Origin of the sequence: Paenibacillus sp. NFR01 (genome assembly GCF_900111565.1) — a bacterium.
Lineage (GTDB): Bacteria > Bacillota > Bacilli > Paenibacillales > Paenibacillaceae > Paenibacillus_AQ.
This window is the reverse complement of record NZ_FOIK01000001.1, coordinates 115,344-230,686: the sequence shown is the minus strand read 5'-3', so window position 1 is coordinate 230,686 and position 115,343 is coordinate 115,344. Positions and strand designations below refer to the sequence as shown.

Here is a 115,343-nt window from a genome sequence, read left to right as displayed (position 1 = left end):
AATCGCTTGGCCTCACCGGCAAAGGCGTCCGGATCGCCATTCTGGACACCGGCGTCTACCCGCATCATGATTTGACGAGGCCGGCGAACCGGATCGCCGGCTTTAAGGATCTCGTGAACGGCCGGCAAAGGCCGTATGACGACAATGGCCATGGCACGCATGTGGCCGGCGATGCGGCCGGCAACGGCCACGACAGCCGCGGTAAATATACCGGACCGGCGCCGGAGGCGGAGATCGTCGGGGTCAAAGTGCTGGACCGCGACGGCTTCGGTTACGACTCGACGATCATCAAAGGCATCGAATGGTGTATCGCAAACCGCAAGCGGTTAAGGCTGCGTATCCTTTCTCTTTCGCTCGGCGGTGCGGCGCTGCAGCCGCCGCAGGACGACCTGCTGTGCCAGGCGATCGAGCGGGCGGTCCGCTGCGGACTCACCGTCGTTGTGTCCGCCGGAAACAGCGGCCCCGGCCGCGGGACGGTGGAATCGCCGGGCATCAGCCCGTCGGCGATCACCGTCGGCGCGGTGGACGACCGCCGGACGGTCCGGCAGCGCGACGACCGGATCACTTCGTATTCCAGTCGCGGTCCGGCGCGGGGCGGCGGGACCAAGCCCGACCTCGTCGCACCGGGCGAGAGCATCATCTCGCTGCGCGCGCCGGGCTCGGAGCTGGCCCGGCAATATCCGTACATGACGATCGACAAATCCTATTTCGTCATGTCCGGGACCAGCATGTCGGCGCCGCTGGTCGCGGGCGCCGCCGCCCTTTTGCTGCAGCGCTCGCCGGCGCTGACCCCTCGCCAGGTCAAGGCGGCGCTGATGAAAAACGCCTTCAGCCTGGGGCTGAAGGCGAACACCGCCGGACGCGGCGAGGCGGATCTGCGCTACCTGCTGCAGCAGGGGCCAAACCCGCCGCCGAGGTTCTGCGACGGGCGGGCAAAGCGGCGGCGCCGGGATTAGGCGCCGCCGGGGCTGAAGGGCCGCGCGCGGCGTAGCTGCGCGGCGGGAGGCCAGCCCGGCGGCGGGGGGCGCGCCGGGCAGTGCATTGGCGTGGCGCGTGCCCGCCGCGCCGATACGCCGCTTGGTTGCTTCGCTTAACCGCTCCCACCCACTGCTCGGTTGCTCCGCCTAACCGCTTTCACCCACTGCTCGGTTGCGTAGCCTCGCCCCCCAACACGCCTGAAACATGCTACTAACGGGACATGAGCACCGCTATTTGCAGGAAATAAGCCTATTTCCCATGCCAACGGACACCAAAGCCGTTATTGCTACCATAATCGCTGAAAAACAGCAGTTTGGGTAGCAAAAACGGCTCTCAGGTCCGTTACTATGAAAATGGAGCAGAAATCAGAGAAATAACGGCGCTTAGGTCCGTTAAGAAAACCACTCATTACACTTAGAGCATCGCTGTCCATTAACAAGAGGCAACTCACTGGTTTTTGAATAAGTGTTGCTATTATTGGCCATTACAGTTAAATCAAACGAACTTTAGCAAATGGTTTTAGCAAACGTTGTACCTTCATGAACCTTTCGTGCTCTGGCAACCTTTTGCGTCTGGCGAATAACGAATTGTGAATATTGCGTAACTACGCTCTCGTTCTTCTAATCTTACCGAAGCCCCATAGAGGTTCTACTGGCATGATTTGTTTTCCAGCAGCTCCAGCACTTTCGCGGTGAAAGCCAACATCTGCTCATCTTGCCCGAAACGACCGATGCACTGAAAGCCGATCGGCAATCCCTGTATCGCCGAGACCGGCAGCGTAATTGTCGGATTTCCAGCGAAAGTCCACACAGCCGTCATTCCCGGCCAGCCGGTCCGCCCTTCTTCCAGTAGCGGTGCAGTTCCTCCCTGGGCTGGGGACACCCACAAATCAATGCCTTCTTGAACCATCAACCAGTCCAGATCCTTACGCAGGCGCAGCTGTTCTGCGGCGTAATCGGCCAACTCTGCATCCGGGACAAGCCTGCCGCGTGAGATGGCTTCTTTTACCGGAATGCCGTAACTGTCTGCGTAAATGTCCGACCAGCGCTCATGGATTCGGGCCATTTCTCCTTCCACCAGACGGAGCATTGCATCGCCGGCGATAAAATCATCCTTCCACGGCATATCCAACCGCTTTACAGTCAGCCCGCTGCGTTCCAGCTTGCTAACCTGAGCTTCGTAATCCGACTTCACCTCCGGGGACATGAATTCCATGTATATTCCCCGTGGGATGCCCAGTACAGGCGGACGAGCCATCTCGCCTGCCGTCCAATCCGGGACCAGTTCGGCAGCGAATACGTTCATCGAGTCCAGTTCCGGGGTGAAAAAGCCGACCGTATCCATGGTCGGCGACAACAGCAAAACGCCGTCGAGCGGTACCCGCCCATAGCTCGGTTTATACCCGGCCACCCCGCAAAACGAGGCGGGGGCCGTTACCGAGCGCAGCGTCTGCGTGCCGACGGCGAGCGGACACATTCCTGCCGCCACGGCAGCGGCAGAGCCTGCGCTGGACCCGCCCGGCGTATGGGCGGGATGATGGGGATTGCGTGTCGCGAAGGGGCCGCGGTACGCAAACTCTTCTGTCGCCGTTTTCCCGGCGACAATTCCGCCCTGGTTGCGGATATGCGCAACCAGCGATCCTTCCGCCGCCGTCAGGGCTTCCGGCGGCAGCGCTGATCCTGCATGCGTGGGCATTCCGTTCACATGCAGCAAATCCTTGATTCCGACGGGAACGCCATACAGCGGGGAGCGCGATTCCGGAGGGATCCCCTTTGTTTCCAATCGCTGCATCTCAAGGGCGATCCGTTCCGGCAGCTCTTTTTCATAAACAAACGCCTGAACATGCGGTTCGAGCGCCGCATATTTTTCCAGGAAAACATCCACTGCGGTCCACCCCAACCTCTCCTGCATCCGCTCCTTGGCGATTTCGATTGCTCCTGATGCTGCCTCTGAACCTGGTTTGTGGTCTGCTTCGGGCATACTCAACTCTCCCCATATCCTTAGTCGCTCTAAGTTACGGCTGATCCGCGTACAAGTTCCAGAAACTTGAAATCGCATGAATTGGGGCGTGATCGCAACATTAACGTCGTCGCATCTTTGCAGAGCCGCAATCGGCGGCTATAATGAGAGTAATGAACGTGAAAAATCACAATCGGTCGTGAAGAACACGCCGCTTTGGCAAGCAGGTCATCCGGAGGGATGAATGCAGCGCCGGGGCGGCTTTTCTTTTGCAAAAAAATGAAATGATTTAAGAGGGAGAGGATTCAATGCCGCAATTCGAGCAGCTTTATTCCGAGTGGCTGGAAACGCAGATTTCCGAAGAGATCGGCCCCCGACGGCTGGAGCTTTTGCAAAAGGGGTTAGGTCATGGCACGGTAGAGTTTTTGAGAAATGTCTGGTGGCCGGCAGTCGGCAACTTCAACGATTTGTATCCCGAATGGGAGGTGCGCGATTTAGGCAACGGGTATCGTTATTTGGATCTTGCCTATATGCCTGGCGGAGCCAAAGGCGGGATCGAAATTCAGGGCTTCGGCCCGCATGCGAGAGATTTGGATGTCCGGCGATTCAAGGATTTGTGCAGACGCCATGCTTTGCTGGCCTTGGACGGGTGGACGTTTCTTCCGATCGCTTACTTGTCGATAGTCGAGGAGCCCGAGCAGTGCCGGCAAATGATCCTGGCCTTCATCGGCAGATTTGTGGCCACCGTTGTCCCCGGGCAGCTCGAATGTCTGGAAGCCGAAACGCTTCGGTTTGCCCGGCGGACGCTGCGCCCTTTTACTCCGCTGGAGCTTGCAGCGCATCTGCGGGTAACCGACCGGCATGCCCGGCGAATCCTGCATCGTTTGACGGACCTCGGTCTTTTGGAGGTATCCGGCGGCAACCTGCGTTTTCGGAGTTACGGTCTGAAAGTTTGATTGCTGGTGGGCTGTTTTTTGCGGGAAATGAGGCCATTTCCTAAGCCACGCTCGTTCGCCTTTCCTTATTCCGCCGTATGCGGCAGAGGTCGTGTTGGCCAATTCTCTTCAGTCGGCAGCCCTCTTTTGACCATTGAAAAACAGCGCAGCGCGCTGCACTCTGCCTCATCATCCTAACGGACATGAGCGCCGTTATTTGTGGGAAATGAGGCGATTTCCCAACGCAACGGACATCAAAGCCGTTATTGCCTCCAATAACGCTGAAAACCTGCGCTTTGGAGGGCAATAACGGCTCTCAGGTCCGTTAGCACGTCAATATTCGTGTTTTTGGCAAAATAACGGCTCTCAGGTCCGTAAGATACGCTGATATGCTTGGCTAGCGGCACTCGCTGCTTCGCGGCATGCACTTGTCCGCAATATATGCTTGGCTACGGCATGCACTTTGCTACGGAATGTGATTTGCCGCGGAAAGTGATAGGCTGCAGGCATGTAATTGCTCCAGCCTATGCTTGACTGGCGGCACGCCTTGACCGCATCATGCACTTACCCGCATCATACGCTTCTCCCGCACCACGTTCCCGCACCACACATACCCCGCGAACATGGCTTGCCCTTGGTATGCTTTCCCGCCACCACACATACCTCGCGGACATGGCTTGCCCTTGGTACGCTTCTCCCGCACCACACATTCCCCACGGGCATGCACTTGCCCTCGTTACCTTCATCCTTGCCATGCACTTGCCCTCGACACGCCTTGCCCCCACCACGCTTCCTCCATGGCGTTTCCCCCGCGGCACACTTGCCCGCGGTCCTCAAAGCTCCCCTACCCGAGCGCCTGTACCAGCACGGCGTATTTCCCGCCTTTGCGGGCTTCGCTGACGGTATCCATCGTCTCTTCGATCAGTTGGCGGATATCCTTGATTCCGCCTTTGGGCGCATGGAGGATGCCGATCCGGCAGCCCATCTGCTCGGGGCAGCCGATGGACGGGAAATCGTACTGCTCCATCCGCGAGGCAATGCTATTCGCGATCCGCGCCATTTCCGCTTCGTCCGCTTTGGCGAAGACCACAAACTCGTCGCCGTGCGCCCGGCCGAAGCAGCAGCCCGGCTGGGCCGGCGCAAAGCCGTCCTTAATGATTTCATAACACGCCAGGATGACCTTGTCCCCGACGTCGAAACCGTATAAATCGTTGACTTGCTTGAAATGGCGGATATCGAACCGCAATACGGCAACCGTATCCTCATCGGCGCAGAGCGAGAGGATCTCCTCCGCCGACTCGAGAAAAACCTCCATATTCGGCATGTTTTTTTTGAGATCGCGCACATCGGCTTTTTCCAGCTTTGACAATTCGGCTAAACGTTCCATTCTGAACTCGTCCTCCTCCAGCATTCGGATCAATCGGTCGATCTGAACCTTCCGCTGCAGCTGCACATTAAGATTGCCCGAAATGACAATGCGCTTGCGCCGCAGCGTATGAATCAGCTCTTCGCTTGAGATGGGGCGGTCCAGCAAATCCTTGACTTCCGCGAGCGAAAACTCCAGGCTTTTCAAAAGCATTATCCAATTCAGCAGCCCCGACTGCTGTTCCTCATAGCTCCGATAACCCGTAAACGGGTCCACTGCCGAGGGCTTCAGCAAGCCGAGTTCGTCGTAATGCCGCAGCATTTTGACGGTCACCTGATTTTTTGCCGCAAATTCGCTGATTCTCACAATCTTACCTCCATCCAAGTATCCGGCCGGATGAGCTCTGGATTCATCATAAACCCTACCGTAAGGGCCGAGTCAACCGAAATTCGATTTACGCTTTCGCTCCATCCATCACGCCGAAAATAAAAGCAACGACCGGCACCGCAATCTCGATAAAAAGCACGACCGTTCCGCAGATCACCGGCCATTTTTTCCGGCTTCTCCGGCCATATACAATCATGACGATGCCCGCAATCAGCCACAGCGTGTAAATCCCCAAATGCTCCATGATTACGCTCCTTTGAAAGAAAATCATCCAAACGCGGATGGTTAAGATTGGCTAAAGGTACGGCCGCTATACTCTGCTTTAAATGCTCATTCTTGACCATCGTGCCTTACAGGGCATACTCCAGCCGCACCAGCTCCGCCAAAGCTTCGGCCTGACCGCTGGACGGCCGGTCAAAAAGAAACGTCTCGAAGCTACAGGTTACATGATTCTCTCCTTCGAGGCACCAATGCAACCGGTATTTGCAATATTCGCGGGTCGCCTTCTGGAAGCTGCAGTAATGGCAGCCGTCCTGCTCAAAATAACGCTTCAGCTCCGCCGGCAATGCGGCGATCGTCTCCATGTAGCGATCCATCGATTTCAGCTTCAGCACGACTTGTACCTCCAACCGGTGAAAATCGATCATGATCCGGGCCACCCGCTTCTTATGTAAAACGTATTCAAGACCGTCGTCTTTATAGATGTAAGCCAGGCCCAGGCTTTCGGTCAAGTGGCGGTGCAGCCCTGCCAGCAGCAGTCCGGCGTCGCCGCCCGTCATTGCCGCCAGATCGCGGACGACGCAATCCCGGGGTAGAAGGCTCCGGTCAGCCAGCCTTTTATAGTCGAAGTAGTAAAACTCATGGGGATCATCCGGATGGTACGGCTCAGCGAGCGCATATGCCTCCAGGACCGCCAGAAGATCGGGATGGGCCGGATAACCGATATGAATCCATTCCGTCCCTTTGCCGATACCGGTATGGTCCAAGCCCCGCAGCACGAATCCGAAATCCGTCAGCCGCATTAGAATTAGCGCCGCTTTCGGAATCTTTTTCAGCGCCGCTTTTAGCTCGGCGGCCGGGATGTCCAGACTGTTCGGGCTTGCAACGCCCAGCCGGCCGATCTCCCGGATGACATCGCCGATCCGCTTGATGGCCCGCCAGGAATGTTTTGCTTTCTCGCCCGACGGACGGTCCTCGTCCACCGGGACAACAGGAAGTCCGTACGCTTCCGGACGGATCTCGATATCCCGGTAAATCTCACCCATCACGCCGGAAAACTTGCGGAATGCGGCGATCCAACGGTCTTCGGCCATCCAATCCTTCAAATCCGGATGGATCGCAAAAAACTCCGGCACGGCTGGTATATGCCGGTAATACGCGGCAGCCTCTTGCTGTACATAACTTATACGCCCCAAGATGCACCCTCCCGTTTTTTCTGGAATTCATTAGTTTGAATGTATCGAAAGGCCGGCGGCGCGCGCAATGACGATTTACATAAATAGAAATAAAATGTTAAATTATTGATTTTCATCACTGTGTTTATTCGACATAAACAACTATGATTTACTCAGTTCGTTATACCGGTTCCCCACTTTTCCGAAGGCGAGGCTGCCCATGTTATTCAATTCCTATGCTTTTATTTTTGCCTTTCTGCCTGTAACGTTTGCCGTGTATTTCGTTTGCCTGAACATCCGCTGGTTTACGGCCGGCAAACTATGGCTCGCCATAGCCTCGCTGTGCTTCTACGGTTACTGGAATCCTAAATATATCCCTCTGCTGCTCGGCTCCATTCTTTTCAACTATGCGGTCGGACGCCGGTTGCTAGTGCGGGAGAACCGCCGGAAGGCGCTACTGACGTTCGGGCTGGCCGCCAATGTCCTCCTGCTTGGTTACTACAAATACGCCGATTTCCTGATCGATAACTGGAATGGCCTGACCGGAAGCAACACCCCGCTGCTGCATATCATTTTACCGCTCGGCATCAGCTTTTTTACCTTCACGCAAATCGCCTACCTAGTCGATGCTTACCGCAAAAAAGTCCAGGAATACCGCTTCGTCAATTATGTACTGTTCGTGACTTTTTTCCCCCATCTGATCGCCGGCCCGATCCTGCACCACAAAGACATGATGCCCCAGTTCGACAGGCTGCGGAATAAAGTGTGGAATTGGCGCAACCTTATGTCCGGCCTGCTTCTGTTCTGCATCGGCCTGTCCAAAAAAATGCTCGTCGCCGACACGCTTGCCGGATACGCCAACAACGGTTTTGCCCATGCAGTGCACTTCGTGGATGCCTGGATCGCCTGCCTCAGCTATACCTTCCAGATATATTACGATTTCAGCGGTTATACGGACATGGCGATCGGCATTGCGCTGCTGTTCAATATCCGTCTTCCGCAGAACTTCAACTCGCCGTACCGCGCAACGAGCATCCAGGACTTCTGGCGGCGCTGGCACATTACGCTCAGCCAGTTCCTGCGGGACTATATCTATATTCCACTCGGCGGCAACCGCCGGGGCTTCTGGACCGCCAACCGCAACGTGCTGATTACGTTTTTGATCGGCGGCCTGTGGCATGGCGCAAGCTGGATGTTCATTCTGTGGGGGCTGCTCCACGGCGCTGGACAAGCGGTACAGAACATCTGGAAGCGGTACGGGAAACCGTTGCCCGCCTGGCTGTGCTGGGGCATCACCTTCCTGTTCATCAATATCACCTGGGTGTTCTTCCGGGCGGAAAGCCTTGCCCAAGCGTTCCGGATCTTACGCGGCATGGCCGGCCTTTCGGGACTGGGCTTCAGTGGAATCACCGATTACATTCTGATCGTTCCGGCTATCCTTCTTCTGCTGCTGGTCACGCGGGTATCCCCGAATCTGACCGCTTCCGCAAGCAAACGACGTCCCGGCTGGGCAACGGCTGCGCTGATGGCTCTGATGTTTATGATTTCGCTGCTATTCTTTAACCGGATCACCGAGTTTCTGTACTTTAATTTCTAAACGGGTTATTTACGGCAGAGGGGGACATGGTTTGATTCCGCAACAGGCACAACATAAGCCCGGCCCGAGACCGGGCAACAGACGCGCCAAAAACCGTCGTATCCAGGCGCGGGAGACGGTGCTGCGTTTTCTTTTTCTGACCGGTATGCTCGCCGTGGTTATGGCACTGCTCGTATTGTTTATCGATCCGCTGCAGTTCTATCACCGTCCGGGCTGGTATACGCCGGTCTTCTCCAAGCAGGAGCGCTACCAGAACCCCGGGCTGGCCAAAAATTTCGACTACGATACGATCATTATCGGCACGTCCATGACGGAGAACTTTCTTCCTTCCGAGGTGACCCGGGCGCTCGGCGGCACGAAAACGATGAAGCTGTCCATCGAAGGCTCGACTGCGGAAGAGCATTACAAAATGGCCAAGCTGGCGCTGGAGACGGGCAAACCGAAGAAGGTGCTGTGGGGGCTGGACTATTTTTCACTGAAGAGCAGTACGGAGGAGGAGCAGGAGACATTCCCGGATTATCTGTATGACGGCAAGCTGTGGAACGACTACCGGTATTTGTTCAACGCCTCGGTGTACACGCAGTTCTTTGTAGGGCTGGGCAATACGCTCTCGGGCGGCGGCAGCGACCTGGAACATCTGAACAACTGGAACGGCGATTCCGTCTTCTCCAAGGCACGGACGGCTAAATCGTATCATGACCAAAGCGCCGGCGAAGCCTATTTCGGCATCAATGAAGAGGATACGCCGCTGCTGCAGGAGAGGTTTACTACGTACATCGAACGTCTGCTGACCGATTATCCCGACGTGGAATTCTACTTCTACTATCCGCCGTACAGCATCATGCGCCAGGTCGCCTGGTACAACGTCAATCCAAAGCGTTACACCAACCAGCTGGAGATGCGAAAATGGATGTTCGAACGAATCAGCCGCCATCCCAATGCCAAGCTGTATGATTTCCAGACGGAAGCGTCATGGACGTTCAACCTCGATCTGTACAAAGATATCAGCCATCACAATCAGGACGTCAACCGCATGATCGCCGAGCGGATCGGGGCGGATGATCCCAAATATCGCGTGACAGCCGATAATGTGGACAAGCTGAACGAAACGCTGATCAAGCAGACTACCTCTGCGCTGATGAGCCCGGACGGTAACGTATACGCCTACGAAGTGCTGGTGAACGGAGAACCTTATTCATTTACGAAAAAGCTAGTACAAAGCGACGGCGAATTGTTCCTTCCCGCCGCCGAGGTGGCAAAGGCGCTGGGCGCAACAATCAATTGGGATGCCGCGGCAAAGACGGCGGCGCTCCAATACGGGCAAACCAGGCTGCAAATGACCGCCGGGCTGGAGACGGCAGCGGTGGGCGATACGAACGTAAACATGGCCCATCCTCTCGTTATCGTTGGCGGCCGGGCCATGATTCCGCTGGCGTTCGCCGCCGGGCAGCTCGGCCTTCCGGTGAGCACCGCTGATCAAGGCTGGTACATGCAGCTTTCGATCGAAAAATAAGCCAGTAGGCCATGGAATGGTTTCTCTAGAAAAAACAGCCGCAACGCGCTTGGTTATCCAAGGCTGGCGGCTGTTTCGCATTATGCGCGTCCTGCGTACGCATCCGCTGCGGCGGCCATGTAGTAGGCCAGTCCGGTTTGCTGCCCCTCCAGCATGCTACGGTGAAAATCGTCGTTCAGGAAAAATCGCGACTGCGCGGCAAAGTCCTCCGCAATAGTCGCATGCCCCTGCCGGCCGAGAAAATCCAGATGCTCTCCGATCCGGCTGCGGACACTTTCATCGTCATGCCGCACGCCATTGCGCAGCGCTTCCGCAATCCCGCCCATAAAGCCGGCGGCTTCCGCCGCCATTTCATTCATCCCCGCCACATCGATTGCTTGTTCCGCAAGCAGATCCGTATCGTAGTTAGCCTTCAGGTAGTCGTTCTGCTCCTGCAGCGCTTCTCTCCAGTCCTCTTCCTTCGCAAATCCATAAAAAAGCTCCTTGTCGTTCATGGGTTCTCCCTTCCCTTCACGGGTTATCGTCTTCCGCAGCGTCGCCAGAATGGCCTCTAGCCGGTCCTTGCGGGCGCACAGCAGCTTCTCCTGGTCGGCCAGAATCGCCGGACGTTCGCCTTCGGTTGCCATCAGGCGGGCGATTTGATCCAGGCTAAGATCCAGCTCCTTGTACACCATAATCTGCTGCAGCCGCTCCAGTTCCCGGCTCCCGTACAGCCGGTAGCCGGCTTCGCTGACTTCGCTTGGCAAAAGAAGGCCGATTTTGTGGTAATGATGCAGCGCCTTAACGGTTACGCCCGCCATCGCCGCAACTTCCTTTACCGTATATAACATGACATTTCACTCCCTTCGGATTAGAGTTTAAGGGCTCCTCTTGGAGGAGGGTCAAGGGAATGTCATTAGCTATTCAAATCTTAACTGGAGCGAATCACAAATTGGTCTATAGCCTATCTTTTGATAGATGCTATTCGATATGGGATTTGCTAGGTCCGTATATAAGACACACTTCGTGAATCCTTTATCCAATGCAAGTTGGCTAATTTGCGCCACAATGGAAGTAGCGTACCCCTTGCCCCGCTCATATGGAGGGGTATATACAAATGCCACGCCGATCGCTGTTTGCATTGTCCTTGTAAATCCCGCCATAGAAACGGGTATCCCGTTGTCCTCTAGAATATAGATCTTCTTAGATGCGATCCGGTAGAGATAAGGGGCTGCTTCTTGCGGGATGGACATTTCTGTTTTTCCATAACTCCCCGCTGCAAAAAATGCTTCCGCCCAGTATGGGAAAAAGTGAACATCCTTTTCATCCAGCAATCGAACGATACCAACCTTTTGAATGTCCGGGTTTACCGCCGTAAGTTCATAGATACGCTGGCTCATGGTTGTTTTAAAAGTGATTCCCCTGCGCAAAGTATATTCTTTGGCAAAATACAACGCCAAGTTTTTTTCGGTCGTCACCCCTGGAATTTCACGGTCTTTTAACCCATCGATCAGACAGCTTATAGCTTCCGGGTTGATTACGTTGTCTGTAGCATAAAGCGTAATATTGTGCGGCGGTGTCATTATGGCGGTTAGTTGTGTGCCCTTCGCATCCGAAATCGTAGCCATAAGCCAATGTACAGGGTCACGCCAGTCTGTTTTGTCTTTTCCTTCATGCCCCATAATAATATTGCCAAGAGGGATCAAATTCTGTGCTTCATGCCGCATCAGCACATCATAGGTATCCTTGTAAAACTCATGCACATCTGTATACAACTTGTATTGCATCACAGTATCTTCCTTTCCATAATTCATTTATGAAGACGCAAAAAAACTCCATCCCATTCGGGACGGAGTTGCTCCGCGTTACCACCCTGATTGACGTTTAGCATAAACGCCCACTTCGTCATCGTCCAACAACGATGCTTCTTTGTAACGGTAGAATCCCGGGCCCATCTACTTTGATTTCGGGGACCAGCTCCGAGGTGATTATTGGATTCGGATATCCGCTGCCTCGCACCAACCGGCAGTTCTCTGAACGGCGTTTCCGTATCTACTTGTCCTCTTCATCGTATTTGGTACTTATTCGTTAAGTTCAACATAAGTTATTTTCAATATTCTGTCAATAACTCAAACGACTATATCATGCTTCAAAAAAACCTCCCGGACCAACACGGTCCGGGAGATCAAATGCTATTGCGGCAGTTTTACGATGACTTCATACGTAGTGCCCGGCTGCACATCCGTGAGTACGCTGCCCGGCAGAAGCTCGCCGTTCACGTAGACCTCCGGAGCGGAGATGCCGGCTTCGCGCGTCATCTCGATCGCAAGCGTCGCACCGCGGAAGCTGCGTTTCACGCGGGCATCCCTCCAGTGGGAAGGAAGCTGCGGCTCGATGGCAATGCCCTCGGCGTTTCCTTTGAGACCGAACAGGCCGTCGATCAGGCAGCGATACACCCAAGGCACGGTTCCCGTATTAAACAGGTGGCTGGAACGGCCGGCGGTATTCGGGAATTGCCGGTAAGCTCCCCGGTAATAGTTCGGAATAAAGACGGGAAGCTGGCCGCGGCGGACGATATCCTCGCGGTCCGGTCCCGGCAGCATTTTACGCAGCAGCCGGTAGGCATTATCGGCCGCGCCCGCGGCGTACAAGCCGTAAATATAGAAGGCGGCGGCGTGGTTATAAACGGCACCGTTCTCCGCCGTGCCGGGATGTTTTTGCGTTACCCGGCCGACATCTTCACGCATCGCGGTAAAGGATGGGGCCAGCTTTTCCACGCCATACGGCGTTTCGAGCTGCTCGGCAACGGCCTTCATCAGCTTCTCCCGCTGTTCTTCGTTCGCCGCGCCGCTGAGCAGCGCCCAGCCCTGCGGATTGATGAAGATGCGGCCTTCTTTATCGTCCTTCACGCCAAACTTCACATTGTCGTCGGTGATGCCCCGCGCGTACCACTCGCCGTCCCACATATGGCGGTTGTATGCATCGTTGGTTTGGTCCGCTTCGGCGCGGAATGCAGCTGCGGCTTCCAGCCGCCCGCTGGTTTCGGCGATATCCGCCCAAACCTTAAACGCATAAGCCGTGGCGACGGTCAGCCAGCCGGACACGCCTTTGCCTTTATAGCCGACCATATTCATCGGATCGCACCAGTCGCCCTGGTTGATAAAGTTCAACCCGCGTTCGTCGCGGTCCTGGATCAGCCAGCGCATCGCCCGTTCAATATGCTCGTAGACGGTGGCCGTCTCATCGCTGTCAGCAAACGGTGCCCGTTCATCGAGAATCGCGTAATCGTTCGTCTCGTCCAGATAGGTGCTGAGGCAGATCGGCAGCCAGACGGAGTGATCCGTATGCGGCACCTGGTTGATGTATTTCAGCTCCGCTTCTTCATGCAAAATAATGCCGTCCGGCATTGCGCCCTTGCTCTCCTGCTGGGACAGCGCGGTCAGGAACGCGCCGCGGGCAATTTCCGGCCGGATATAACTCATGCCCATGTTGTCCTGCAAATAGTTCCGCGTCTGCGGATCGGTCGTCAGGCGGTTAGTTTTGCCGTGGTAATACATTTGCCGGGCCAGCCAGTGGTTCACGAAATTGTCCAGGTCGCCGTCCGGTGTCGCAATTTCAATGACGCCCTGACCTTCGGCCACATACCGGGCATACTCCCGCGCCGCCAGCGCAAAGCCGTCCAGGCCTTCTTCATTTTTATCGGTAAAATACTTTTGGCGGATCGCCGCAATATCTGCATTTGTCCGCGCCGGGCCAAAGACGAACCGGTACGACGCTTCCTGCTCCGCTGCAAGCTCCAGCCGGTACTGCATGACGGCCACGGGCGACTCATACCGCGACTCGCCGCAGCCCAGCGCTTCCCCGGTCAACGCCGATGGCGCGCCGATGCCGCCTTCGCCTTCAAACGCCTCCTGATTGACCTCCCAGGCATAAGGCGTTTGCTCCGCCAGCAGGAAGGTTTTATCGTTCAAGCGTTTGATTTTATCGTAGTCCTGCAGCTTCTGGTATGGAGTGATGGACGAGCAGACGATGGCCTGCAGATCCTCCGCATATTCGCCGGACTGGTTCATCCAGGACATATAGCCGACGGTAAAATAAGGATAAATGCTGATCTTCCGTTTCCGGCCGGATGTGTTCGTCACCTTAATGCTCCATAGCTCGTAAGGATCGTTCACCGGCAGACCCAGCGTCATCTCGATCCGCAGGCCTTGGTGTTCGGCGGTAAAGACAATGTCATGTTTACCCGCAGCAAAAAGATACTTCTCCGGCAGCACGCGCACCGGTTCGTAAGGGGCGGAGAATACGCTTTCGGTTTCTTCGTCCTTTATGTACACGAATCGTCCGGGATGATGCGCGTAATACGGCTGCTCCGGCTGCATAAACGTCTTCATCTCCAGGTTCGGGGCATGCGAATATTTCGCAGGCTCCGGCTGCATGAACTGGGCTACGGCGTATCCGCGGCAATTCATATGGATCATCATCGTTTCATTCCACAGAAATCCCGATGCTTTCGGCAGCAGGGTGGGGCTTGTCAATTCGTAATATTGCTGGTCTTCCGATGGTCTGATCACGTTAGCACCTCTTTCAACAATAAATGGAATAGAAATAAATACCTGTCTAAATCATACCGCACCTGCCGATAGTTTGCACACGGATTGCACAGATTTGGCGAAAAAGACAAAAACGAAAAAAGCCGGTTCCGGGAAACGGTATCTGGATACCTGCCCGGACCGGCTTATCGCTCAACCCATCATCCCAAAAATCACATCTCAAACTTCACGCCTGTGAGCTCCTCGCTCAGCCGCCACAATTCGCGGGCATAGCCGGCATCCGTCGCCCACGGCCGGACGCCGTAGCCCTTGTCGCTGTCCGCCGGCACCGCCTCCGCAATGTCGCAGTCCTCGCAATATACACCGCCCATTCCGTCCAGCTGCGGGCTGGTCGCGCACCATACCGTTGTTGCCGCGCCTTGGCGGATCGTCTTGAAGGCGTCGCCCCGTTCTTTTTTGCTGCGGTTGATAAACAAGCTAAGCACCCACTCCTGCTTCAGGAGAGATTGCCCGAGTCCTTGAAGCAGACGCGAAGCGCCCTTACCGCCGCTGAACCGGCCGATGCCCGTAGACGGAATCAGACCCGGATGCACCGAAAAGGCACGTACGCCGCTGTTTTGACCCAGCCGATCGAGTTCGGCCGCGAACAGCACATTCGCCGTTTTGGACTGGGCGTAGGCTTTCCATTTGTCATATTCGGTCCGCGCGAAATTCGGATCGTCGAACAGCACCCCGCCGAGCCGGTGCGCCCGTGAAGATACCGCGACAACCCGGGCGCCGCCGGCTTGGCGAAGCGCAGGCCATAATCGGGCCGTCAGCTGAAAGTGGCCGAGATGGTTGGTGGCGAACTGCGCTTCGTACCCCCGCCGGTCGCGCATCAGCGGAGAAGCCATAATGCCGGCGCTATTGATCAGGAGGTGCAGTGGCCTCCCTGATGCCAGGAAGCGTCCGGCGAAGGCATCAATCGACGCCGGGTCCATCAAATCCAGCGTCTCCGTGGTCACATTAGCCATGCCACGCACGGCCTGCCGGGCTTTCTCCGGCGAACGCGCCGGAACGATGACCTCGGCTCCCGCAGCGGCGAGAACGCGTACGGCCTCCAGCCCCACGCCCGAATATCCGCCGGTAACGATGGCGATTTTGCCTTTCAGGCTGCGGCCGCCAAGCGCTTCCCTGGCTGTCGTTTTAGACCCGAACCCGGAATGGATCGTCGTTTGCGGTGTGACTTTACTTTTATCCGAATGATTCATTTGCTGCTCCCTCCATCCAGCATCTCCCGTAAATGGCCGAGCAGCAGCTCCAGCTTCGGCAGCCAGCCGCTCGGATCGAGATAATAGTAATTTTTGGTTGCTACCTTATATACCTTAACGATTCCCGAGTCTTTCAATATTTTAAGGTGATGGGATACAGCCGGACGGGAAAGATGCGTTTTGACCGTAATTTCGCCCACGCGCATCCCGTCGCAGCCGGAGGCAATCATCGCCAGAAAGATCATCTGCCGCGTCTCATCCCCGATAGCTGCCAGCACCTGTGTACATTCCTCAAAGCTTGTCTTGATTCCGCCCAGCGTATGTTCGTTTGTCTGCATCCTCTGAGCCTCCCTTGCCGTTTCGTTGATCGGTTCGAACCAATTGCAGCATAGCACAAGGGCTGTATCCCCGCCACATCGGGAAAGAAAATGCAGACGGATGCTCCTGTGATCCATCATTAACATAAAAAACGGCCCGTACCCCGCGTATGCGGTGTTCCGAACCGTCTCATGTTCTTTATAAGCAGCTTTTGCAAGATTAGTCCGCCGTCGCCGCTTTCTTCTTTGCCTTTTTGCTCTGCGCCTTCTCTATGTTTTCGGCTACGCGGAACTTTACGATCCGGGCGACCAGATCGAAAGGAACCGGCACATCAAGCGGGAACTGGAGCGTGCCTTTGGATTTGTGATACGGCTTCACTTCCTCCTCAAAGCCGGCAATCCCGGACGGAGCGGGATAGAAGCCGATATGATTTTTGAAAGCCGCAAAATGCACCAGGTTCCCGTGCAGGTCAAAGGTCGGCATCCCGTAGCTGAATTTTTCCTTGGCTTCCGGAGCGGCTTCCTTGATGGTCTGCCGTAATTGATGCAATGAATCCTGCAGTTCCGGCCTGCAGCTTGCGATATATTCGTCAATGGTAGCAAAACTCTTTTGCTCCTCTTTCATCTGGAACCGTCTCCTTGTTCACGCTTTTCTCCACTATACACATCTCTGCGCAAATAGAAAAGGAAACGGCTTGTTTGCCGTTTCCTTTTCGCTAACCGGGGTCTCCCTCAGTTAGCAAGGCTTTGCCCGATATATTTCTGCAGGACGCTTGCGACTTCAGCGCGGGTTGCCGTTCCTAGCGGATCAAACGTATTTCCCGGTTTGCCGCTGATGAGCCCGCCCGCTTGAATGGCGGAGACGGCTTCCTTGGCCCATGCCGCAATGCTGCCGGCATCAGTAAATTCGGATACCGTAGTCGCTGTGGACAGTTTCCCGCCGCTGTAAGCAAGGTAGTTATAGAGAACGACGGCCAGTTCCTGACGGGTTACCGCCTGATCCGGAGCAAATTTGCCGTTCCCTGTACCTTTAACGATGTTATTTTGGACAGCCCAAGCCACGTATGGTGCGTAATATTTCGCTGCACTGACATCGGAGAACGACGCAGCACTCGCAGGAGTTACACTAGCGAGTTTGCCAAGCACGGTTGCCAGCATGCCGCGGGTCATTGTTTGATTCGGGCCGAACTGATCCGTGCTAAGCCCGGTCAGTACGCCGCGGGCTGCCATAAAGGCAATGCTGTCCTTGCCCCAATGATTGGCAGTGTCGGCAAACGTGATCGGATTATAAGCTACCGCAAAGGTGGAGAAATGCGTAGTCGCGAATTCGGCCGTTTGCGTGGCTGCATTATATTTGCTGGTGACCGGTACGGCATTTCCGCTGCCGTCAATGTAATAGACCAGGATGGCGTTCGGATTCTCTCCAGCTTTCGGGGTATACGGAATCGTTACTTTTAATGCTTCGCCGCCAAAGGTCGTGATGTTCGAAGTTCCGGCGGTGATCGTAAAGCTATATACCGGACGGTCGCCGATCAGCGCCTGCACGCCGGTGCTGAGATTCCCCGTTGCTGCCGCTTCCACGCTGACGCTGATTGGCTGACCCTGAGCCGATTTACCGATCGCGTCCGCCGCAGCGTTCCCGAGCGTAATCGTGCCAAAGCCGGTGTTCAGCTTAAAGTCGGCGTTGGTGTCCGCTGCAAGTTTCTGCAAGAAGTTGCTTCCAAGCTCAAGAGATACCTTCTTAGCATTGCTCATAGCCTCGCTGCTAATCTCCACAACGGCATGTCGGCCCGCTTGTTCGCTCACTGCCGCATTCGCCAGCAGCTTCGCAGCCGTTTCCGCGTTCAATGTTAGCTTGGCTTCGCCGGTTTCGCTGTTGAACGACGGCTTAATAACTGCCGTTGTACCGGCAGCAGACGTAGCGCTTGGCGATGCCGCAGGCGAAGGCGTTGCGCTGCTTACCGGACTTTGGGGGCCCGTTGGCTGCTGGGTCGGTGTCGGCGTTGGTGTCGGCGGCGTGTAAAGGCCGGCCGAAACTTGCACGACGGACACCGTTCCCGATACCTCGTTCGCTACCAGAAGCAGCGGGTAACGGGTCGGGCTGAGGTTGGCCGGAATGAAAGCTTGCCCTTCGGGAGAGACGTCGCCGGCGATCGCATATTTCCCCGTGTTGTCGACCGAACCCGGAAAATCCCTGGTGTTCAGATAGTCGGCGAATACCGGTTTATGGATATTGGACAGATCATACATCATGTTTCCGCCGACCCGTTCAAGCCCAATAAAAGCGTAAGGTTTGCCGTCCACGATGCCGACCTTGACATCCTCCGGCTCCGGCCCTTTTTTCGCGCTCCGTTTTTCGAATACCAGGTCATCGTTCGACCAGTTGAAATACTGCGGAAGCAGCTTCGCGGTGTAGTTCTCGAAATCCGCGCCGCTGTCATATACGAGCTGCAGCGAGTCCGCATCCCAGACCGAAAAAGAGCGGGCGCCAAAGAGGTAGGTTTTGCTGCTGTCGAATCCGCTGCCGTTCGTGCCGACTTCATAGCCGGAGGTGTCGAAGGCGGTGACCTTCATTTTTTTACTGGGATCGCCGTCCTGGCCCCCGTTACTGATCGTAATGTCTTTTTCGTTCACATAACCATTCCAGTCTCTGGAGTCGCCCTCGTTGGCGGTAAGCAAGTACGTTTTGCCGCCGACGGCGTAGGAGGCGATGCCGTCCGGATTGAACATGCCGAAGTAGTTCTCTTCGGTTTTGATGTTGATTTTGCCGTCACGGCGAATATCGATCTCGTTGCCAGGGAGGCTGTGATCCTTAAATCCAAGTCCCTTAATCGCAGTAAATTCGCCCTTTTCGATATCGAGCGTCGCAATGGCGTTCGCTTCCTGGAGTGTGATATACGCTTTTTTGCTGTCCGCAGAAATTGCCGCGTATTCCGGCTCGAGGTCCACGGACGGCGCTGTGTTCTTTTTCAGGATAACATGATCTGCAAGCAAGCCGGCTCTCGCATTCGTATCGTCAAAGCTCGTGAAGTCAACGACCTTGGCGGTATGAGTCGTTAGATCGACAATAGTCACGGAGCCCTTTGGATCTACCGCAGGAGCGGCATAGCCTTGCCGCGGTTCGCCTTCATCGGCGGTAAGCAGATATTTGCTGTCCGGGGTAAAAGTTACCATGTCCGGCTGCACCCCGGTCGCATAGCTGTCTTGGAAATTGCCGTCATAATCGAGCAGGATGACCGCGCCGGCTTTGCTGTAATCCGCTTCCTGTACGGCGATGGCAATCCGTTTCAGGCTGGTGTTGATATCGACGCTCGTAATATCGCCGAAGGTAAACCCTTGGATCATTTGGCTGACATCAATGCGCTTTTCCAGTTGCAGGGCAGCATTGCCGCCACTTTTCAGGCCGCTCAAGCCGACAATGTCTACCTTCTTTTCAGAGCCGTTTACCAGGTAAAATTTCTGATTGTCGCTGTTGTATTTAACGATTTCAGCAACGCCGCCCTTATCGGAGGAGAATCCCGTGGAGTAGCCGGCGATTTTGCTCATCAGTGTGCCCGAAGAAACGGGGATGGCATCGCCTGTTATTTTTACAGCAGCCAAACCGGAAGTTCCTTCGGCACCCACAGTACCGCCCCCGACTGAAATATCGCCGGTTTGCAGCAAACGCAAATATACCGCTGCCTGATCATTGATTTCAGCAGGAAGCGGAAGATCCGTTTGGCTCACTGAGCCGGCAGCCGTGATGTGGAGACTGCTTCCAGGGATATCAGAGTAAACTTTATTGTCCAGACTGTATTGCAGTTTGAAATCGCTTGGGCCGGTGTCTGAACCGGATAGGCTGAAGGACAGCTTCAGGTCTTCAAACCACTTTGTCGAAGTATTTACTTGCCAGTATTTCGTATCGTTGCTGCCGTCCCAGCCAGTTGCGTAAATGGCGGAATCCGTAGCCGAATACGAGACGGTTCGTGCATTTCCGTTATAAGTAGACCATGTAACCGTGCTGGTGCCTGCATTCACACCCCCGGTTGCGGGAATTACGGATTTGCCCTCGCTGTTTTGCGCAGTAAAATTCCATTCCGCCACAGCGAATGCCGGTTCCGCACTGACTTTTCCCGAAACGGGGAGGATAACGAACAGCAAAACTGCAGCCATCGCTGCACTGATCAGCTGTTTGGGCGTTCTCTTCTTCATATAAGCCTCCTAATCGATTATGGACTCGCTCTCTATCCACTTTAGGCGGCTAATGTAAAATAATGCAGCATTTTTTGTTAAAATTTAATATTTCACCCGTTAACATAACGCAAAAAACCGTCCCTGACGGCAAAAGGTGTCATCACCTTTTACACAAGGAACGGTTTTTATATCAAACTTCGCCTTATCGCATCAAGCAGCGACTACTCCAGGCCATGCATTTTGCGGATATTGTACATGCCTTGAACGAGCAGCTCGGACGGATCACGGTTCAGCTGCAGATGGGTAAGCAGCATATGGAGTGGAATGGCACAAACATTATTGCCTTCGGTGATGGATGGGAATCCCGCTTCGAACACCGGGCCATGCTCTTCGTTCCAGGCCAGTCCGGCATGAACCTGCTCAGGCGCAAACTCTTCGGTAACTGCCGCAATGCAAAGCGGAACGAGTTCGTTATCGATTACGGCCTTAGCTTCGTCTTCCGTGGTCGGAGGCGTCGGCAGCGCTTTGCCGCCCTTGGTCTTCATCAGCTCGTAATAGAAAGAGGCCATCCACATGGCCGGGTTGCCCCCGCCCTGGAATTTGGCGACCAGCTCGCGGAGGAAAAATCCGACAGAGTACACGTCTCCGGCTTCGTCTTTAACATGGAAAATAAAAATAGGCCCGTAAATCTCCAGCTGCGTCACCTGACTGGTAACCTCTTTAAAGGACATTCTCAGTGCAACCAGGCCGTTATGGTGAACAGCCTGTAGCAGCTCATTCCATTTCTCGGGCGTCATTGTATCCTGATTATTATTCGCTTCTTCTTGGGTTTCTGTGGTTGCGGTTTCATTTGTTGTCTCATTCGTCATTCTTATCTTCACCTCGAATACCATCATACCACTGTGCGGCATGCCGAGACTAGTCCAAGGGCAAAAAACTCCGGCAGATTATTGGAAAACATTCAATTAATTTTCATTTTGTAATCAGCGAAGCGCCCGATGGATCATGCTTGTCCAGCGTTTCACGAACCCGCTTCTCGCTTCCCACCGCGTAACAATAAGTGCAAATGAATTTGCAGGTATTGTATACGCCCATATCCGCCGCTTCCGTGCAAAGGCATTCCGGACGTTGATGCTTATCCTTACCGTACCCCTTCTCAAGCAGAAAAAGCTCGTTTAACAGCTGGCCATCGATACAGGCGCCGTGACCGATATCGTACGGTTCCAAATCCAGTTTCTCGGCACAGGACAACACCTCAAAACCGTTCATATGGGCAACCTGCACCAGAGGTTCAAGCAGCTGCTCCAGTTGCCCAGCATGCTCAGGCGCTGCAATGTCCGTAAATGATATCTGATGTTTTGTCTCCAGCTCCTTCAATCTGCCTTGAATCTTTCCGTAAAAATCCAGAAAGCTGATCATCATGCGGGAAGAGTACCCGCTTAGTTCAGCCGTCATCGCAGTGATTGTCTCGATATGGTATCGTACCGGAGTCACCGAGCTGACGATAATGGGATCGTAGCGCCAGATCACCTTTTCCGGACCGATTCGTTCGCTAAGCTTCTTGAATGTATCGATTCGGGCAGAAATGTTCGGAAGATTCGGTTCAAATTCAGGGGGATAATCGTTCAGCGTGAATTGAAAATAATACCGGTAGCCCCGACTGTCCAGCTCGTCCAGATGTTTCAGAAACGGCTTTGGATTCTTCGTCCAGAACACAATGGCATCCACGTCATCCGGCAGCAGGCTGATCCTCTTCACCTGATGGCTGTTGAACGGATTGATCCGGTCGAAATACCCATCCCGGATTCTGCCCATAAACCATTCGCCAAAGAAAGCCGGGATATCCGTTCTGCGGCTGGCGCTGATCAACATATGAACACCTCCTACTGGCACGATAGCCGTTTAGTTGCCCGAATAAATAAAATCCATCGTCTTATCCGCTGTATTCAACACGGCAGATGCGCCAATCGGCAGAATAGCCTGGTTGCTGCCATGGCCAAAATCGTCGCAGTAAGCAACAGGCACGTTATATTTTTGCCCGAACCGTTTCAGTCTTTCAAATAGCTGCGGATTAACCGTTTCGGAATAGTGCCCGAACAGCAAACCGGCAATCCGGCCAATGAACGGACTTTGCTCGATATGCGACAAAAACATGCTTACGCACGCGATGCTGCTGAATTCTTCGTGATCCTCCAGAAATAATATACATTTCTTTCCATCATTCGTCTTCAGATAATCGCTGTTCACCGAAAGCGCGAAATTGACCGTGTATCCACCGATCAGAACGCCTTCGCAAATCCCGTCATGCAAGGAATGCCACTGGCTGTTATTCACCCAGACGTCCGGTTGGGCTTGGATAAAATGCGCCGCGAACTGCTCATAGTTGTAGGGCTGCAGGTTGGCAAATGTCCCGGGTGCCTGACCATAGTAGGTAGTTAATCCGGTTTTGGAATAGATGGCGTTCAAGATGGAGGTTCCGTCACTGTAGCTCAAGAAAAATTTAGGATTACGCTTTATGGCATCATAATCGATATAAGGAAGCAGCTCCAAGCCGCCATAACCGCCCCCGAAAAACACCATTTTGACGCTCTCATCGAGTACCATTTGGTTGAAATCGCTGGCTCGTTCTTGCTCCGATGCCAAATAACCGTAAGTGCTCTTATACAGATTCTCCCCGGTTTTGACCCGAAAGCCGCAGGCCTCGATGCCCGCAATTATTCCTGCATACCTCTCGGCTGTTGCCACATGGCTGGGCGAAACGATGCCAATGGAATCCCCGATGTTCAGCTTCATCCTAAATCCCCTTCCATAAAAAAATAAAACAAGGAAACGAACATTTGTTCCTTTTATGATACCATAATCTATTATTAATCACCAGTAAAAAAGAAATAGACCGCCCTCTCACTAAGGACGCGGTCTATTTCTGCCGCATAACCTGAAGCCGCTACCCATAGAAGCGGCTATTTCCAAAGACAATACCATGAATGAAACTAAATAAAAAGCCGCCTTACGCCGCTTCCTCTCCTTGCTCCTGCTGCTCCAGCCCCCAAATATGCCGATCCTTGCGAAACGGCAGGCAGGATACCATGCCGAACACTCCCAGGACCAAGAACAGCATCGCCGCGCCGGAACCTTTTCCCGCTCCAAAGAGCTGCACCCAGAGGCTCCCGCCGGATTGCTGAGCCATAAAAGGCTCGAACACCCGGTCTACCAGCCATCCGCCGGTCAGATAACCCACAGGAATCGTGAAGAATTGCAGCGTGTTTCTTGCCGCGTAGACTCTCCCTTGCAGCTCTACGGGAATATTGCTCCGCAGCAATACATCCATGTTTGCGCTCATGAGCGGGATACAGATCCAGCCCATAACGGCAGCGATGCACCATACCGGCGTGCTTCTGCCGAAGGCAAGAATAAAATTCTCCGTGCTCATGGAGAAGAGCAGCGCGTTCAGGATAACGCGGACACGGCTTTTCGGAGCCGGCGCAAACGACACGATCAGGCTGCCGAGCAAGGTGGCGAGTCCGGTGCAGGTATTGACCAGCCCCAGCGCTGTCTCTCCCCCGCCGGTTCTGGATAGAAGCATCGCCGGAAGAGCCGCGTTAAACATGGAAGCGGTAAAATTGATCAGCGCCAAAAAAAGAATCAGATCCAGTATGCCGCGATGGTTTCGCAGGTACCGCAGCCCCGCCCCTGCGGACGTCAGTAAAGATTCAGTAGCGGCCTGCTCCTGCCGGACATGCGGAACTGGAATAAACCACAGCATTACGGAGGCTGCCAGCATAAACGTACCCAGGTCGATCCAGATAACCGTCTTTAGACCGCCGAAGGCCAGCAGCGCCGAAGCAATAACAGGCGTAAGTACAGTAACCAGCGAATTGGAAAAAGACCGCAGCGCGCTGACCCGCTGGTAATGCTTCTTCGGTACAAGCAAGCTGGTCACAACATCAGCCGCCGGCTGCTGGACCGTATTCATCAGTCCGTTCAGCGAATTAAGCAAATAGAGATGCCATATCTCCAGCCTGCCGGTATTGAACAGCACCAGCACTACGACAGTACACAAGGCGGCGAAGCTGTCGCCGATCAGCAGGATCGCCTTTTTATCCCACCGATCGCTCCATGCCCCCGCGAACATGCTTAGGAGCACATAAGGCGCATAAGAGCAAAGTGTTAACAGCGAGGTGGTCAGCGCCGACCCGTACTGCTGATAAGACCAGATTACGAGCGCGAAGCTGGTCATTGCGCTTCCAAGCCCCGACAAGGATTGGGTTATCCATAAGATCAGAAAACTTCGCAGTTCTTTGACCGAAGTTAAATTATTTTTCATTTCGACTTTGCTCCTCTTTAATATTGTGATAGCTCAACAAAATTAAAGTGCAAAGTCTGCCGGACGAGCTGTAATGCCTATCCGCTCCATGCAATGATGTCCGGCGTCAGACTTTGCACGGAGCTTCGCCAATGCAGAACTTCATATCGATCAGGCTCCTTTACAGAAGATAAGTGAATTTTACCATAGCATTCCAAAGCCGGCGATGATAAAAAATGGCCCGCTTGCGCGGGCCGTTTTATGTATGCACATCTTTGATGTATGAATGCTTAAAGATCAAGAAATCTTGAAGTTCCGGACAGAGTTTTGCAGGTCCGAGGCCATTTCGGACAGGTGGCGAATCGCGCCGGTAATTTCCTGAATCGTCGCGCTTTGCTCCTGAACCGCCGCACCGACCTCTTCATAGCCCGCTGACTGCTCTTGCGTAATGCCCGAAATCTTTTGCATCGTCTCCGTGATCAGTTCAAACGATTTATCCGCTTTTTCCAGCGCGCTCTGCAAATGATCAATCTGATTCGAGAACGATGACACGCCGTTAAAAATCACCTTGAAGTTCTCATACATGTCCTGAATCCAGACTTGGCCTTGCTCCACGGCCTGATACCCTTCGTCAATGCTGTCCAGCACCGTTTGGCTGTCCTGCTGCGTACTGGAGATCAGCTCGGTAATCGAGTTGGCGGCTTTCGACGACTGCTCGGCCAGTTTTTTGACTTCGCCCGCCACCACGGCAAAACCTTTACCTTGTTCCCCGACATGCGCCGCTTCGATGGAGGCATTAAGCGCCAGCAGGTTGGTTTGATTGGCAATGCCGGTTATGATCGTAATGATTTCACCGATTTCCTTGGACCGCGAATCCAGTTGAACCGCAGCATCCTTCGATTGCTGCATTTCCTGCTGGATGACATTCATTTGGTTCAACGTTTTCTCCACAAGCTCCTGGCCGTCCTGGGAATGATTTCCCACCTCGTAAGCCAGTGCCTGCATCGTCTTCACTTCTTCGGTCACTTTGGTCAAATCCACGTTGACTTCGACGATGTTGGACGTGCTGTCCGAAATCGAAACGGCAACTTCGGCAACCCCCTCATTCATGCTGCCCATCGAAGAAGCAACCTGCTGCGAGCTGGCGCCCATCTCATCGGCAGAACGGTAGATCTGGCCGCTGGTCTGCGAGAACACGCCCGACGAATTGGAGATTTGCCGGATCAGCGTTTCCAGATTGCGCCGCATCAGCCCGAACGCAGCTGCGAGCTGCCCGATTTCGTCGCTGCGTTTCAGTTCAAGCTCCTCTGTCAGATCCCCGCCTGCCACTTTTTCGGTTGCCCGGACCAGCTTGCCGATCGGACGGGTAATGCTGCGGCTGATGAGATAAGCAATGGCTGCGCCGAGCACGACCACCCCGAGTACAATGAATATTGTGGTCTGCAGAATGAACGACTGTGTCTGCGGTACGATCGAAGCATCGACATCAATCCCGGCGATCCCGAAGATTTTGCCGTCGCTGCCTTTTACCGGAATGAAAATCGACTTATGCGTACCGTACTCGTCTTTGTAGATTTTGCTGTACATCGTTTGGTTCTGCGCGATCGAATTCCGCATCTCGTCATTAAACGCATAATCCGTTCCGAAGTCATCGTCGACGCCGGTCAAAATGACGATGTGCTCTTTGCCTCCGGCATTGCTGAGGATATACACGTTCTCGAGCGAATCGGTCTTTTTGATCTGCTCCAGCTGCTGTTTGATTTTGGTGTGGATTTCATCCTTAAGCCCAGTGATCTGATCCGGCTTCTCCGGGATCGACTCCAGGTAAGAGCCTATGGCCTGAATGCTGCTGGATAATCTCAGGTTAAACTGCCCCTCCAGTTTACTCGACAATCGGTTGCTGATCTGGTATTCGGTAAAAGAAAAGATTGCACAAATCAGAAGCACCAATCCTAGAAAACTGCTGATCATCTTTACGGAAATATGACCGCTGAACCAATTTACTTTCTTCTTCGCCTCTTGCTGTCCCACCTTGCTTACCTCCCAATGGTCTCTAGCGGTTCCGAGTGTGCCTCGTATACCTTCACGATGTTTTCTTTCAAATACTGAACGATTTCCGGCACATGGCCGATTTCCGTGTAAGGCGAGATTACGAAAATCTTGGCAGCATATAGGGTTGTGCTGCCGCCATCGGCGGTGGATACCACCAGATGTTTCTTCGTATCGCCGAAGAACATCCGGTCGCGCTGTTCGCCCAGGACCTCGAACAAGCGCTCATTGAAACGGTTCGTGCGTTCAATGCTGGCAAGGCTAACCCTGCCCGCCAGCTCCGCCTGGAAGCCGTCCGCACCCTCCGGATAGATACGGAAGAGCGTCACAACTCCCGGATTGTCGCCGTTCACGATTTGGGCTTCGGGAATTTCTGCGCGCAACGCTTCACGGAACGCCAGATTCACTTCCACCAATTGCCCGAGCAGCTGCTGATAACCTTTGACGCCAAACGCCAGCAGGGCGCTGTAAATGGCGATGGAGCTGGCCATCCGCGAGCATTCAAGCGTGTATCCGGTGTGGTAATCACCATATCCCCGGTGGCCGACATATGGCGTCTCTTCTTCCTCCAGGTCAACCAGGCGAAGATCCATCGCATTTTTGACCAGAAAAAGGCTAGTCAGGTAAGGTGTCTGCCCAAGCTTCTGAAAATCAAAGCACAGGGAATCCGCCAGCGGCAGATGGTTCATTTTTCGCTGGATGTGCTGCAGGCCATCGACCAGGTTCGGCTGAAAGCCCAGCGGATTGGCGGCAAAATCGTATTCCCGGAAGAAGGCGAAAAAACCGCCGAGCGCAGAGTCCGCATGCAAATGGGGGCGCTGCAGGCCATAGGTTTGAGCGATTTCCTCGGATACGGCACGAATCTCCTTTATATCATCAATTCCCATGGCATCTGTGGTTCCCGTGGTTGCCACAATGTAGATCGGGATACCGCCGCGGGCAATCACCTGCTCCAGCTTTTTGCGCAGATCCTTCACATCCATAGCGCTGTCCGGCGTGGTCTGAACCTTGATCAGATGATTGCTGCCGAGTCCCGTGGCTTCCATGGATTTAAACAGGCTGTAATGGGCGGATTCCGAGCAGAAAGCGTAGAAGTTGCCGGGTACGCCCGAACGTGGAGCATCCGGAGCGAATTTGGCGATTGCCAGCCGCAGCCCCGTGAAGACTGCCCCTTGGCCTCCCCATGTCGTATACCCGCCGCTGCGGGCGGCGTCGTAGCCGACCAGTTTCGACATCATGCTGATGACGCGCACTTCCGCCTCCGCTCCCGCAGGACCGTATACGTCCCACAGATTGTTGCCGTTAACCAGGAACGCCGTGATCATCCCGAGAATGCCGGGAATGCTTGCCATTGGAAGAATATTGGTAAGAAAATATTTCGTATGGTAAGGATGGTTATGCAACAGCTTCAGCAGCTGATCATTGACTAATTCTTGCGGCATGCTGTCGGTCGGAATTTCGCTTTTCCGAATCAAATCGTTATAGAAGGATCCGGTCCGGTCCTTGTCCCCGTGCAAATTCACGCCATCCGGATTCTTAAGGCTGTCTACCCCTTTCAGTAGCTGCTCGATGAGCTGCAGAAATCGCATGCGCCCCTCTTCGTTGCCATCTTCACTTGGAAAAAACGATTGCATTGATTTCTCTGGCACTTTCCATTCCCCTTTCATCTGCTAGCAATAAAAAAAGGTGAAGAAAGGTAAGAATACCCATCTTTCACCAATTACGAAATTGCAACTGGCTGACTTATCCAAGGTGGATTTAGTCCCTATAGCTTTGCGTCCCTATTTTTCAATAGGTTTGCCGGATTATTTGGTTATTTGGGAATACGTGGTTCGACAAATATCAACATGAAACTAAGTATAGTATATTATTGGTAAATATACAATAGTCACTCACATTGCGTGTTAATTAACTCAATTGGGGATAACTCCGCGGGGTTACAGAAATAGGGATACCGCGCAGAAGTTGCTGATTCGATTATGAGAAAAAAATCACAAATCTATTATACTCTTTAAATCACAATTTGGCGATATGTGGGAGAAACTGCCGAAAATATACTTAAGAAAAAAACACCGCCCATTCGAAACATCGAACATTCTGGGGACAACAAAGAAACGGCATTTCTGCCGTTTCTTTAGGATGGACTCTCAGGGACTCGAACCCTGGACCAATTGATTAAGAGTCAACTGCTCTACCAACTGAGCTAAGAGTCCATATGAAGTTTTGGTGGAGCCAAGGGGGATCGAACCCCTGACCTCATCGCTGCCAGCGATGCGCTCTCCCAGCTGAGCTATGGCCCCAAATACGTTGTGTTCACAACCTTTGTAAAGTCGCTCACAAGAATTGATTATACAGAATTTCAATAAAGAAAGCAAGGATGGACTCTCAGGGGCTCGAACCCTGGACAAATAGATTAAGAGTCTACTGCTCTACCAACTGAGCTAAGAGTCCATATGAAGTTTTGGTGGAGCCAAGGGGGATCGAACCCCTGACCTCATCGCTGCCAGCGATGCGCTCTCCCAGCTGAGCTATGGCCCCATGATGCATGCCCAAGAACCGAATTCCATATGTATTTCGCTTCTTTAATTCCCGGAGGCGACTTTTATATAATACAAAAGATCGCCTCTGGTGTCAACACTTTTTATAAAATGATTGTTCAGCCCTCCAAATCCCCGGTATTGCGGGACAGCAGGCCCTTCAATTCCTTCATAAACATGTTGATGTCCTTGAACTGCCGGTACACGGATGCGAAGCGGACGTAAGCCACTTCATCCACCGGATACAGCTGTTCCATAACCAGCTCGCCGATCTGCCGGCTTTCGATCTCCGCCAAGGCGATGCCGCGCAGCGACTTCTCGACCTCGGATACGATGGACTCCAGGCGTTCCATGGAGACAGGACGTTTCTCACAGGCGCGGATGAGCCCGCGCAAAATTTTGTCGCGGCTGAACTCCTCGCGGCTTCCGTCTTTTTTGATGACGATCAGAGGGGTTTCTTCAATCATTTCAAAGGTGGTAAACCTTCGGCTGCAGCGCTCGCATTCCCGCCTGCGCCGGATGGACTTGTTCTCGTTCGCCGAACGTGAGTCAAGCACCTTGGTGCTTGTATGGTCGCAGTATGGACATTTCATTGACGGCGTGCTCCTTCCTGATTCTAATTTCCAAAAAACACCGAAAAATTGTTGTTATGAAGCGGGCATGTCCGGCACATAATACTGTTACCAACCGATAGGAGGTGAACAACAATGGCACAAAGCAGTAACTCTAATAACCTTGTCGTTTCTAACGCCCGCGGTGCCTTGGAACAACTGAAATACGAGGTTGCCCAAGAATTGGGCATCACGCTGTCCCCGGACGGATACCAAGGCAATAAAACTTCTTACGAAAACGGTTCGATCGGTGGTTACATCACTAAACGTCTTGTAACCTTGGCCGAACAACAACTGGCAGGTCAATTCGTAAAATAACCTGCCCCCATATGCTTGCCTAAGAAGTGTTAAGCGGTTCATTGCCGCTTAATGCTTCTTTTTTGCACTAAAATTCGCTGTAAATTTCCGTATATTGCTCGTAATAATAAATAACGCGCTGCACGTAATGACGGGTTTCGCCGATCGGGATATTTTTCACGGCCGCTTCGGTTCCATCCCAGGAGCCTTCGCTCAACCAGCGCTGCACATTGCCCGGGCCGGCATTATAAGCCGCGATGACCGCCGTACGGTTTCCGTCAAACTGTTTGGACAGGGAAGACAAATACCAGGTGCCCAGCTCGATGTTGGCCGAAGGTTCTTTCTTCAGCTCGTCCAGCGAAACATCGGGCAGCTTGGCCTTCTGCAAGGCCCATTTTGCCGTATCGGGCATGAGCTGCATGAGGCCGAGGGCTCCTTTTTTCGACTCGCGCCCGGTTTTGTAATTGGTTTCTACTTTGATGATCGCGGCAACCAGGAACGGATCCATATCGTACGTCAGGCTGTGCTTGCGGATTTCCGTCTTATAATGTATCGGATAAAACCAGGACATCCAGTTCGTGCTTAAGAATAAAATTGCGGTAAAGCCGATAAACAGCAGAAGCAGCACTCTTTTTTTACGCAGCCATTTCATCATAAGCCCAGCCTGTCCCACAGCTCGTCAACCTGGTCCTTGGTATCTTCCGGACTGCCGCTGTTGTCGATGACAAAGGTGGCTCTGCGCCGCTTCTCTTCAATGTCCATCTGCGCTTTCAACCGGCTCTCCGCCTGCACTTCCGTCATCCCGTTACGCGCCATCAACCGCTCCCGCTGCACTTCGCGCGGAACGTACACCACGGCTATCCGCTCGAACAGGTTGTCCAGCTCCGACTCATAAAGCAGAGGAATATCCACGAGGGTCAGCCGCCGCGGATCTTCCTCTTCCAGCGCATGCATACGGGCCTTGATCTCCTTGCGGATCGCGGGATGCGTAATGGCGTTCAGCGCCTGAAGCGCCTCCTTGTCGGCGAATACGATCTCCCCCAGCTTCGCCCGGTTCAGCGAACCGTCCGGCTGCAGAATCCCCTCGCCGAAACGCTTCACGGCAGCGTCAAGCACCGGATGTCCGGGGAGCATCACTTCTCTGGCAATGATGTCGGCATCGACGAGACGTGCTCCCTTGTTCACAAACCATGCGGACACGGTGCTTTTTCCGGAGGCAATGCCTCCGGTCAAGCCCATAATCATGACCTCACCTCACAACAGCTTCATTATACCCATTACAATCAATAATAACGCCGGCAGCGCGGCGGCATGCTTCATCAGATAATTTCCCGACAATTTCAAACCCGTTTTCATACCCAGCAATAAAAAAGTACCGCTGAACAGCGCAATGACCAGCGCCGTCGGCACCGGGCTGAAGCCCAGCAGCGCTGCACCTAGACCGGCCCCGAAGGCGTCCAGCGAAAGCGCAATGCCGAGTACCATCGCTTCCATGGGCGAAATGCTTCCCGAAGCGTCCAGGTCGGCCGAAGACGGCGTACGCAGGATTTGGATAACAACGCCGAGATGACGCAGCTCCAGCGAAAAGACCGCCGCTTTGAGCGAATCCTCGGACGCTGCCTCAGCGATGGCCTCAGGCTCCTGTACCGCCTTTATGTCTTCATCGCATTGTGCATCATCCTGCACGCCTGCTTCCTTGCGTTCCTTCTCCTTCTGCGTCAGCATCTGGTACAGGGACCAGCAGCCCATCAGGACCAGAATCACCGCGCCGACCGTCGAAGCGGCATCCGGGGACACCACCTTGGCCAGAAGCACTCCAACCTGCATCGATACGCAGATTACAACACCTGAGCATAGCGAGATGATGAGTACGGATAACAGCGGTATTTTCATCTGCCTGAGTCCATATGTAATGCCTACACCAAAACCGTCCAAGCTCAAAGCAAACGCCAACAGTAACAGCGATAACAATGGGCTGAGCACCCTAGATCCCTCCCGCTCAAAGAACCGGCGGCCGGGCGGGGATTCCCGCCTCTTGAGCTTTCGTCTGCGCCGGATTCAGCATTCTTCAAACAGTATATGGGCGGGACAACTTGTGGGTGTCTGGTTTATTCAAGGCATTACCGGTACGTCAGATTCCGGCGGGCGGAACGGGCTGGCAGACCGGACAATAATGGGTACCCCGGCCGCCGACGACGGTCTTCTCGATCATCGTTCCGCATACAGTACAAGGCTCGCCGCTACGGCCGTATACCAGCAGCTGATGCTGATAGTTTCCGCTTTCGCCTTGGCCGTTCACGTAAGATTTGACGGAGGAGCCGCCAACCTTTACCGATTCGCTTAAGGTCGCAACAATCGCCGCATGCAGCCGGTCCAGCCGATCCGGGGTTATCGATTTGGCGGTTTCCTCCGGATGGATCCCGGCCCGGTGCAGCGATTCATCTACATAGATATTCCCGATGCCGACGATGTATTCCTGGTTCAGCAAAAGCGGCTTGATCTTCGTCCCCTTGGCGCCGACGATTTCTTTGAACCGCTCCGCTGTAAACAAGGGGTCGAGCGGCTCCTGGCCCAGCTTCTTCAGCGGCGCCAGTTCAAGATCCTCGCCCGGCTGAAACAGGTGCATCGTACCGAATTGGCGCACATCTGTATATCTAAGCTCGGTTCCGTCCGTAAAATGAAAAATAACATGGGTGTGCTTGTCCAGCGGTTCACCGCTCGTATATAAACCGTAACGGCCCTCCATCCGTAGATGGGAGACCATGACGAGTCCATCCATAACAAACCTTAAAAACTTGCCCCGGCGCGCGATCTCAAGAATCCGCCGGCCCTCCAGCAGGACGGCAAACGCCTGGACATCGTCCGGGCGCTGGATGATCCGCGGCAGCCGGACAGTAACGCTCTGTATCTGCTTGCCTGTAATTAAAGTGTTTAATGTTCGTTTGACTGTTTCCACTTCCGGAAGTTCCGGCATGATGCATTCACCTCAACTCCATTATACCGGAAACATTCCCTATGCGAGAGGCTATTTTGCCTCATACCAGTTACTTCCATAACTTACCTCTGCTTTTAGCGGAACGCTGAGCTTCAAGGCGCCTTCCATCACTTCGGGAAGCAGCTTCTTCATAAGGTCCATTTCTTCTTCCGGTACTTCAAAGACAAGTTCGTCGTGCACCTGCAGCAGCATGCGGCTGCGCAGCTTGCGTTCATAAAGCGCCTTGTCCATCTGCACCATCGCCAGCTTGATAATGTCGGCGGCTGTCCCTTGGATCGGCGTGTTCATGGCGGTACGTTCGGCAAACGAACGCAGGTTGAAGTTCTTGGCATTGATCTCCGGCAAATACCGCCGGCGCTCCAACAGCGTCGTCACATAGCCCTGCTTGCGGGCTTCCTGGACGATTTCGTCCATATATCTGCGTACGCCCTGGAACACTTCAAAATACTGGTCGATGAACTGGGCTGCTTCCTTGCGGGTAATATTCAGGTTCTGTGACAAGCCGTAATCGCTGATGCCGTACACGATCCCAAAGTTTACCGCCTTGGCGGAACGGCGCATGTTGCTGTCCACCTGCTCGGCGGATACGCCGAATACATCCATCGCCGTTTTCGTATGAATATCCATGTCGTTCACGAATGCTTCCTTGAGGCGTTCGTCATCGGAGATATGCGCCAGCACCCGCAGCTCGATCTGCGAATAGTCGGCGGCGAGAATCGACCAGCCCGGTTCGGACGGCACAAACACTTTGCGGATCTTGCGCCCTTCCTCCAGGCGGATCGGAATGTTCTGCAGGTTCGGATATTGGCTGCTGAGCCGTCCCGTTGCCGCAATCGTCTGCCGGTAGAACGTGTGCACTTTGCCGGTCTCGCCGGATACTTCCTTGAGTAATCCTTCAACATACGTGGACTGAAGCTTGGCGATGGTCCGGTATTGCAGGATCAGGCGCACCACATTGTGGTATGGCGCCAGCTTCTCCAGCACTTCGGCATCGGTGGAATAGCCGGTTTTTGTTTTTTTGACAACGGGCAGGCCCAGCTTGTCGAAGAGAATCTCGCCGAGCTGCTTCGGCGAATTCAAATTGAACTCCGTGCCGCAGGTCTCGTAGATTTCCGCAACGAGCGCAGCAATCTGGGCTTCAAATTCCTTGCCTAGCTCTTTCAGATCTTCTTTGTTGACGGCGATGCCCTGCTTCTCCATATCCGCCAGGATACGGGAAAGCGGCATCTCCAGGTCATGGAACAGGCCGGCCATCCCGGTATCCCGAAGTGCCTCTTCCTGCCTGCGGACGATACCGAGAACCGCAGCGCTTTTGCGGGCGACATGCGATCCGAGCGTCCGCAGATCAGGGAGCTTGTATTTCGCTCCCTTGCCCAGCACCTCTTCATCCGGAGCCAAACGCGGCTGCCCGTATTTCGCGGCAAGGTCGTTCAAGTTCTGGTTGGCTTCCGTCGGGTCAAGCAAATAGGCGGCAAGCTGCACGTCATTCGCCGCTCCGGCGAAGGCGATGCCCTGCCAATGCAGCGCAAGGTCGGCACGATGCAGGTCGTAGCCGCTTTTTGGGGCCAGCGGGTCGCCCAGCCAGTCCAGCAGCGGCGTGGCCGCCGGTGATTTCAGCAAGGCGAACGGAATATAATAATGCTGCTGCGCCGCGGATAACCCCAGTCCGATGACTTCCGACCGGTGAGGGTTCTCTCCGCTCGTCTCCAAGTGCAGCGCGGCAATTTCAGGCAATGCAGCGATGACCGCAGGCAGATCGCCGTCCGTTTCGCAGATCACGATATCCAGCGCTGCCTCTGGGACTCCTTCTGCAGCTTCACCCGCATCGCCGGACGCTGCCGGCGTGTAAGCGCTTAGCGACAATCGCTCCAGGAGCGATTTGAATTCAAGCTTGGCCAAAGCCGGTCCGGCGGTATCTTTGTTGATGCCGCTGAAGAGCATGTCTTCCCAGGCATGCTCAAGCGGAACCTCGCGGTAGATCGTCGCCAGCTTTTTGCTCATGACGGCGCTGTCCGCATGCTCCTCCAGCTTCTCTTTCATTTTCCCCTTCAGTTCCCCGGTACCGGCCAGTACGCCTTCCACGGACCCGAACTGCTGCAGCAGCTTAAGCGCCGTCTTCTCGCCTACGCCGGGAACGCCGGGAATGTTGTCACTTGCATCGCCCATCAGGCCCTTCAGGTCGATGATCTGCTCCGGCGTCAAGTCGTATTTCTCGCGGATTTGCTGCGGGCCGTACAGTTCGACCTCGGTAACCCCTTTACGGACCAGCGCAATGGTTGTATGGTCGGAAGCAAGCTGAAGCATATCCTTATCCCCGGATACGATCATGACCTCGCGGCCCGCCTCATCCGCTTGGCGGGAAATGCTGCCGATAATGTCGTCGGCCTCATACCCGGCGATCTCGTACTGCGGTACACCCAAGTCGCGCAGCAGGTCCTTGAGCAGCGGGAATTGCTCGGAAAGCTCCGGGGGCGTCTTCTGGCGGCCGCCTTTATAGTCCTCGTAGCCTTCGTGTCTGAACGTAATTTTCCCGGCATCGAAAGCCACGATCAAATGGCTTGGTTTATGCTCTTCAATCAGTCTTAGCAGCATCGTAGTAAAGCCGTATACCGCATTCGTCTGCTGCCCGGCCGTATTGGTCAGCGGGGGCATGGCGAAGAATGCGCGGTAAATAATATTATTTCCATCGATCAGGATCAACTTGTCCACAATTAGCACCTCGCCTTTAGCTTGCTTACTTCTACCATTTTACCATATGCTCCGTGTGCGTGCTTTCCCGAAAATCCCCGCCTGCAATAACAAGAAAAACAGCAAGCCTCCGCGAAGGAAGCCTGCTGTTTCAAGTATCGGCGGAATGCCGCCGCGCTTATACCTATTACTGATTCAAATCCGGGCGTTTGCCGGTTACGAGATATACAACGCTTTCCCCGATGTTGGTTGCATGGTCGGCGATGCGTTCGATATAACGTCCTACCAGCGTCAGCAGCATGGCCTGGTTGAGGGAATCCGGCTTTTCAACCATGTGGGCATACAGCTCATTAATCGTTGCGCTGTACAGATGGTCGACTTGATCGTCGTCCTGGGCCATTTTGTAAGCCAGATCGGTGTTCTCGTCCAGATACGATTGAATCGCTTCATCGATCATGACATTGACGATTTCCGCCATCCGCGGAATGTCTACCAGCGGCTTAATCAGTTGCTGGCCTTGAATGCGCATCGTAACCTTGGCCACATCCAGCGCCAGATCGCCCATCCGCTCCAGATCGCTGGAGATTTTGAAAGCGACGATAATCCGGCGCAAATCCTTGGCGACCGGCTGCTGCGTAATGATCAGCCTCGAACCGATGTCCATAATCTTATCTTCCATGGCGTTCAGCGTTAAGTCCGCCTTTACGATTTCCTGGGCGCGTTCCGTATCCAGCGTCTGCAGCGCAACAATCGCGCCTTTCAATGCCCCTGTTACATGCTCTCCCATTTGCTGCAGCAAGCTGCGCAGCTCTTCCAGGTCTTTGTCGAATTCTTTTCTGCGAATCATTCTGCTACCGATCCTCCTCAGGTCATGTGGTCAACTTCATTTTTCCGGGGACTGGCCCTCTGCCGCCGCTTAACCGAAGCGACCGGAGATATAATCTTCCGTGCGGGCGTCTTTCGGATTGGCGAACAATTGCTCGGTATCGGCGGATTCCACGATAATTCCGTTCAGGAAAAATACGGTCTGATTCGATACACGCGCCGCCTGATGCATGTTATGCGTGACCATCACAATCGTATATTTGCTGCGCAGTTCCTGCACCAATTCCTCAATCTTCAAAGTCGACACCGGGTCAAGCGCCGATGTTGCTTCGTCCATGAGCAGGATATCCGGCTGCACGGCGAGCGCCCGGGCGATACAAAGCCGTTGCTGCTGGCCCCCGGAGAGACTAAGTGCGGATTTCTTAAGGAAATCCTTTACCTCTTCCCACAGAGCGGACTGACGCAGGCTTTGCTCTACGATCTCGTCCAATTCGGCTTTACCCCGCACTCCATGGAGGCGCGGTCCGTAAGCGATGTTGTCGTAAATGGACTTTGGAAAAGGATTCGGCTGCTGGAACACCATGCCGACCTGCTTGCGCAGGCTTTCCACCTCTACCTCGTCGCTGTAAATATTTTTGCCCCCGATCGATACCAAACCTTCGATGCGGGTGCCGGGAATCATATCGTTCATCCGGTTTAATGTACGAAGAAGCGTCGATTTGCCGCAGCCCGAAGGACCGATAAAGGCGGTAACTTGCTTTTCCGGGATTTGCAGGTCCACACTCTTCAGGGCGTGAAACGACTCGTAATAGAGATCAAGTTTCTCTATGTCTATGATGGAATTCATTAGTATATGGATACCCTCCTCAACATCTTCGTCCCCCATGATAAGTGTTCAGTGTAAATACAGTTGAAGAGAATTGTAAACGCAGTGTAAAATACTGAAAAAGAGAACACTGTCACTTAAATGACAGTTGTTCTCTTTTTGTTGACTACAAGCTTGTAGCCGACGCCGCGAATCGAATCGATATGTACCGATTCCGGGTCCAGCTCCAGCTTTTTGCGCAGTGAACTGACATGGACATCGACCGTACGCTGTCCTCCGATATAATCGAATCCCCAGACGGCGTTCATTAAGTCGTCGCGCGTCAGCACGACGCCGGGCTTGCGGGCCAAATAGAGCAGCACTTCAAACTCCTTCGGCCGCAGATTAATGCTCTGCCCGCCAAGCGAAACCTCATAACGCTCCGGATAGATTTCGAGTTGTCCAAGAATGATCGTCGAGCTGGAGGCTGCAACCTCCGGAAAGCTCTCTTCGGCGGCTCCGGAAATTCTCCGCAGCACGGCGCTGACCCGGGCCAGCAGCTCCGACACGCCAAAAGGCTTCGTGATGTAATCGTCGGCTCCGGATTTCAGTCCCCGGACAACATCCTCTTCGGTATTCTTCGCCGTAAGCACGATAACCGGCGTATGGATGCCCTGTCCCCGCAGTTTATCGAGAATATCGATTCCGTTCATGCCGGGCAGCATCAGATCCAGTACGATCAGATCAAAAGGTTCTCTAGTCGCACGGTCATATCCGGCCGTCCCATGATCCTCTACCGTCACTTCATACCCTTCCTGTGTCAGGTTGTAGGACAGAAGCCGGGCCAGTGTCGGTTCGTCTTCAATGACAAGCAATCGTTGTGCCATAGTTTCCCCCGTCTTTTAAGTTTTTATATCATTTTACAAAACATGCGGCAAGCCCATCATATCACCACAATGTTAACACGGTGTAAAATCGTTCCGACTTTCCGTTAATCCTCTTCCTGCAGCAGCGGTAGCTCAATAATGAAGGAACTTCCGATGCCCAAATCGCTTTCCACCGTGATGGTTCCCCGGTGCAGCTCCACCAGATGCTTGACGATAGACAGCCCTAGCCCAGTACCGCCTGAGCTCCGTGAACGGGCTTTGTCCACGCGGTAGAACCGTTCGAAAATCCGCGGCAAATCCTTGCGCGGAATGCCGATGCCGGTATCGCTGACGGTAAAGACCACCACTTCAGTGCCGTCTTTTTTCTGCTTGTTGACGACTGTGACTTTAACGTTGCCGCCGTCGTGGGTGTAACTGATCGCATTGGAGACAAGGTTGATGAAAATCTGCCGCAGCTTGTCTTCGTCGCCCTCAATAAACAGCTCGGGAGGCACTTTGGCGCTGAGATGGATTTTTTTCTTCTCGGCTACTTTACTTAACGTCTCCAGGAGCGAATCGAACAACTCGATCAGATGCACCGGCGAGCATTCCAGATTCACGCGTTTGTTTTCGATCTTGGATAAATCCAGGATATCTCCGATCAGACGGTTGAGGCGTTCGTTCTCATCGTAAATGATCTGGAGGAACGACCGCGCCGTCTTCTCATCGGTGACACCGCCGCCAAGCAGCGTTTCCGCAAAGCCTTTAACCGCCGCAACCGGCGTCTTCAGCTCATGGGAGACGTTGGCGACGAACTCGCTGCGCATTTTTTCAAGCCGCCGGATCTCCGTCACCTCTTGCAGCAGAAACAGCATCCCCCGGTAGGATCCGTCCTGTGCCATCGGCACGCCGTCGAGCCGGACGATCCGTTCGCCCGGGTTATAAATGCTCCGTTCATCGTGAATCGGCTCCTTGCGCGATACCCCCTCGTCAATCAGGCGCGACAGCTCATAATGATGCTTCAGCTCAGTGTAGGAATGCCCGGCGGCCTCGTTGTTCTTGACATTCAGCAGCCGCTCGGCAGCCCGGTTGAGCAGGGCAATTTCGCCTTCCGCGTTAATCATGAGGATACCGCCGGTCATGTTGTCGAGCACGCTTTGCAGCAAATCCTCGTTGTCGCGGATCGTCTTCACCTGGGCCTGGAGGCTGTCGGCCATCACGTTGATCGCAGACGCCAGCTGCCCGATTTCATCTTTGCGCTTCAGCGGCACCCGGGCGTCGTAATCCAGGTCGGTGATCCGCCTCGCGACCCGCGTAATCTGTTCCAGCGGTGAGGTCATACCCGAGGCGACCTTATAGCTGACAAAAGTAGCGGCAATAAACAGCAGCACCAGCCCGCCGGCCATGATCATCCAGGCTTTGCTGAGTCCTTTCGAAACGGCGTCGAGTCCCATAGACAGGCGGATATAGCCGTCAAAACCCTGGTCGCTGGTGACCGAGCCGGCCACGTACAGCATTTTTCGCTTCAGGGTATCGCTGTAACGGATCGCTTTGCCGAACCCTTCTTTGGCGGCCAGCACCTCTTCCTCGCGGGTAGAGTGATTGTCCATCTCCAGCGGATTTTTCTCTGAATCACCGAGTACCTTGCCGTCCCTGGCAATGAATGTGATCCGCGAATTCGTGAGGCTGGCAATACGTTTGGCCTCTGCCGTGTAATATTCAATGGCGTCCGGGCGATCCGTATCGATAAACGAAAAATTGCCGGCGAGCAAGTTTATTTCCCGGGACATGTTCTGCTCCAAGGCGGATACATGCGAATCCTTGAATAGCTTGGCCATGGTGACTCCGGCGCCGAGCATGGAGATTCCGATCAAAACCATCATGATCAGCGTCAGCCGAATGCGAAAAGGTTTCATTGTACGTGTGTCCTCTTTCTTCTCTTGTCCTTGAAACCATCCTACCGCCATTTCGGATAAAACGCTAGCTTCGGCGGCAATTATCAGCGCAGTGTAAAATGACGGGCAGATGTTTGCATAACGTTAACATTCCCAATCGGCCTATATGGTGAAAAAAGCCTCCCCCGCATGTAGCGGAGGCCGGCTGTATGGCTGAATCGCTTATTGGAATACCGGATCCCGGAATTGGGCGAGCTTGCCCAGCGAATCTTTCTCGACGTCGGCATGCAGGCTGTTGCCGTGCGAATCCATTGTGACGATGGCTGCGAATTCATTGACCTCCAGATGCCACATCGCTTCCGGAATGCCGAATTCCATAAAGTCGGCTCCGTTCACTTTTCGGATGCACTCGGCGTAATATTGCGCCGCTCCGCCGATCGCATTCAAATACACGCCGCCGTGCTCCTGGAGCGCGGCCAGCGTTTTAGGCCCCATTCCGCCTTTGCCGATGACAGCGCGGATGCCGAATTTCTTCATAATCTCGCCTTGGTACGGCTCCTCGCGGATGCTGGTCGTCGGTCCCGCCGCCTTCACATGCCAGCCCTCTTCGTCTTTCAGCATGACCGGTCCGCAGTGATAAATGACGGCTCCGTTCAGATCGACCGGGGCGTCATGGTCCATCAAATATTTGTGCAGCGCATCCCGGCCGGTATGCATCTCTCCGGAGAGAATGACGACGTCGCCGACGCGCAGGCTGCGGATGTCTTCTTCGCTGATCGGCGTCGTCAGGCGTACCTCGCGGGATTCGCCCGCATTGCCCGGTTCCGCTGGAGCGTCATGGCTGCCTGCCGCCGTGGTTTCACCGACCGAAATGCCGGTGCCTCGTTCATACAGCCATTCCTTGATCTCGCCGCTGGCGGCATCAAGCAGTACGCCCTGGCGGCGGAAAGCCCAGCAGTTATAGGCTACCGAGACGAAAAAGCTGGCAGGCAGGCGGTGCATCACCCCGATCTTGCAGCCGAGCAGCGTGACCTCGCCGCCGAACCCCATCGTACCGATGCCAAGCTGGTTCGCGTTCTCCAGAATGTACGCTTCAAGCTTCGCCAAATCCGGATTCGGATTGACGTCGTCCACCTTGCGGAACAGCTGGTGTTTGGCCAGCTCGTAGCCGGTCGTCCGGTCGCCGCCGATGCCGACGCCGATAAAACCGGCACTGCACCCTTGTCCTTGCGCCTGATACACTGCATGCAGGATGCACTTGCGGATCCCGTCCAAATCGCGGCCCGCTTTGCCCAGTCCTTCCAGCTCCGCCGGCAGGCTGTACTGGATGTTTTTATTCTCGCAGCCGCCGCCCTTGAGGATCAGCCGCACATCGACATGCTCTTCTTCCCATTGCTCAAAATGGATCACCGGGGTTCCTGCGCCGAGATTGTCGCCGCTGTTCTCGCCGGTCAGCGAATCGACGGAATTGGGGCGCAGCTTACCGGCGCGGGTCGCCTTCACGATGGCGCTGCGGATTTGCTTTTTCATCTCGATCTGATTGGCGCCAACCGGCGTATGCACGATAAACGTCGGCATCCCGGTGTCCTGGCATATCGGCGACACCTGAAGCTCGGCCATGCCGATGTTCTGGGCGATTGTCGTGAGCGCAAGGCCCGAGCGGGTGGCGCGGTCTTCGCGCGAACGCCCTTCCGCAACGGCCCGGCGGACATCTCCCGGCAAATTCGTGGAGGTCTCTACAATTAATTGATAAATGCTGTCTTCAAAATGCAACATCTTCTGCATGCACCCCTCTCAATTCTTCCAGGTTGTCAAACGCAATTCAAACGTTACAATTGTATATATCATATCACATTGAACCGTGCATGAAAGGGGTTGCTTAAAAATTGAACTACCATTTCCCGGCCTATTTATACCGCCTGCAGTATATCCGCCGCTGGAGCCTGATGCGCAGCACCAGCCCCGAGAATGTCGCCCAGCACTCGTTTCAGGTTGCCCTGCTCGCGCATTTGCTGTGCTCCATCGGCAATGCCTTTCACGGCCGGTCGCTGAACGCCGACCGCGCGGCTACGCTGGCGTTGTTCCACGACGCCACCGAGGTATTCACCGGCGATATCGCCACGCCGGTGAAACACGACAATCCGCGGCTGCTGTCCAGCTTCCGCGAAATGGAGCATATCGCCGCCGAACGCCTGGCGGCGATGATCCCGCAGGAGCTTGGCGCGGTGTACGCGCCGCTCCTGCGGCCGGAGAGCAGCCCGGCGGAGTCGGAAGACGCCGGGCTGCTCCGGTACGTGAAGGCGGCGGACAAGCTGGACGCCTACCTGAAGTGCGTGCTCGAAGTCGCGGCGGGCAACCGCGAATTCGCTTCGGCCAAAGCGCAAACGGCGGCGAAGCTCCGCGGGCTTGGGCTGCCGGAGGTGGAGTATTTTCTCGCGCATATGGCGCCGGGCTTTGAAATGTCGCTGGACGAGCTGTCGGCGGAGGAGTAAGTTTGCAGATGGGCAGTTGTGATATACAGCTTGCCGAGGCGCTGCTAAGGCAGTGCTTCGGGCACAGTCTGCCTATTTTTCTGGATTTCAGTCGTCCGGCAGTCAGGAACGGCCTAGTTTGATCTTATATTACATAGGTGTTATAATACACACATGAAATATAAAATGAGAGGTGTCTCCATGAACCCGCTTTCGAATGTTGAATTTATGCTGCTGCAAATTATCGTGGAATGCCATGGAGCTTCAGGTTACGACATCAATAAGTTAATCGATCAACGCGGTTATCGGGAATGGGCAAATATCGGCACGACTTCGATTTATGCAGGACTGAAGAAGTTGAACAACAAAGGATGGATCGAGTCCGAGGATTCGGCTGAGAAGTCCGGCAAAGGGCCTATGCCGACCCGGTTTGCCATAACGGAAGCCGGTATGACCTCGCTGAGGAATGAAATCATCGTCAGCCTATCTTCATCGCGCGAGCGCGATAACCGGTTCGACCTCGGGCTTGCCGCATTACCTTTTATCGATAGGGACGAAGCAATCGACGCTCTGCGGAAACGGTTGGATTTTCTTGGGGAAGCCTCGAAAAAGATAAGACAGAAGTACGAATCGCAAGGCAACATTCGATTACCGCTGCACGTAAGATCCCTTTTCCAGCATCCGATGAATCTTATCGAGAGTGAGCAGGCGTTCGTTGCGGAATTAATCAGCGGGTTGTTGGGGGAGGCGAAGGATGATGGCAATAATCATTGAAGGTTTCAGCCCTTTCCAAGGGGAACATTGCGAAACGACGACTATGGGCAATTTGCTTCAATTTGCGGGAGTCCGGCTATCGGAGCCGATGTTGTTCGGTCTCGGGCAAGGGTTGGGCTTTATTTATTGGGATTCGAAGGGGATGGACTTTCCTTTTATCGGCGGAAGGGTGAAGCAGGATGAACTGGCGGCTTGCCTTGCCTCCCGGCTTAACTTAACCATCAAGGTGCAGGAAACCTCGTCCGTTGAAAAAGCATGGCAGAACGTACAGGCATTCATCGAATCCGGAACTCCTGTGGGACTTAAGCTGGACTCGTATTATCTGGATTACTTCACCAACAAGGTGCATTTTGCCGCCCACTATGCAGTTATTTACGGCATGGATGACGAATACGCCTACATGGCGGATACCCGGCAGCAGGGAACCCTTTTAAAGACGAGGTTAACCCAGCTGGCTATGGCCAGAAACGCAAAAGGACCCATGAGCTCCAGGAATCGCTCCTTCACGATAGAGCCTGTCCGTACCCATCCGCCGCTTGAGCCCGCTATACGAACATCTTTAAGAAATAATGCGCATGACTATTTGAATCCGCCCATTCGCAATATCGGGAATCAAGGCATTCTGAAAATGAGCAAAGAAATCTTGAAATGGCCTTCCCGCAGCAAAAATTTGGAGCATGATCTATGCTTGACTGCGTTGTTAATGGAGAGAGCGGGAACCGGCGGCGCTTTGTTCCGAAATCTGTATCGGGATTTTCTCAAAGAATGCGTGGATCTGCTTGGAGATCCAAACATAGAACAGGCGTATTTGGCTTTTACTGAAATAGCTCCAATGTGGGTTAACGTTTCTTCTGCGATCGACCTTGCTGGAAAAACGGGGAACCTGCAGGAATTAAACCAGGTTTCGAAGCTTTTGCTTGAGATTGCGGATAAAGAACGTGTTGCGATGGAGTTTTTATGTGATTAAAAAGACCAAAAAGAGCAGCCTCTCCAAACGGAAAGGGCTGCTCTTTATTTTTTTACCCGTTCACGATTTCCCCGCCGTTAACATGGATGACTTGTCCGGTAACATAGGACGAATCGTCGCTGGCGAGATAAACGTATGCCGGCGCCAGCTCTTCCGGTTGGCCGGGGCGTTTCATCGGCTGGGTACCGCCGAATTCGCTTACTTTCTTCGCATCGAAGGTCGACGGAATGAGCGGCGTCCAGATCGGACCCGGCGCCACGGCGTTGACGCGAATGCCCTGCTCGGCCAGATTCATCGACAACGAGCGGGTAAAGCTGAGAATCGCGCCTTTGGTGGACGAATAATCGAGCAGCTGCGGGCTTCCGCGATAAGCGGTAATCGACGTTGTATTGATGATCGCCGAACCCTTTTTCAGATGCGGCATGGCCGCCTTGGTCAAATAGAACATCGAAAAAATGTTGGTGCGGAATGTGCGCTCCAGCTGCTCCGCCGTGATGTCCTCGATCTTTTCCTGCGGATGCTGTTCGGCGGCGTTGTTGATCAGAATATCGAGTTTGCCGAGTCCCTCAACCGTTTTGTTGATCAAATCCTGACAGAAGGCTTCAACGCCGATATCCCCGGCGATCAGAATGCACTTGCGGCCCTCCTGCTCCACCTGGCGTTTCGTTTCCTCGGCGTCCGAATGCTCATTCAGATAAGCAATGACGACATCAGCGCCCTCCTTGGCAAAATGCACCGCTACCGCACGTCCGATCCCGCTATCCCCTCCGGTAATCAATGCCGCTTTGCCTAGCAGCTTGCCTGCCGCCTTATAAGCGGAGGTCTCGAACTCCGGTTTCGGATTCATTTGGCTTTCAATGCCGGGCTGCCGGTCCTGGGTTTGCGGAGGCAGCGTTTTGGTTCCCTGCGAATTGTTTGGCATACAGCTTCTCCTTTCACTTCATGAAGTGGGTCATGCTGGTACTCTCATCGTTCTAGGATGGCTTAGAGGCCTGAACTTATTCATGCCGCCGATGTCCCGTCAAAGGGTTTCGGCTTACGTTATCTTACTTACCACATTCATTCTGATCTCAAACCGGCGCAGGCCTGCCCAAAAAAGAATGTCGGATAGTACCCTGCTCCTGCAATATTCAGCTTAGCTCAGCCATAAAATGTAGTAGATACGCCGATTCGAGGCGAAGCCTTTGGGAGCGGGGGACCCGGGAGCAGCATTGGATTCAGGCAAGGCCAACGCAAAGGAGGCAGCATGGGTGTGGCGAAAAACAACCGCAATATCGTCGTCGCCGTCAAAGGAATCATCCTTCATCAGGGGAAATTTCTGCTCGTCAAACGCGCTCAGACCGATATCGCCGGAGCAGGCGTCTGGGAGAATGCGGGCGGAAAGCTGGAATTCGGCGAGCAGCTGGAGGAAGCGCTGAAGCGCGAGATCCAGGAGGAAACCGGACTGGATGTCATGGTCGAACGGGTATTGTACGCGGCCACCGTCTTGACGGATCCGGGCCGGCAGCTCGTGGTCATCACGTATTTGTGCCGGGCGAAGGAATGGCGCGTAGTGTTATCGGAAGAGCATTCCGAATATGCCTGGTGTACCCCAAGGGAAGTCAAGCGGCTGCTGCCGCCCGGTATTCTGCAGGAGCTCAAGCCATGCGGAATTCTGGAGCTGGAGGAGTTGGCCTAACCTTCGGCTGGAAGGACCCGCAACAAAAAAAGCAGCCCGTTCCCCCAGAGGAGACGGGCTGCCGCCGCTTCATCAGCGGATGGAACCGATTAGATTAAACGCCGGTATACCATAAAGAAAACCATGACGATCAGCACGATCATCAGGAGGAAGCTCATCATGCGGATTTTTGACGTTTCCGCAGAGACATCGCGGTTCTCGCGCATGCCGGCCGATGCCAGGCGCAGCGGCTTGCCCATCATACCGCCGATGGCGAACAACGCGAGCAGCAGCACCACGACCACGACCATCCAGGCTACGGAATAATCGCCGTCACTCAGCAAATATCCGCCGGATAAGAGCTGGAGCACCAGTCCGTATTGGGCAAAGCGGTTCAGCCCGCCGACGGCGTTCAGGGTACCTTCTCTGGCGGAAACGGAGAGCTTCTCCGCTTGCCCGAGAATAAAAGGCAAGACCAAATAAAATCCGAGGGCGAGAGTTCCAATCATATGTAGAAAAAATACAACACGATCCATAATACGCCTCCTTCGAAAAAAGTGATATTTGTTACACTCTATTATACCCAAAGGCATAATAGAAGAAAAGCAGCCGGCCCTGTACCTTGCGGAGGACATAAAAAATCCGCTGCAAAGAGCAGCGGATCGATGAAGCATATTTGCAATTACAGGGTTACCGACGAGGTTACGCTGCGCACGGAATCCGCAGATTTGTCCAATGCGGCTTTTTCTTCGGTCGTCAGCTCCAGCTCGAAGATCTTCTCAATGCCGTCGCCGCCCAGCAGCGCCGGAACGCCCATGAACAGATTATCGTAGCCGTATTCGCCTTCCAGCAGCGCGATGACCGGCAGAACGCGTTTCTTGTCCTTAAGGATCGCTTCCGTCATCTGCACGAGAGATGCTGCAGGAGCGTAATAAGCGCTACCGTTGCCAAGCAGGCTGACGATTTCGCCGCCGCCGACCCGGGTCCGCTGCACGATGGCGTCGATCCGTTCCTGCGGAATCAGCGCATCGATCGGAATGCCGCCGACGCTGGAATACCGCACGAGCGGCACCATATCGTCGCCGTGTCCGCCCAGCACAAAGCCGCGGACGTCTTCAACCGAGACGTTCAGCTCCTGGGCGATGAACGTACAGTAGCGCGCTGTATCCAGCACGCCCGATTGGCCGATCACGCGGTTTTTCGGGAAGCCGAGGGTTTGGTGGGCCACATAGGTCATCGCATCCACCGGATTGCTGAGAATCAGTACGGTGGAATCCGGCGCGACGGCTTTAATGTTCTCGCACACCGATTTTACGATTCCGGCATTGGTATTCACGAGATCGTCGCGGCTCATGCCGGGCTTGCGGGCGATGCCGGCCGTTATGATGACGATATCGGAGCCGGCAGCGTCTTCATAGCTTGCCGTACCGGTAATTTGGCTGTCGAAGCCTTGCACGGGACTTGCTTCCAGCATGTCCAGCGCCTTGCCCTTGGTCGGATTTTCCAGAGCGGGAATGTCGAGCAGAACAATGTCGCCCAGTTCTTTTTGCGCAAGCATAAGCGCAGTGGTAGCGCCGGTGAAACCGGCGCCTACCACGGTAATTTTATTGCGTTTGATTGCCACGAATGGTCCTCCTAATAATGGGCTGCTTCAGCCACGGATATTACAGATGCTTGATGATTTCGTCGGCGAACTCGGAGCATTTCAGCTCGGTGGCGCCTTCCATTTGGCGGGCAAAATCGTAAGTTACGGTCTTGTTGTTGATGGCGGTCTCCATGCCTTTGTAGATCAGGTCGGCCGCTTCCTGCCAACCCAGATGCTCCAGCAGCATAACGCCGGACAGGATCACCGAACCGGGATTCACTACGTCCTTGTCCGCGTATTTCGGCGCCGTTCCGTGCGTCGCTTCAAAGATTGCATGACCGGTCACATAGTTGATATTGGCGCCAGGCGCAATGCCGATGCCGCCGATCTGTGCAGCCAGCGCGTCGGACAGGTAATCTCCGTTCAGGTTCAGTGTCGCGATGACGTCGAAATCCTTCGGACGGGTCAGTACTTGTTGCAGCGCGATGTCGGCGATGGCATCCTTGATGATGATTTTGCCGGCCGCTTCCGCTTCCTTCTGGGCAGCATTGGCTGCGGCTTCCCCGTCGCGTTCCTTAATCACGTCGTATTGATTCCAGGTAAATACCTTGTCGCCGAACTCCTGCTCCGCAACTTCATATCCCCAGTTCTTGAACGCGCCTTCGGTGAATTTCATGATGTTGCCTTTATGCACGAGCGTTACGCTCTTGCGGCCGTGTTTGACGGCATATTCGACGGCTGCGCGCACGAGGCGCTTGGAGCCTTCGGAGGATACCGGTTTGATGCCGATGCCGGAGGTTTCCGGGAAGCGGATTTTGTTCACGCCCATTTCCTTCTGGAGGAACTCAATCACTTTCTTGACTTCGGCGGAGCCTTCCTTGTATTCGATGCCGGCATAGATGTCTTCCGTGTTCTCGCGGAAAATGACCATGTCCACCAGCTCCGGATGTTTGACCGGGGACGGCACGCCGTCGAAATGGCGGACCGGACGCAGGCACACATACAGGTCCAGCTCCTGGCGCAGCGCTACGTTCAGGGAACGGATGCCCCCGCCGATCGGCGTAGTCAACGGTCCCTTGATCGCAACGATGTATTCGCGGATCGCTTCCAGGGTATCATTCGGCAGCCATTCGCCGTATGTATTGAACGCTTTTTCACCGGCGAACACTTCGTACCAGGCAATCTTCTTCCCGCCGCCATAGGCTTTGTCTACCGCAGCATCCAGCACGCGCTTGGACGCTTTCCAGATATCGCGTCCGGTACCGTCGCCCTCGATAAAAGGAATAATCGGTTCATTCGGAACCACCAGTTTTCCGTCTTCAATCGTGATCGGCTCGCCGGCAGTCGGCAGAGCGTATTTCTCCAGCTTCAGCATGTGTGGGGTTTCCTCCTAGAATGTTTTGTTTTTATTCTACTAAAGGGGTATAGCGGCCCGCAAGGGGCCGCCCTATCTCTCGTCTACCGGAACGTATTTCTGCTCGGATAAACCGGTGTACTCCGCACGCGGGCGGATGATCCGGTTATCCACGTATTGCTCCAGGATATGGGCCGTCCAGCCCGACACCCGGCTGATGGCGAAAATCGGGGTAAACAGCTCGCGTTCGATGCCCAGCTGCGTGTAGACGGAAGCGGAATAGAAGTCGACGTTCGGCTTTAAGCCCTTTTGCTTCGTAATCAGTTCTTCGATCTTGACGGACATGTCGTAAAGCGTCGTGTCGTTCTTCATCACGCCCAGCTCATGCGACATCCGCATCAGATGTTTGGCGCGCGGATCGCCGTTCTTGTAGACCCGGTGACCGAAGCCCATAATCTTCTCGCGGCGTTCCAGCTTGCCCTGGATAAACGGCTCCACCTCTTCCAGGTCGCCGATATTCTCCAGCATCCGCATGACCGCTTCGTTCGCTCCGCCGTGGAGCGGTCCTTTCAATGCCCCGATCGCCGAAGTGACGCCGGAATAAATATCCGACAGCGTGGCGACGGTAACGCGTCCCGCAAAGGTCGAAGCGTTCAGCTCATGGTCGGCATGCAGCACTAGCGCCGTATCCAGCGCCTTCACCGACACCATGTCCGGCTGCTGGCCCCACAGCATATACAGGAAATTCTCCGCGATGGACAGGCCTTCCTTCGGCGCTACCGGTTCCAGGCCTTTGCGGATGCGCGCCAGCGCGGCCACCACCGTCGGCAGCTGCGCCTGCAGTTTCACCGCCTTGATCTCATTCGCTTCCCGGCTCATATCATCCGCTGCGTCATCGTACAGTGCCAGGCTCGATACGGCCGTGCGCAGGGCCGCCATCGTGCTCGTATCCTTCGGATACAGCTTCATTTGCGCAATGACTTCCTCCGGAATCGCTGCGAACCGGCTAAGGTCGCGCTTCAGTGCCTGAAGCTCCGGTGCGGTCGGCAGCGCGCCGAACCACAGCAAATAGGCGGTTTCTTCAAAAGTGGCATTCTCGGCCAAATCATCAATGTTGTACCCGCGGTAAGTAAGCACGCCATCTACAATGGAGCTGATCGAAGAGGTAGTCGCAACGATGCCTTCCAAGCCTTTAGTAGCTGTCATAGTATATCTCTCCTTTGCCAACTGGGGTAAAAAAGCCGTTTCTGCCATCTTGAAAACATTTACAATTTTGAACGATTAGAACGAATATAAGACTGGCGGCAAGACATCTTTGGAGAATGCAACGTAATTTCGGAATGGATTCTCTAATAATCATACCGGATTTTGACGGTTATGTGAACAACGTGGAAGCTTTGGACGGCATCAAATGATTTTATCGGACAGATAGAAAAAAACTTCCGGAAACTCTGTTTCATGTATCCGTTTTCAGGTTAGGGACGGCGCTGTACTGCGCGCCTTTCTTTATGAATATACATAAGACGAGCAGTTATTCCTGCGGACGGGGGTCTTCAAAAAAGGAGGGATCGGCGATCGATACGCTTATGCTGAAACGGATATTGCGCGGCTGCTGGGTCATCATGACGGCGGTCCTGCTGCTGCTTGCAATCTATTATCTGCTGCCGCTGCTTTATCCTTTGCTGCTGGCCTGGCTGCTGGCTTACGTGATGCAGCCGCTGGTGCAAATTCTGAAGGGCTGGCGGCTGCCGGGTTGGCTGGCCGTGCTGCTGTCGCTGATCTTTTACATCGGGGGAACGGCGCTCGTGCTCACAGCGCTGATTACAAGGCTGGTGAAGGAGCTGATCGTACTGCTGCAGACGTTTGACCTGCATACGGACCAGTGGCGGGAGATGCTGCTGTCGGTCAGCCGAAATGCCAGTATCCAGAATATCATAAATCAAATCAATCAGTTCTATCATGACAATCCAGGCTATCATGCCACCATCGACAGCAACATCAGCCGGACGACCGAACGGGTCGGCCATATGGTCACCAATCTGATCACGGGGTTCTTCAACATGGTACTGAACCTGATCGCCGCGTTGCCGAGCCTCGGGACGATTCTGATCGTCATCGTGCTCGCCGCGTTTTTCCTCAGCACCGGCTGGGAACGGCGCAATGCTGAGCTGTCCGCCCTGCTGCCCGCGCCGCTCCGGCGGCCGGTCTCGGAGATCTGGCAGGACCTGCGCCAGGCGCTGTCGGGCTACTTACGGGCCCAGCTTGTGCTGATCTCGGTCACGATGGTCATCGTGATCCTCGGACTGCTGCTGCTCGGCGTCAAATCACCGATCGCCATCGGGCTCATGATCGGATTCGTCGATCTTATCCCCTACCTCGGCGTAGGCATCGTGCTCCTGCCCTGGGCGCTGTACGCCTATATGAGCGGCAACCTTGCGCTGGCTGCCGGCCTGGCCGTCCTGTACGGCGTCGTCCTGATCACCCGGCAGGTGCTGGAGCCGAAGGTGCTGGCCAGCAGCATCGGGCTGGATCCGCTCGCCATGCTGATCGGCATGTTCGCCGGGCTGCAGCTCTTCGGCATGCCGGGCCTGCTTCTCGGCCCGGTCAGCCTCGTCGTGATCGCCGCCTTCCACCGCGCCGGCGTATTCCGGGCGCTGTACAGCTACATCGTCAGCGGCAGGCTCCACTGATCCGGCATGTTTACCGGCGGTATACGGTAAACGTGCCGTTTTTCATTTTTTTCTCAATCCATTTCAATAGAAAAACCCGGTACAGCGGCCGGGTCAGCGGGAACACCAAGGTAAAACCTATAATATCGGTGACGAAGCCGGGCAAGATCAGCAGCAATCCGCCAAAAAACACACATAAGCCGTCGAGCATCGATCTTCCCGGAGCCTTCCCCTGCTGCACCTGTAATTTGCTGTCCTGGAGCACCTTTTTGCCTTCGAAACGCATCATCAAAAAGCCGATGACTGAGCTGGCCATCATGATCAGCAGCGCTTTGGGAACCCCGAGATGCCCCGCTACATAAATAAAGCCGAATAATTCCACGGCCGGGACGACAAAAAGCGCAGCCCACAGCCATTTATTCCTGGTCATACGGTTCCTCCTTCTTCCCTGAGCGCAGCGGCAATCTCCCTAAACAGTTCCGGCAGCGCCCGGTCGAGTCTGACCGGCTTCCAGTCTCCGTTCACCCAGACATGGCTGGTCGTTCCGGCGACAAGAAGTTCTCCCGCAAAGTCCTGCGGAGCGAGCGGCGGTCTTGTGACGCCTGCAAACCCGCTCTCCGCTGCGCCGATCCCGGCGAACTCGCTGTCCGTCAGGCGGCGGATTTCATATTCATATACGACGCGAAGCGCCGAAAACGTCGTCAACCGCGCGTACACGGCGATATGATCATCATAGCGCGCCGGACTTTTAAATTGCAAATCCGCCGAGGTGACGGGCAGGAGAATGCCCAACTCCTCCATACTGCGGTACGTAAAGCCTAGCTGCCGGAACATGTCCGTGCGGCCGATTTCAAACCAGTTCAAATAATTGGCGTGGTAGACGACCCCCATGCGGTCGGTTTCCTGGTATCTTGCGCGGAACATCGTGCGGCGCCACCCGCTCGATAATACTGGATTGCGCGGTTCCATAACGTTTCACCCCTTCCTTATGCTTCTCATGATGTTATGCCGATAACTCGCCGGCAGGCGATGCCAGCTGCATCTTGGCTTTGGCGCTCCGGGCTACGTACACCAGCAGCAGGGCGCCAAGCCCGGAACTGATCGCGCACGACAGGTTCATCGCAAACGCGCCGCCCTGATCCAGCAGGAAGCCGTTCAGCAGGTTCCCGACGATGCCGGCGATGCCGGAGAATACCATATTAAATACGCTTTGGCCCGTGGCCTGGATTTCGCTCGAGGTAATACTCGATACATATTCAACCGCAGCGATATAAAAGAACCCGAATGATACGCCGTGGAGGACCTGAATGCCGATCATGACCCCCGGATAAGGGAACGCGACCTGAATCCCCCACCGGAACACATAGATGACTGCCGCGATCAGCAGCGTCCGTTCCCGGCCCAGCTTCCGGATGACCTTGGAGGCAAAGAACATGGACGGCACGTTGGTGAACGATGCAAGAAACAGCGCGATCCCGGCATAAGCCATCGATCCGCCCGCAGACTGAAAGGCGATGACAAAGTAGGTCCCGAACGCCGTCATCGTCTGGTTCACCAGAAAGCTCGCGGCCAGAAAAGCAAGAAAGATCCGGCTTTTCAGAAGCTGTTTGACTCCCTGTGAAAAAGAGGTGCTCATCACGTGGTTCTCTTCGGCATGCTTCGGCAATGTGAAAGCAATCATGGCCGCCGCCAGGTTCAGCACAAGGTACGGAAGCCAGACGGTGGAGACCGCAATGTTCGCCACGTATAATCCGCCGAAATACGCGCCGACCGCAGCGCCGAAGCTTAGCATCAGCCGGATGCTGCCATAAGTGGTCCCTGCCTGTTTGGCCGCGGAAATGGCATAAGAATCGGCGATCGGCGCCTGCGTCGACGAGAATATCGTTGAGAAGGTGTAGGCCAGCAGCAGGACGATAAAATATTGCGACAGATAGAACGTCGCCAGCACCGCCGGCACGGCCACGCTCAGAATCAGCACCAGCCGGGGCTGGTTGTAGCGGTCGGAGATCATCCCCCATACCGGCTGCGTAAAAATGGCGATCAGCGTGCCGGTGGCCATCAGCATGCCGATTTGGCCCACGGTGAGGCCGTTGTGTTTCAGCAGCACGGACAGGTAGGAGCCGAACGATCCGCCGGCCAGGCCAAGGAAAAGATAAAATCCGCGCAGTTTAACAATTTTGTTCATCGGTTTCATAATTCCTCTCTATTTATAGCGAAAAACCCAATCTAAGGGACGCTCCGCCGCATTTGATAGAGTAACTCCCTTTAGAAGGCGGTGAGCGACATCAATTCAATAGTCAGAAAAAGCAGCGCCAGCTGCAAAAAAACGGTACAAGGCCGATCCAACTCGGCCAGAACCGGCTGGGTCAGCGACAACTGGAGCGGCTACGCCATCACCGGCAAAAAGAACAGCTTCCGCAGTATTTCCGCCGAATGGGTCGTACCTTATGTCAGACCCTCACGGACCCCATCCTATTCTTCCGCCTGGATCGGCATCGACGGTTTCAACAACGAGAACCTGATCCAGACCGGCACAGGGCATGAATATGTGAACGGAAGCGCAAGGTACTACGCCTGGTGGGAGATTCTCCCTGCATCCGAGACCGTCATCCTGAAGCCCGTCTCTCCCGGCGACCGGATGAAAGCCTCCATTGCCAAGCTCGCCAGCGGAAAATGGCTAATCAAGCTGTGCAATTTAAGCAAAGGCTGGACCTTCTGCACCAAACGCCACTACCGCGGTCAGCAAAACTCCGCCGAGTGGATTGTCGAGGCACCCAGCATTGACGGCGAAACCGCCAAGCTCACCCGGCTTACGCCGGTAAGCTTCTGCAAACTGCGCGTCAACGGCAAAAGCCCGCGGCTTACGGCCGACGACGGAGGCGTCATCGTGCAGAACCAGATCATTGTCTCCAAACCCGGCAAACCCAATGTCGCCGGAGACGCCTTCACTGTCCGCCGCCCCTGATTCGGACAGACCCCTATTCAATATACCACCCGCTTAAGATGGAGCATAGCAAAGAAACAAAAAATTTCGTCCAAGATGGCATTACCGACTCACGGTATTATTTTCCGATTGATAAAGAGGATTCGATGGACGCCTGTTCCGCCCATTACGGCTTGTCTGCGCCGGGCCGGATAGGCGTTTTTGCATCAAAAGATTTGCTTTATATTTCCTAAGGTATATATGATAAGGATAGAAAATGATCTGCGGGTCCATACACCCGCAAAAAGGAGAGGTGAATCAATGTCAGGCTACGGCAAGTGGGTGGCAGGCAGCAAAACAAAATGGATCACATTAGGGGTATGGATTGCGGTGGTCGCCGTTCTATCATTGGTATGGCCATCAGTGAATTCGCAGGTCGTCAACAATGCGCAAAATCTTCCGGATTCAGCGCCATCGGTGCAAGCACAGGCGGTAGCCGAGCGGGAATTCCCGTCGGGCAGCGGCGTTCCGGCCCTGCTCGTATGGCATCGCGACGGAGGTCTGACCAATGACGATCTGGTACATATCACGGCGCTTTACGGGCAGCTAGAGCAGCAGCCGCTGGAGCATCAGACGTTCGTGCCGCCGCTGGCCCAGTTGCCGCCGCAAGCGCTGCAGGCTTCATTGTCGGAGGACCGCAGCACGATCGTCACGCCGGTCTTGTTCGATAAGTCGGCCGGCAGCGAAGAGCTTGGCGATGCAGTAACCGTGTTAAAGGACCGGGTGAAGGCCGTAACCGGCAGCGATCCTTCCTCGGCCCCGGCAACCGGAAGTGAGCTGAGCCTGCGTGTCTCCGGCCCTGTGGGCATTTCCATCGACGCGACCGGCCTGTTCAAAGACGCGGATGTCGCGCTTCTGATGGCAACAGTTGTGCTGGTACTGGTATTCCTGCTGCTGATCTACCGCTCTCCGATTCTCGCACTGATTCCGCTGTTCGCCGTCGGCTTCGCGTATCTGGCGGTCAGCCCGGTGTTAGGCAAGATGGCGCAGGAAGGCTGGATTACCGTCGATTCACAGGCGGTTTCCATCATGACCGTGCTGCTGTTCGGGGCAGGCACCGACTATTGCCTGTTCCTGATCTCCCGTTTCCGGCAGCTGCTGAAGCAGGAGGAGAGCAAAGGACGGGCGCTCCTTAACGCGATTACCCAAGCCTCGGGAGCCATTGCGATGAGCGGCTTTACGGTTGTATTGGCACTGTTCGCGCTCCTGCTGGCCAAGTACGGCGCTTATCACCGCTTTGCGGTTCCGTTCAGCCTGTCGATCCTCATTATGGGCGTCGCCAGCCTGACGCTTGTACCGGCGCTGCTGGCGATCTTCGGGCGGGCTTCTTTCTTCCCGTTCATCCCCCGGACGCCGGAAATGGAAGCCGCGCGGGCCAAAGCCAAAGGCAAGCCGGTCCCGCCGGCCAAACATCTGCGGAAGAAAGGCGTCGGCCATCTCGTCGTCACCCGCCCATGGGCAATTGTCGGCATAACGGCGATTCTGCTCGGCGTGCTGGCTTCTTTTTCAAGCGAAATCAAATTCACCTATGACCTGCTCTCTTCCTTCCCCAAGGACATGGAATCCCGCGAAGGCTTTGAACAAATTGGAGAACAGTTCTCGCCGGGCGAACTGGCGCCGGTCAAGCTGATGGTGGATACGCAGGGCAAAGTGAACGGAGATGACATCAAGGTGGTTCTCGGCGGTCTCTCCTACGTGGATACGGTGTCGGATCCGCAGAAAGGGGCGGTGAACCCTAATATTCTCGGCTTTGACCTCGAGCTGAAGATGAATCCGTATTCGTTGGAGGCCATGAAACATATCCCGATGCTGCAAGATACTGTGGAGCACGCACTGTTGGATGAAGGCGTTCAAAATGCCCAGGACGGCGTGTGGATCAGCGGGCAGACTGCAACCCAGCATGACACCAAGGAGCAGGGAGAGCGGGATACGGACACGATCATACCGGTCGTAATCGCCATGATCACTGTGCTGCTGCTGATCTACCTGCGTTCTGTGACGGCAACGCTCTATCTGGTGGCGACGGTCATTCTATCCTTCTTCTCGGCGCTGGGACTGGGCTGGATCATTATCCACTACATCCTCGGAACGGATGCCATCCAGGGGTCGATTCCGCTTTACTCCTTCGTCTTCCTCGTCGCGCTGGGCGAAGATTATAACATCTTCATGATTTCGAACATCTGGAAAAAGCGCAAGACCATGCCGCTGAAGCAGGCGATCCGCGAAGGTGTCAACGAGACCGGCGGGGTCATCACTTCCGCCGGCATCATCCTGGCCGGCACCTTTGCTGTGCTGGCTTCGCTGCCGATCCAGGTACTGGTGCAATTCGGCATCATTACCGCCATCGGCGTCCTGCTGGATACTTTCATCGTCCGGCCGTTCCTGGTGCCGGCGATTACCGTCCTGTTCGGCAAGCGGGCATTCTGGCCCGGCAAGCATACGGAGATCGCGGACGCCGCTCCGGAAGCGGCTGACGGGCAGCCATAATGCAACCGTCGCAATAAAGTTGCGGGCTCGTTGCAGGCTCGTTGCAGGCTCGTTGCCGCTACGGCTGGCTGCATGCAAGGCACATCAGCTCTTTCTATTTTGGCGATGATCGTCTGCAAAAGAGGTTGTAGAGGGCTAGTAGCTACAGGGATAAGAATTAGTGGGAGGAAATCCCCCTAATTTAACTCCAGCTATACATTCTTAGACGAAGGAGTGGGAGCTGCACTATTTTTCTCGGCGCAACGTTGTATGATGGCCTCCCAACCACGTCCTTATCGGCTTTGGACTCAGCTTCAGCGTTAAATCCGGCTTATTGCCAGGTCGTCCCCTTTGCGGGAACTCGACCAACCTTCAATCATTCGCAACGACAAAAAGGGGCTATCCCATGCAAGCCGTGTACGGCTTGCGGGATAGCCCCTTATTTATTCCCGGCGACTACTCGGCAGGAATCGTGTCTACTTTAACCAGGTTAGTGGAACCGGAACGTCCCAGCGGGATACCGGCAGTGATCACTACCAGGTCGCCAGCTTTCGCCAGACCGGATGCTTTGCCGCCCTTCAGAGCGGTTGCCAACAGTTCGTCGGTGGAGGTAGCTTCTTGTCCGAATACCGGAGTTACGCCCCATACCAGCGCCAGTTGACGCATGGTTCTTTCTTGCGTCGTTACAGCAACGATCGGCGATTTCGGACGGTATTTGGAGATTACGCGTGCCGTATGGCCGGTTACTGTCGAGGAAATGATCGCTTTTGCGTTCAGATCCAGAGCAGTCAATGCCACGGATTGGCTGATTGCTTCCGTAACTGTAGTTTCTTGAGCGATTTGTTGCTTCATCAGGATTTCACGGTAGTTCAGCGCGGATTCCGCTTTTTCGGCGATGCGGGACATCGTCAGCACGGATTCAACCGGATATTTCCCTGCAGCTGTTTCGCCGGACAGCATGATGGCGTCAGTGCCGTCAAAGATCGCGTTCGCCACGTCACTCGCTTCAGCGCGGGTTGGACGCGGGTTACGTTGCATGGAATCGAGCATTTGGGTTGCGGTAACAACCGGTTTGCCGGCAACGTTACATTTAGCGATCATTTGTTTTTGCACGAGCGGCACGTCTTCGGCTGGAATTTCCACGCCAAGGTCGCCACGGGCAACCATCAGACCGTCGGAAACGGCAAGGATTTCGTCAAGGTTGTCGACACCTTGTTGGTTTTCGATTTTAGAGATGATTTGGATGTGGGAAGCATTGTGCTTCTCCAGCAGAGCACGGATTTCAAGAACGTCGCTGGCTTTGCGAACGAAGGAAGCGGCGATAAAATCGATGTCCTGTCCGATCCCGAAAATGATGTCGTTGGTGTCTTTTTCCGTAATGCCCGGCAGGGAAATGGCTACGCCAGGAACGTTAACGCCTTTTTTGCTCTTGATGGTGCCGCCGTTAACGATACGGGTCTTGATTTCAGTGCCTTGAATGTCTACTACGGTCAAACCGATGAGGCCGTCGTCGATCAGAATCGTCGAGCCTACTTGAACGTCGTTAGGAAGGTCGCTGTACGTCACGGAAATACGGTTTTGGTCGCCGAGGATTTCTTCCGTAGTCAGTGTCAGGTATTCGTCCTGAACCAGTTCAATCGGTTCTACTTCCAGTTTGCCTGTGCGAATCTCCGGTCCCTTGGTGTCGAGCAGGATCGCTACGGTCTTGCCAAGCTCTTTGGATGCTTGACGAATCACGTTGATCCGGTTGCCATGCTCTTCGTAATCGCCGTGGGAGAAGTTCAGACGGGCCACATTCATGCCGGCCAAAATCAGTTTCTTGATATTCTCCAACGATTCACTTGCTGGACCGATCGTACATACAATTTTACTTTTCCGCATTAGGTTTTCCTCCGTTTTTTCGTTCTCTCTGTCTCACTTTTTCCAACTACAAAATCTACTATAAGACTTCACTGTTGAATAGGAACTAAATCACATATATCTTTTATTGCGCCCTAATGAATATTACTGCAAGTCGGCGACAAAATCAATGTTAACGCGTGTTTTTAGTGCCGTTTCCGGTCGAATATTCAAAGTTTGTACGCAAATCGAAAACCGCCGTGCAGTCTTGGCGCACGGCGGTCCGGGAAGTTCCGGGCGGTCGTTCGATCCCGGAATGCATTTTATGGAATTATACACAAAGTGCAAATGTTCGGGCCGCCGCAGATTATTCGGCAGGCTGTTCTTCGCTGGCTTGTCCGGGTTCGGCGGCGAATTCGGCTTCCTCCGCCTGGCCTTCGGAGAAGGCGCCGATTTTGCGGAATTTAAGGTAACGGTCATCCTTCAGCTCATCCGGATTAAGCGCGGACAGCTCGCGCAAATGACGTACCACCGCTTCCTTGATGGCTGCCGCCGTCGTCTCGTAATCGCGGTGTGCGCCGCCCCGCGGCTCGGTTATTACTTCTTCGATCACCTGCATCTCAAGCAGATCGGACGCCGTAATCTTCATCGCTTCCGCCGCCTGCTCCGCTTTGCCGGCATCCTTCCACAGGATGGACGCGGCGCCGTTCGGCGAGATCGCCGAATAAATGGCATGCTCCAGCATCAGCACGCGGTTGCCGACGGCCAGTGCCAGGGCGCCGCCGCTGCCGCCTTCGCCGATGACGACGCAGACCACCGGTACGCTCAGCCGGGACATCTCCAGCAGATTGCGGGCAATCGCTTCGGATTGGCCGCGCTCCTCTGCCGTATTGCCGGGATAAGCGCCCTTGGTATCGATAAACGTTACGATCGGGCGGCCAAATTTATCCGCCTGCTTCATGAGGCGCAGCGCCTTGCGGAACCCTTCCGGATGCGCGCTGCCGAAGAAACGCTGGATATTATCCTTCGTATCCTTGCCGCGCTGCTGGCCAATAACGGTTACAGGAACGCCGTTCAGCTTCGCGATGCCTCCGACCACCGCCAGGTCGTCGCCGAACATGCGGTCGCCGTGCAGCTCGATAAAGTCGGTAAAGATCAGGTTCATCAGGTCAAGCGAAGTCGGCCGGCTGTGGTGCCGGGCAAGATGCATCTTCTGGGCCGGTGAGATCGTCGTATATATTTCTTCCTCTAGCACGCGGTAGCGTTCCTCGAGCCGGGCGATTTCATCACTGAAATCAATGCCCTTTTCTTCACCGAATTGCTGCAGCTCGGCGATTTTTTTGCGCATTTCAACCAGAGGCATTTCAAAAGGCAACTCTCCCGCCAACTTAAAAGCCCCCTTTCGTGTCGTGCAGATCGAGCAGCTTCGTCAGCGTCGCGCGCATTTCCTTGCGGTGGACGACAAGATCCAACTGGCCGTGCTGCAGGTTAAATTCGGCGGTCTGGAAATCATCCGGCAGCTTCTGGCGAATCGTCTGCTCGATGACAATCCGTCCGGCAAAGCCGAATACCGCTCCCGGCTCGGCAAGGATGATGTCGCCGAGGCTCGCAAAGCTCGCCGACACCCCGCCTGTGGTCGGGTCGGTGATGACCGAAATAAACAAGCCGCCCGCTTCGCTGAACCGGGCCAGCGCAGCGCTTGTTTTAGCCATCTGCATCAGACTGAGAATGCTCTCCTGCATCCGGGCTCCACCCGACGTGGAGAAAATAAGCAGCGGGAGCTTTTTCTCGGTGGCCTCTTCGACGGCGCGCGTAATCTTCTCGCCCACCACGGAGCCCATGCTTCCGGTGAAAAACTCAAAATTCATGACCGCAATAATAACCGGATGGCCGCCGATCGTGCCTTGACCGGTAACGACCGCTTCGACTTGTCCGGTTTTGGAGCGCTGTTGTTCCAGCTTCGAGGCATAACCCGGGAACTTCAACGGGTCTACGGAAGCCATCTCGCTGTCAAACTCGATAAAGCCTTCGGGATCAAGCGTATAGGCAATCCGCTCGACCGCGTTCAGGCGCATATGGTATCCGCAGGAGGGACATACTTTCAAATTTTTCTCCAGCTCTTTGCTGTACTGGATGGTGCCGCATTTGCCGCATTTGCTCATCAGGCCTTCGGGGATTTCCCGTTTCGGTCGTTCCCCTTCCGCCGGTGTTTCTCCGGACGCAAGACGCGCGGAAGGCACGGTCGCGTACTTCCGTTTTTTCTGAAATAAATCTTTGAACAAGGTCGCACCTCTTCAGCCGTTTATTTGCGTGATGCCGTTTGCCGCTGCCTGGACCCGCTGCCCATAGCCCGCAGCCACGCTCCGCGATAAGAAAAAAAGACGAAAAAATACGCACGGAAGCGCTGAAATCCAACCATTCAGGCGTGACGCACAGATGATGTATATTCAGGGATGTAAAATCAGATTAAGGGCTTCCTGTACTTCCTCCAGCTCTCCCGATGGAACCAGTATTTCAAACTGCTGCTTGGACATATTGATCGGACGGCATTTTACCAAGAATCCTTCTTCCGTCAGCTTGCTTTGAATCATATCCGCCACTTTGGCGGTAGGGGCAATATAAATGACCGTCCACATTCCTTGCAAAGCCTCCCTAATCTTAATTCCAAAGCCGTATCCCGTATATTGGAATCATGATAACATAGTTTTCTTTTTTCCCGCAACAGGAGCGGGACTATGGAAGCAAGACCAGGGGGCCGGATTGCCGGTACGCAAATGCGCATTTATTCCGGTGAAAAATCATGCGGGTACACCTTCGCGCCTTCATGCCGGTGGGCGATGCGGGCCGATGCGGCGGCGGCGATTCCGGCGACGAGATCGTCGAGGAACACGTGGATCATCCCCTTCTTGTCGTTAAGATCGCCAATAATCCCCAGCTTGATCTTGTCCAGGTAGCCGAAGCCGGTCAGACCGATCATTCCGTATACGCCGGTAATGCCGAGCGCCAGCGTCTCGTCCGCGCCGTACAGCGATTCGTCGGCTTCCATCACCGCCTGCAGCGGCTGGGGAAGCAGCTTCCGCTCCGCCAGTTCGTCAAGCGCGACGCCGGTCATGAGCGTGTACTGCACCTCTCTTTTGGTGAGCACGGCCTGAACGCTGGTCAGGCACTCTTCATCCGTCAACTCCGGATAATAGGCCGATTGCAAAATATAGACAATATCGGCGATCGCCTTCAGCGGTACCCCCCGGCGTTCCAGCATATCGGCGGCCATTTGATATGACATGATGTTATCCCCTTTCCGCACGGGACCATTCCCGGTGGTTTCCTAAATGTATGCGGAAAAGGGCGAAAAGGTGCTTATTTTATTCGCACCGTGCCGGGTCCGAGCATCGCTTCGACGGCGGCGATCAGCGCGGGTCCCGGGCTGATCCGGTAGCTGTCGCTCAGCGCGAGCAGGCGCTGCTCGCGCTCATAGAACAGCAGCGTGCTGTCGGGACCCGGATGGGTCTTCAGCAGCGCCTGCAGCCGCGAGAGCAGCGCCGGGTTCTCCGACTCCGGCGCGATCTTGATGTAGACGCGCCGCGCGCTGGCTGCGGCGCGGGTTCCGCCGGCGGCGCCTTGCCCGCCGGCAGCGCGTTCCGGCGCGCCCGGCTGCGCGGACGGGCGCGTTCCCGCAGGCGGCTGCGCCGCGCCTGCGGCGGCAGTGCCGCGGCCCCCGCGGGCCAGTGCGGCGCTGCGGCGCTGGCGCATCGCGCGCAGCGCGCCTTCGCTAAGCTGCGCGGCCTCCTCGGCCAGCAGCTTGAAGCCCTCGTCCTCCTGCTGCACGCGTGCACGGAGGGCAAGGAGGGCGCCCTTGACGATCAGCGGGCGGCTGCGCTTCCACACCTCGGGGAAGAGCACGACCTCGCAGCGCTCGATCTGGTCTTCCCATTCGGCAAAGGCCATTGCCTTGCCCGCCTTGGTCATAATCTCCTTGACGGAGACGACCATGCCTGCCGTCACGACCATGCTGTCGTCGGCGGCTTCGCCGAGATCCATCAGCTTCTCGGTCTCTTCGCCTTCGAGCAGTTCGGCGAAGTCGTCGAGCGGATGGCCGGACAAATACAGGCCGAGCAGCTCGCGTTCCAGCTCCAGCTGCTGCCCGATCGTAAATTGGGGGATTTCCGGATAGCGGATCTCCCAGTTCGGCGTTTCGATCAGGTCGTCGAAGAGCTGGATTTGCAGCTCGTCGCGCTCCTTGCGCCATTTCAGCGCCGCCTCCACCGTCTCGTCCATCATGGCAAGCAGCTGCGCGCGATGGCCCGGCAGGCGGTCGAATGCGCCCGCCTGCACCAGCGACTCGATCACGCGCTTATTGCAGACGCGCAGGTCGACGCGGCGGCAGAAGTCGAGCAGGCTGTCGAACGGCCGCTCCTTGCGGACGTTCATGATGTTCTCGACAGCCAGCGTGCCGACATTCTTGACCGCCGCCAGCCCGAAGCGGATGTCCCCGGCGCCTTCGCTGGCGACGGGCGTGAACAGAACGCCGCTTTCGTTGACATCCGGCGGCAATACGCCGATGCCGGTGCGGCGGCATTCCAGCACGTATTCCGCCACTTTGCGGTGCGAGCCCATGACGGCCGTCAGCATGGACGCCATAAATTGCACCGGATAATGCGCCTTCAGATACGCCGTCTGGAAAGCCAGCACGCCGTAGGCGGCGGCATGGGCGCGCGGAAAGCCGTAATTGGCGAACCGTACAATCATATCATAAACGGCGTTTGCGTCTTCCTCGCGGTAGCCGAGCCGGAGGCTGCCCTCCACGAAATGGCTGCGCTCCTGGTCGAGCGTCTCCCGTTTTTTCTTGGAGACGGCGCGCCGCAGCAGATCGGCTTCCCCAAGCGAAAAGCCGGCCATTTTGGAAGCAATTTGCATGATCTGCTCCTGGTACACGATGATGCCGTACGTATCGGCCAGAATCGGCCGCAGGTCCTCATGCGGATAAACCACTTCAATCTCCCCGTGTTTGCCGCCGATAAACCGCGGAATAAATTCCATCGGACCCGGACGGTACAGGGCAACCACGGAGATGACGTCTTCAAAACCGCTTGGCTTCAGGTCCTTGAGCACCCGGCGAATACCCGCAGACTCCAGCTGGAATACCCCGGTCGTCTCTCCGGCGCCCAGCATTTCATAGGTTAACGGGTCGTTGTCGGGGATGGTCTGGAAATCGGGCAGGCTGCCGCTCATCTCCCCGATCCAGTTCATGCAGCGTTCAATGATCGACAAGGTGCGCAGCCCCAGAAAGTCCATCTTCAGCAGCCCGACGCTCTCCAGATGCTCCATGGAATATTGCGTCAAGGCCGTGCTTTCGCCGCCGGCCTGCAGCGGCACGGCATCGGTCAGCGGGCCTTTGGAGATCACGACGCCGGCCGCGTGGGTGGAGGCATGCCGCGGCATGCCTTCCACCTTCATGGCCATGTCGAGCAGCGACTGCGCTTTCGTATTCGTATCGTAGAGCTCCTTCAGCTCCGGGCTCGTCTCCAGCGCCCGTTCGATGCTGATATGCAGTTGTCCCGGAATCAGCTTGGCGGTCTTGTCCACCTCGCTGTACGGCAGGTTGAGCGCCCGGCCTACGTCGCGGACCGCGGCCCGCGCCGCCATCGTTCCGAACGTGATGATCTGGGCGACATGCTCGCGGCCGTATTTGTCCACTACATACGCAATGACTTCATCGCGGCGCTCGTCGCTGAAATCGATGTCGATATCCGGCATCGTAATCCGCTCGGGGTTGAGGAAACGTTCGAACAGCAGGTTGTATTTGAGCGGATCGACATCCGTAATCTTGAGGCAGTAGGCCGTCAGGCTTCCCGCCGAGGAGCCCCGGCCCGGGCCGGTAGCGATGCCGTTGCGGTGGCAAAACGCGATAAAATCCCAGACGATCAGAAAATAATCGCTGAAGCCCATGTTCTCGATGACGCCGAGCTCATAGGACAGCCGCTGTTCAGCCGCTGCCCGCTCTTCTGCGGAAGCCCAGCGCGGCGTATCGGCATAGCGGGCTTCCAGCCCCTTGAAGCACAGCTCGCGCAGGTATGCCGCGGCATCCTGCCCTTCCGGCAGCGGCGCAAAGGCCGGCAAAATATGCCGCCCGAATTCCAGCTCCAGATTGCACTGTTCGGCAATCCGCCGGGTGTTCTCGATCGCCTGCGGCACATGCGGAAAGAGCGTCGCCATCTGCTCGCCGCTTTTGAGATACAGCTGATCCGTACCGATCTTCAGCCGTTCCTCGTCGTCCACCGTCTTGCCGGTGCCGATACAGATCAGCACGTCCTGCACTTCGGCGTCCTCCCGCTGCAGATAGTGGACGTCGTTGGTTGCCACCAGCCCGATGCCCAGTTCCGCGGCAAGGGCGATCAATTGCGGGTTCACCCGCTTTTGCTCGGGTATGCCGTGATCCTGCAGCTCCAGATAGAAGTCCGGGCCGAAAATCTCCTTGTAGCGCATCGCCGCCTTGCGCGCCTCGTCCGGGCGATCATGCAGCAGATGCTGCGGCACCTCCCCGCCGAGGCAGGCACTGAGGCAGATCAGCCCCTCCGCATGCGCGGCGAGCGCCTCCATGTCAATGCGCGGCTTGTAATGCTGCCCCTCCAAATGCCCGATGGTCACGAGCCGCATGAGATTCCGGTAGCCGGTCTCATCTTTGGCCAGCAGGATCAGATGGTAAATCGGCTGGTCCTTCCGGCTGCCCCGCTCCTTGCGGGAGCCCGCCGTCAAATAGGCTTCAACGCCGATAATCGGCTTGATTCCGTGCTCGCGGCACGCTTTATAAAAAGGGATTGCCCCATACATGACGCCATGATCCGTCAGCGCAAGCGATTCCATTCCGTATTCGGCCGCGCGGCGCACCAGATCGGTAATCCGGGCTGCCCCGTCCAGCAAGCTATATTCGCTATGCACATGCAGATGCACAAATGAGCTCACAATCCCACATCCTTTCGACAGGCTCGTCATCCAAAATAAAAACATATGTTTTTATTTTATCATATTCATAGGGCCGCCGCCCATACAATGGAATAGAAGGAGAAGGACGGGCTGATGCGGCAGAACGTCGCGCCGGCCGGAAGGAGGCAATCTTCAATGAACCTGTTTATGAGCAAGGCGCTGCTCGATTTTTTTATCGCCTGCGGTATCGTCATCGGCGGAGCGATGCTGGGCGGCATCGGCGCGGTCGTATCGCTGCAGCCGCCGACGCAGACGATGCTTGACATAGCCGACCGGATCAAAATCTGGGCGCTGGCGGCGGCCGTCGGCGGCACCATCGACCCGATGCGGGTCATCGAAAGCAACATGCTGGGGGGCAACCTGTCTCCGGCGATCAAGCAGATTTTCTATTTGTTGTCGGCTTTTCTGGGCGCGCATCTGGGCAGCGAGCTGGTTAAATGGGTCTGCGGCAGGGGGTAAACGAAGATGAGGGTGCCGCCGTTTCACCGTTACCGCCGGTTCTCGCAAATCTCGGCCGTGTTCGTGCTCGGGATGGTGGCGGGCAGCGTGTTGTACAATTCGATTTTTCACGCCGGCTATAACGCGCTTTGGATGGACAATCTGGAGCTGCGCATCGAAATCGAACAATACCAGAAAGATATCAAAACGCTGAAAAAATATAACAACAGCTCCACCGTCATTCGCGAGATCAAGCTGCGCACCGAAAGCACGACGGACAAGGATGGCAACGAGGCACTCGATACCGTGACCGAAAAAGAAATCATCAGCAAAATGACCAAGGACCTCGCCCCGATGCGCGGACGCAGCATGTTCGAGATCGACACGGACGGCAAGCTCGCCCGGCTTCTGCTCGACGGAAAAATCTATATCGTGCGCGATAAGGAATATGCCGTCAGCATCCGCACCATGCTCGTCATGGAGGGCGTGCTGCAGATTTGGGTGGAAATTCATCCGAACCGCCGCTGACCCGCCGGCAAATGTGATAAAATAGTGACAGAAAACGTTCGGCACAATCCATTTGCTGAAGGAGCGGCTGCCATGATTCTTGTCATTAAATACTTGCTGTTCATACTGGTTGTCCTGTTTGTGCTCGGCTCGGCCTGGTACAGCGTGCTGTCCCGCAGAGAGCCTGATCCGCTGGAAAAAGGCCGGAAGCGGGCAGTCATGAACATCCTGCTCGGCGGCATGCTGATTGCGCTTGCGCTGATGTCGATGTTCCTGTTCCGCGGCTCCTCGATCAACATCGTGGTGGAGGCGCTGTTCCTGCTGCTTGGCCTGTTCAATCTGTTCTCCGGCCTGCGCAGCCACGGCGTATACAGCCGCAGCAAGGCGCGCGGCGGCTCGAACGTGTGAGACGGCCGCCAGGACGCAGCAAGATGAACCTGGCTGCGGCTTGGCGGGCTTTGGCTGAACGGGTACTATCCAACCCCGTATGCCGCAATGGGCTGGGCGGGCAAGTTATCGCCTGACAAATTCGAATTCGCGCAAATATTAGCGGGATTTTCTCCCACTAATATTTGCGCGTTACATTCCCGGCATTAAAATAGTGGGATTTCCTCCCTCTATTTTCATCTCAAAAGCTAGTAAAGGTCCAAAAAGCATAGATTAGTGGGATAAAATCCCTCTAATTCGCTTTAATTACCCGTTTGAGCGAATTTAAAGGGATGTTTTCCCACTAAATGCTGCGGGGCGTTAGGGGTACGCGCGGACCGGATTTAGCGAGCCGGTTACGAATGGATCGGATTACGAATGGATCGGGTTACGGATGGATCGAGTTACGAGACGATCGGATTACGTGGGGAGCCATGTACGAGCGGACCCGTCGCGAGGGAGCGAGCTACTAGGGGGGCCGGGAGTAAGGGGGCCAGATGCGGGTGCCGGGTGTAAGCCATAGTTTTGCAGACAATCCCACTAAGAAGGGGATCGCGGTCCCAACGCGTAAAAGGAGCCCTTCCCTAAATTGAAGAGAACGACTCCTGATTTAAGCGCCTTTAACCGGCGCAAAGCTCACCGCTCCTGCCGGCATGCGTCGCCGGCAGGAGCGCTGTCCCGGCCTTGACAGCTTGTGCTTACCCGTGGTCGATGGACTGCAGCCGCAGCACAGCTTTGGCCACCATCACATCCGTATGGCTAATCTCGATCTCCAGCTTGCAGGTTCGGCGGCTCACCTCAAGAAGCCGCGGCATCACGACGACGGAGTGCTCGATCTGCACCGGCCGCAGGAAGTAGGTGGACATGTTGTCCAGCACGTAGTCGTTGCCGGTGATGTCCTTGGCTGCCCTGAACGCGGATAACGTCATCAGCGTGGATAACACACCTTCCGAGATCGTGCCCAGGTCGGTGGCCATCTGCGGCGTAATGAAGCCATGGAAGAACAGCCGGCCTTCCTCGTCGCGCTCATCGGCAAAGCCGTTCCAGATCAGATGGTCGAAAGTTTCGCCCAGTTGCGGCTGGTTGCTGACGTCGCGCAGGCTTTGCAGCACCTCGCGGCGGGTCAGCGAGCCGATCAGCTTGCGGTTGCGGTCCACAATCGGCAGGAAGTCGATGCCCTCCCACATCATGATCTGCGCCGCCGATGCCAGCGAGGTCTGGAGCCCAGCCGTAACGGGGCTGCGGACCATCGCTTTTTCAATGCTGGATCCGGCGTTCAGCTCCTCTACGTCGCGGCGGCCGACGATCCCAATGACCCGGTTCCACTCGTCCGTCACGGCGAAACGCTGCTCGCCGCTCGCCAGCGACAGCTCGCGCAGCTCCGCGACCGTGCTTGCCGGTTTCAGCGTATGCAGGCGGGGTTTGCTCTCCAGAATGTCCTCCACGAGCATGATTTTTTTCTTGATTAACCGGTCGAAAATTGCTCTGTTGATCATCGACGCCACGGTAAAGGTATCATGCCGCGAGGAGATGACCGGCAGCGCCAGCTCGTCCGCCAGTGCCTTGACTTCCCGGCTTGTACCAAAGCCACCGGTAACCAGCACCCCGGCGCCCTGCTCCAGCGCAAGCGAATGCGCATCTTCCCGGTTGCCCACGATCAGCAGGCTGTCGGCGTCGATGTAGCGGACCATCGCATCGATTTTCATCGCGCCGATCACGTATTTATGCAAATGCTTGTTCAGTCCGTCCGCGCCGCCGAGCACATGGCCTTCCACGATATCGACCACGTCGCCGAAGGTCAGCTGGTCGGATATATTCCGCGGCTTCTTCTCCACCCGGACCGTGCCGATCCGTTCTTTCGTAATCACGATGCCGAGATTTTCAGCTTCCTTCACCGCGCGGTAAGCCGTCCCTTCGCTGACGACCATCTCTTTGGCCAGCCGCCGCACGGAAATCTTCGTTCCGACCTTGAGGCCTTCGATATGTTGCAGCAGCTGTTCATGTTTGGTAATATTATCGCCTTGACCCTCCAACTGTTACACCTCCATGCCTCAATCTGTACCATTCTGTACTCATATTACCGCCCTTATCGAATGTGCGCAAGAGCACATTTTCAGGCTTCCCGGAAAAATTTCATGATTCCGCACAAAAAAACCCGCAAGCGCTGCTCACGGGCTTTTTCAGGCTTCCACACCGGCTGGCGCACGGGCTGCCGCTCCCCTGTTACATCCGGCCGGGCAGCTTCGTTTCCTCCGAGAGACGGCCCTGCCAGGACTGGAGTTTCTGCTTGCGCACGGCGTCGAGCCGCTGCTGTTTTTCCGCATCCACGCCGATAATGAAATGCATATGCGACGCGATGACCATAAACGCGAACAGGCACCAGACGACGCCGAAGCCAAGCACCCAGCTTGGACCGTTTTGAAAGGACAATCGGGGAAGGGCATACAGCAGCATGGCGAGCGCCACGAGCATATAAGCGACATGCTTCAGTTTGCTTCTTTTTTTCATCGGACACAGCTCCTTCTTTCCTGTAAAGGTGATCAGTTACTTCTCTGTTTCTACTCTATGAATTTGCCGCCGCATTTATGAGACAAGCCGGAGAAAAAGTTTCGGGCCGAGGGACCCCAACCTCTTTTTCATGTAGCGCCTTCGCCAAGGATATGAGATGATGTGGGCATTACAGGAGGGGATGCCAAAATGAACCAAGCGTTCGCGCAATCGGAATTCACAATCCGCAAAAAAGTATTCTCCATCATGGGGGCCAAACTGCATATTTATAACCATGCCGAAGAGCTGGTGTTTTATTCCCAGATGAAGGCGTTTAAGCTCAAAGAAGATATCGCGCTTTATACCGACGAGAGCATGACCCGTGAACTGCTGCGTATCAAAGCCCGGAACGTGATCGATTTCAGCGCCACCTATGACGTGCAGGATTCAGAGACCGGGGAACATGTCGGCTCGCTGCGCCGGCGGGGCCTGAAATCGATGGTCAAGGACGAATGGATCATCATGGACGCCGGCGGCAAGGAGATCGGCCTGATTAAGGAAAACAGCCTGTTCATGGCACTGCTGCGGCGCTTCATCACCTTGATTCCGCAGAAGTACAATATTGAAATGGACGGCGAGGCCATCCCCGCGTTCCGGCAAAACTTCAACCCGTTTGTGACCAAAATTATCGCCGATTTCTCGGAGGACCGCAGGGGCAAGCTGGATCGCCGCCTCGGGCTGGCTGCAGGCATTCTGCTCTGTGCAGTAGAAGGCAAGCAGGAATGATCTGCAAGGATAACTTGCGGATCAGGCCTATGAATCACGGTGACCTTGGCTTAATGGCAACTTGGCTTAGCGATCCGAGGGTTTTAGCGTTCTATGGGGATAACGCCTGGAGCTTAGAAGCGGTCACCGCGAAATACGGTCCAAGGATCGACGGCTCCCATAACGTTGTTCCGTGCATTGTTGAATATAACCTTACGCCGGTTGCCTATATCCAGTATTACAGATTGCAAGAAGGCGAACTCCATGATTTCGGATATCCCGCTGACGAATCTATTTTTGGAATCGATCAGTTTATGGGAGAGCCGGATCTTTGGGGGCACGGCATCGGAACAACGTTCGTTTCAGCCATGCTCGAGTACCTGAATACTCATCTGCACGCCGCTAAAGTTGCCCTGGAAGTGAAGCGTACTAACCCTAGGGCAATCCGCTGTTACGAGAAATGTGGCTTTAAAAGGGTGAAAAATCTCGCGGAGGATATGATCCTAATGGAGTGGGTTAACAACGCCTCAACCTAAAAAAGATGACCCCCCGCCCGTCCGGTTCGGGCAAAGAATCATCTTTATACATATCTTCCCTATGACGGGCCGCGATGCGCAAGAGCGCATCCGGTCCGTTTTTAGTTGCCGCCGTACATTTGGGCCAGGCTTTCGGTGATGATCTTGTTGACATCCTCGATAACCACGCTAAGCCGGCGTTCCGCTTCGAACAACCGGCGGATGCCCAGATTCAGGTTCAGCACCTCGAAAAGCTTCTCCATCTTCTCCATTTCTTCCTGCGGCGGCATTTCGCCGTTCATCATCTGCTGCTGCAGCTCAATCTGCTTGCTCCGGAAATTATCGAGCATGGCCTTGCTTTCGGGATCGGCTTCGATTACCCGCATGGCGCCGGCGATGTCCGCCACTTCGCTGCTTTCTTTGATCGCTCGGGCGAGTTCATGCGCTTTGTCGATTACGTTCATATTGTTTTGCCTCCTAAAATGTTGTCATTGCCATGCGCACGGCACGGCTTTTTCAAGAATGGGTCAATCACCAAGGGTCAGATGTCTCCATATGATGAATGATACGTAACCCTTAAGCTTAAAATTGCCGGCATCATGCTGCCTACCGGAAGGAGAACCACGATGTCCCAACTCAAGATCCCGGTCCAAACGGTCCACTCGGGCATCCTGCAGGAAAATGCTGTAATGCTGGGCGACAAATCGATGAAAAAACTCAAAATACCGGCGCATGGTCCGATTCAGCTCGCCTTCGGCTCTTTCCGCCAGGAGGTCGCCGTCATATCGGTCCCCAAAGCCGACAGCCTGCGCATCAATGAGAATCTGGCACGGCGGATGGGCTGGAGAGGACGGCTCTCGCTGAATGTCTCCTACAGCTCCGGCAGCCGTACGCTTCGGCTCGGGCCGGTCATCGGAGTGCTCGTCAGCAGAGATCATCCGGACCAAACCGACAAGCTGTTCGGAACCATCACCATGTTTTGCCGCGAGCTGACCCATGCCTGCCATGCGCAGGGCGCCTATGTATATTTCTTTACCCCGGAAGCGCTGCAGGAAGGGCGCAATGCCATCCAGGGCTGGGTATACGACGAAGGTTGGCGAAAGCTGAGTCTTCCCGTAGCGGATGTCATCAACAATCGGCTGACGTCGCGGAAGGCGGAGAACAAACCTAGCGTACAGCATTTCCTGGCGGAAGTAAAATCCCGTTACGGGACCCATTTCTTCAATGAAAAATTTCTCGACAAAACCGAGGTGTTCGAAGCATTGGCGCAGGACCCCGCGCTCCAGCGGTATCTGCCGGAGTCGCATGCCTTCAGCGGCTTCAACCAGCTCAAGAAGATGTGCGGCAGCTACCAGAGCGTCTTCCTGAAGCCGGTCCGCGGCAGCCTTGGCAAAGGCATCCTGCGGATCTCAAGGGAGGAAGGCGGCGGTTACCGCCTATATTCGACGACGGCGATGGGCACGCGGAAGCAGAGCTACCCGAGTCTGGCGAAGCTGTTCCAATCCATCGCGCCGAAAATGAAAACGACGCGTTTCCAGATCCAGCAAGGACTTCAGCTGATGGAGGTCAGCCGCCGGCCGGTCGACTTCCGGGCACTGGTGCAAAAGAACGGCACCGGCAAATGGGGTGTCACCTCGATTGTCGCCCGCACCGCGGGAAGCAACCATTTCGTGTCGAACCTGGCCCGGGGCGGTAGCCTCAGTACCGTCCGCGAGGCGCTGACCAAAGGTTCATTGCCGGCAGGCGTACGGGAGAGCGCGCAGGTACAGCTCCCTAAAGCGGCGCTGGCCATCGCCAGAGGGATCGAGACGCATATTCCCGCCCACTTCGGCGAGCTGGGAATCGACCTGGCGCTCGACCAGTCCGGCCGCATCTGGCTGCTTGAGGTCAACTCCAAGCCGTCCAAAAATGATAACACGCCGCTGAACGATCAGAAAATCAGGCCGTCGGTCAAACAGATGATTCTGTATTGCCGTTACCTGGCCGGCCTATAGGAGGCGCATGATGGCAGAGTCTTTATCCGGCTGGCTCGGCGTGCTGACGGACCGCCGGAGCGCCCAGCCCCCTGTCGCCGAGCCGGAATTTTGCCGGGAGTTATGCGCGGCCGCGCCGCATTACGGTTTAAAGGTCATCGTCTTTCCTCCGGATGGGGTGCAGCCAGACGGCCGGATGGTCGCAGGCTACGCCTGGCAGGAAGGCCGGTGGGAGACCGTCCTCGCCCCGGCGCCGGACGTTCTGCTCAACCGGTGCCTGCGCAGCGGCCCGGGTTCCGGCAAAACCGCGGCGCTGGCCGCTCTCTCCGGCGCCCTGCCCTGGTCGCGTGGCTTGCCCGATAAATGGGGCGTCTACCGGCTGCTGAGCCGCGAGCCGGAGGCTGCCCGGCTGCTGCCACCTACCCGGCGGTACAGCGGGCCTGCCTCCCTGAAGGCGATGCTAGCCGGCCGCGGGGACGGCGTCTTCCTGAAGCCGGCGGACGGCTCCCAGGGACGGGGAACCCTGCATATCGCCTCCGCCGGCGGCAGCGGCATGCGGGTCCGGGGACGCACCGGAACCAATCACTCTTTTGAGCAGCGGTTCGACCGGGCAGAGGACGCCCTGAGATGGGTGCATGCCTTCGCCGGCACACGCCGCTATATTATACAGCCTTATCTGCATCTGACCGGTCGCGACGGCCAGCCCTACGATATCCGTGCCCTTGTGCAAAAAAACGGACGCGGGGTCTGGTCGCTGACCGGCATGGCCGTTCGCCTGGGCAGCAGCGGATCGATCACCTCGAATCTGCACGGCGGAGGGACGGCGGTGTCCCCGCTCCCCTTTCTGCTCCGCGAATTCGGCGGGCGGGGGCCGGAACTGCTCTCGAGCATTGCGGCGGATGCCCTGATGCTGCCGCCGCTGCTCGAAGCGGCTTGCGGCCGTCTCGGCGAGCTGGGCCTCGACTTCGGCATCGACCGATCCGGCAGCATCTGCCTGCTGGAAGCCAACTCCAAGCCGGGACGCAGCGCCTTCCGGCTGACCGGAGACCGAGAAGCATCCCGCCTTGCCGTCCATAATCCGCTGCGCTATGCGCGGTATCTGCTGCAACAGTCCGGAAAAACCGGGAGCAAGATCACAATGGTTTCTAAGGAGGATTCATAAATGGGTCTCACTTTTTGCAACGTGCACTTCACCAAGCAGCCCCAAAGAATCGTATATGTCTCAGGCGAGCTGATGAAAAGCCTGAAGCTGACCGGTAAAAAAAACATCCGGCTGCGGCTCGGAAAGGATGCCATCCCGGCGACGATTAAGCCAATCAAGCGGGCGGGCAAACATCTTTTCCTCGCTTCCGGCGTCAAAAGCGCGATTAAAATTCCAAAGGCAGGCGGCGTCTATCTGCGCAATCTGCAAAATGATGAAGTCCAGCTTGGACCGCTGGTCGGCATACTGTCCGATGGCCCCGTCTCTTCGACCAATCCCTTCGGGTCGCGTACGGGTTTCATCAAACAGCTGCTGCGCGAAGGCAGCAACCGCTGCTATATCTTCGCTTTCACGCCGCGCGACATCGATTGGGGACTGGAGCAGATTAACGGCTATTTTCTGAACGCCAGCGGCAGGTTCGAGCGTAAAACCGTTCCCCTGCCGGATGTCGTCTACAACCGCCTTCCGAGCCGCCGGGCGGAGACGTCGCCTTATATCAGCCAGCTGCGCGAACGTTTTATGAAGAAGAAGATTCCGTATTTCAACTGGAGCTTTTTCAATAAATCGGATATTTACCGCCTGCTGGAGAACGACAGCGCCGCTTACCGCTTCGTGCCCGAAACGCACAGCAATCCCACCCCCGAGAAAATGCGCGACATGCTGGAGCGTCATCATTTCGTCTATTATAAACCGTCCGCCGGCAGCCTCGGCCTCGGCATTTACCGCCTGACTTACCTACCGAAAAAAGGCTACTTTGCCCGCTACCGCAAAAGCGGAAAAAACGTGCTGCTGCGGTTCACCAGCTTTGAAAGCCTGATGCGGATGCTTCGCGCCCGTCACGGGGCCGGGCTGCAAAATTACATCGTGCAGCAAGGCATCCGCCTGATCGAGATCGACGGCTGCCCGATCGATTTCCGGTTCCACATGCATAAAAACGGCTCCAACCAGTGGGTCGTCGTCGGCATCGGCGCCAAAAAAGCCGGGCGCGGCAGCGTAACGACCCACCTCAAAAACGGCGGCGCGCTGCTGACGCCGCAGCAGGCGCTGGGCCGGGTATTCGGCCCGCGGGCCGAGGATGTGCTGCAGAACGCCAAGCTGACCGCCATCCGGCTGGCGGAAGCGCTGGAAGTCCAGCACCGCCATCTGCTCGGCGAAATTGGCTTCGACTTAGGCATCGACCAGGATGAAGACGTCTGGATGTTCGAAGCCAACGCCAAACCCGGACGGTCGATCTTCCGCCATCCTTCCTTGCGCGCTGAGGGCAAAGCTTCCGTTGAGCATATTCTGGAACATTGCCTGTACCTCAGCAAATTCCGCAGGAGGGAAGAGCTATGAGTACGCGCGTCTCCGATTCTTCCAAACCCGTAGTCGCCATCCTTACGACCAGCGACCGGGTGAAGCTGTTCCGGGGCAACCGCAACAATTTTCGCGACATTATCCGTACCGGCAAGGAAATGGGGTATCTGGTCTACGTGGTGACTGTCCGCGATCTGAAGCTCGAGGATAAAATGGTCAACGGGTATGTCCCTTCTGCGAGCGGGAAGCTGTGGTACAGCATTCCCGTCCCGCTCCCGCAGGTCATCTACAACCGGATTCCAAACCGCAAGGATGAGGAGAAGGTGCCCGTCGCCCGGAAGATCGCCGAATGCCTGAGCCACCCCGAAATCCAGCTGTACAACCCGGAGTTTTTCAACAAATGGAACCTGTTCGAATGGCTGAAGGAGTCTAAGGCGACTTCGCGGCATGTGCCAAAAACCCGGAGACTCCGCGGCCCCCGTACACTGGCGGCCATGCTGGCAAAGCATGACGGACTGTATTTGAAGCCCGAAAGCGGCAAAGCGGGCAAAGGGATTATGCGGATCCAATACAATGAAGCCGCTCCTCTGCCGTTTCGCCTGCAGATTCAGACCGGCAAAAAAAACGCGACCTATAAAACGGCCTCGCTGGATCTCCTCTGGAACCGGGTCAAACGGGAAAAAGGGACCTCGCGCTACATTGTGCAGCAAGCGATCCAGCTGGTCCATTACCACGGGCGCCCGTTTGACCTGCGGGCGCTGCTGCAGAAGAACGGCAAAGGCAACTGGACGGTCACCGGGATCGGCGCAAGGCTGGCCGGCGCCCGCAGCATCACGACGCATGTTCCGCGCGGCGGCAGCGTCGAGGAGCCGGTAGCCATGCTGGAGCCGACCTTCGGCGCAGACCGCACCGCAGCCATCCTGCAGGAGGTGTCGACGAACGCGCTGCTCCTTGCCCGGCAAATCGAACGCGGCTCGCAGCTGACCTTGGGCGAAATGTCGATGGACCTTGGTGTCGATGAAGCAGGCCACCTGTGGTTCTTCGAGGCAAATTCCCGGCCCATGAAATTCGACGAGCCGGCGATTCGAAAGCTGTCGCTGGAACGGATTTTCCATTACAGCCAGCATCTGTCCCGCCAGACCAAAGATCCCTTGCAAAGGAAGCAGACGCCATGATGATCTCTTCGATCTTTGATACGACGGCCGGGAAGTGGCAAAGCTGGCTGGCCGGGCTGCAGCAGTTTGTGCGCGAGCACGGGGAACGGCGGATTACCGTTTCCGCCTACCGTCAGCTCGCCCGTCTGACGCCGGAGATGCTGGCCGTTCCCGGCACCTCTCTGATGATCGCAACGGTGCGCGGGCAGGCCGGCCGCCAGCTCGCCGGCTTCTGCTTCGTCGCCGGCTACGGCCGGGACGCCTGCATCGTTGCTGTCCATCCGCTCTACCGGGGGCGGGGTACGGGCACCGCGCTGCTCGCCGCACAGCTGCGGCGGCTCGGCCGGCTGGAATGCCTTGTCGCCGCCGATAACGCTGCCAGCCTCAAAATGTGCTTCAACGCCGGTCTTGCCGCCGTCGATCTGCTTCGCGGGCCGACCGGCAAGCCCACTCTCCTTCTTCGGAAGCCTGAAGCCGTCATCAGCAACGAAACCAATCCGCGGGAAGGTGAACCCTTGTGTCAGAACCCGTATTAGGCATTCTTACCTTATACATGAACGACGCCAAACAGCTTGAAGAAAAACCCGTCTACCGGCGGATGATCACCGAAGGCCGGCGTCTCGGCCTGGACGTGTTCGTGTTTACGCCGATGGATGTCCATACCGGCAAGCAAATGATCCATGCCCTGATGTATGATCCGCGTTCCGGCAAGTGGACGCGCAAATGGCGCCGTTTTCCGGATATGATCTACGACCGCTGCCGCATCCAGCGCAGCCCACGCTTCCAGCAGCTCCTGCGCTTCCGGTCGAAATACAGCCATCTGCTCTTCCTGAACCGGCCGCTGCGGAACAAATGGACGGTGCACCAGACCTTCTCGCAAAAAGGGCGCTTCCGGCAGCATCTTCCGGAGACCCTGCTGTACCGCTCTTCCCAAGATTTGCACAAAATGCTGAAGCTCAGTCCCATCGTCTATATCAAACCCGCCAGCGGGACCGGCGGACGGGGGATTCTGCGCGTCGAGCGTTTGGGCGGCGTGAGAGGCATCTACGACGTGCAGGGCCGCCGGCAAAGCCGTCAGATCATTCCTCCCCGGAAGGTCTCGCTCACCAGCCTGGAATCCATCGTCCGCCAATGGTGCATCGGCGGCAACTTCATCGTGCAGCAGGGCATCCCCCTGCGCCTGCCCAGCGGCCGGGTGCATGACTACCGCATGCTCGTGCAGAAGAACGGCCAAGGCAACTGGGAGATGACCGGCATCGCCGGCCGGGTCGGGGCCGCACGCAGCGTGACCTCGAACCTGCATGGCGGCGGGCATGCCATCCGTGCGGAGAAGCTGCTGCGGGAATGGCTTGGCAGCGAGGAGAAGGCGCACAAGACGATCGAAACCGCCGACAAGCTCGGCATCGATGCCGCCCGCTATCTGGAGAGCAGCTACGGCGCGTTATGCGAGCTGGCGCTGGATCTGGCCATCGACAGCAGCGGCAAAATCTACATCCTTGAAGTCAACCCGAAGCCGGCTCGCGAGGTATTCGCCCAGTCCGGCGACAGCGACACTTACCACAAAGCGCTTGTCCGGCCGCTGGAATACGCGCTGTGGGTCTATAAGAACAAAGGGGCAGCAGCCGCTGTTCCCCAAACCCAGAAGGCTGGCGAGGAATGAACCTTTGCCTTTCGCAAAATCCATAGCGTTACCAGCGCACAAAAAAGAACCATAGATCGCCATTGGCGGATCAGTGGTTCTTTTTCATAGTGGAGAGAGGTTCACCTCTGGTTAAGCTCCATGGGCTGTGACGCACATGTTGCGTTGGACTGACTGGTTGTATTGATAGGTGGTGGTGACAGCGAGTGTAACGGACCTGAGCGCCGCTATTTGCTGAGTAACAAATTATTTCCCACTCTAACGGACCTGAGCGCCGTTATTTCCGAATTTTAAGCCAAATTCCAGCCATTGGCGATGAATAACGGCTCTGATGTCCGTTACACTTAGCAATACCGCTTATTTCGCCAAATAACGGCTCTGGTGTCCGTTAGGAGCTAATGCGAAGGATTTTGGCTTGTTCAGAAGCTTGTTCAGAAGCTTGTTCAGAAACTTGTTAGGAGTAAGCAAGGGCGATCACGGCAGCCCTTTAAACCATAATCCCCGTCACAGCACCTTATGCAGCCTCATTCCAGGCACGTGAAAACTTGCCGCCTATGCACAAGCCTTTGGTTTCAGCCAAACATCATTTCTGCCTCTATCCGTTCTCCTCCCCCCGTCACCTTCCATCCATACGCAAAAAAACGCCCGCAACCTCATCAGGTGGCGGGCGTTCCTATACATGTTTATTCGTTGGTGCTGCTTCCTTCTTCCTTCGGCATATCCGGAAGCTGCAGCAGGTAGCTGTTCGACATGTCGAGCAGACGCTGGGTCGCAAGGAACTCGCTTTCGGTCGAGCCGCCGGTCGTTACGGCGTTGTCTTCCGTATTGAAATTGGTGCCGTCCTCATATCCATTGCCGGTCTCGTACAGCGTTGTGTTGTTGATGAACGAGCCTTTCGGCAGGAAGTGCCGGATCGGCAGCAGGTTGTAGGTCTGGTTGAACAGATCTTCGCCAAAATGGAGCTGGCTTGCCGAAGATACGCCCAGCAAGTTCGCCACGGTCGGCAGGATGTCGACCTGGCCGCCGGTAATGCTCATTTCCGATGGCAGCATGGCGCCAGGGGAATGGACGATAAACGGAATGTTGAACAGGTCGGTGTAGCCGTAATCGTGGCCCAGCACCTCTTTCAGCAGTTCTTTTTCATCGTCGCCGAGGGTGTTCATCGGAACGCCCTGATGGTCGCCGTAGAAGACGATCAGGCTGTCATCCCAGAGACCGCTGCTCTTCAGTTCGTCGAGGAACTGGCCCATCGCATAGTCGGCATAGTTCTGAGCGCGGATGTAATCGCCCAGCAGCGTGCCTTCGTACCGTTCAGGCAGTTTCATTTTGTATTTATCTTCCGGAATGCGGAACGGATGGTGCGCGCTCATGGAAATGACCATGGCATAGAACGGGTTGCTTCCCTGATCCATCTTCGCCAGTTCCGGCACCGTTTTGGCGAACAGCACTTCATCGGAAGAACCGAAGGCGATGTGATCGTCGTCGCCGTAGAAGGACGCGTCGTAATATTTCTCAAAGCCGATGGCCTTATACAAGGCAGTACGGTTCCAGAAGGACACATCGTTGGTATGGAAGGTCGCATTGTCATACCCGTTCGCTTTAAGCAGCTTCGGCAAGCTCGGTACGGCCTTGTTCATGTAATCCGACGAGGTGGCCGGCTCATGAAGCGGCACGTAGAACGATGTATTCACGGCAAACTCGGCATCCGAGGTTGTGCCTTGACCGGCGTTGGTATAGAAGTTTTTGAAGTACGTGTTTTCTTTGGCGAGCTTGTTCAGGTTCGGCGTGATTTCCTGGCCGTCGATGGTCAGGCCAATCAGGAAATTCTGGAACGATTCCATTTGTACCACAATCAGGTTTTTGCCTTTGTCGGCGCCGAAATACTGCGGAGCTGCCGGTTCAGTGATGCCTTTTGTGGTATCCACCGCCTGCTGGCTGATCTCCTTGGCGTCGATGATCTCTTCTTTTTCCGTCATGTCGGCCACGATTGTGTAGAGCTCGTAATTCAGAATGCCCATGCTTTCAGCTTTCTTGATCTCGTTCATGCTGGCGTGGTTCGGCCAAATGTTAAAGAAGCAAAGCGCCAGCGACACGCAGGTCAGGCCGATCAGCGCGGTGCGGTTCATCCGGTACGCGCCCCGTTCCTTCATGCGGGCGATATATTTTGGACGGAACATAAAGAACAGGAAGAATACGATGTCAATGAAAATGAAAAGATAATACGGCGAGATCAGCGAATAAGTGCTTTCTCCCACTTTGGTAACCTTGTCGGCCTGCTGCAGCGCATGATAGGTTGCAATGACGCCATAATATTTATAGTACATGAGTACCGAGAAGTAGATCAGCGTCATCAGCAGGTTGGCTATCATGTAGTACAGAATTTTCCGTTTGGTCGCGAACCATTCAATCAGGCAGAACACGATCATGAAGAACGGAATTTCCGTCAGGAGCATGCCCCAATTCGGGCCGTCCTTGAACACGACGAAATAGGCCACGGCGCTTTTCAGCAGCAAAATAAACGAAAACAGCCAGATCGGTCTTGAATCCAAATATTTTTTCATAGGTTTATCTATCTCCTAACCATTTCTATAAGAAGTTGCACAACAGACCCCGGATTTCCGCGCAGCACAAAACAAAAACGTTGCCGGACAACAGTCATGTTACTGTAGCCAATGTTGTTCGCCTCGGTTCTATATAAAGTCGCTTTAACATAAACGTTCCTCATCTATACTTATGCATTAAAGCACAAAATAGATTGCTAATCAACTTATACTTATTGCCTCGGATTCCGGGAAAATTCCACGGTAAACTAAATTTGCTACATCCGCATGATGCCGGAAAGTAATGGCTATTCCGCGTCATCATAGAGGGTAAGAAGTTCTGCAAACGAAGAAATGATGGCATCGGAGCCCTTCAGTTCATCTTCTTTGCCGAACCCGGCGTACGCGCAGCCGATCACGGTTTGCCCGTTGCCCTTGCCCGCTTCCACATCGGAGGAACGGTCTCCGACCATCCATGCCCGGTCGATTCCGTGATGATCGAGAAGCAGCTTCAGCAGCTCCGTCTTGGTTGCCGTTCCCTGGCCGCCGGCGCTGTACAGCCCCTCAAACAGACCCTTCAGCTCATGCACGGTTACGATCGTGTGGATATAATCCTCCAGTCCGTTGCTCGCAACAAACAACCGCAATCCCCGTTCCTTCAGCCGGGCAAGCGTCTCCGGAACTCCCGGATACAGGAGGGTTCCCCCGTTGTTCAAGCCCTCAATCTCCAGTTCAAGCAGCAGCTCATCCGCCCGGCGGTGCACGGCTTCATCCGCGTCCGGCATGACATTCTTCCAGATTTGCGCCAGCAGCATTCCGAGACTGCCCAGAATCAGCTCCTCCGGCGGCGTCGGTCCGCTGAACAAGCCTTCCTCGCGGAGTCGGTCGAACATCCCGTGATAGGCGGGCAGCAACAGGCTTTCCGTTTGAAACAACGTGCCGTCCATGTCGAATACCATCGCTTCCGGCTTTTTCAGTACCGGACTCATTTTCTTCTCCTCATGCTGCATTCCGGCATTCCTTCCTTTCGCTTACGCTTCACTCATCTCGCCTTATAATATCGGATTTGGGTCGCCATTGTCTATGGAATGCTGCCTTGGACTAGTAAAATTTTCCGTTTATTCCTTGCCGAACGCACGAAAAAAGGACCGTTTTCCCCACTGAAACTCAGCAGGAATGCGGCCCTTTCCGTCATCGGTATGAAATGAATAAATTAAAATTATACCCGGTCGAAGCTTGCGATCAGCTCGTCGAGAATGTCCTTGCTCACCATTTTTCCCTTGAAGTTGATCAGGTTTTCGGAGCTTCCCGAGAAGATGCAGGTCGGCTCGTATTTGCGCAAAATGATTTTTTCTCCGTCCACGAAAATTTCCAGCGGGTCCTTTATATCAATTCCCATCGTTCTGCGAAGCTCGATCGGAATAACGATCCGTCCCAGTTCATCCACTTTTCTCACAATTCCAGTTGCTTTCATGTTTGCTTCCTCCTTGAAATCCATTGGTTATCGTCAATGATGCTGCAATCCTGAGTCGTAACGATTACGCCATAACTGACATTTTAAGGTGCTATATCTTTCCTGTCAATTTTAATTCTACATCTTTTGATATATATCGACAAATACACCGCAAATATTTAGATATCTTTCGACAAAATAATTGTTAAAATTTTCAACATAGCTAAAATAGAACCCCGCGTGCCATACCGGAAAATCCGGCGGCCCGCGGGGCGGTTCAGCTGAGACGGCAATCGGTCAGCTGTTAAATTTTATCAATGCACGCGAAGCTCGAACAAACGGGCGGTCCGGCCTGCCGGAAGCGCCGCAGTCAGGATGCCTTGCGCCTTGTCCCAGCTCCAATTGGCACCGTGGGCCTGCGGATACGCGCAGGCGGCATCGGCGTCCCGGCCCTTCAGCTCCGGCAGCGGCAGACGTACCGCCTCCGCGTCGCCGGCGATCCGCCAGATCGCGAGATAACGCTTGTCGCCGCGGCTCAGGCCGAAGCTGACCCATTCGCCTTCACCGTCCGGAAGGCCCAGCGGCCAGAACGGAACCGCCTGCGGAATATCGGCGCGGATCGATTTGTAATAATCGAGCGCTTCCTTGACCAGCGCCAGCCGGTGCGGATTCAGCTCCGCCAGGTGGCCGCTTTGGTGGACGCGCAGCAGGAGGCAGTTCACCATGTTGAAGATGACCTCTTCATCGTCGCCTTCGCGCATCGGATACGACCAGACGGCGGATTGCTCCGGCGTCAAGGCCATCGGCGAGCCGGCGGCAATGGCGGCATAGCTGACGTAATCCTCCTGGTCGCTTGTCGACTGGATGCTGTGGCGGCTCAGCATCGCGTAGTCCATCCGCATGCCGCCGCTGGAGCAGTTCTCGATCACGAGCTGCGGATAGCGGGCAAAAATGCTGTCGAGCCATGCCAGATAAGCGCGGTTATGCTGCAGCAGCCCATCGCCGAAGCTGTCGGCATCCGTTTCGGTGCCGATGCCGGCATTAATATTGTAGTCCATCTTGATGTACCCTACGCCGTATTCCTCGACCAGCCGTGTAATAACGCTGTCGGCATGGGCGATCACCTGCGGATTGCGGAAATCGAGCTGGTACCGGCTGCGGTCTTTCACCCGCTTGCCGTGGCGCATGAAGAACCAGCTGTCGTCCGTGTCAGCCAGCTTCGGCGAATTGATGCCCATAACTTCAATTTCCAGCCACAGGCCGGGAATCAATCCTTTGCCGCGGATGTAGTCGAGCACGTATTTGATGCCCTCCGGGAACCGTTCCGACGAGGGTAGCCACTCGCCCACGCCGTCCCACCACTCGCCCGGCGCATACCAGCCGGCATCGATGCAGAAGTATTCGCAGCCGACTTCGGCAGCGGCGTCGATCAGCGGCAGCAGCTTTTCGGTCGTCGGGCTGCCCCAGAGGCAGTTCATATAATCGTTAAAAATCACCCGCAGCAGCTCATTGTCCTCGTTCGGCCGGCGGATGATCCGGCGGTAAGCGGTCAAATGCGCGGCAGCGCTTTCCATCCCGCCAACGGCGGAGCCGACTGCGACCGGTACGGAGCGGAAGCTTTCCCCTGGCGCCAGTTTGAGCCACCAATGGTTGTCATGCTCCGTCGGACCGCTGATGAGCAGCGTCAGCTGGTCGTATTGGTCGGTCAGTTCCCAATGCCAGGAGCCGTTGTGCTCAATCTGCCAGAACAGGGTGCCGCCGCTCTCCTTATTATGAAGCAACGCCACCGGCATCAGCTCCGCCGCCGACCAAGAGCCGGTATTGCTGGCGGCAATCCGTTTGGAGCCGCGGTCGGCCAGATGCGACATCCCGAGCTCCGGGAGCCGGTAAGTCTTCCACTGCAGCTCGCTTTGCCAGCCGCTGTGGGCTACCGTGACTTCGATCTTGTCGCCGCGGTCGCCCGCGCCTTCCTTGTCGACACCGGTCAACGCAAAGGAGGAGACGTACTCCACCGCGACCTCCTCCGGCCCGTCGTTCTTCAGCTCCGTCCAGGCGCGGACGATCTGCACGCCGCTGTAGAACTGCAGATGCTGCACCGCTAGGATGCCGGTAACCGAATCCGCGAGCGCCAGCTCAAGCTTGCGGCCTTGCGCGTTGCGTGCTTCGGTATGCCCGACATAGCGCATCCGCAAGCCGGGATACGAGGCGCGGTGCGTCCGTCCGTGGTACTCTGCCCGGTCCTCCCCGCTGAGCTGCAGCTCCAGCAGCCGGAAGCCGGCTTTGCGGTCCGCCGGCACCGATTCCGGCGCGAACGGCCATGCGGCAAAATGCAGCAGCCGGACATCCTGCTCCGCGGTAATTTCAATCGTAAGATAAAGTCCGTTCTCTTCAATCTGGATAAGTCTGCTCTCCATCACGATCTGCGAACCTCCTGAAATCCATTTTGTTATCTAGTATAAGGTCATAAGGGCCTATAAGAAAAGACGGCCCGCCGGTAAGGAGCTTACCTTGGAGCCGTCCAGGGAATCGAACTTCAGGTTATTGGGCCGAGCCGAATTGAATCCAAGCCTGCTCGATTTCTTTAACCGTTTGATCTTTGTTTTTGCTTCCGCCGATATAGGCTTGCATCAGCTCGCCGAATTTTTGATGGAAGGTGTCAAGCGAGTAGTTCACCGACAGGTCGCCGGATTTTTCAGTCTTCAGAATTTCTGCCATTTCCTTAGGCATTTGCAGGTCCGGCAGCGGGGCATCCTTGATTGGAGGAATAACCTTCGCTACTGTGGAGAACCAGCTCTTGCCGTAGTCGGAAGTGTACAGCCAGTTGAAGAACTCGATAGTTTCGTTCACGACTTTGGAATCTTTATTGATGCGCAGCGCTTGGTCGGCGCCGGTAATGATTTGCGATTGTTCCGCTTTGTCGCTGACAGGGTAGCCTGCGATGCCAAGATCGAAATCAGGCGTGATTTTCTTGATCGCTTCTTCGTCCCATGCGCCTTTACCGGTCATGAATGCCGCTTTGCCGAGGGCAAAGTCGCTGACTTCGGCGTTGCTGTCGCGTTCCAGCGGTTTGTCGGTACCATGTTTTACGGTAGTGTCGATGAAGTTGAAGAAGTTATTGTACAGGACCGGATGGTCTTTAAACGTTGTTTTACCGGCGATAAAGTCGGCAACCAGCGTCTTGGCGTCCGTGCCGGCATCCTCAGCGGCAGCGTCTACGAAATGTTGGAAGATATGCTTCCATACCCACCATTCTTTATAGGCGTTGGCGAAAGGCGTGATGCCTTTGGCTTCCAGCTTGGCAATGGCATCATCCATTTGCGCAGTCGTTTTCGGAACTTCGGTAATGCCCGCTTCGGTCAGTAGCTTTTTGTTATACATCAGGACGAACAGGTTGCCTTTTACCGGAAGACCCAGCACCTTGCCGTCCGAAGAGCTCATGTTGGAGCGGACTGCATCGGTCATTGCCGCTGCGAGCGGTTCGTTGGTCAGGTCGGCGCTGTATTCGGCAAATGTATCGATATCCCCGCCAGCTGTCGTTTGGAATACGTCAGGCGTGCTGCCTGCAGCGATTCTGGATTTCAGGACGGTGTTGTAGTCGGCTTGCATAATTTCCAGGTTGATCGTTACATTCGGTTTTACTTTTTTGTATTCCGCGATGTAGGCGTTAAAAGCGTCGGTGTACTCCGGAGAAGCGGTAAACATGTTGATCGTTACCGGCTTGGACGAATCCGTAGCCGTGTTGGCGGCCGCACCGTTGTTTCCGGCCGTATTGTTCTCAGCGGCATTGTTATTGTTGTTCCCGCCGCATCCGGCAAGCAGCCCGCCGGCAAGCACAAGACTGGCAGATAGAGCAAAAAAGCGTTTCATTATGTTGTTGCCCCCTTTTCTTCATTGCGTGATGTTCATGGTGTTATTCTAAATAAAAAGGAAAAGGATAAAAATGTACATAAGTGAACGGTTGAGGGTAAAAAAGTAGCTCGTGTAACCGCTTTATTCCCCTTCCTCCGACAGCTGCTGTCGAAATTCCGAAGGCGAGCACTCATAGTAATTGCGAAACGCCTTACTGAAATAGTTCTTGTCCTTGTAGCCCAGCATCTCGGAAATATCCTGGATTTTGAGCGCCGGATCCGACAGCAGTCCCTTGGCCTTATCCATTCTTACCTTCTGGACATACTCGTGAATGCCATATCCGAATTGCCCCTTGAACAGCTTCATTAAGTATTCTCGGCTAAGGAAATATTTATCCGTAAACATGGAAATCTTGATATCTTCAAAATAGTGATTGTCGATGTAGTCCTTAATGTTCTCCAGCACCGTGTTGCGGTCCCCGGACAATGAGCGCCCGATCTCCGCGGCGAACAGATCCAACATCCGGCCAAGCAGCAATTCAAATTCGTCAAAGGCGGTAAAATCCCGGCGGATTCCCGCTTTGGCCAGCCGCTCCCTCGCCCCGCGCTGCCGATCCGCCTGCGCTTCCGGGCCGGCGCCAAGATCCCCGAGCAGAATAATGAACTCGTGAATCGTTCGTTCGGCCTCACCAAGGCCGAAATAGCCGCCATCGCGCCATTTGCGCGTCAACTCGGCCAGAATGCTCCGGGCATGGCTGACGTTACCGCTCTCCAGGCTGCTGCGGATCTGCGGGATCCGTCCGGTCACCGAAGCGCCTTCTTTCGCATTGCTCTCTCCGGGATCAAACACGGCGACGGTACCAGCTTTGAGCGACAGCAGATCAATCCCGTTCAGCGCGGCTTTGGCTTCATCATACGATTCGGCCAGCTCCAGCACTTCACCATAAGGGGTGCCCATGCCGCTGACGCAGACGATGCCGAACAAGTCCTTCAGCACGGACACCGATTTGCGGATATGATGAAGCGACTGGAACGCCGCTTCTTCGAGGTGGCTCCCCTTGGCAGCCAAAATCGCAATTACCTCGCGTTCCGCCTTAGGGTCCGCGAAGCTGAACGCCTCGAAATCGCCGGCCCCGCTGTCATTCAGTACATTGGTGATCGCAAACTGCATGAGCCCTCGATCGCCGCGGAAGCGGTCTTTAAGCACCTGCTCCGCATTCAGCAGCCGCAAGACGCCGGCTGCATACCGGTACGCCCCCAGATGCATGCCGATCACCGGCGATAACGTCTCGGAGGAAGGATTTTTCACACTTCGGTCGATGATGGACAGGTAAAGCTTCTCTTTGAGTTTAGGAAGCGACAGGTTAAGAGCGATATTGCGGTTGATAAATTCATTATCCCGCGCCCGCTTCGTCTCAAGCAGGCTGATCGCTTTGCGCAGCGCGGTATTCAGATCGGTACGGTTTACCGGCTTCAGCAAATAGTCGATCGCCTTGGACTGGATAGCCTGCCGGGTATAGGCAAAATCGTCGTAACCGCTGATGACGATCAGCAATATATTTGGAAATTCTTTTTCCGCCGCCCGCAGCAGATCGAGTCCGTTCATCTCCGGCATTTTCATATCGACCAGCGCGATGTTGACCGGCTTCTCCCGCATCAGCTCCAGGCCGGCTTGTCCGTTCGTCGCCTCCAGCACTTCATCCACGCCGAGCGCTTCCCAATCTCCCAGAATGTTGATCGCTTCGCGCAGCGGTTCTTCGTCGTCAATAATCAGTACTTTATACATGATGTACCTAACCTTCCCGCGGCAGCCGCATTTCCAGCAATGTCCCGCTGCCGTCGCTTTGTATGATCAATCCGGCTTCTTCCCCGTACAGCAGCTTCAGCCGCGTATTCAAATTTTTCAGGCCGATGCTCTCCCCGCCTCCGGCGTCTTCGGGCGCCGAATCGTCCCACTCCACCGCCAGCGAAGCCCGAACCTCAGCCAGCCTGTCGCCGCGGATGCCCGGTCCGTCGTCCAGGACGGAGATGATGTTATGCGTAGAGGTCTCGTACGCCTCGATCGTAATCGTAACCGGGGTGGATACTTTTTCAAGCGCATGCTTGATGCAGTTCTCCACCAGCGTCTGAATGGACAGCTTCGGAATCCGGAGCTCCATCAGCCGTTCTTCCCAATCGTAAAGCACCTGCATCCGGCCGCCGAAACGCGCTTTTTGGAGAGCCAGATACCGTTCAATATGCCGCAGCTCTTCCTTCGCCTGCACCACATCCCGCCCGCTGATGCAATAGCGCAGGGTGAGCGCCAGGTTGTCCACCATTTCCACGATATCGTCGCTGTTGTTCTTCAGCGCTTTGGTGGATATCGCCTGCAGGGCGTTATAGAGAAAATGCGGATTGATCTCGGCCTCCAGCGCTTTGAGGGTCGCGTTCTTTTGCGCCAGCTTGATCTTGTACCGCTCGTTGATCAGCTCGTTGGTGCGCTCCACCATTTTGTTGAAGTGGCGGGAGAGGTAGGCGATTTCATCATTGCCTGTCACCGCAGCCTCCGCCTCAAAGCCGCCGGCGCTGAACCGCTTCATCTGGAGGGACAGATGCTTGAGCGGGCTGGTAATTTTGTTGGCGACGAAGCTGACCAGAATGACCGATGCGATCAGGAAAAGCACCCCGATCCCAAAGCTGAGCATCCGCGCCCTGGTTGCCGCCGCATATATCTGCTTGTATGGAATCGGCTTAACCAGCTTCCAGCCCTCATTTTCGTTGACATCATAAATGACCAAATACTTCTCTTCGGCCCCCTGCCAGGTGACACGTCCGCTGCGGCCATCTGCCAGCAGTCCGGGAAGCCCTTCGGCCGCGCTTGCAGCATAAAATTCCGGACTATCGACCACGAAAGGCACATCATCCGGACCGAGATACATCAGATGCTCGCCATCGGTAAACGGAATGTCCTTCATGATTTCATCCATGACGCTCGAATTGAAATACAGGGACAGCATGGCTTGCGGCTCACGCGACGCGATGGAACGGATCATGCGATGGTAGCCCATGGCGCTTTTTTCCTTGTCAATCGGATAATCGCTTTTGATCTCCTCCGCCGTCTGCGGCGTTACAAACGACTGGTAGGCGCTGTTCTTCGGACTGTTCAGCGCGCTCTGGTACCATGGAAGATTGTCGATCGGCGGATGCGGGACGACGCGGACCGTAATATTATAGTTTTCTTTGGTGACATAATAATACTTGTGCTCTTTGATGATGTAGAGATACACCGCCTCCAGGTCGCTGCGGGAGAAATACAGGTTCTTCAAATAATTCTCCACATACATCTTCGACGCGTACTCTTCGGACTCATGGGTCAGCGCGTAGCTGAACTCGTCGTAGGAGATCTGCGGGAGGGAGAGCTGCACGATGCCGTTCAAATAATTCTCGAGATTGCGCCCGACGAGCAGCAGGTTGTTGCTTGTACTGGCAATGCTGTTGTTGACCGATTCCTGCCTCAGCATACCGTACGAAATAAAAGTCAGCGAGGCCACCACCAGTATGACGATGCTCGTAAATAACAGGATCAGCTTATTGGCCAGTCGGCGGGATACCCGTGCCAGCATGGGCTCAAGCAGCTTGTACCACGTCTTGCGGATCACGTTCTTCAGCTCCTTTGGCAGCCTTAGCGGGGTGAAAAAGTTCAGTTCACCTTTTTACCCTTAACTGTACTCTTAAATCCATTCATGAGTATATCGGGCTGCCCTATAATACACAATATAGACTAACCGGAATGGTTATGTGTGGCAAGCTTGGCCAAGACTCCCACTCTATCAATTAAAATGAGGTGCAGCTATGTTTAAATCAGTCGGCAGAAATTTGCGCGATAAACTGGAGTTCGGGATTTTCACCCTCCCGGTTCTGATCTGTGTCGCCGTGGCATTCTATATTCCGTTTGCCATGACCATCCGTTATTCCATGATGAAATGGAACGGGATTTCCAAGCATCCCAAATTCATCGGCCTGGATAACTTCAAGCAGATCTTTACGGGCGACAGCAATTTTTCAAGCTCCGCATGGTTCACGATCAAATATGCGATTCTCTACATCATCATTGTCAACGTGCTGGCGATCCTGCTCGCCGTGCTGCTCGATATGAAGCTGAAATCGACCACGTGGCTGAGAGCCGCATTCTTTATCCCGTATATCCTCAGCTTGGTTATCGTCGGCTTTATCTGGAAGTTCATCTTCATGCAAGGCTTTAACTCGCTGGGCGACAGCACCGGCTGGGCGATCTTCGGATTAAGCTGGCTGGGAACGCCGGGCCTCGCTTTTATCTCTATTCTAGGGGTTTCGATCTGGCAGTCCATCGGTTTTTACCTGGTTATCTACATCGCCGGTCTCCAGTCCATTCCGGATGATTTGAAGGAAGCCGCTACCGTCGACGGCGCAGGCGCTATCCGCCGCTTCTTCAGCATTACGCTGCCGCTGCTTGCACCTTCGATCACGATCTCGGTGTTTATGGCGCTGACCAACTCGATCAAGGTCTTCGACGTCATCCTGTCGCTTACCGGCGGCGGTCCTGGCGGAACGACGTACAGTATCGCCTATGACATTTACCGCGACACCTTCCAGAACAATCTGTACGGCTACGGTACAGCCAAGGCGTTAATCCTGTTCGTTGCAGTACTGGTCGTTACGGTCATTCAACTTACGTTCTTCAAACGGAGAGAGGTGGAGGCATAATGCATACAAACAACAAAGCTGGACGAATCGTTCTTGAGGTGGTACTCGTCCTCCTCTCCCTGCTCTTCCTGTATCCGCTGTTCCTGACGATTATCAACTCGCTGAAAAATTTCAGTGAAGTCATGACCGACGTCATCGCGCTGCCGAAGCACCTGACGTTCGACAACTACTCGTATGTATGGAAATTCATCAACTATCCGCGGCTGTTCCTGAACAACTTCATTATTACCGGCCTCGGTTTGCTCGGGATCGTCTTCGTTTCTTCCATCGCAGCTTATAAGCTGGCACGGACGAAATGGAGAATCAGCGGAATTATCTACTTCATCTGCATTATGCCGATGCTGATTCCGTTCCAGTCGATCATGCTGACGGTGCTGCAAACGGCCAAAAACCTTCACCTGTCGGAAAGCACCTGGGGTCTGGGCCTGTTGTATTGGGGTTTCGGCGCTCCGCTCGCGGTCTTCATCTATCACGGGTTCGTGAAAGGCATTCCGCTTGAAATTGACGAAAGTGCCACGATTGACGGCGCCTCCGGCTTCCGCCTGTTCTTCAGCGTCATCTTCCCGCTGCTGAAGTCGGTCACTACGACGATCATCATCATCGACGTGATGTGGATCTGGAATGACTTCCTGCTCCCACTGCTCATGGTGAACGGCTCGCCGGACACGAAGACGCTGACGCTGGCCGCGTACACGTTCGTCGGACAGTACACCTCGGACTGGCAATATGCAATGACCGCCATGGTTATGGCCGTGCTGCCTTCCATCATCGTGTTTATCTTCCTGCAAAAATACATCGTGAAAGGCGTTGTCGCCGGGGCCGTCAAGGGCTGATCGGGTCAATGTATCACATGAAAAAGCCGCCTCCAGCCGTTATGGCTGGGGGCGGCTTTGCTGTTTGGCGCTGAGATTATGCTTGAAGCGTGCTGAGAATTATTTGGGCTCATCTGGTGGACGCTCCGCTGCTCTAAGCACGGCAATTTCAACAAATCAAAAACTGCACAACAACTGCAAAACAACAAGCTTACAAACCGATCAACATCAAACCACCAAACCACCAAACCAACAAACCAACAAACCAACAAACCAACATAATCAACAATCCAAGCCGATACTGCACAACAAGTACAAACCTATCACTTCACTACATATCAGCTCCATCAGACAGCGACCAGACGGCCGCACTCTAATGCTACCTTCCTTAACAAGGCCGTACCGATAAAGGCCAGCCCGGCAATCACATGGAGCAGGTTACTTGGTTCTGTTGCTAACGGACCTGAGAGACCTTATTTCCGAAAAAACAAATCATTTCCCAAATTAACGGACCTCAGCGCCGTTATTGTTGCTGAAAGAGCGAATTTCCCGCTCAAAATAATAGAATAACGGCGCTGGTGTCCGTTAGCGACGGAAATACTATGGTTACCCCCAATAATGGCGCTCCGGTCCGTTAGCCAATAAAGGCCGCGCAACAGTACCCTAACCGTCAACACTCCCAGCGAGCACCCGCCAAAACTATAATGTAAGTCCAGAGCCCCATCGTTTCTCAAATCCCATTCCACGCCGACCAGCCGGATTTGCCCACACCCCGCAGACTCCACGCTTCTCGCCTCTCAATTCTCGCCCTCGGGTTTCGCATCACTCTTAACGCTCACAACCCTACATCTTCTCGCTGACCGTGCCGTCGGCGGCAACCTTGGCGTTGAACGACAGTTTGTTCAAAGTGGCAATCGTCCCTTTGTTATAGGCCGCATTCATGAAATTCGGCTGGCCGCCGGCGATTTTGACCGGGGTAATCTTCGCGGTGACGCCGGAGGCGGTGAGATTGATATGAAGCAGCATGGAATGCAAGGTTTTGTCTCCGCCGCGCGTCGAGCGGTTGAACACAAAGTTGCCCAGCGAATAATAGATCGGCTTATGCTTGTAGTATTCGATGCCCATCAGGCAGTGGCTATGCGCGCCAAGGACCAAGTCGGCGCCGCTGTCGATCAGTTTCTTCGCCAGCGTCCGCGAATCCTTTTCCGGGTAATCCTTGAACTCCTGGTTCCAGTGCAGATAGACAATGGTGTAGTCGCTCGTTTCAGCCGCTTGTTTGACGGCGCTCACCAGCGGCTCGGCGGTGTACGCCTGGGCAGCCCCGGCATGGTTCGGCCCGGCATGCCACGATGGCCCGGACAGGACGCGGCTCGCGCCGATAATCGAAATGGTTTTGCCTTTGATTGTGCGTACGAACGGCTTAAAGGCTGCCGTACTGTTCCTGCCCGCGCCGGTATGGCCGATTTTGTACTGATCTAGATAATCGAGCGTGTCGAGCATGGCGGCCGGCCCATAATCAAGAATGTGGTTGTTAGCCAGCGTTACGCCGTCAATCCCGGCATAGACCAAGCCGCCAAGCGTTGCCGGTTTGGAGCGGAACACAAAGCTTTTCACCGCGGGCTCCCCTTTCAGGGACACCGGCGTCTCCAGATTGGCGAATGCAAGATCGGCTTTTTTCAGGACGGGTGCTACTTTGGCAAAAGGAAAATTAACCCCGTATTTGTCGATTTGCTCCCCGACAAAGCCGTCAAGCAGAATGTCGCCGGCAAACGCCAGCGTGACCGTATCCGCGGCGGCCGTTTGAGCGGATGCCGGAGCACTGCTCGCGGACCATCCTTCTCCGGGCATTAGAAGAAAGAATACAATGAACAAAGCTGCGATTTTATACAACTTATATGCTCCCTTAACTGAAATGATATCTCCCTACTATAAAGGAATAAGCTGGACGGTACAAAGGACTAAAGACCCTGCATTGTTTCGCGATTGTGGCTGACCGGCACCTTGCGGAGCACGGCGCGGAAGCAATAAACGCGCTCCCCGTCAGGCGGACAAAGGGCATCGGCCGGTAGGCTAAAGTCCGTCTCGCCCCAATAGCGGAACCCCGCCGCCAGCAGCACTTCGTTCACCAGCGGCAAAGCGACTGGCGGACTCGCAAACGTCAGCACCAGCAGTCCTTCACTGTTTAGCGTCCGGTAAAATTCCTTAACCGCAGGCGCCAGGTCTTGAATCGGGAGGTGCTCCAGAACCGCAATGCAGAATATCGTATCAAAGCTTTCATCCACATACGGCAGCCGGATCAGGTCGGCTTGGGACAGCTGCAGCTTCGCCAAAACCTCTTCGGAAATTTGCCCGGCAGCCTCCGGCCCGACTTGTTCATAAACATCGCGGAGAATATAATCCGTCGTTACAATCCGCGCATCAATGTCGCAAGCGAAGGTTTCGTCGCTGACCGCAGCAAGATGAAATTTAAGCGGCTGCGCGATGCCGCAGGCTGCGTCCAGCACCGTATCATGGGGCGAGGTGAAGTGGGTGCACCATTCATATTCGTAAGGGCGGCTCCACCAGGAATCGGGCAGCTCATACACGAGCTTGTCGCGGCGGGCATCGGAGCGGACAAAATAACGGGAAACATACGGATGTGTCGGCATGGCCAGGACTCCTTCAAATGGGTTTTCGGTAGTGAGAGTATATTCAGCAATCGTCCAATCATGCCATGTCCTTGAGACTGGGAAAAGCGGCGCGGGCTTGTTAGTCCATTGGCTGCGGACGGAAACAATAGGAATGGAGGTTAGATTGATTAGTTCGCAGCCTGCACGCATACGCCTAGGAATGGGGCATTCGCCCAACCACAAAAAACGCCCCGAAGCCGCAATGGGCTTGGAGCGTTTCATCAAAACCGGCTACCGCCGTTACACGTAATAGGAAAGCAGTTTGGCGCTGGTGCCATGTTTCTGGATCAACGTATCCAGCAGCTTGTACCAATCAGGGTCGACGGTGCAGCGCTCGGGATGTTTTTCAAACCATGCTACCGCTTGCTTGATGCCTTCCGCAAAAGGAACGGTGGCTTCGAAATCGGGAACCAGCCGTTTGATCTTGCTGTTGTCGAATACGATGCTGACCGCCTGGTCGCCGATCAGTCCGTCAGCTAGACCCGCCGGTGCATGTGCGGCAATAAAATCGGTGGACATATGCACCACCTTCGGTTCATTGCCTGCGGCTTGTCCAATGGCGGCATAAATCTGGTTCCAGCTCAGCACCTCATCCGAGGTGATATGGATCGCTTCGCCGATTGCTGCCTCAAGACCGAGCAGACCGACAAAACCTTTGGCGAAATCGGTATTATGGGTCAGCGTCCACAGGGAAGTGCCGTCGCCGTGAATGACAATCGGCTGGCCTTTGCGGATGCGTTCAATCATGGACCAAGGATGCGCCCAGCTGGTGAGGCCGGCCGGAATCGCCGTATTGCCGTACGTATGCGAAGGGCGGACAATGGTTGTCGGGAACCCGCTGTTATGGTAAGCCTCCATCAGCAGCTCTTCGCAGGCGATTTTGTCGCGAGAATATTGCCAGTACGGGTTCACAACAGGTGTGTCTTCCGTAACTACATAATGCTGCAGCGGCTTCTGGTACGCAGAAGCGGAGCTGATAAATATGTACTGCTTCGTTTTTCCGGTAAAAAGCTCCAGATCCGTCTTCACATGCTCCGGGGTAAACGCAATCCAGTCGACAACCACATCAAACTCATGCCCTTTCAGCGCCGCGGCTGCTTCCTCCGGCTTACGGATATCGCCTTGAATCACTTTCGCTCCGGCCGGAACAAGCTCATCCCTCTGTCCGCGGTTAAACAGGTACAACTCGATGCCCCGTTCAATCGCAAGCTTGGACACCGCCTCGCTGATCAGTCCGGTTCCTCCGATAAACAATACTTTCATCTCTATTTTGCTCCTTTCCAAGCCGTAAAAGCCAATGTATTCGATTTCATCACATTTTATTCTAGAACAGTTTGTTTATAATTTCTATCTCTTTGTGCAAAAATAAATACATGTCCGGTTTCTTAATAATATTTACTTTATAAAAGTAATATGCTATAGTAAATATCACAGATATGAATCCACACCGTAAACCAAAACATTCACTCAGGAGGAACTCAAATGGCTAACTTGAACATTGGAATTATCTTGGGAAGCACGCGCGTGGGACGCAACAGTCCGCAGGTCGGAGAATGGGTTAAAGGAATTGCGGAAGAACGCGGAGACGCCAACTACGAAATCGTGGACATCGCCGACTTTAAACTGCCCCTGTTCGGGGAGACGGACGCATCGGAACAGCTAGCCGCCTGGACAGGTAAGCTGGCCCAACTGGACGGTTTTGTGTTTATCGTGCAGGAGTATAACCACAGCATTACAGGCGCTTTGAAAAATGCGCTGGATTCGGCCCGCGACGAATGGAATAACAAGGCGGCCGGGATTGTCAGCTACGGCTCCGCCGGCGGCGCGCGCGCTGCCGAACATCTGCGCGGCATTCTGGGCGAGCTGCAAGTCGCCGACGTGCGCGTACATCCGCTGCTGTCTTTGTTCACCGACTTCGAGAACGGCTCGGTCTTCAAGCCGGCCGACCTGCATAAGGCAAACGTCAATGCCATGCTGGATCAGGTGCTCGCCTGGAGCGGCGCCTTGAAGACACTGCGAACCGGAACGGTAGCTCCACTGTAATCTATAGAACAAAAAGCGGCGATGCTGCCCGATTGGGCGGCTTCGCCGCTTTTTCTGCATGTAAGGTATATGATAGATAAGAATTTCGGGCAGAATATATTCTCTGACGCCCTCAAAGCCGCCCATTGCTTCTTAAATTTCACGGAGTCCTTGTTTATTTTCCAATCAAACCCGTTTATATACATTAGTGCAACCAGAATTCATTTTTGATGGAGGCCACAGATGATCACAAAACGCCAATCTACTGAAACAGGGACGTCGTCAATATGTATCCATCAGGAATGCCTGCAGCACATTCCTCACAGCAACTGGGCTTATCTCTATAACAAAGAGGTTATTCACTTGCGGGTCCGCACCAGAAAAGGCGAAGTGGACCGCGTCATTGCCCTGACCGGCGACAAATACGATTGGGAGTCTTATCATCATGAGCTGCCGATGCGCAAGGTGGCGAGCGGACGATTCTACGACTATTGGCAAACCGGGGTCGTGCCGGACCACCGGCGGTTTTCCTATGCCTTCCGTTTCCATGCGGGACAGCAGACCGTGTGGCTGACCGAAACCGGTGTATACGACGAGGCGCCGGAGGCGCCGAACGGCTTTTTCGACCGTCCGTATGTCCATGAAATTGATCTCTTCGCCCCTCCGGAATGGGCCAAATCCGCAGTTTTCTATCAGATTATGCCCGACCGGTTCGCCAACGGCGATCCGGGCAATGATCCGGAGGATACGGCCGGATGGGGCGAGGCTCCTACGGTGGACAATTTCTTCGGCGGCGATTTGCAGGGCATTATCGATAAACTGGATTACCTGGAGGACCTTGGCATCACGGCTATTTATCTGACACCTATCTTTGAAGCGCCGACCAACCATAAATACGATACCCTCGATTACAAAAAGGTCGACCCGCATTTCGGTGACTTGGAACTGCTGAAACGGCTGGTGCAAGAGGCGCATGACCGGGGCATCCGCATTGTGCTGGATGCGGTGTTCAATCATATCAGCGCGAATTCCCCGCAGTTCAAGGATGTCATTGAACACGGCGAGCAATCGCGGTATGCGGACTGGTTTCATATCCACAGCTTTCCGGTGGAGGTGCGGGAAGGAAAACCCAACTACGACGCATTCGGCTTCTTCGAGCAGATGCCCAAGCTGAACACCGCCAATCCGGAAACGCGCGAGTATTTGCTGGATATCGCCGAATACTGGCTGAAAGAAGTGGGCATGGACGGCTGGCGCTTGGATGTCGCCAACGAGATCGACCATGCGTTCTGGCGGGAATTCCGCAAGCGGATCAAGGCCATCCATCCGGAAGCTTTTATTATCGGGGAGGTGTGGAACGACTCGCTGCGCTGGCTGGAGGGCGACCAGTTCGACTCGGTCATGAACTATCCGCTGTCCGACCGTTTGCTGGAATTCCTGAATTCGGATTCCATCGATGCAGACAGTTTCTCTGCCCAGATCGGGCATCTCCTGATGCGGTATCCGCAGCAGGCCAATGAAGTGATGTTCAACCTGCTGGCCAGCCATGATACCCCGCGCCTGCTTACGCTGCTGGGCGGGGACAAGCGGAAGCTGAAGCTGGCGACCGCCTTTTTGTTTACCTTTCCGGGAACGCCGGGTATTTTTTATGGCGATGAAATCGGACTGGAAGGTGAAGGCGACCCGGATTGCCGTAAATGCATGGTCTGGGACGAAGCGAAACAGGATCGCGGCCTGCATGCAAGCTACCGGGAGCTGATTGCTCTCCGCCGGAACCATCCCGCACTGAGAACGGGCGAGTTCCAGTTTATCCGAGCCAACGCCAATGAAAAAGCCTTTATCTATGAACGCTACAATGACCAGGAGCATCTAATCGTCTGGATGAATCCGGCGGAGCAGCCGGTTACCTTATCCTTAAAACTGGAGGGAAGCTGGCAGGATGCGCTCGATGACACTCCGGCAGCGGCTTCCGGTGATACCGTACAGATGGAATTACCGCCATTCGGCTATAGAATTCTGGTGAAAATAAAGTAATGTCAAAAACCGGCCGTTTCCTGTCATTCAGGAAATTGCCGGTTTTTCTGTCAAATCTGCCTGTGCCCCCTCTTACCTGGCCCGCTGCCGGAATCCGGCTTTGACGGTCATTCCATTGTCCCTCCGCTCCGAACCCGGATCTTTTTCGACTTGGCTCGGCTTCACCGCAAAGAGTATCAGCAGCGCCCCCGCAATGCCGAGCGCCGTCATGGAGCCGAACAACACGAGATGTCCCTGCCGCATGAGGAGCGAAACCGCCGGCGGTCCGAGCGCTACGCCGATAAAGCGCATGCTGCTGTAAAGGGAGGTGATCGTGCCCCGGGCTTCTTTTTCCAGACTCTCCGTGATCAAGGCATCCATGCAGGGCAAAACCGTTCCGATGCCGATTCCACCGACCGTAAGCAGGCCGACCATATAATAAATGTTGCTGGAAAAGAGGGTAACCCCCATCGCCGCGGACAAGATTACCATTCCCGTAAAAGCCAGCCACTTCATGCGCGGTTTTTTCTGCCCGATAAATTTGCCGCTGATAAACGAAGCCAGACAGAGCATCGCCAGCGGAATGGCCAGCACATACCCTTTCGAGGCGCCATGCAGATTATATTTGGATTCCAGCGTCTCGGACAAATAAAACAACACGCCGAAAACGACATACATGCAAATGCCGCCGATGGCAAATATGGCATAAACCCAGCGGCCATTCTTATGCAGAATCTCCTTGATCTCCCCCAGAAACTCCCGCAGCTTTCGCTTCTTTGCAGCCGAATCCCGTTTCTCAGGTTCTTTGACCAGGAGGACCACCAGCAAAAAAGAGAGCAAACAAAGCGCCGGAATGGCGATAAATGGCGCATACCAGAGCAGAATGCCTAGATACGCTCCGAGAATCGGACTAAGCACCTTGCCGAACGTATTGCAGGTCTCCACAATTCCCAGCCCTTTACTGACCTCCTTCTCATCCTTGAACAGATCGCCGACAAACGGAATCACGATGGGAAAAGCGCCGGCTGCCCCGATGCCCTGCAGCAGTCTTCCGGCCAGTATCACCCCGTAAGCCGCCATACCGTCCATAAACCAGGCTGCAGCAACGCAGACCGCGCCGCCCGCCGCCGCTATCGCCAGGCTCGGAAGAATTACCTTTTTTCGCCCGAAACGGTCGGATAAATACCCGGCTATCGGGATCATGACAATCGCGATCAAACCGTACACCGTAATGATCATGCTGACTTGAAACGCCCCGATTCCCAGTTCCTTGGAGATCAGCGGCAGAATCGGCAGAAGCATGGAATTGCCGAGCGTCATAATCAGCGGGATAGATGAGAGCGCGACGAGAGCCCCTTTTTGACTCTTCATAACTGAACCACCTTTATTAGTCTGCATGACCGTAGTGTGAGAATTCCGAAATCGATTTATACAGGCAGTTTCTGATTCCCTGGACCTGTCCTAAATTTCCATTTCCTTGAATAGACATAAATAAACAGGCAAGGAGGTGTAAGGTTGAATACTTTTTTCGGATACATACTGCTTGGGCTGTCTTTATCCGCTCCCATTGGCCCCATTAATGCCTCTCAATTGGACAAGGGGCTGCGCGGGGGCTTCTTTCATGCCTGGCTCGTAGGTCTGGGGGCGCTTACCGCCGATCTGATATACATGCTGCTCGTCTATTTCGGCGTCGTACATGTACTCGATCAGCCCTTCATCAAAGCCTTTTTATGGTTTTTTGGCTTTTTTCTGCTGGTGTATACAGGCATTGAAAGCATCAAGACCGCTGGAAAAATAACGACGGCGAGCACCCGGGGGTATGGAGAATCTCACTTCAAGTCCTTTTGGTCCGGATTTCTCATGTCGCTGTTTAATCCGTTGTCCATCTTGTTTTGGCTCGGTATCTACGGCTCTGTCTTAGCCAAAGCTTCGAGCGATTATCCAATGCAGCAGCTTCTCATATACAGCGGTGGCATCGTGCTGGGCATCCTGCTGTGGGACTTCTCCATGGCGTCCGCTTCCAGCATGTTCCGCAGAGTGCTTACGCCGGGCGTACTGAAAGCCATTTCGGTCTTATCCGGCCTTTCGCTGATCGGCTTCGGTTTATATTTTGGCGTACAAGCCTATAGGCTGTGGTTTCCTTAAACCTTGTTCTTGCGTAGACGAATTCCCTTGAGATGAAAAATCGCTCCCCCAGGCATTGGACGAATGTCCTTGAGCGCCTCAGCCGGTCGCTGAGCTTTACTGTTTTCCGGAGCCTGGCGATTCTTACGGACCCGCTGCACGATCACATCGCATATCGCAATCAAAGCGACCAGCAGAAGGCTGATCCAGAAGCCCGGCCGGCTTAATTTATGAAATAACGTGCCCGATACGGCGCCTGCAATCAACACCAGTCCGCTCCAGCGCTTGACGCTGTTCCAGACGGACGATTCCAGCAGCTTGCCCGAAGACAGCAAAATAAAGGCCCAATTATATAGAAGCATAATGCCCGCCGCCGTCGTCACGTATTCGTAGACCTTCCCGGGCAGCAGCAGCGCCAGCACGATGGCCGCGGCCAGACCGCATAAGATCAGGGTCAAAGCGAACAGCGGATATTTTTTCTTCCATTTTCTTGAGAAGACTTTGGGGGCATCGCCCTCCTGCGCGAGCGTGACCATCATGGAGGTGACGGCGTACAGGGATGCGGTCATGGTGGAGAAGCCGGCGATGATAAGCACGCCGTTGAACAAATGCGGCACAAAGGCCAGCCGGTCGCTGGCCAAGGCCAAGACGAACGGACTTTTATCCGGCACAAACCCCTTCAGCGGTACCATCGTAACCGCCAACCCGATCGAAACGATGTACAGGGTTGCAAGCGACAGCAGCATCACTTTCCCCGCTTTCGGCGCATCTTTGGGCTCCTTCAGCCGGTAAGACATAATTCCCAGCACTTCGATCCCGCCGTAGGCATAAAAGGCAAAAATAAATGCCGACCACAAGCCGATGCCTCCATGAGGAAAAAAACGTTCCGGGCCCAGCGGTACTTTTGGTGCGTATTTGCCTCCGCCGATCCATCCGGCCAGCAGGGCAACTGCGAGTACGAGAAACATGACCATCGCAGCCAGCTTGATGACCGCCAGCACGTTCTCCACCCGGTCAAAGCCTTTGTTTCCGAAAAAAACGATCACCATCCCGCAAAGGCCGAAGCCGGTTGCGAATACCCACATCGGCACCGCCGGAAACCAGAAGCGCGCAAAGATGGACAAGGCCGTTAACTGGCTGCCCATAATCAGCAGCTCTGAGAACCAGTACACCCAGCCGCTGCCGAAGCCGGCCCAATTCCCGAAAGCTTTCTTGGCATAAGATCGGAAGGAGCCTTGCTCCGGCTGATTAGCCGTCATTCGAGCCAGTGCGTCAAAAACAATGTACGTACCGGCAGCCGCAAGCAGATAGACGATAAGCACAGCCGGGCCGCCAATGGTAATGGCCAAACCTGAACCCAAGAAATATCCCGTACCGATAGTTCCTGCAACCCCGAGCAGAGTGAGCTGCCACCATTTCAATTGCTGTTTAGACTGCGTGTTGTCCGAAGTCTTCCCCATAAAGGCATTCCTCGCTTGTTTATTATGGTATCGATCGCCATCTCCTTTAGAGTTCCCGGAATTCCCCTTTTCAGTTTGGCAATATCTCGCTTAGCAATGAACAATCTTTAACAGCGCGCATACAACCATGCTCCCATGCAATACTAACCCGGTAACCTCATCACACACGTAAAGGAGCATGCACATGTCCGGAATTTTAGGAGGCAATCCCAAAGACGAACCGCTGCACTATGGGGAAATCTTCAGCATTTTTGAAGCCTCGATGGCGGCAAAAGGAATGATTTCTTGTTATCGCGCTTATGCGTATCATGCCGGCGACCATGATCTCAAAAAAATTCTCGGCGATCTGATCAACCAAGCCGAACTGGAAGTCAGCGAATGCGACTCTCTGCTGGCCGAGAACGGACTGGCTACGTCCCCGTCGCTGCCGCACCGTCCTGAAACCAAGTTTGAGGACATTCCCGTCGGCGCACGGTTTACCGATCCGGAGATCGCCGCAAAAATCGCCGCCGACACCGCCGCCGGACTGGTGGCCTGCAGCACGGTGATGGGCCAAGCCATCCGCGAGGACGTCGGCGCCTTGTTCGGCAAATATCATGCGACCAAAGCCGCGCTAGGCATGAAAATTCTTCGCATGAACAAGAAAAAAGGCTGGCTGATCCCTCCGCCGCTGCAAATCAAGCGGCCGGAGCCGGTCAACGCTTAAGACACGCAAAAAAGCTCCTTCCGGCGGAAGGAGCTTTTTTCTATTTAAAAAATCTTTTTCTGGTCACGTTCCTCAATAATAATCTGCACCGCTTCCTTGAACCGGAGCGAATGCACGATTTCCCGTTCGCGCAGGAATTTCAGGCTGTCCTGCAAATCCACATCATCGGTCATGTCGATCAGCCATTGATAGGTCGCTCTCGCCTTTTCTTCCGCGGCGATATCCTCATATAGATCGGCAAGCGGATCGCCTTTGGCCTGGATATAGGTAGCCGTCCAAGGCACGCCGCCCGCATTTTCATAAAACAAAGCCCGGTCATGGTTCACAAAGTGCGCTCCGAGCCCGGCAGCCTCCAGCTCCTGGACCGAAGCGTCTTTGGTCAGCTTGTAAATCATGGTGGCAATCATCTCGAGATGGGCGAATTCTTCCGTGGAAATATCGTTAAGCACCCCGATCACCTTGTCGGGTATGGTATACCGCTGATTCATGTAGCGCAGCGCCGCCGCCAGTTCTCCGTCCGCTCCGCCATACTGCTCCGTCAGGTAACGCGCCATCCGGACATCGCATTTACTGACGCGTACCGGATATTGGAGCTTTTTCTCATAGATCCACATTCCGTAACCTCCTAAACGTATAAACTGTTTGCTTCGGTATCCTTGAACCGGTTATACCTGCCACGGCCACGGCGTCTCGACCCACTCAAACGGACATTTCGAGTAGGCGCGGCCGAAGTTTTGCAGCGGTCCATACAGCTCCTGGAACTGGTTGGCCAGACGCGTGCGCTCTTGGGTCAGTTGGTTGAATTGCTCAATGCTTTTTAAATCCTCGGGGTGGGTGTCCAGAAATAAATTCAGCTCGACCAGGGCAAAATCATACACCTGCAGCTGCTCCAGCATCTCGTAATAACGGGGGTCGCAAGCCTTCGTTTCCATCCCTCACTTCCCTCCTTTACTCTTCGATTCGTAAGGGCTGTAAAGCGCAGGCCAAAGCGTGCCCTTCTTCAGCGCTTCCGGCAGGGGAAACTGCGGCCAGCCTGACGGCTGGAAGGCGATGTACTGATTGGGCGGAACCACATACGTCTTATACGGGATCGGCGGACAAGGATCAAACGGACCTCGAAACGGTACCCATACGCGCTCCTGTGAACTCAAAGCTCTTACCTCCTCGCAGCTAAAGCTGCATTGTCTTTTGCCCAAATCTCTTCGTATTACTTTATGATTTTTAGGCAGGCGGTCAGAACCTGGGCGCACAAAAAAACCTTTTCCGCAGAAGACCGAAATCTTCAGCAGAAAAGGTTTGATCCATGTTATTCGATTATTGCTCTTCGCCGCCATCCGTTTCGTCCGGGGTCTCTTCCGCTTCCGGCTTCGTCAGCTTGCGGACGATAATGCGGGTAATGCGCAGCCGGGTCGATTCCTCCACCTCGAAGCTGACACCCTCCAGCACGATCTTTTTCCCTTTGGCCGGATTGCCCTCGAGTTCCTTGAACAGCCAGCCGCCGATGGTATCGACTTCGTCGTCTTCAATAATGACGCCCGTCAGATCGTTGACGTCTTCGATCAGCATCCGGCCTTCGACCGAATAGTAATCGTCAAACCGCTCCACGCTCGGCCGTTCGTCTTCAAATTCGTCATGCAGCTCGCCGACGATCTCCTCGAGAATTTCTTCCACGGTCAAAAGGCCGGCCGTACCGCCGTATTCATCTACTACGAGGGTTAGCTGGGCTTTGTTCTTCTGCATGAGCCGCAGCGCATGGCTGATCTCCATGGATTCGGGAACGTTCAGAATCGGCCGGACCAGCGTCGTCAGATCATTCTGCTGCTCCGGAGGCGCAAACAGCAGGTCCGTGATATGGATGAACCCGATAATCCGGTCCTTGTCCTCGTTCGCTACCGGATAGCGCGAATGTTTCGTTTCGGTGATGATGCGCATGTTCTCCTCCAGGGACAGATTGCTGTACAGCACATCCATGTCCGTACGGGGCAGCATGACCTCGCGGGCCAGCATATCGGAGAATTCAAAAATATTGTCCATCAGCTTCATTTCATCCTTGTCGATGACGCCGCTGTTGGCGCTTTGGTTCATCAGGATGCGGATTTCTTCCTCCGAGTGGGCCGCCTCCGCTTCGCTCGCCGGCTCGACGCCGACCAGGCGGAGCAGCGCGTTGGCGGATACGTTCAGAATCCAGATAAACGGCAGGAACAGGTTATAGAAGAACATCAGCGGCGCGGACAAGAGCAGCGCAGAGCCTTCCGTCTTCTGGATCGCCAGAGACTTTGGCGCAAGCTCGCCGAGCACGATATGTAAGAAGGTAATGATGGAAAAACCGACAATCACGGATACCGTCGAGATCAGCGCATGATCATGTACGCCGAGCTGGAACATCAGCGGCTCCACCAGCAGTTCGGATACGGCCGGCTCCCCGACCCAGCCGAGACCAAGTGAAGCCAGCGTAATCCCGAACTGGGTGGCCGACAAATAGGCATCCAGTTTCTTGTTGACCTTCAGCGCATAGCCTGCCATCTTGTTGCCCTCGGTGACCAGTTGCGTCAGCCTGGATTGTCTTACCTTGACCAGGGAAAATTCCGCGGCGACAAACACCCCGTTAAAAAATACAAGCACCAGAACCAGCAAAAGATTAAGCAGCAATCTTCCTACTTCGAATTCCGTATGCAACACCAACGCCCCATTTCTACAGAGAAATCGCTTTTCTCGATTTGAAATCCACTTCCGGATAATACATGTCTGCGACCAGCAGATTCGGACCGCAGCATCCGGCTTCATCGCAGTGGCAGTTGACCTTCTGATTCAGAGGATGCTTCATCTGCCACTCGGCAAAGATATCGTCCAGTCTGGCCCCGCTGATATTGCCAAACGCCGAAATGTCGGCAAAATCGGTCACGTAGACATCGCCGGTGAACATGTTGACGTTTACGCGGTTGCGACCGTCGGGATCGTTGCGCACGGTGACGTTCTTCTCGTTGCGCAGCCGGCCCAGCAGTGCACGGTCTTCCTCCAGGAAACTGCAGGCGAAGAACGGCAGGGTGCCGAACAGCATCCACATGTCCGGGTCGCGTTCGTCGAGCAGGCCGTGGATGGCGGCATTCATATCCTTCAGCGACAATACGGGAAGCGACGAAGCGAAACTGGATGCGTACATCGGATGCACCTCATGGCGTCTCGCGCCCATCTCCCTGATCAGCCGGTGAATTTGCGGCAGCTTCAGGTGAGTGCGGTAGTTGATCATCGACTCCGCGGAGATAAACATTCCGTCCGCGCTCAGCCGGCGCGAATTCTCAAGCATCGTATCGTACAGCCGGTAAGCCGCTTCTTTAGCCACCGGATGGCCGCTGTTCGCGAAGCCGACCTCATGGAAATCGTCGCCGTTTACGTAATTGAACGAAATATGCATGACATCGAGATAGGGTAAAAGCTTCTCATACCGCGCATACGGCATGGTCAGGTTGGAGTTGATTTGCGACCGGACGCCTCGCTCGCGGGCGTATTTCAGCAGCGGAACGATGACATTATCCACGGTGTCCGCGCGGAACATCGGTTCTCCTCCGGTAATGCTTATGGTCTGCAGATGCTCTACTTCCTCCAGCCGGTGAAGCATCTGGTGAAGCGGCAGCATCGCCCCTTCCTTCATCGTCAGGCTGTCGCCGACGGCGCAGTGCTCGCAGCGCATATTGCACAGATTGGTCACCGTCATCTCCACGCTGGTGAGCACATGCCGCCCAAAGCGGCGGAGCGAGGTAATCGGATCCCATGGATCGTAACTCGGCGACAGCTCCCGGAATGGTTCTGATGCGGGTTCTGCTATATTCATTTTTTACTCTCCTTTGTTGCGTATTCCTTATTATTAACCTAAATCGAAACAAAAAGAACGGCGTTTTATCCCATATCATACCATGGGCGGCAAAAAAGCGGCATGCCTCCGCCAACAAAAAGAGCGGAGCACCAAAGCTGGCAGCGCCTCCTCCCGCGCTTGCCTGCCTGATCCCCGCTGCCGACTAGTTATTCCATCAGTTGGCCTTAAGCATGCTCTCATCTTCGTCCGTCAAGTCTATGATGACAATGGACAGCGCTTTACCCAAATCTCTTTCAAACGGGACGACAGGCTCGCCCCCCGGTCCGGCAAAGACCCGCACCACCGGGCGGTGGGGAGTACTCGGATCGATCTTGACGACAACGCCAAATTCGCCATTACTGAGCTTAACGGTGAGGCCGAGCGGATAAATGGCTACACGGTCTCTGAACAGCTCCAGATGCCTCTGCTCATACAGCGTACCCGAGCCGACGTACAGCGCTTCGACCGCCTGATGCGGCAGCATCGCTTTTTTATAAATCCGGTTCGACGTCATGGCATCGTAGGAATCCGCCACCCCAAGCCATTTGGCGTATTCATGGATTTGCGGGCCGGTCAGCCCGCGGGGATACCCCGATCCGTCGATGCGTTCATGATGCTGGAGAGCGCAGTGGGCGGCGAGCAGCGGAATATTGGGTTCATCCTTCAGGATTTTATAGCCGATCTCGGTGTGGGCCTTCATATGGCGGAATTCATCGTCGCTCAGCATGCCGGGCTTCTGGACGATTTTGACCGGAATCTGCGTTTTGCCTATATCATGCAGCAGCGAGCCCAGCCCGAGCACCCGCAGCTCTTCTTTGCTGTAACCGTTAGCGATACCCAGAACAAGCGTATACAGGCACACGTTCAGTGAATGGACATACAGATAGTTGTCGGCTGTATTCATATCCGCGAGCATGATCATCGGAATTTCCTGCAGCGACATTTCGTCGAGAATGGAATCCATTACCCGGGAGAACTTCTTGTCTAAATGATAGAACCCTTTGGTGATCCCCGATGTATTCGACATTTCTTGAAACTGGGTGCGTATCACTTTAAGGGCATGATTCCGGGTTTCATCGCGCAGCATCCCCTCGATCTGTACATCTTCCGTGAATTTATCGTGGATGTACACATAGCCGATATCAATTCTGGCCAGCCGCGCAATAAGCGAATCCGTAAGCTCCACACCGTCCGCGAGAAGGACGAGACCTTCATCATTATAAATTTTTTTCCCCAACTTCATTCCTGCCCGAAGCTGATTCACGGATACTAAACGCACTCGGCTCACTCCTGCCCTAAACGGTAAATTACTATTCTGTTCCAGAACCCTCAAGTCACACTCTGTGTATGTACCGTTACCTTAAACGATTCCGCCAGGCCAGGTGATAAACATCAGTTTAATATGAACAGCCAGAATACAGCCGCAAGAATAAAGCGGTAAATGGCGAAGTGTGTAGGTCTGATCTTTTGAATTAATCTCATAAACAATATTACAACAACATAAGCCACAATGAAAGAAATCACAAAGCCAATTGCGAAATCCCAGATCGTATCACTCGTAAAATATTTAAAAGAATCGAGAAGCTCATAGCCTGAAGCGGCGCACATAATCGGAATGGCGATCAGGAAGGAGAAATCTGCCGAGGCCTTATAGCTTACCCCGCTCAGCATCCCCCCTGAAATGGTGGAACCCGAACGAGAGAAGCCCGGCCATAGCACGGAGATAATTTGATAGAGTCCGATGGCTAACGCCTGGCCGTAGGATAAGTCGTCCATTTCATGGGCCGTTACGCGAATCTTACGTTTGTTGACCCATTCGGCGATGATCATCAATATCCCCCCGGCGACGAGCGCCCAGAGGACGGTACCGGCACTGAAGAGGCTTTTAATGAAGTCGCGGGCAAAAAAAGCGACTGCGAGCGCCGGCACGATGCCGAGCAGCACATGGATCAGGTTCAGCCGGCGGGCCGGCATGATGCCGCCGCCCCGGGAGCGTTTGCCGCCAAGGCCAAGCAGGTCGACGATCCGCTGCCGGTACACGACTGCGATGGCAAGAATTGCGCCAAGCTGGATGACGATTTCATACGTCTTCATGATCGGCTCCTGGTCCTCGAAACCGAGCAGGTTGGCCGTCAAAATCATGTGGCCCGTTGAAGATACGGGGATAAACTCGGTAATGCCCTCGACGATAGCGAGAATGATTGCTGTAATTGTATCCATTATAGCCTCCTGATTTTGAAATTGTGCTGCTTAAAAAGAATCTGCCGGATCCGGCCGCACTTGCGGGATGCGGTAAAAACAGGGAGCAAAGGGCGAGCGCTATCGCTCGTCCCTCGATCCCCCCTTCATCTCCCAACGCTTACCCTCGGCCTCGTCGAGGCTGCCCGGACGCTGCAGCTCCATCCGTAGCAAATCGCGCAGGAAATGAGGGAGCAAAAATACGGCGTCCCCGTCGCCCGCCAGGCTTTCATAACCGGCATGAAAAGTAAACATATCAAGCGTACCGACGTTGTATACTTTGTCGTCATTCAGCGGTTCGCCAAGCACATAGGCCTCAATACAACTATCATAATTTAAATGTGCGGCGTCGTACAAGACGTTTACGCCGTCGATGGCCAAGCTGCCCAATGTATTCCCGCGGAAGCCATAGCCATAAATGGCTTTATCCTGGAATTCGGTGCTGAGGCTCTGCCGAAGCGCGGCGCGAATCGCCTTCCCGCTCAGCTTCACGATGCACGGGTTAATCGGCGAAGGGCAGAGACCGTGCAGCATTCCGGCACTGATCTTGCCGGCCGGCAATGTTCCCAGCAGCTGACCGGTATTGACCAGCGACAGGTCTGTGCCGGAAAACCGGCGCACCGCCTGCGCCAGCAGATTGCCGAAGACCGATTCGCCGTGGACGTCAAGCGGGAGTGCCCGGTCGGTAATCGCGACCGTCTCCGCAAGCGCCTCGCGGCTGTGCGCCAGATGAAGCGCCGCAGCGGGCGCAACGGTGTCCTCGTTTAGTTCAGGATTCACGGCAAGACACTCCCCGCCTGCATAGCGGAAACCCTCAGAAGGCCCGCTCCGCTCGAAACGCAACCGCCCGAGATAACGGCCGAATTTGCCCGCTCCGCATACGGCCGTCCCGGCAATCAGAAGCGGCTCCTCCAGCACATGATGGGTATGTCCGCCCAGGATCGCGTGAACACCCTCCAGCCGCTCAGCCAGCTGTTTATCGGCCGGCAAGCCCAGGTGGGACAAAACGATAACGAGATCGGCTTCCTGCGCAAGCCATTCGCACTGCTCACGCAGGGCCTGCTCCGGCTCGAGCGCATCCCATCCGAGCAGCGCATAAAAGGGAGTAAACGCCGCCGTAGCGCCGGTAATCCCGATTTTGATGCCGTCTTTTTCAAGGATCATCCGTTTCTTCATCCATGCCGGCGGCTCCCCGGTTGCGGATTCGAGCATATTGCAGCATATCACAGGACATTGAATGCCGGAGAAGACGGCTGCAAGCTGTTCCTGTGTAAACGTCAGCCCTTCGTTATTGCCGATGGTGATGGCTTCATAGCCCGTAAGATTCATGATATCGATATTCGCCTGGCCCATGCTGCCTTCCGTCTCCACGGCGGCTCGGTCCATATGATCGCCGATGTCCACCAGGAGCACAGGCTCATCCCCGGCAGCTTTCCGGAGGCGCCCGATTTCCGCCGCGAGCGGGCTCATCATTTCAAAATGGCTATGTATGTCATTGGTATGCAGTACGGTCAACGAGAGCGGTGCCGGTTCCATCCTCCTTGCTCCTTCCTGTAAATCGGATCTGTAGCGTAGTGAAAATGATGTCGAAGTTATCAATCCTGCAAAGCATAGCATAACATTTTCAAGGCCATTATGGTATATTAGAGACAAATTGGACATGATCCCGAGGTGATTTTAACATGCAGATTACCATCCGGTTGTTTGCCGGATTGGCTGAAGCAATAGGCTCTTCTGCTATCCGCTTTCCTATTAATGAAACTTCCGTCACCGCGGGCGAATTGAAGGCGCTTCTGTCCGCCTCCTACCCGGCTGCCGCCTCGCAGATTCAAGTATCGATGGTCGCCGTTGACCGGGAATATGCGCCCGAAGACACCGTCATCACGGGTCAATCCGAGGTGGCATTGATTCCGCCGGTATCCGGCGGCGAACCTACAAGCAGTGAAGCAGAGAGTGCGGACGGGAGATTTCGGATTACCGAGAGCCCGCTAAACGGTGAGGCGATGCTGGATAAGGTGCTGGGCGCCGACCACGGCGCCTCGCTGCTTTTTGTCGGGACCACGAGGGAAATGACCGCCGGCGTGAGAACGAGCGCGCTTCATTACGAAGCATACATCCCCATGGCTCTTGACAAGCTGCAGGAGATCGGAGACAATGTATCCCGCCAATGGGATGCCCGCTGCGCCATTGCGCATCGGATAGGCCTTGTGGGGCTGAAAGAAGCCAGCGTAATCATTGCCGTATCCGCCGCGCACCGTGACGTTTGTTATGAAGCCAGCCGATACGCGATTGAAGAGCTCAAGAAATCCGTTCCCATCTGGAAAAAAGACATCGGCGAGTCCGGCGAAACATGGCTGGGCGCCGACCCGCATGCTGCCGCTTATCCCACCGAGCGGAACGGACATCAATAACCATTGAATAATTCCGGCTTTGTTGCTATGCTGGAAAAAATCGCAATAGTAAGGTGGCATCCTGATTGAGAGTACACGTTAGGGATCTAAAACCGGGTGATTGCCTGCGGATGGACGCCTTCAGCTCGCGCGGACTGCATGTACTGCCCAAAGGCTCAATGCTGCAGCCGGAAGACATCCGCCGATTGGTGCAGCATGACGTCGAATACGTCGACATTGAAGAAGCCAGAATCGAACCTCCTCAGCCTTCCAGCAGGGTCTCGATCATCCAGACGGTTACCGAGAACTTTGACACCAGCATCGAGGGTTTGGAATCCGTGTTTATGGAAGCCTTAACAAAAGGAAGCTTCAACCAAACGGTAGTCGACGACATTCTTCAGCCTACGCTCGATTCGCTTGACAAGCACAAAGACGTCGTCACGCTGCTCTTGCTGCTGGATCGGGAAGACGACTATACATACAACCACTCTTTGCAAGTGGGGATGTTATCTTATTTTATCGCACTATGGCTTGGATATTCCAAAAAAGAATGCTACGAGATCGGACGCGCCGGATATTTGATCGACATCGGCAAATGCCGCATCAACCCGGCCATTCTGAATAAACCGGCCAAATTGACGGAGGCGGAGTTTGCGGAGGTGAAGCTGCATACCACCTACGGCTATGAAATAATCCGCAATTCCATGGATGATATGAACACCGCGCTTGTCGCCCTTCAGCATCATGAACGCGAGGACGGTTCCGGTTATCCCCACGGCTTGATCAAAGAGAACATTCACCCTTATGCCCAAATTGCGGCGGTTGCCGACATTTACAGCGCGATGACGTCTCACCGCGTCTATCAGTCGAAACAGGAGCTGATCACCGTCTTGCGCGAGATCAATACCTTGAGCTTCGGCAAGCTGAGCGGCAAATTGGTGCAAAGCTTCATCCAGCATCTGATGCCGAACTTTATCGGCAAACGCGTACTGCTGAGTACAGGCGACATGGGCGTCATTATTATGAATAATCCTCTGGACGTATTCCGTCCGCTCGTACAGAGCGAAGGCCGTTTCCTCGATTTATCGCGCGAGCGCAAGGTCGCGGTCGTCGAGATTTATATGGAATAGCATAGAATCGTAATTAAAAAGGGAACCTGCCAGCCTTCGGCTGAGAGGTTCCCTTTTTATATTCGTGTGCTATGCATGCCTTACTGTTCGCCGGCAGGAACATATGTGGCAACAACCACGCCGGAAGAAAAACGCTTGGTCTCAATCAGCTTCAGCTCCGTCTTCCCCAGGCTGTCGCCGAACAGCCGCTTGCCGCCGCCGGCCAGCAGCGGAAAGACCATCAGCCGGTATTCATCCACCAGTCCAAGGTTGATCAGCGATTGCACGAGCGTACAGCTGCCAAAGACGAGAATGTCCTTGCCCGGTAGGGCTTTAAGCTTGGCAATTTCTGCTTGCAGATCGCCTTGAAGGAGCGTGGAGCGGGTCCAAGCAAGATCGCTTAGCGTATTCGAAACAACATATTTCGGATATCCGTTCATCCACTGCCCGTATTCTCCGGTCTGTTCCAGCATGTTCGGCCAGGCGGCAGCAAATCCCTCATAGGTTACCCGTCCAAGCAGCAGCGCGTCGGCATTCCTCAGCTCCTCATACTTGAAGCGCTCCTGCTCTTCGGAGCCATAAGGAAAAGTCCATTGCGGATTCTCCATCACGCCGTCTAGCGCCATGAATTCGGACACAATCAATTTCCTCGTCATTCGGCCGACAGCTCGCTTTCCGTAACCCATTTATAATCATGGACTCTTTTGCCGCCATTCACCGGCGTGTAATTAACCATATAAACGGTTGTGCGCTCTGCCGAATCGATAATGGCCGTTACACCGCGCATCCCCGTCATGTGATCGGCCAGCAGGGTAACCTCTGCGCCGGGCTCATAAACCGCTTTACCCGCGCCTTTAATCTCTTCCTGAATGATCCATTTATGGTCGGTAATCCGTTTGCCGCCGCCGGAAGGCAAATAAGAGACCGAATACACAACCGTATCGTATGCGCTGGCGATCGTCGCGAGCGCCCCTTTCATCCCCGGTACATGCTCAGCAGTCAGATAGGCTCTGCTGCCTACCGCAAACTCCGGATGCTCTGCCGGTGCCGGTCCTGGCGGCCGGGTGGCCGGCGCAGCTTCATTCGCTGCTTCGGCAGCCGAAGCGACCGATCCGACTCTGCCTGACGTATCTCCTTTATCGGCTCCGCTGCTGGCGCATGCGGTGGCGATGATGCTGAGCAGCACAATCGCTGCGAGCGGAAGCAACAGCTTAATTGTCTTCATAAAGTAACACTCCTGTCCAAGTCGGTGTCTACCTCAAAAGTATTACCGATTAAAGTGTAACACAAACGGGAGCGTTGCAAGGGCGCCTGAACTAAAAATCGCAGCCAGAAATGGCGGAGACATGAACAAATTTGCAGGCAGCGCAAGGATTTTGCTTTTTCGTCCAATATCTAACATATTAGCCGCCGGAGTTTAATGTTTCTTGTCCCATTCGGATGAAAAAACGTGCCCGCCGGCTACGGCATTCCCTGCCAAGCCTGCGGACACGTCCATATAAGTTGAGGGATACCGGACCTGTCGCAGGTTAGCCGATACTGCCCTCCATCTCGAATTTGATCAATCTGTTCATCTCTACAGCATATTCCATCGGCAGTTCCTTCGTAAACGGCTCAATGAAGCCCATGACGATCATCTGCGTCGCTTCCGCTTCGGAGAGACCGCGGCTCATCAGGTAGAAGAGCTGCTCTTCGGATACTTTCGATACCGTCGCTTCATGTTCGAGCACGATGTTATCGTTCATGATCTCGTTGTACGGGATCGTATCCGACGTCGACTCATTGTCGAGAATCAGCGTATCGCATTTGATGTTCGCTTTGGCGCCTTCCGCCTGACGGCCGAAGGAAGCCAGACCGCGGTAAGTCACTTTGCCGCCGTGCTTACTGATCGACTTGGACACGATGGTCGAGGTCGTATCCGGAGCCAGGTGAATCATCTTCGCGCCTGCATCCTGATGCTGGCCTTTGCCTGCCACGGCAATCGAAAGTACGGAGCCTTTCGCTCCGCGGCCTTTAAGGACAACCGCCGGATATTTCATGGTCAGCTTGGAGCCGATGTTGCCATCGACCCATTCCATGTTCGCGCCCTCTTCGGCAACCGCGCGTTTGGTGACGAGGTTGTAGATGTTCGGCGCCCAGTTCTGGATGGTGGTGTAGCGGACACGCGCATTTTTCATGCACAAAATTTCAACGACGGCGCTGTGCAGCGAATTCGTGCTGTAAATCGGAGCGGTACAGCCTTCCACGTAATGCACGAAGCTGTCTTCATCCGCCAGAATCAACGTACGTTCGAACTGCCCCATGTTCTCGGAGTTGATCCGGAAGTACGCTTGCAGCGGAACCTCGCATTTGACGCCCTTCGGCACATAGATAAAGCTGCCGCCGGACCATACCGCACTGTTGAGCGCGGCAAACTTGTTGTCCGTCGGAGGAATGATCGTACCAAAGAACTTCTTGAACAGCTCCGGATGCTCGCGCAGCGCGGTGTCGGTATCCGTGAAGATGACGCCTTGATCCTCAAGGGTCTTCTGCATGCTATGGTACACGACTTCGGATTCATATTGCGCGGAGACGCCGGCCAGGAACTTCTGCTCAGCTTCCGGAATGCCCAGCTTGTCGAAGGTTTCCTTAATTTCGGCAGGAACCTCTTCCCAGGTTTTCCCTTGCTTCTCGGAAGGTCTTACATAATACTGGATGTCGTCGAAATCAAGCTCGTCGAGATTGCCTCCCCATTTCGGCATAGGCATTTTACGGAACTGCTCCAGTGCTTTGAGGCGGAACTCCAGCATCCATTCCGGCTCGTTTTTGATCGCGGAAATCTCTCTCACGATTTCTGGCGTAAGTCCTTTGCCGGACTGAAAGATCGACTTGTGCTCATCGCGGAATCCGTACTGGTATTCCTCCATTTCAGGCGCTTTTTTCGCCATGGGGTTCAGCCTCCTTATAAACTAATGATGTTGATGTTCCTCAT

100 protein-coding genes, 4 tRNA genes, 1 riboswitch and 1 other annotated feature (2 of these 106 cut by a window edge) are annotated in these 115,343 nt (G+C 55.0%); of the genes, 31 read left to right on the top strand and 73 right to left on the bottom strand.

Annotated elements, in window-relative coordinates; genetic code table 11:
* Positions 1–956, top strand: the 3' portion of a protein-coding gene (locus BMW84_RS01015; RefSeq protein WP_091063489.1) for a S8 family peptidase. 358 nt of this gene lie to the left of the window's left edge; the window shows 956 of its 1,314 coding nt (coding positions 359–1,314); the start codon falls outside the window, past its left edge; the stop codon is at positions 954–956.
* 670 nt (positions 957–1,626) lie between these two features.
* Here BMW84_RS01015 and BMW84_RS01010 read toward each other — a convergent pair.
* Positions 1,627–2,958, bottom strand: a complete 1,332-nt coding sequence (locus tag BMW84_RS01010; protein ID WP_175498629.1) for an amidase — start codon at positions 2,956–2,958, stop codon at positions 1,627–1,629.
* Between the two features lie 287 nt (positions 2,959–3,245).
* Between BMW84_RS01010 and BMW84_RS01005 the strand changes: the two genes are divergently transcribed.
* Positions 3,246–3,893, top strand: a complete 648-nt coding sequence (locus BMW84_RS01005) for a transcriptional regulator (RefSeq protein WP_091063484.1) — start codon at positions 3,246–3,248, stop codon at positions 3,891–3,893.
* An 823-nt stretch (positions 3,894–4,716) separates the two neighbouring features.
* Here the strand turns inward: BMW84_RS01005 and BMW84_RS01000 are convergent.
* The 3 genes from BMW84_RS01000 to BMW84_RS00995 form a co-directional block, all read right to left on the bottom strand.
* Positions 4,717–5,604: a diguanylate cyclase domain-containing protein gene (locus tag BMW84_RS01000; protein WP_091063482.1), complete on the bottom strand. Its 888-nt coding sequence runs from the start codon at positions 5,602–5,604 to the stop codon at positions 4,717–4,719.
* Positions 5,605–5,692: 88 nt separating this feature from the next.
* Positions 5,693–5,869, bottom strand: coding sequence for a hypothetical protein (locus BMW84_RS24620; RefSeq protein WP_175498628.1), 177 nt, complete (start codon positions 5,867–5,869; stop codon positions 5,693–5,695).
* Positions 5,870–5,975: 106 nt separating this feature from the next.
* The gene (locus tag BMW84_RS00995) at positions 5,976–7,040 is read right to left on the bottom strand and encodes a hypothetical protein (RefSeq protein WP_091063480.1); all 1,065 of its coding nucleotides are present in this window, start codon (positions 7,038–7,040) and stop codon (positions 5,976–5,978) included.
* Between the two features lie 199 nt (positions 7,041–7,239).
* On the opposite strand from BMW84_RS00995, the gene BMW84_RS00990 reads away from it, so the two are divergent.
* Positions 7,240–8,616, top strand: coding sequence for an MBOAT family O-acyltransferase (locus BMW84_RS00990; RefSeq protein WP_091063478.1), 1,377 nt, complete (start codon positions 7,240–7,242; stop codon positions 8,614–8,616).
* A 31-nt stretch (positions 8,617–8,647) separates the two neighbouring features.
* Positions 8,648–10,129 carry a stalk domain-containing protein gene (locus tag BMW84_RS00985; protein ID WP_091063475.1) on the top strand — a complete coding sequence of 494 codons (1,482 nt, stop codon included), beginning with the start codon at positions 8,648–8,650 and terminating at the stop codon, positions 10,127–10,129.
* A gap of 80 nt (positions 10,130–10,209) precedes the next feature.
* Here BMW84_RS00985 and BMW84_RS00980 read toward each other — a convergent pair whose 3' ends face one another.
* The 18 genes from BMW84_RS00980 to nrdR form a co-directional block, all read right to left on the bottom strand.
* The gene (locus BMW84_RS00980; RefSeq protein ID WP_091063472.1) at positions 10,210–10,959 is read right to left on the bottom strand and encodes a MerR family transcriptional regulator; all 750 of its coding nucleotides are present in this window, start codon (positions 10,957–10,959) and stop codon (positions 10,210–10,212) included.
* Between the two features lie 69 nt (positions 10,960–11,028).
* Positions 11,029–11,895 (bottom strand): GNAT family N-acetyltransferase, encoded by an 867-nt coding sequence (locus BMW84_RS00975; RefSeq protein WP_091063470.1) that lies wholly within the window; start codon positions 11,893–11,895, stop codon positions 11,029–11,031.
* Between the two features lie 55 nt (positions 11,896–11,950).
* Positions 11,951–12,186, bottom strand: a binding site (T-box leader).
* A gap of 114 nt (positions 12,187–12,300) precedes the next feature.
* Positions 12,301–14,679, bottom strand: a complete 2,379-nt coding sequence (locus tag BMW84_RS00970) for a GH36-type glycosyl hydrolase domain-containing protein (protein WP_091063468.1) — start codon at positions 14,677–14,679, stop codon at positions 12,301–12,303.
* A gap of 191 nt (positions 14,680–14,870) precedes the next feature.
* Complete coding sequence (locus BMW84_RS00965) at positions 14,871–15,908, bottom strand: SDR family NAD(P)-dependent oxidoreductase (RefSeq protein WP_091063466.1); 1,038 nt, start codon at positions 15,906–15,908, stop codon at positions 14,871–14,873.
* Positions 15,905–16,246, bottom strand: coding sequence for an ArsR/SmtB family transcription factor (locus BMW84_RS00960; protein ID WP_091063464.1), 342 nt, complete (start codon positions 16,244–16,246; stop codon positions 15,905–15,907). Before BMW84_RS00960 ends, BMW84_RS00965 begins: the two co-directional genes overlap by 4 nt.
* Positions 16,247–16,445: 199 nt before the next feature.
* The gene (locus tag BMW84_RS00955; RefSeq protein ID WP_091063461.1) at positions 16,446–16,850 is read right to left on the bottom strand and encodes an iron chaperone; all 405 of its coding nucleotides are present in this window, start codon (positions 16,848–16,850) and stop codon (positions 16,446–16,448) included.
* A 107-nt stretch (positions 16,851–16,957) separates the two neighbouring features.
* Positions 16,958–20,416, bottom strand: a complete 3,459-nt coding sequence (locus BMW84_RS00950) for a choice-of-anchor I family protein (RefSeq protein ID WP_091063458.1) — start codon at positions 20,414–20,416, stop codon at positions 16,958–16,960.
* Between the two features lie 203 nt (positions 20,417–20,619).
* Positions 20,620–21,267 carry a hypothetical protein gene (locus BMW84_RS00945; RefSeq protein ID WP_175498627.1) on the bottom strand — a complete coding sequence of 216 codons (648 nt, stop codon included), beginning with the start codon at positions 21,265–21,267 and terminating at the stop codon, positions 20,620–20,622.
* A gap of 103 nt (positions 21,268–21,370) precedes the next feature.
* Positions 21,371–22,270, bottom strand: a complete 900-nt coding sequence (locus BMW84_RS00940; RefSeq protein ID WP_091063443.1) for a DUF1848 domain-containing protein — start codon at positions 22,268–22,270, stop codon at positions 21,371–21,373.
* Between the two features lie 30 nt (positions 22,271–22,300).
* Complete coding sequence (locus tag BMW84_RS00935) at positions 22,301–23,191, bottom strand: S66 peptidase family protein (RefSeq protein ID WP_091063442.1); 891 nt, start codon at positions 23,189–23,191, stop codon at positions 22,301–22,303.
* Between the two features lie 214 nt (positions 23,192–23,405).
* Entirely contained in the window at positions 23,406–24,722 is a 1,317-nt protein-coding gene (locus tag BMW84_RS00930) for an MFS transporter (RefSeq protein ID WP_091063438.1), read from the bottom strand.
* Positions 24,723–24,998: 276 nt separating this feature from the next.
* Positions 24,999–26,732, bottom strand: coding sequence for a methyl-accepting chemotaxis protein (locus tag BMW84_RS00925; RefSeq protein WP_091063432.1), 1,734 nt, complete (start codon positions 26,730–26,732; stop codon positions 24,999–25,001).
* 5 nt (positions 26,733–26,737) lie between these two features.
* The gene (locus tag BMW84_RS00920) at positions 26,738–28,384 is read right to left on the bottom strand and encodes a pyridoxal phosphate-dependent decarboxylase family protein (protein ID WP_254772926.1); all 1,647 of its coding nucleotides are present in this window, start codon (positions 28,382–28,384) and stop codon (positions 26,738–26,740) included.
* Between the two features lie 92 nt (positions 28,385–28,476).
* A riboswitch (cyclic di-GMP riboswitch) is annotated at positions 28,477–28,562 on the bottom strand.
* A 328-nt stretch (positions 28,563–28,890) separates the two neighbouring features.
* Positions 28,891–28,963 (bottom strand) — tRNA-Lys (locus tag BMW84_RS00915).
* 11 nt (positions 28,964–28,974) lie between these two features.
* Positions 28,975–29,050: transfer RNA gene (locus tag BMW84_RS00910), tRNA-Ala, on the bottom strand.
* A 78-nt stretch (positions 29,051–29,128) separates the two neighbouring features.
* A tRNA-Lys gene (locus BMW84_RS00905) sits at positions 29,129–29,201 on the bottom strand.
* 11 nt (positions 29,202–29,212) lie between these two features.
* Positions 29,213–29,288, bottom strand: a tRNA-Ala gene (locus BMW84_RS00900).
* Positions 29,289–29,406: 118 nt separating this feature from the next.
* A complete protein-coding gene (gene nrdR, locus BMW84_RS00895; RefSeq protein ID WP_091063399.1) occupies positions 29,407–29,880 on the bottom strand; it encodes a transcriptional regulator NrdR in 474 nt (157 codons plus the stop codon).
* A gap of 114 nt (positions 29,881–29,994) precedes the next feature.
* On the opposite strand from nrdR, the gene BMW84_RS00890 reads away from it, so the two are divergent.
* Positions 29,995–30,216, top strand: coding sequence for an alpha/beta-type small acid-soluble spore protein (locus BMW84_RS00890; RefSeq protein ID WP_091063397.1), 222 nt, complete (start codon positions 29,995–29,997; stop codon positions 30,214–30,216).
* A gap of 67 nt (positions 30,217–30,283) precedes the next feature.
* Here BMW84_RS00890 and BMW84_RS00885 read toward each other — a convergent pair whose 3' ends face one another.
* From BMW84_RS00885 to BMW84_RS00840, 10 genes are all read right to left on the bottom strand, one after another.
* Positions 30,284–30,847: a lytic transglycosylase domain-containing protein gene (locus BMW84_RS00885; protein ID WP_091063394.1), complete on the bottom strand. Its 564-nt coding sequence runs from the start codon at positions 30,845–30,847 to the stop codon at positions 30,284–30,286.
* On the bottom strand, positions 30,847–31,440 hold the full coding sequence (gene coaE, locus BMW84_RS00880) for a dephospho-CoA kinase (protein ID WP_091063391.1): 594 nt from the start codon (positions 31,438–31,440) through the stop codon (positions 30,847–30,849). Before coaE ends, BMW84_RS00885 begins: the two co-directional genes overlap by 1 nt.
* A 9-nt stretch (positions 31,441–31,449) precedes the next feature.
* Positions 31,450–32,178 carry a manganese efflux pump gene (locus BMW84_RS00875; protein ID WP_091063388.1) on the bottom strand — a complete coding sequence of 243 codons (729 nt, stop codon included), beginning with the start codon at positions 32,176–32,178 and terminating at the stop codon, positions 31,450–31,452.
* Positions 32,179–32,326: 148 nt separating this feature from the next.
* Entirely contained in the window at positions 32,327–33,169 is an 843-nt protein-coding gene (mutM, locus tag BMW84_RS00870) for a DNA-formamidopyrimidine glycosylase (protein ID WP_091063385.1), read from the bottom strand.
* 51 nt (positions 33,170–33,220) lie between these two features.
* Positions 33,221–35,899: a DNA polymerase I gene (polA, locus tag BMW84_RS00865; protein WP_091063382.1), complete on the bottom strand. Its 2,679-nt coding sequence runs from the start codon at positions 35,897–35,899 to the stop codon at positions 33,221–33,223.
* A 166-nt stretch (positions 35,900–36,065) separates the two neighbouring features.
* Positions 36,066–36,725 (bottom strand): phosphate signaling complex protein PhoU, encoded by a 660-nt coding sequence (gene phoU, locus BMW84_RS00860; RefSeq protein WP_091063379.1) that lies wholly within the window; start codon positions 36,723–36,725, stop codon positions 36,066–36,068.
* A 69-nt stretch (positions 36,726–36,794) separates the two neighbouring features.
* Entirely contained in the window at positions 36,795–37,550 is a 756-nt protein-coding gene (pstB, locus tag BMW84_RS00855) for a phosphate ABC transporter ATP-binding protein PstB (RefSeq protein ID WP_091063376.1), read from the bottom strand.
* A 116-nt stretch (positions 37,551–37,666) separates the two neighbouring features.
* A complete protein-coding gene (locus tag BMW84_RS00850; RefSeq protein ID WP_091063372.1) occupies positions 37,667–38,395 on the bottom strand; it encodes a response regulator transcription factor in 729 nt (242 codons plus the stop codon).
* A 104-nt stretch (positions 38,396–38,499) separates the two neighbouring features.
* Positions 38,500–40,290 carry a two-component system histidine kinase PnpS gene (gene pnpS / locus BMW84_RS00845; protein ID WP_091063369.1) on the bottom strand — a complete coding sequence of 597 codons (1,791 nt, stop codon included), beginning with the start codon at positions 40,288–40,290 and terminating at the stop codon, positions 38,500–38,502.
* A 201-nt stretch (positions 40,291–40,491) separates the two neighbouring features.
* A complete protein-coding gene (locus BMW84_RS00840; RefSeq protein ID WP_091067873.1) occupies positions 40,492–42,045 on the bottom strand; it encodes a fumarate hydratase in 1,554 nt (517 codons plus the stop codon).
* A 110-nt stretch (positions 42,046–42,155) separates the two neighbouring features.
* Between BMW84_RS00840 and yfbR the strand changes: the two genes are divergently transcribed.
* The 3 genes from yfbR to BMW84_RS00825 all read left to right on the top strand — a co-directional run bounded on the left by yfbR (position 42,156) and on the right by BMW84_RS00825 (position 44,481).
* Positions 42,156–42,761, top strand: coding sequence for a 5'-deoxynucleotidase (yfbR, locus tag BMW84_RS00835; protein WP_091063367.1), 606 nt, complete (start codon positions 42,156–42,158; stop codon positions 42,759–42,761).
* Positions 42,762–42,941: 180 nt separating this feature from the next.
* Positions 42,942–43,514 (top strand): PadR family transcriptional regulator, encoded by a 573-nt coding sequence (locus tag BMW84_RS00830; RefSeq protein ID WP_091063365.1) that lies wholly within the window; start codon positions 42,942–42,944, stop codon positions 43,512–43,514.
* On the top strand, positions 43,498–44,481 hold the full coding sequence (locus tag BMW84_RS00825; RefSeq protein WP_091063362.1) for a BtrH N-terminal domain-containing protein: 984 nt from the start codon (positions 43,498–43,500) through the stop codon (positions 44,479–44,481). The genes BMW84_RS00830 and BMW84_RS00825 overlap by 17 nt, the downstream gene beginning before the upstream one ends.
* Before the next feature lie 52 nt (positions 44,482–44,533).
* Here BMW84_RS00825 and BMW84_RS00820 read toward each other — a convergent pair whose 3' ends face one another.
* Positions 44,534–45,403 (bottom strand): SDR family oxidoreductase, encoded by an 870-nt coding sequence (locus BMW84_RS00820; RefSeq protein ID WP_091063360.1) that lies wholly within the window; start codon positions 45,401–45,403, stop codon positions 44,534–44,536.
* A 324-nt stretch (positions 45,404–45,727) separates the two neighbouring features.
* Here BMW84_RS00820 and BMW84_RS00815 point away from each other — a divergent pair, with 324 nt between their 5' ends.
* A complete protein-coding gene (locus BMW84_RS00815) occupies positions 45,728–46,159 on the top strand; it encodes an NUDIX hydrolase (protein WP_091063357.1) in 432 nt (143 codons plus the stop codon).
* A gap of 89 nt (positions 46,160–46,248) precedes the next feature.
* Here BMW84_RS00815 and BMW84_RS00810 read toward each other — a convergent pair whose 3' ends face one another.
* The 4 genes from BMW84_RS00810 to citZ all read right to left on the bottom strand — a co-directional run bounded on the left by BMW84_RS00810 (position 46,249) and on the right by citZ (position 50,283).
* Positions 46,249–46,674, bottom strand: coding sequence for a hypothetical protein (locus tag BMW84_RS00810; RefSeq protein ID WP_091063354.1), 426 nt, complete (start codon positions 46,672–46,674; stop codon positions 46,249–46,251).
* Between the two features lie 146 nt (positions 46,675–46,820).
* Positions 46,821–47,762 carry a malate dehydrogenase gene (gene mdh / locus BMW84_RS00805; protein WP_091063352.1) on the bottom strand — a complete coding sequence of 314 codons (942 nt, stop codon included), beginning with the start codon at positions 47,760–47,762 and terminating at the stop codon, positions 46,821–46,823.
* A gap of 40 nt (positions 47,763–47,802) precedes the next feature.
* Complete coding sequence (gene icd / locus BMW84_RS00800) at positions 47,803–49,098, bottom strand: NADP-dependent isocitrate dehydrogenase (RefSeq protein ID WP_091063349.1); 1,296 nt, start codon at positions 49,096–49,098, stop codon at positions 47,803–47,805.
* Positions 49,099–49,170: 72 nt separating this feature from the next.
* Entirely contained in the window at positions 49,171–50,283 is a 1,113-nt protein-coding gene (gene citZ, locus BMW84_RS00795) for a citrate synthase (protein WP_091063347.1), read from the bottom strand.
* A gap of 368 nt (positions 50,284–50,651) precedes the next feature.
* Between citZ and ytvI the strand changes: the two genes are divergently transcribed.
* Positions 50,652–51,767: a sporulation integral membrane protein YtvI gene (ytvI, locus tag BMW84_RS00790; RefSeq protein ID WP_091067871.1), complete on the top strand. Its 1,116-nt coding sequence runs from the start codon at positions 50,652–50,654 to the stop codon at positions 51,765–51,767.
* A gap of 10 nt (positions 51,768–51,777) precedes the next feature.
* Here ytvI and BMW84_RS00785 read toward each other — a convergent pair whose 3' ends face one another.
* The 3 genes from BMW84_RS00785 to BMW84_RS00775 are packed head-to-tail and all read right to left on the bottom strand — an operon-like array spanning position 51,778 to position 53,931.
* Positions 51,778–52,176, bottom strand: a complete 399-nt coding sequence (locus BMW84_RS00785; RefSeq protein WP_091063345.1) for an FxsA family protein — start codon at positions 52,174–52,176, stop codon at positions 51,778–51,780.
* A complete protein-coding gene (locus BMW84_RS00780; RefSeq protein WP_091063342.1) occupies positions 52,173–52,715 on the bottom strand; it encodes an acyl-CoA thioesterase in 543 nt (180 codons plus the stop codon). The genes BMW84_RS00785 and BMW84_RS00780 overlap by 4 nt, the downstream gene beginning before the upstream one ends.
* A 34-nt stretch (positions 52,716–52,749) precedes the next feature.
* The gene (locus BMW84_RS00775) at positions 52,750–53,931 is read right to left on the bottom strand and encodes an MFS transporter (RefSeq protein WP_091067869.1); all 1,182 of its coding nucleotides are present in this window, start codon (positions 53,929–53,931) and stop codon (positions 52,750–52,752) included.
* 90 nt (positions 53,932–54,021) lie between these two features.
* Here BMW84_RS00775 and BMW84_RS00770 point away from each other — a divergent pair, with 90 nt between their 5' ends.
* Both BMW84_RS00770 and BMW84_RS00765 read left to right on the top strand, forming a co-directional pair.
* The gene (locus BMW84_RS00770; protein WP_254772824.1) at positions 54,022–54,711 is read left to right on the top strand and encodes a G1 family glutamic endopeptidase; all 690 of its coding nucleotides are present in this window, start codon (positions 54,022–54,024) and stop codon (positions 54,709–54,711) included.
* A gap of 279 nt (positions 54,712–54,990) precedes the next feature.
* Positions 54,991–57,216 carry an MMPL family transporter gene (locus BMW84_RS00765; RefSeq protein WP_091063341.1) on the top strand — a complete coding sequence of 742 codons (2,226 nt, stop codon included), beginning with the start codon at positions 54,991–54,993 and terminating at the stop codon, positions 57,214–57,216.
* Positions 57,217–57,651: 435 nt separating this feature from the next.
* Here BMW84_RS00765 and pyk read toward each other — a convergent pair whose 3' ends face one another.
* The 6 genes from pyk to BMW84_RS00735 all read right to left on the bottom strand — a co-directional run bounded on the left by pyk (position 57,652) and on the right by BMW84_RS00735 (position 65,994).
* Entirely contained in the window at positions 57,652–59,076 is a 1,425-nt protein-coding gene (gene pyk / locus BMW84_RS00760; protein ID WP_091063338.1) for a pyruvate kinase, read from the bottom strand.
* Positions 59,077–59,401: 325 nt separating this feature from the next.
* Entirely contained in the window at positions 59,402–60,421 is a 1,020-nt protein-coding gene (locus BMW84_RS00755; protein ID WP_091063335.1) for an acetyl-CoA carboxylase carboxyltransferase subunit alpha, read from the bottom strand.
* Between the two features lies 1 nt (position 60,422).
* Positions 60,423–61,316: an acetyl-CoA carboxylase, carboxyltransferase subunit beta gene (accD, locus tag BMW84_RS00750; RefSeq protein ID WP_091063334.1), complete on the bottom strand. Its 894-nt coding sequence runs from the start codon at positions 61,314–61,316 to the stop codon at positions 60,423–60,425.
* A 165-nt stretch (positions 61,317–61,481) separates the two neighbouring features.
* Complete coding sequence (locus tag BMW84_RS00745; protein ID WP_039871751.1) at positions 61,482–61,670, bottom strand: hypothetical protein; 189 nt, start codon at positions 61,668–61,670, stop codon at positions 61,482–61,484.
* Positions 61,671–61,816: 146 nt separating this feature from the next.
* Positions 61,817–62,317: a phosphatidylglycerophosphatase A family protein gene (locus BMW84_RS00740; RefSeq protein ID WP_091063331.1), complete on the bottom strand. Its 501-nt coding sequence runs from the start codon at positions 62,315–62,317 to the stop codon at positions 61,817–61,819.
* A 74-nt stretch (positions 62,318–62,391) separates the two neighbouring features.
* Entirely contained in the window at positions 62,392–65,994 is a 3,603-nt protein-coding gene (locus tag BMW84_RS00735) for a DNA polymerase III subunit alpha (RefSeq protein ID WP_091063330.1), read from the bottom strand.
* Between the two features lie 156 nt (positions 65,995–66,150).
* Between BMW84_RS00735 and BMW84_RS00730 the strand changes: the two genes are divergently transcribed.
* From BMW84_RS00730 to BMW84_RS00720, 3 genes are all read left to right on the top strand, one after another.
* Positions 66,151–66,474, top strand: a complete 324-nt coding sequence (locus tag BMW84_RS00730) for a YtrH family sporulation protein (protein WP_091063328.1) — start codon at positions 66,151–66,153, stop codon at positions 66,472–66,474.
* Between the two features lie 6 nt (positions 66,475–66,480).
* A complete protein-coding gene (locus tag BMW84_RS00725; RefSeq protein WP_091063325.1) occupies positions 66,481–66,981 on the top strand; it encodes a sporulation membrane protein YtrI in 501 nt (166 codons plus the stop codon).
* Positions 66,982–67,053: 72 nt separating this feature from the next.
* Complete coding sequence (locus BMW84_RS00720; protein WP_091063323.1) at positions 67,054–67,368, top strand: YtpI family protein; 315 nt, start codon at positions 67,054–67,056, stop codon at positions 67,366–67,368.
* 716 nt (positions 67,369–68,084) lie between these two features.
* Here BMW84_RS00720 and BMW84_RS00715 read toward each other — a convergent pair.
* Positions 68,085–69,419, bottom strand: coding sequence for a DRTGG domain-containing protein (locus tag BMW84_RS00715; RefSeq protein WP_091063321.1), 1,335 nt, complete (start codon positions 69,417–69,419; stop codon positions 68,085–68,087).
* Positions 69,420–69,609: 190 nt separating this feature from the next.
* The gene (locus tag BMW84_RS00710; protein WP_091063319.1) at positions 69,610–69,894 is read right to left on the bottom strand and encodes a hypothetical protein; all 285 of its coding nucleotides are present in this window, start codon (positions 69,892–69,894) and stop codon (positions 69,610–69,612) included.
* A gap of 189 nt (positions 69,895–70,083) precedes the next feature.
* Here BMW84_RS00710 and BMW84_RS00705 point away from each other — a divergent pair, with 189 nt between their 5' ends.
* Together BMW84_RS00705 and BMW84_RS00700 are read left to right on the top strand one after the other, a co-directional pair.
* Positions 70,084–70,659, top strand: a complete 576-nt coding sequence (locus tag BMW84_RS00705) for an LURP-one-related family protein (protein WP_091063317.1) — start codon at positions 70,084–70,086, stop codon at positions 70,657–70,659.
* A complete protein-coding gene (locus BMW84_RS00700; RefSeq protein ID WP_091063314.1) occupies positions 70,656–71,174 on the top strand; it encodes a GNAT family N-acetyltransferase in 519 nt (172 codons plus the stop codon). Before BMW84_RS00705 ends, BMW84_RS00700 begins: the two co-directional genes overlap by 4 nt.
* A 101-nt stretch (positions 71,175–71,275) precedes the next feature.
* Here the strand turns inward: BMW84_RS00700 and BMW84_RS00695 are convergent, their stop codons facing one another.
* On the bottom strand, positions 71,276–71,617 hold the full coding sequence (locus BMW84_RS00695) for a YlbF family regulator (protein ID WP_091063312.1): 342 nt from the start codon (positions 71,615–71,617) through the stop codon (positions 71,276–71,278).
* Positions 71,618–71,779: 162 nt separating this feature from the next.
* Here BMW84_RS00695 and BMW84_RS00690 point away from each other — a divergent pair, with 162 nt between their 5' ends.
* The 6 genes from BMW84_RS00690 to BMW84_RS00665 are packed head-to-tail and all read left to right on the top strand — an operon-like array spanning position 71,780 to position 78,437.
* Positions 71,780–73,147, top strand: coding sequence for a YheC/YheD family endospore coat-associated protein (locus tag BMW84_RS00690; RefSeq protein WP_091063309.1), 1,368 nt, complete (start codon positions 71,780–71,782; stop codon positions 73,145–73,147).
* Between the two features lie 10 nt (positions 73,148–73,157).
* The gene (locus BMW84_RS00685; protein WP_175498626.1) at positions 73,158–74,288 is read left to right on the top strand and encodes a YheC/YheD family endospore coat-associated protein; all 1,131 of its coding nucleotides are present in this window, start codon (positions 73,158–73,160) and stop codon (positions 74,286–74,288) included.
* Entirely contained in the window at positions 74,289–75,662 is a 1,374-nt protein-coding gene (locus tag BMW84_RS00680; RefSeq protein ID WP_091063304.1) for a YheC/YheD family endospore coat-associated protein, read from the top strand.
* The gene (locus BMW84_RS00675; RefSeq protein WP_091063301.1) at positions 75,659–76,798 is read left to right on the top strand and encodes a YheC/YheD family endospore coat-associated protein; all 1,140 of its coding nucleotides are present in this window, start codon (positions 75,659–75,661) and stop codon (positions 76,796–76,798) included. The genes BMW84_RS00680 and BMW84_RS00675 overlap by 4 nt, the downstream gene beginning before the upstream one ends.
* Positions 76,795–77,313, top strand: a complete 519-nt coding sequence (locus tag BMW84_RS00670; RefSeq protein WP_091063298.1) for a GNAT family N-acetyltransferase — start codon at positions 76,795–76,797, stop codon at positions 77,311–77,313. The genes BMW84_RS00675 and BMW84_RS00670 overlap by 4 nt, the downstream gene beginning before the upstream one ends.
* On the top strand, positions 77,295–78,437 hold the full coding sequence (locus tag BMW84_RS00665; RefSeq protein WP_091063297.1) for a YheC/YheD family endospore coat-associated protein: 1,143 nt from the start codon (positions 77,295–77,297) through the stop codon (positions 78,435–78,437). The genes BMW84_RS00670 and BMW84_RS00665 overlap by 19 nt, the downstream gene beginning before the upstream one ends.
* A 662-nt stretch (positions 78,438–79,099) precedes the next feature.
* Here BMW84_RS00665 and BMW84_RS00660 read toward each other — a convergent pair.
* From BMW84_RS00660 to BMW84_RS00630, 7 genes are all read right to left on the bottom strand, one after another.
* Positions 79,100–80,977, bottom strand: coding sequence for an LTA synthase family protein (locus BMW84_RS00660; RefSeq protein ID WP_091063294.1), 1,878 nt, complete (start codon positions 80,975–80,977; stop codon positions 79,100–79,102).
* 287 nt (positions 80,978–81,264) lie between these two features.
* Positions 81,265–81,945 carry an HAD family hydrolase gene (locus BMW84_RS00655; RefSeq protein ID WP_091067865.1) on the bottom strand — a complete coding sequence of 227 codons (681 nt, stop codon included), beginning with the start codon at positions 81,943–81,945 and terminating at the stop codon, positions 81,265–81,267.
* A 230-nt stretch (positions 81,946–82,175) separates the two neighbouring features.
* Positions 82,176–82,430, bottom strand: a complete 255-nt coding sequence (locus BMW84_RS00650; RefSeq protein ID WP_091063292.1) for an AbrB/MazE/SpoVT family DNA-binding domain-containing protein — start codon at positions 82,428–82,430, stop codon at positions 82,176–82,178.
* Positions 82,431–82,723: 293 nt separating this feature from the next.
* Positions 82,724–84,823, bottom strand: coding sequence for a glycoside hydrolase family 36 protein (locus BMW84_RS00645; RefSeq protein ID WP_091063289.1), 2,100 nt, complete (start codon positions 84,821–84,823; stop codon positions 82,724–82,726).
* A 124-nt stretch (positions 84,824–84,947) separates the two neighbouring features.
* Entirely contained in the window at positions 84,948–86,279 is a 1,332-nt protein-coding gene (locus tag BMW84_RS00640; protein ID WP_091063286.1) for an ABC transporter substrate-binding protein, read from the bottom strand.
* A gap of 120 nt (positions 86,280–86,399) precedes the next feature.
* Complete coding sequence (locus BMW84_RS00635; protein ID WP_091063284.1) at positions 86,400–88,043, bottom strand: response regulator; 1,644 nt, start codon at positions 88,041–88,043, stop codon at positions 86,400–86,402.
* Positions 88,044–88,050: 7 nt separating this feature from the next.
* Positions 88,051–89,895 (bottom strand): cache domain-containing sensor histidine kinase, encoded by a 1,845-nt coding sequence (locus BMW84_RS00630; RefSeq protein ID WP_368086694.1) that lies wholly within the window; start codon positions 89,893–89,895, stop codon positions 88,051–88,053.
* Between the two features lie 193 nt (positions 89,896–90,088).
* Here BMW84_RS00630 and BMW84_RS00625 point away from each other — a divergent pair, with 193 nt between their 5' ends.
* Positions 90,089–90,979, top strand: coding sequence for a carbohydrate ABC transporter permease (locus BMW84_RS00625; RefSeq protein WP_091063281.1), 891 nt, complete (start codon positions 90,089–90,091; stop codon positions 90,977–90,979).
* The gene (locus BMW84_RS00620) at positions 90,979–91,812 is read left to right on the top strand and encodes a carbohydrate ABC transporter permease (protein ID WP_091063278.1); all 834 of its coding nucleotides are present in this window, start codon (positions 90,979–90,981) and stop codon (positions 91,810–91,812) included. The genes BMW84_RS00625 and BMW84_RS00620 overlap by 1 nt, the downstream gene beginning before the upstream one ends.
* 822 nt (positions 91,813–92,634) lie before the next feature.
* Here BMW84_RS00620 and BMW84_RS00610 read toward each other — a convergent pair.
* The 3 genes from BMW84_RS00610 to BMW84_RS00600 form a co-directional block, all read right to left on the bottom strand.
* Positions 92,635–93,681 (bottom strand): CapA family protein, encoded by a 1,047-nt coding sequence (locus tag BMW84_RS00610; protein WP_254772823.1) that lies wholly within the window; start codon positions 93,679–93,681, stop codon positions 92,635–92,637.
* A gap of 68 nt (positions 93,682–93,749) precedes the next feature.
* Complete coding sequence (locus BMW84_RS00605) at positions 93,750–94,439, bottom strand: class I SAM-dependent methyltransferase (protein ID WP_091063274.1); 690 nt, start codon at positions 94,437–94,439, stop codon at positions 93,750–93,752.
* Positions 94,440–94,700: 261 nt separating this feature from the next.
* Entirely contained in the window at positions 94,701–95,723 is a 1,023-nt protein-coding gene (locus BMW84_RS00600) for an SDR family oxidoreductase (RefSeq protein WP_091063272.1), read from the bottom strand.
* A 219-nt stretch (positions 95,724–95,942) separates the two neighbouring features.
* Between BMW84_RS00600 and BMW84_RS00595 the strand changes: the two genes are divergently transcribed.
* Together BMW84_RS00595 and BMW84_RS00590 are read left to right on the top strand one after the other, a co-directional pair.
* A complete protein-coding gene (locus tag BMW84_RS00595; protein ID WP_091063271.1) occupies positions 95,943–96,503 on the top strand; it encodes an NADPH-dependent FMN reductase in 561 nt (186 codons plus the stop codon).
* 222 nt (positions 96,504–96,725) lie between these two features.
* Positions 96,726–98,516, top strand: a complete 1,791-nt coding sequence (locus tag BMW84_RS00590) for an alpha-glycosidase (RefSeq protein ID WP_254772822.1) — start codon at positions 96,726–96,728, stop codon at positions 98,514–98,516.
* Between the two features lie 72 nt (positions 98,517–98,588).
* On the opposite strand, the gene BMW84_RS00585 is transcribed toward BMW84_RS00590, so the two are convergent.
* Positions 98,589–99,866 carry a bacillibactin exporter BcbE gene (locus BMW84_RS00585; RefSeq protein WP_091063268.1) on the bottom strand — a complete coding sequence of 426 codons (1,278 nt, stop codon included), beginning with the start codon at positions 99,864–99,866 and terminating at the stop codon, positions 98,589–98,591.
* Between the two features lie 144 nt (positions 99,867–100,010).
* Between BMW84_RS00585 and BMW84_RS00580 the strand changes: the two genes are divergently transcribed.
* Positions 100,011–100,640 (top strand): LysE family transporter, encoded by a 630-nt coding sequence (locus BMW84_RS00580; protein ID WP_091063266.1) that lies wholly within the window; start codon positions 100,011–100,013, stop codon positions 100,638–100,640.
* Here BMW84_RS00580 and BMW84_RS00575 read toward each other — a convergent pair.
* The gene (locus BMW84_RS00575; protein WP_091063263.1) at positions 100,637–102,079 is read right to left on the bottom strand and encodes an amino acid permease; all 1,443 of its coding nucleotides are present in this window, start codon (positions 102,077–102,079) and stop codon (positions 100,637–100,639) included. The two genes, BMW84_RS00580 and BMW84_RS00575, sit on opposite strands and share 4 nt — an antisense overlap.
* Positions 102,080–102,263: 184 nt before the next feature.
* Here BMW84_RS00575 and BMW84_RS00570 point away from each other — a divergent pair, with 184 nt between their 5' ends.
* Positions 102,264–102,785 carry a DUF3231 family protein gene (locus BMW84_RS00570; protein WP_091063261.1) on the top strand — a complete coding sequence of 174 codons (522 nt, stop codon included), beginning with the start codon at positions 102,264–102,266 and terminating at the stop codon, positions 102,783–102,785.
* Between the two features lie 44 nt (positions 102,786–102,829).
* Here BMW84_RS00570 and BMW84_RS00565 read toward each other — a convergent pair whose 3' ends face one another.
* The 8 genes from BMW84_RS00565 to BMW84_RS00530 all read right to left on the bottom strand — a co-directional run bounded on the left by BMW84_RS00565 (position 102,830) and on the right by BMW84_RS00530 (position 110,409).
* Positions 102,830–103,399, bottom strand: coding sequence for a manganese catalase family protein (locus BMW84_RS00565; protein ID WP_091063259.1), 570 nt, complete (start codon positions 103,397–103,399; stop codon positions 102,830–102,832).
* Between the two features lie 51 nt (positions 103,400–103,450).
* The gene (locus tag BMW84_RS00560) at positions 103,451–103,717 is read right to left on the bottom strand and encodes a spore coat protein CotJB (protein ID WP_091063257.1); all 267 of its coding nucleotides are present in this window, start codon (positions 103,715–103,717) and stop codon (positions 103,451–103,453) included.
* A gap of 3 nt (positions 103,718–103,720) precedes the next feature.
* Entirely contained in the window at positions 103,721–103,936 is a 216-nt protein-coding gene (locus BMW84_RS24990) for a spore coat associated protein CotJA (RefSeq protein ID WP_254772821.1), read from the bottom strand.
* A gap of 163 nt (positions 103,937–104,099) precedes the next feature.
* Entirely contained in the window at positions 104,100–105,467 is a 1,368-nt protein-coding gene (locus tag BMW84_RS00550; protein WP_091063252.1) for a hemolysin family protein, read from the bottom strand.
* Between the two features lie 10 nt (positions 105,468–105,477).
* The gene (gene yfkAB, locus BMW84_RS00545) at positions 105,478–106,614 is read right to left on the bottom strand and encodes a radical SAM/CxCxxxxC motif protein YfkAB (RefSeq protein ID WP_091063249.1); all 1,137 of its coding nucleotides are present in this window, start codon (positions 106,612–106,614) and stop codon (positions 105,478–105,480) included.
* A gap of 196 nt (positions 106,615–106,810) precedes the next feature.
* Complete coding sequence (locus BMW84_RS00540; RefSeq protein WP_091063247.1) at positions 106,811–107,914, bottom strand: HD-GYP domain-containing protein; 1,104 nt, start codon at positions 107,912–107,914, stop codon at positions 106,811–106,813.
* Positions 107,915–108,027: 113 nt separating this feature from the next.
* Positions 108,028–108,855, bottom strand: a complete 828-nt coding sequence (locus tag BMW84_RS00535) for an undecaprenyl-diphosphate phosphatase (RefSeq protein WP_091063244.1) — start codon at positions 108,853–108,855, stop codon at positions 108,028–108,030.
* Positions 108,856–108,954: 99 nt separating this feature from the next.
* Positions 108,955–110,409 (bottom strand): bifunctional metallophosphatase/5'-nucleotidase, encoded by a 1,455-nt coding sequence (locus BMW84_RS00530; protein WP_091063242.1) that lies wholly within the window; start codon positions 110,407–110,409, stop codon positions 108,955–108,957.
* Positions 110,410–110,555: 146 nt separating this feature from the next.
* On the opposite strand from BMW84_RS00530, the gene moaD reads away from it, so the two are divergent.
* Complete coding sequence (gene moaD / locus BMW84_RS00525; protein WP_091063240.1) at positions 110,556–111,284, top strand: molybdopterin converting factor subunit 1; 729 nt, start codon at positions 110,556–110,558, stop codon at positions 111,282–111,284.
* 65 nt (positions 111,285–111,349) lie between these two features.
* On the top strand, positions 111,350–112,393 hold the full coding sequence (locus BMW84_RS00520; RefSeq protein ID WP_091063237.1) for an HD-GYP domain-containing protein: 1,044 nt from the start codon (positions 111,350–111,352) through the stop codon (positions 112,391–112,393).
* An 80-nt stretch (positions 112,394–112,473) separates the two neighbouring features.
* Here BMW84_RS00520 and BMW84_RS00515 read toward each other — a convergent pair whose 3' ends face one another.
* The 4 genes from BMW84_RS00515 to sufU form a co-directional block, all read right to left on the bottom strand.
* Positions 112,474–113,010 (bottom strand): dihydrofolate reductase family protein, encoded by a 537-nt coding sequence (locus BMW84_RS00515; protein ID WP_217646107.1) that lies wholly within the window; start codon positions 113,008–113,010, stop codon positions 112,474–112,476.
* Between the two features lie 14 nt (positions 113,011–113,024).
* Positions 113,025–113,597 (bottom strand): YdhK family protein, encoded by a 573-nt coding sequence (locus tag BMW84_RS00510; protein WP_091063233.1) that lies wholly within the window; start codon positions 113,595–113,597, stop codon positions 113,025–113,027.
* A gap of 304 nt (positions 113,598–113,901) precedes the next feature.
* Positions 113,902–115,299 carry a Fe-S cluster assembly protein SufB gene (sufB, locus tag BMW84_RS00505; RefSeq protein WP_091063231.1) on the bottom strand — a complete coding sequence of 466 codons (1,398 nt, stop codon included), beginning with the start codon at positions 115,297–115,299 and terminating at the stop codon, positions 113,902–113,904.
* A gap of 21 nt (positions 115,300–115,320) precedes the next feature.
* Positions 115,321–115,343 carry the 3' portion of a Fe-S cluster assembly sulfur transfer protein SufU gene (gene sufU, locus BMW84_RS00500; protein ID WP_091063228.1) on the bottom strand. 412 nt of this gene lie beyond the right edge of the window, so the window shows 23 of its 435 coding nt (coding positions 413–435); its start codon lies off the right edge, out of view; its stop codon occupies positions 115,321–115,323.

Coding starts and splice junctions, on each gene's coding strand:
- BMW84_RS00565 (WP_091063259.1), bottom strand. CDS start 103,399: ATGTGGATCTATGAGAAAAAGCTCCAATATCCGGTACGCGTCAGTAAA.
- nrdR (WP_091063399.1), bottom strand. CDS start 29,880: ATGAAATGTCCATACTGCGACCATACAAGCACCAAGGTGCTTGACTCA.
- BMW84_RS00570 (WP_091063261.1), top strand. CDS start 102,264: ATGTCCGGAATTTTAGGAGGCAATCCCAAAGACGAACCGCTGCACTAT.
- BMW84_RS00740 (WP_091063331.1), bottom strand. CDS start 62,317: ATGTCATATCAAATGGCCGCCGATATGCTGGAACGCCGGGGGGTACCG.
- coaE (WP_091063391.1), bottom strand. CDS start 31,440: ATGATTATGGGCTTGACCGGAGGCATTGCCTCCGGAAAAAGCACCGTG.
- mutM (WP_091063385.1), bottom strand. CDS start 33,169: ATGCCGGAACTTCCGGAAGTGGAAACAGTCAAACGAACATTAAACACT.
- BMW84_RS00935 (WP_091063442.1), bottom strand. CDS start 23,191: ATGAAGCTGAACATCGGGGATTCCATTGGCATCGTTTCGCCCAGCCAT.
- BMW84_RS00535 (WP_091063244.1), bottom strand. CDS start 108,855: ATGGATACAATTACAGCAATCATTCTCGCTATCGTCGAGGGCATTACC.
- BMW84_RS00840 (WP_091067873.1), bottom strand. CDS start 42,045: ATGTTGCATTTTGAAGACAGCATTTATCAATTAATTGTAGAGACCTCC.
- yfkAB (WP_091063249.1), bottom strand. CDS start 106,614: ATGAATATAGCAGAACCCGCATCAGAACCATTCCGGGAGCTGTCGCCG.
- BMW84_RS00635 (WP_091063284.1), bottom strand. CDS start 88,043: ATGTATAAAGTACTGATTATTGACGACGAAGAACCGCTGCGCGAAGCG.
- BMW84_RS00725 (WP_091063325.1), top strand. CDS start 66,481: ATGAGGGTGCCGCCGTTTCACCGTTACCGCCGGTTCTCGCAAATCTCG.
- BMW84_RS00975 (WP_091063470.1), bottom strand. CDS start 11,895: ATGCAATACAAGTTGTATACAGATGTGCATGAGTTTTACAAGGATACC.
- BMW84_RS00885 (WP_091063394.1), bottom strand. CDS start 30,847: ATGAAATGGCTGCGTAAAAAAAGAGTGCTGCTTCTGCTGTTTATCGGC.
- BMW84_RS00620 (WP_091063278.1), top strand. CDS start 90,979: ATGCATACAAACAACAAAGCTGGACGAATCGTTCTTGAGGTGGTACTC.
- icd (WP_091063349.1), bottom strand. CDS start 49,098: ATGCTGAAGCTGGAGAAATACGCTCTGCCGACTGCCGGCGAGCCGATC.
- BMW84_RS00730 (WP_091063328.1), top strand. CDS start 66,151: ATGAACCTGTTTATGAGCAAGGCGCTGCTCGATTTTTTTATCGCCTGC.
- BMW84_RS00920 (WP_254772926.1), bottom strand. CDS start 28,384: ATGCAATCGTTTTTTCCAAGTGAAGATGGCAACGAAGAGGGGCGCATG.
- BMW84_RS00830 (WP_091063365.1), top strand. CDS start 42,942: ATGAACCCGCTTTCGAATGTTGAATTTATGCTGCTGCAAATTATCGTG.
- BMW84_RS00590 (WP_254772822.1), top strand. CDS start 96,726: ATGATCACAAAACGCCAATCTACTGAAACAGGGACGTCGTCAATATGT.
- BMW84_RS00705 (WP_091063317.1), top strand. CDS start 70,084: ATGAACCAAGCGTTCGCGCAATCGGAATTCACAATCCGCAAAAAAGTA.
- pyk (WP_091063338.1), bottom strand. CDS start 59,076: ATGCGGAAAAGTAAAATTGTATGTACGATCGGTCCAGCAAGTGAATCG.
- BMW84_RS00670 (WP_091063298.1), top strand. CDS start 76,795: ATGATGATCTCTTCGATCTTTGATACGACGGCCGGGAAGTGGCAAAGC.
- citZ (WP_091063347.1), bottom strand. CDS start 50,283: ATGACAGCTACTAAAGGCTTGGAAGGCATCGTTGCGACTACCTCTTCG.
- BMW84_RS01010 (WP_175498629.1), bottom strand. CDS start 2,958: ATGCCCGAAGCAGACCACAAACCAGGTTCAGAGGCAGCATCAGGAGCA.
- BMW84_RS00680 (WP_091063304.1), top strand. CDS start 74,289: ATGGGTCTCACTTTTTGCAACGTGCACTTCACCAAGCAGCCCCAAAGA.
- BMW84_RS00690 (WP_091063309.1), top strand. CDS start 71,780: ATGTCCCAACTCAAGATCCCGGTCCAAACGGTCCACTCGGGCATCCTG.
- BMW84_RS00890 (WP_091063397.1), top strand. CDS start 29,995: ATGGCACAAAGCAGTAACTCTAATAACCTTGTCGTTTCTAACGCCCGC.
- BMW84_RS00710 (WP_091063319.1), bottom strand. CDS start 69,894: ATGAAAAAAAGAAGCAAACTGAAGCATGTCGCTTATATGCTCGTGGCG.
- BMW84_RS24620 (WP_175498628.1), bottom strand. CDS start 5,869: ATGGAGCATTTGGGGATTTACACGCTGTGGCTGATTGCGGGCATCGTC.
- BMW84_RS00510 (WP_091063233.1), bottom strand. CDS start 113,597: ATGAAGACAATTAAGCTGTTGCTTCCGCTCGCAGCGATTGTGCTGCTC.
- BMW84_RS00655 (WP_091067865.1), bottom strand. CDS start 81,945: ATGAGTCCGGTACTGAAAAAGCCGGAAGCGATGGTATTCGACATGGAC.
- moaD (WP_091063240.1), top strand. CDS start 110,556: ATGCAGATTACCATCCGGTTGTTTGCCGGATTGGCTGAAGCAATAGGC.
- BMW84_RS00685 (WP_175498626.1), top strand. CDS start 73,158: ATGGCAGAGTCTTTATCCGGCTGGCTCGGCGTGCTGACGGACCGCCGG.
- BMW84_RS00660 (WP_091063294.1), bottom strand. CDS start 80,977: ATGAAAAAATATTTGGATTCAAGACCGATCTGGCTGTTTTCGTTTATT.
- BMW84_RS00560 (WP_091063257.1), bottom strand. CDS start 103,717: ATGGAAACGAAGGCTTGCGACCCCCGTTATTACGAGATGCTGGAGCAG.
- BMW84_RS00850 (WP_091063372.1), bottom strand. CDS start 38,395: ATGGCACAACGATTGCTTGTCATTGAAGACGAACCGACACTGGCCCGG.
- BMW84_RS00595 (WP_091063271.1), top strand. CDS start 95,943: ATGGCTAACTTGAACATTGGAATTATCTTGGGAAGCACGCGCGTGGGA.
- BMW84_RS00675 (WP_091063301.1), top strand. CDS start 75,659: ATGAGTACGCGCGTCTCCGATTCTTCCAAACCCGTAGTCGCCATCCTT.
- BMW84_RS00625 (WP_091063281.1), top strand. CDS start 90,089: ATGTTTAAATCAGTCGGCAGAAATTTGCGCGATAAACTGGAGTTCGGG.
- BMW84_RS00765 (WP_091063341.1), top strand. CDS start 54,991: ATGTCAGGCTACGGCAAGTGGGTGGCAGGCAGCAAAACAAAATGGATC.
- phoU (WP_091063379.1), bottom strand. CDS start 36,725: ATGATTCGCAGAAAAGAATTCGACAAAGACCTGGAAGAGCTGCGCAGC.
- BMW84_RS00605 (WP_091063274.1), bottom strand. CDS start 94,439: ATGCCGACACATCCGTATGTTTCCCGTTATTTTGTCCGCTCCGATGCC.
- BMW84_RS00530 (WP_091063242.1), bottom strand. CDS start 110,409: ATGGAACCGGCACCGCTCTCGTTGACCGTACTGCATACCAATGACATA.
- BMW84_RS00980 (WP_091063472.1), bottom strand. CDS start 10,959: ATGTTATATACGGTAAAGGAAGTTGCGGCGATGGCGGGCGTAACCGTT.
- BMW84_RS00820 (WP_091063360.1), bottom strand. CDS start 45,403: ATGCCAAACAATTCGCAGGGAACCAAAACGCTGCCTCCGCAAACCCAG.
- BMW84_RS00785 (WP_091063345.1), bottom strand. CDS start 52,176: ATGACCAGGAATAAATGGCTGTGGGCTGCGCTTTTTGTCGTCCCGGCC.
- BMW84_RS00700 (WP_091063314.1), top strand. CDS start 70,656: ATGATCTGCAAGGATAACTTGCGGATCAGGCCTATGAATCACGGTGAC.
- BMW84_RS00810 (WP_091063354.1), bottom strand. CDS start 46,674: ATGGATCGTGTTGTATTTTTTCTACATATGATTGGAACTCTCGCCCTC.
- BMW84_RS00950 (WP_091063458.1), bottom strand. CDS start 20,416: ATGAAGAAGAGAACGCCCAAACAGCTGATCAGTGCAGCGATGGCTGCA.
- BMW84_RS00945 (WP_175498627.1), bottom strand. CDS start 21,267: ATGACGAATGAGACAACAAATGAAACCGCAACCACAGAAACCCAAGAA.
- BMW84_RS00965 (WP_091063466.1), bottom strand. CDS start 15,908: ATGAATCATTCGGATAAAAGTAAAGTCACACCGCAAACGACGATCCAT.
- BMW84_RS00960 (WP_091063464.1), bottom strand. CDS start 16,246: ATGCAGACAAACGAACATACGCTGGGCGGAATCAAGACAAGCTTTGAG.
- BMW84_RS00745 (WP_039871751.1), bottom strand. CDS start 61,670: ATGTGGACGGTCATTTATATTGCCCCTACCGCCAAAGTGGCGGATATG.
- BMW84_RS00930 (WP_091063438.1), bottom strand. CDS start 24,722: ATGAAAAATAATTTAACTTCGGTCAAAGAACTGCGAAGTTTTCTGATC.
- BMW84_RS00780 (WP_091063342.1), bottom strand. CDS start 52,715: ATGGAACCGCGCAATCCAGTATTATCGAGCGGGTGGCGCCGCACGATG.
- BMW84_RS01005 (WP_091063484.1), top strand. CDS start 3,246: ATGCCGCAATTCGAGCAGCTTTATTCCGAGTGGCTGGAAACGCAGATT.
- BMW84_RS00575 (WP_091063263.1), bottom strand. CDS start 102,079: ATGGGGAAGACTTCGGACAACACGCAGTCTAAACAGCAATTGAAATGG.
- BMW84_RS00720 (WP_091063323.1), top strand. CDS start 67,054: ATGATTCTTGTCATTAAATACTTGCTGTTCATACTGGTTGTCCTGTTT.
- BMW84_RS00955 (WP_091063461.1), bottom strand. CDS start 16,850: ATGAAAGAGGAGCAAAAGAGTTTTGCTACCATTGACGAATATATCGCA.
- BMW84_RS00695 (WP_091063312.1), bottom strand. CDS start 71,617: ATGAACGTAATCGACAAAGCGCATGAACTCGCCCGAGCGATCAAAGAA.
- BMW84_RS00775 (WP_091067869.1), bottom strand. CDS start 53,931: ATGAACAAAATTGTTAAACTGCGCGGATTTTATCTTTTCCTTGGCCTG.
- BMW84_RS00940 (WP_091063443.1), bottom strand. CDS start 22,270: ATGTTGATCAGCGCCAGCCGCAGAACGGATATCCCGGCTTTCTTTGGC.
- BMW84_RS00990 (WP_091063478.1), top strand. CDS start 7,240: ATGTTATTCAATTCCTATGCTTTTATTTTTGCCTTTCTGCCTGTAACG.
- sufB (WP_091063231.1), bottom strand. CDS start 115,299: ATGGCGAAAAAAGCGCCTGAAATGGAGGAATACCAGTACGGATTCCGC.
- BMW84_RS00600 (WP_091063272.1), bottom strand. CDS start 95,723: ATGAAAGTATTGTTTATCGGAGGAACCGGACTGATCAGCGAGGCGGTG.
- BMW84_RS00585 (WP_091063268.1), bottom strand. CDS start 99,866: ATGAAGAGTCAAAAAGGGGCTCTCGTCGCGCTCTCATCTATCCCGCTG.
- BMW84_RS00815 (WP_091063357.1), top strand. CDS start 45,728: ATGGGTGTGGCGAAAAACAACCGCAATATCGTCGTCGCCGTCAAAGGA.
- pnpS (WP_091063369.1), bottom strand. CDS start 40,290: ATGAAACCTTTTCGCATTCGGCTGACGCTGATCATGATGGTTTTGATC.
- BMW84_RS00650 (WP_091063292.1), bottom strand. CDS start 82,430: ATGAAAGCAACTGGAATTGTGAGAAAAGTGGATGAACTGGGACGGATC.
- pstB (WP_091063376.1), bottom strand. CDS start 37,550: ATGAATTCCATCATAGACATAGAGAAACTTGATCTCTATTACGAGTCG.
- BMW84_RS00825 (WP_091063362.1), top strand. CDS start 43,498: ATGGCAATAATCATTGAAGGTTTCAGCCCTTTCCAAGGGGAACATTGC.
- BMW84_RS00645 (WP_091063289.1), bottom strand. CDS start 84,823: ATGGAGAGCAGACTTATCCAGATTGAAGAGAACGGACTTTATCTTACG.